Origin of the sequence: Chryseobacterium gotjawalense, from assembly GCF_030012525.1 — a bacterium.
Taxonomy (GTDB): Bacteria; Bacteroidota; Bacteroidia; order Flavobacteriales; family Weeksellaceae; genus Kaistella; species Kaistella gotjawalense.
The window spans coordinates 1,384,117-1,499,113 of the sequence record NZ_CP124855.1 but is presented as its reverse complement, the minus strand read 5'-3'; the positions used below and the strand labels follow the sequence as shown (position 1 = coordinate 1,499,113).

Sequence of the window (114,997 nt, the reverse complement as noted above, 5' to 3'; positions counted from 1 at the left end):
TATCGGCTGATTTTTTTTAAGAACTCCGCAAAATCATGTGTCATGCGAGTTCCTTTGGCGATGAGATTCCAGTCTCTTTGAATAATGTTTGCGGATTTTACATCCGTCCATCTTCGGCGTTTGATATGCAGTTTCACGGACTTTCCGCGCAGTGGAAAATCATCTACCATTATTTCCGGCAGAAAACCCTTTGACTGCAAAGTAAGAGAAGAAAACTCCTTTGGAATCGTATTTTTTTCTTCAAAATAAAGATGTAGCACTTTACTTACTTCTTCGAATTTCACAATCTCAAAATGGTCAATTAAAAATTCAGGTAATAAAAATTTGAGGACTTCTGTTTCATTTAGCATCTAACAAAATTATTAAATTTATCTTTTCTCCCCAAGTTTTGGGATTGATCCCAAAAATTTTGGATAATTTGAGAAAGATATTGGTCAGCCAATCGGATTTGTGCGTGGTGGCCCTAAAAAGGACATAAGTCATCCGGTTTCACCCATTTTCTAAGGTAACCAAACTGCACCCAACCTCATAGCAACCCCTGGCTTATGCTGACCTTATGCTGACCCTATCGTTGTTTCACGGTTGGAATATCGTTGTTCGGGAGAATAGTTGAATGTTGGTCTTGTCTTTCAGATCTTCAAAAAATTAAATCAGTTCTTATTCTTCAAAATTAAATATGTATATCTTTCTCCCCAAGTTTTGGGTTGACCTGTTTAAAAACCTTCCTTATTTACAATTTCTTTAAATCCGCTCCAACTCATCACCCGAAATCTGCGTTTTGAAACTTCCGTAGTTTACCGAAACTTTCCCGTTTTTTTCAATGTTATCGATGGTTCCTACACTTGCGGATCCTTTAATCCGGACACGTTGGCCAACTTTCATCCAGACGGCGCGTTCTTTTTGGCGTTTGTCTTCCAGTTTTTCATTGGTCTCTACAATTTTTTCCCGAACATCCACTTTCTTTAATTGCTGCGTGATTTTTCGTTTTACGATCTGCAGTTTTTTGTTTTCATCTTTATCAGCGCCGAGTTTGCGGAACTTTTCCTGCTCCAGAATTTTCACAAAATCTGCCACGACCAGTTTCCGCGATTTCCCTTTGACATAAGAATCGATGAAGGTTTCAATCTTATTTCCGAACTGCAGTTTGCGGTGTTCGTCTTCATATAGTTTCTGAAAATTAAAAAGCTTCTGCTCCAGTTGCTCATTCAATTTTTCCAGATTTTCTTTTTTGTTTTGAGTGGAATCTCTTTTTTCTGTCAAATCGGTTTTCAGCTTTTCTACTTCAAATTTTTCCTGCTGCAATTTTACAATCGTTTTATCGAGATTGATAATGTCGTGCTCCACTTTCTTTTTAGCAGATTCAATGATGAATTTTGGGATCTTATTTTTCTCGGCAACTTCAAAGGTGAATGAGCTTCCGGCTTGTCCGACTTCTAATTTATATAGCGGTTCCAGGGAATGTTCATCAAAAAGCATTGCGGCATTTTGCGCATTAGGCAGCTGTTCGATGACGAGTTTAATGTTGGTATAATGCGTGGTAATAATCGAAAAACTTTTCTTGTCGTAGAAGAATTCCAAAAAGGCTTCTGCTAAAGCACCTCCCAACTCGGGATCAGAACCCGTTCCGAATTCGTCGATGAGCAACAGCGTTTTGGCATCGGCTTCCCGAATGATTTTCGACATTTTTTTGAGCCGCGAAGAGTAGGTTGAAAGATGGTTTTCTATCGATTGATTGTCACCGATATCGGTCATTAATTTATCAAAGAAAAACATTTCAGATCTCGGATGAACCGGAACAAGAATCCCACTCTGAATCATCAGTTGCAGTAAGCCAACCGTTTTCAAAGTAATCGATTTCCCACCGGCATTCGGTCCTGAAATACACAAAATGCGGTTCTGTTCTGTTAAGGTTAAAGTCTGCGGAAATATTTTTTTCTTTTCAACCTGATTTCTAATCAGCAATAATGGATGAAAAGCATTGACCAGCCGCATTGTTCTGTGACGGTTGATTTTGGGTAAAATTCCGCCGATTTTTTCAGCGAATTTTGCTTTAGCACGTGTAACATCCAGATCAAAAATATACTTTTGATAAGAATAAAGTTGAGGTTGAAATTCTGAAATTTCGAAGGTTAATTTCCGAAGAATTTTATCGACTTCTTTCTTTTCTTCTTCGATGTCTTCCCGTAATTTAAACTGATGTTTCACCACCGATTCAGGTTGAATATAAGTAATCGAGCCGGTTTTAGAAAGTCCCAGAACCCTTCCCGGAACCCGTTTTTTATAACCGGATTTTACGGCTAAAACCCTTTGGTCATCAACAATACTCTCGCGGATGTCATCCAGAAAATCAGTGGAAGAAAGTGCGGTGAGTGCCCGGTTAAAGTTTTCCTGAATTGTTTTTTTTGCGTGAGAAATATCAGCCCGCAAAGTTTTCAGAACAGGAGACGAGTCGCTTTTCACTTCGCCAAAACGGTTGAAGACCTTGTCGATTTTGTCGATGATTTCCTTTCGGTATTCTAAATCTTTAACATCGTTATTGAGGTGAAGAAATAGATGTTCATAAGCCGGATAGAACTTTTGAAGTCGGGCAATTTGCTCCGTCAGACTTTTTATTTTGAGGAAAGCCGCACTGTCTAATCTGAAATTTTCAATCAGCATCAGTTTTAATTCTGCGTCGATATCTTCAAATTCGCTGAAAGGAATCGCGTTGTCACTTTCAAAACTTGATAGATATTCGGCTACTTTTTTTAAGGATAATTCTGCCTCATCAATATCAAATGGTCGGATGGCTGCAATTTTAGCTGCCGTTTTTTTCGAGAAAGCAAAAGGGGAAATCTCCGCCAAAAGTTCCGGAAATTCGAGTTCGTTTAAATCTTCTTTTTGTATATGCACACGCAAATTTACTTATTTTGACACCATAGTTACAAAAGTTTTGAGACAACCGTTTCGACAATGTAAAATTAATTTCTAAATTATATCTTTGAAAGATGAAGTTTTCTACTGAAAGATTAATTTTGCGAACGGTCACAGAATATGATGCCCACGACATTCTAAACATTAGAAGCAATATTGAAATTAATGAATTTCTTCACCGCGATCCTCCGAAAGATTCTTTTGAAGCGCTCTATTTTATTTTAAATATAAAAAGAAAAGCGGAGAATAAAGAAATCGTTTTTCTGGGAATTGCGCTCCAAAATGACCCGAAATTAATAGGCACAATTTGCCTGTGGAATTTTTCCAAAAATAAATCTACTGCTGAATTAGGATATGAATTACTGCCGAAATATCAGGGAAAAGGAATCATGTCGGAAGCCGTAAACTGTATTTTGGATTATGGTTTCAATCATTTGAACTTAAAGAAAATAGAAGCTTTTACCAATAAAAATAATTTGGATTCCATAAAATTACTCGAGAAAACAAAATTTGTTTTAAACAAAAAACGCAAGGATGAAAAGTACCCGGAAAATATTATTTTTGAATTAAGCGCATTTAAATAATCAACACATCATCGCATCACCACATCATCACATCACCATATCAATTAATCATCACATCATACAATGACCTGGACTGAAATTCTTTCTCCGATTAAAAACACCGGATACTTCGAAAATATTTGGCAAAAAGTACAAGACGCTTATGCAACAGAAAAATGTTTTCCCCCAAAAGAGGAAATATACAGAGCATTGGATTTAACTCCTTTTGAAAACGTAAAAGTGGTGATCATTGGACAGGATCCTTATCATAATGATGATCAGGCGAACGGTCTGTGTTTTTCTGTTTCTGAAAAAGTAAAAGCACCACCTTCGCTTAAAAATATTTTTAAAGAACTGAAAGATGATCTGGGAATTGAAAGATCGCGAACAGAACTTGATGACTGGGCGAAACAGGGTGTTTTGCTTTTGAATGCCACCTTGACCGTGAAAGCGCACGAACCGAATTCTCACAAAAATCTAGGCTGGGAAAAATTCACCGATTTCATCATTAAAGAAATTTCAGATAAAAAGGAAAATGTAGTCTTCGTTTTATGGGGCGCATTTGCACAAAAAAAAGAGGAACTGATTGATTCCTCCAAACATTTTATCGTAAAATCTGCGCATCCGTCACCATTTTCTGTTTATCGTGGTTTTTATGGAAGCAAACCCTTTTCGCAGATTAATGATTATTTGAAATCGAAAAAGATAAATCCTATTTCGTGGTAGTTCCTCCTTTCTGAGTTGGGGAATCTCCCGAAGCTTCTTTTTCAAACTGAAGAGCAATTGTGTAGCTTCCTTTTAATGCTTTAAATCCCTTGACAGAAGTGATATCAGGACTTACTTCAACCAGCAAAATCTTATATCCATTGAAACTTTGAGTGTTGTAATAGCTTCTATTTACATCATTCATCGTGCTGAGCTGTAAAATGACTGGTCTGGTATAAAGTCCCATCACTTCTATTTCTGCCATTGCATTTCCGGCCCATATGCATTGTACGTCTTTGGGGCAGCGGCTGTCTTCGAGCATTCTTTTGAAGGTGACATTCATTTCATATTCCTTCAGGAATTTATTTTCACCTTCTTTGAAATAAACCACATTTTTTTTATTGGATATTGCTTGCTGCTTTTCTGCAATTTTCACTGGTCGGTCATCGGGTGGTACAACAGTCGACATTGCCGACGCTTCTTTTTTGGGAACAGGCTGCGAATTGGTATTCGTTATAACTTCGGTATTTTCCACTGCGGTTGTTTTTGTGGAATTTGCTGCATTGTGGCTCTGACAGGTTGCCAAAGTGAAAAAAGTGAGTGAGCTTACTAATGTTTTGTAAATCATAGGTTTGTCTTTTTAAAACATATCAATTAAAACAACCAAAAACATTGCCAGCCCCACGATGAAATTAAAACCTGTTCCGTAAAGAAATCCAATTAAAGCACCTTTCGTAGAATTCCAGGCTTTCTTTTTATCGGAGGCATCGTGCAGTAATTCTCCGATGAAAACGCCCAGAAACATTCCGATTAAAAATCCGAACGGCACCGGAATGAAAAATAATCCGACAAATGTTCCTACCACCGAACCTACACTTCCCCAACGCGTACCGCCATATTTTCGGTTGGTTCTGGCCGGAATGACATAATTGAGAACGGTTGACAGAATGGTCAGGAAAACAAAAATCCAGATATAAACCATCGGTAAAGGTGCGTCTGTTCCGAATTTATAAATCAACAGGCCCGCTAAACTCAATAATAATCCCGGTAAAACGGGCAGGAAAGTTCCTAAAATCCCAAGAACTAATAATATTATACTGACAATTTGAATTAAAGTAGTATCCATCGTAACTAAATTTTGTTAAATGTACTTATTAATCTGTGAAAGACAAACAGAATTCTTATTTTTGCTGGGATGGATAAAGAAATAACAAATACAAAAGATTTACTGCAGAATGTAAGCGACTCTATTCACTTTTTTGTGAAAGATCATTCGCCGGACAGTTGGGTGCTGCTTCTTCAGATTTTTTTTAAATTTGCGTTCTTTATTGCGATAGTTTACCTGGTTGATTTTCTTTTCAAATTAGTAATTAACACTGTTTTTAAGTTATTTTTTGATAAAGAGAAATATCCTGTTCTGAAATCCATTTATGCTGCGAGAATTACGAATTCGTTTTCCCATATCATCGCGCTGCTTTTTGGTAGTTATGCCCTGTTTTCGATTTTCTACAGGCACCCAAAAAGTTTTACTTTCTTAGAAAGAATGATGGGTTTATTCATCGTTTTTGTGGTGGCTGGAATGCTGTACCGGGGGATGAGTGCATTTCGTAATTTCTTCATCATCAAAAAAGATTATTATAAAATCATTGCGTTGAATGCAGTTTCGCAAACTGTCAAAATTTTCGGGATTTTTGTTTCCTCAGTCATTGCAATTTGTGTGATTTTCGGAATTAGCGGTTCTGCGATAGTCGGCAGTTTGGGAGCAATTACCGCTGTTCTGGTTTTGGTTTTCAGAGATACGATTCTTGGTTTCGTTACCGGGATTCATGTCGCAACTTCTAAAAATTTAAAAGTAGGGGACTGGATCGGGATTCCGAAATACAATCTGGAAGGCACCATCGTCGATTTAAATCTTTTGACAACGAAAATACAGAATTTCGATAAAACGATATCAACCATTCCGACCTATGATTTTCTGACCACGGAAATTAAGAATCTGCAGGTTATGTCAGAGAGCAATACCAGAAGAATTAAGCGTTCCATTATTTTTAATATTAAGTCCTTTAAGTTCTTAGATTTAGAAGAGGTGGACCGGTTGTCTAAAATTAATTTAATCAGAGATTATCTTCATGAAATGAAAGATGAAATAATCGAAGAACGGACGCATATCGAAAATGCAGACCTTGTCATTAATGGCAGGCAGTTGACCAATATTGGGGTCTTCCGGGAATATACCTTTAATTATCTTAGAAATAATAAGCATATCGATCAAAAAGGAACCTTGATTGTAAGGCAACTGGAGAATACGCCTCATGGAATGCCGCTGGAAATTTACTGTTTTACAAACGATTCTGCGTGGGTAAATTATGAGGGAATAATGGCAGATATTTTTGACCATCTTTTGGTAGCGTCCAAAGAATTTGATCTGGAAATTATGCAGTTCAATAAAATTTAAAAAAATGACGAAACTCAGTGTAAATATTAATAAAATTGCAACCCTTAGAAATGCTAGAGGGGGCGAATTGCCAAGTGTAACCGAAGCAGCCATTAAGCTGCAGGAATTTGGTGCGCAGGGAATTACCATTCATCCAAGACCCGATCAAAGGCATATTACCAGAAAAGATGTTTATGATTTAAAGCCTTTGATTTATACCGAATTTAATATTGAAGGGAATCCGCACCGTCCCTTTATCGATATGGTTTTAGACGTGAAACCGGATCAGGTGACACTTGTGCCGGATACCGACGACGCAATTACTTCCAATGCTGGCTGGGATTGCGAATATAATTTGGAATTTCTGAAACTGGTGATTGATGAATTTAAAAAGGCCGGAATCAGAACATCAGTTTTCCTAGATCCAAATCCAGAAATGGTGAAATATGCTAAAGAAACCGGTGCCGATAGAATTGAATTGTATACGGAAGCGTATGCAATCAATTATTCCAAAAATAAGGAAGAAGCGATAAAACCTTATATTGAAACCGCTTTGGAAGCTGGAAAATATGGATTGGGAATCAATGCCGGTCATGATTTGAGTTTAGAGAATTTAAAATATTTTGCCGATAATATTCCAAATTTACTGGAAGTTTCAATTGGTCATGCACTGATTTCCGAAGCGTTGTATATGGGTTTAGAAAACACAGTACAGGCTTATCTGAAGAGATTGGCGAAGTGGTAGCGGTTTTTTAATTAATCAATGGTTGACAGTTATATCTGAAAAATGACTTTAATTTAAAAAAAATGGAAATTCTACACTCAAAAATATACGGAGAAGATCAACCCGGAATACCGCTTTTGGTGTTTCACGGATTATTCGGGATGCTTGATAACTGGGGAAGTTTCGGCAAAGAAATGGGTGAGTTTTTCCCCGTTCATTTAATCGATTTAAGAAATCACGGCAAAAGTTTTCATTCATCAGAAATGACACACGACGATTTAGCGCATGATATTCTACATTATATGCAATTCCACAAGTTGGATAAAGTCAATCTGTTAGGGCATTCGCTCGGAGGAAAAGCGGTGATGCAGTTTGCCATAAAATATCCCGTGAAAGTACAGAAACTGATCGTGGTTGATATCTCGCCAAAAGCATATCCGCCGCATCATCAGGGGATTATAAAGGCCCTGGAAAGTGTCGATTTCGATAAAGTGACTTCGCGGCAGGAAGTGGAGGAAGTTCTACACCAATATATTCCTGAGAAATCGGTCATTCAATTTTTGGCAAAAAACCTTTATTGGACGGATGATAAAAAACTGAACTGGCGGTTTAACCTGAAAACCCTTTCCGAAAAATACACGGAATTTGTTTCTAATGCCATAAAATTTGGCGTGTTCGCCGGAGAAACTTTATTTGTTTCAGGGGAAAAATCCAACTATATTTTACCTCAGGATGAATTTCAGATTAAACAGCAATTTCCCAACGCATCAATTGTTACGGTGAAAAATGCCGGACATTGGGTACAGGCAGAAAACCCGACTGACTTTAACGAACTGGTAAAGGATTTCCTTTCAGAAAACAGAGTTTAATTCTGGTTTATTTAAAAATATTCAAAACCTTCAATAACTCAAAGTCTCAAATCTCATGTCTATAAATCTCTCCTCTAAATTATGGTATTAGTCACAGGCGCGACCGGAATTCTCGGCAGAGTGATCGTTTTGGATTTGCTGAAACGCGGTAAATCGGTTCGGGCAACCAAAAGAACTTCCAGTAATATAAGGGAAGTCCACGAGTCTTACCGGTTTTATACCGACGAACCCGATGCGTTTTTTAATAAAATTGAATGGGTTGATGTCGATTTTCAAGATTTAGAATCCCTGAAAAATGCACTGAATCAAGTTACGGAAGTTTATCATTGTGCTGCTCATGTGAGTTTTCATCCGGATCATCGGCTTACGATGTACCAAACCAATATCGAGGGAACCAGACAACTTCTTTTTGCCTGTGAAAATTCATCGGTTCAGAAATTCTGTTTTGTAAGTTCGACTGCGGTTTTAGATGGAGTTAATGAAAACGGCGAAACCACAGAAGACTCCAATTATAATCCAAAAATTAATCATTCACCTTATGCCAAATCCAAGCATTTTTCTGAAATGGAAGTTTGGCGGGCATCGGCAGAAGGACTTCAAACCGTCATCATCAATCCTGGCGTAATTATCGGCAGTGGAAACTGGCATTCGAGCAGCGGTGAAATGTTTGAAACTTTCGAGAAATATCCTTATGCAATGAGCGGAAGCACAACGTATGTAGATGTAAGAGACGTTAGCAAAATCGCTGTTTCATTAATGGAAAACAATATTTTCGGAGAACGGTTTATCGTTATTTCAGAAACCAAAAAAATACTGGAGGTTGCCAATTTTGTTCGTGAAAAGTTAGGGAAATCAAAAGCGAAGGTTATTTCAAAAGGGATTTTAAAGGCGGGTTACGTCTTGAATATATTATTCGGATGGCTGTTTCCTAAACTCAGAATGATGAGCAAAGTCAATCTGGAAACGGTAACTTCACATCACATCGTTTCTAATGAAAAAATCAGAAGAAAACTTGATTATCAATTTATTTCGGTTTTTGAAAGTCTTGATTTTCACTTAAAAAACTATATCTCAGATAAAAAATAATTATGAATGTTGCAGAATTTTTAAATATAAATACCGCAAAGTTTCCGAGGAAACCGGCAATTGGCTTTAAGAAAAAAGAAAAGTGGACGGAAATCTCCTGGTCGGATTTTAGAAGACTGGTTTTTAAAACCGCAAATGCACTTCGTGAAGCTGGGATTTCTGAGCACGACAAAGTCGCCATTTATTCTGATAACTCAGCAGAATGGATTGTCACCGATTTAGCAATTCTGTCATTAGGAGCCGTAACTGTGCCCATTTATGCGACCAATAATGAGCAGCAGGCAGAATATATCCTCAATGAATCTGAATGTAAAATGATCCTGGTCGGGAATCAGGAACAATATGAGGCAGCATTTTCTATTTTAAACAGGAATCAGATTTTACAGCAAATACTGGTTGCGAAAAAAGCAATCTGGATCAAAAAAGAAAAGAGCCAATATCTCGAAGATTTTATTAAGAACTCCGAAGAAACTTTTGATATAGTTCCGGTCGAAGATGACGCGCTGGCCACCATTATTTATACTTCAGGAACCACCGGAGTTCCGAAAGGAGTGATGTTGACTCACGGAAATTTCCATAAATGTGTGGAAGCACATTTTGATTTTTTTAAATTTAAAAACTTCGAGAAGGAGACTTCACTGGCATTTTTACCATTGACTCATATTTTCGAAAGAAGCTGGACTTTACTCGCTCTTTGCGGTGGTGCGAAAGTGTATTTTCTGGAGAATACCAAACTTATAGCAAGTGCTTTAGCCGAGGTTAAGCCTACGATAATGTGCGCTGTTCCCAGATTTTACCAGAAAATTTACGCCGGCGTTCACGAAATGGTCAATGAAAGTTCTGATTCTAAAAGGAAAATTTTCAATTGGGCAATCGAAATCGGGACTGAAGTGGCAGAACTGCGACGCTTAGATAAAAACGTTCCTTTTTTATTAAAGATGAAGAATAAAATTGCGGGCGTAATGGTCTTTAATAAAATTAAGAAAAAAATGGGCGGAAAACTTTGGTTTATGCCTTGTGGTGGTGCGTCCGTTTCGGCTGAAGTGACCCGTTTTTTTGAAGCTTTGGGGATTCATATCACGGTGGGTTACGGTTTGACGGAAACTACAGCGACTTTAACTGCTTTTCCTTTTCATCATTTTGAACATGGTTCGGCGGGAGTTCCATTTGGTGATACCCAAATTAAAATTGGCGATAATGATGAGATTCTGGCCAAAGGAAGTGGGATTATGAAAGGCTATTATAAAAAGCCAAAAGAAACTGCAGAAGTTTTTACGGCGGATGGTTGGTTCAAAACGGGGGATGCCGGGAAATTTGATCAGGCAGGTAATTTAATTATTACTGATCGGATCAAAGATCTGATGAAAACGTCTAATGGAAAGTACATCACTCCGCAGCCGATAGAAAATCTATTTTCAAATAACAATTACATCAATCAGGCAATGGTTGTGGCAGAAGGGAAACCTTATGTAACCGCCTTGATTATCCCAAATTTTGAAGCGTTGCAGGAACAGATTTCAAAAATGAATATCCCGTTTACCTCTTGGGAGGAAATTGTAAATATCGAAACCGTTAAAGAGTTTTATCGGGAAAAAATAGAAGAAATTCAGAAAGGACTTTCGGGTTTTGAAAAGGTGAAAAAGTTCGTGTTGATGCCTTCTGAATTTGAAATAGGAAGTGGCGAAATAACGCCGACTTTGAAAGTGAAACGGAACGTCGTCTTACAGAAATATGCGGTTGTTGTAGATAAAATGTATCATTCGTAAAGACGAATTTCTTGTCGGTCTTTTGAAAGAAGTCACAAAAGTCGGTACTTGACGGCAGTAAATATTTTAATGGTAAAAAAAAGCGGCGAAGCTGCGGTAGATAATATGGAAGATTTTTTTGGTTCAAATGATTATATAATTTCAAATAAAAAGGTTTCGGAATCGTGCCCTTCAAATATTGCCCTGATTAAATATTGGGGGAAATATGAAAATCAGATTCCTGCAAATCCCAGTATCAGTTATACTTTAAATTTATGTAAAACAAATACAGAAATTGAATTTGTTGCCGGTGATAAATTTTCTGTTCAGACTTTTTTAGCTGGAAAGGAAGAATCAAAATTCGCCGAAAAAATTGAAAAATACTTTAAAAATATTGAAGAATATTTGCCGTGGATTTTGAAAGGGAAATACACCATCAGAACTGAAAATACGTTCCCGCACAGCTCCGGAATTGCAAGTTCTGCCTCAGGATTTGGGGCAATTGCTAAATGTTTGATGGAGCTGGATGAGCAGTTTTCTGGAAAAGTTGATGAAGATTTTAAACTCAGAAAAGCAAGTTTCCTGGCAAGATTAGGAAGCGGAAGTGCGTGCAGAAGTTTGTATGACGGAATGGTGGTTTGGGGAGAAACAAAAGAAGTTTCCGGAAGTTCAGACTTATTTGGAGTTCGTTATCCGAATGAGGAAATTCATGAAGTGTTCAGAAATTTCAACGATTGGGTTTTACTCATTCACGAAGGCGAGAAATCGGTCAGCTCTACGGTTGGTCACGGTTTGATGAACACGAATCCTTATGCTGAAAGAAGATTTCAGGAAGCGCATGAGAATTTTGCCACGCTGAAAACAATTTTGAAAAACGGAGATATGACCGCTTTCATTCAAATGGTGGAGCATGAAGCACTAACCTTGCATGCGATGATGATGATGAGTGAACCTGCGTTCATTTTAATGAAGAGCGGAACGTTGGCCGTAATTAATAAAATCTGGGAATTCAGAAAAGAAACCAGTCTTCCTTTATTCTTTACTTTAGATGCCGGTGCAAATGTTCATTTGCTTTTCCCGGCTAACATAGATGAAGACAAAATTCAGGAATTCATCATCAAAGAATTGATACAACATACCCAAAATAATGGTGTTGTAAAAGATGTGATGCGTTTTTAAAAAGAAAAGAGAAAATTTATTTCTTCGAAGCAGCAAGTCTACTCATCGTATGTAATACGAAAACAATTATTATCCCTAAAATTCCTGCTGACATCGAAAAGATGAACTTGGCATTTTCTTCATTCCAAAATCCGAGATCCCATTCGATAACATAAAGATTGATACCGATAAATACGATGAAAAGTGCTAAGAATATTTTATAGAACAGTTGCATTTTTTTAAATATTAAAATTTAACATACGTTGAAAAAAGTTGCGCGAAGTTTGCCGTAAACAGCTTGATTGAAATCGCCAGAAGAATAATTCCGAAAACTTTTTGTAAAACCTGAAGTGTTCCGTCCCCTAATTTTTCCTCCAGCCAGTTCGCTGATTTCAGCACCAAATATACGAAAATTGTATTGATAATAATGCCGATGATAATATTGATGTCATGGTATTCTGCCCGCAGAGAAAGAGTGGTCGTCAAGGTACCGGCTCCGGCTATCAACGGAAAAGCGATAGGGACAATCGAGGCTGATTTTGATTCTGTATTCTTTTGAATCTCAATCCCAAGAATCATTTCCAGAGCAATCACGAAGATGACAATGGCTCCTGCAATTGCAAACGAATTTACATCAACACCGATGAGGTTTAGAATTTTATTTCCGATAAAAAGAAACGCAATCATCAGAATTCCCGCCACGATAGCAGCACGTTCAGCCTCTATTTTTCCAAACTTCTTTTTTAAGCCGACGATAATGGGAACCGAGCCGATAATATCGATGACCGCAAAGAGAATCATCGAGGCAGTAAGTGTTTCTTTTAAAGAGAAAAATTCTAGCATCTGTTGAAATTATTAATTTCGCAAAAATATGAAAAATAAATCATTATTTGCTAATTTCTGAATATAAGTCGTGAATCAAGTTATAGAGCTCATCCATCTGCTCATCAGAATGAAATGGCGCGAATTTTTCGATTTGAATCCGCTCTGAAAGGACTCTGTATTGTTCCGAAATTTGCTGACCTTTAGTTTGTTCTAAAATAGCTCGGAAATCTGAATCGGTGTTTGCGAAATAGGATTCTTTCGTTTCTCTGTTTAGGTCATTGTAGGCCGAAAAGAAATTGATATAATCTTTATTGTCTTTTAAAATTTTTAAATATTCTATACTTTCTTCGAAGTGGTTGCTCATGTTTTTTCTAATGAGTTCTTCGGTTTCAGCAATGGTTGTAACCGGACTGGAAATCAGTTGAGGTCTTAATTTCCTCTTTTCTCTTTTCCGCAAAACAATCAAAAATAAAGAAACGAAAGTCGTCAGCAGTGCTAAATTTCCGAAAACAATTTTCCACTCGATTTTGCTTTTATCTTTTACTTTAAAGTTTTGAGTTTGCAAAACAGGAGTGTTTACGGTTTCTAAAACAGTATTCGTATAATCATTTACTTTTTCTAAAGTTGTCTTTTCTTCAGCAATCTGCGCTGGTGTTTTTACATCAATCACCAATTCTTTGGAACCTAAATCTAAGTATTTCGTGGTGTCAGGATCAAAGTAAGAGAAATCCTCAAACTTGATCGCAACAGGACCTGATTTTTTTGGAACCACGATATACTCTGCACTTAAAGATCCGGAAAGTCCGTTCTTTTTCGCCACCGTTTCTGCGGTGATTTTTGGAGGAAAGTAAGCATAATCAGCAGAATTCAGAATTTTAGGTAAATGCAGACTTCCCAGATTTCCCGAACCGGTGACTTTCAAAATAATATGTAAAGGTTTATCGGTTTCCGGAATCTCGTCGTTGCGGACATGAAATAAATCAACCGTAAACTGACCGACTGCATTTTTAAAATGTCCGGGCATGCCTGCTGGTAGTTTCTTTACATTGAGCTGTATTTTATTTGATGAAATTCGGTTGTCTTTTGACGAATTGGCAAAAGAAGCAGAAATCGGATTAATCTCTACTGTTCCTGATTCGGACGGGAAAATTATAAAAACCCCGATAATTTGGGAAGCCATACCAGAATTTGATTCAATCTCAGATTTTGCAAAGCTTACCGCTTTTATATTCGCATTGGGCTGGTCTGGAAAATGAATTTTCCCCAGCTTTCTGAAATTGTCGTAGTCGCGGCTGTAAGCGCGTAAAACGGCGATCGTTGGTTCGTTTTTATAAACTACTTTATCCTGAACTTCTAAATTCAGATACATGTTGCTCCGGTCGGAATTATCTGTGACAGAACTTGTCTTTTCGCTGTCTTTTACGAATATGTCGAAAGGTTCGGTTTTGTAAATTTTGCCGTTGACGGTAACTAATGCAGAGCCGATTTTCACTTTACCGGTTTGCTTGGGTGCAAGAACGCACTGATAAACCAACTGATTGATTACATCTCCTTTTTTAGCATCCAGGATGATGGTATTCCTTTCAGATGCAGTTCCGATAATATCAAACTTAGAAAGATCCGGCATTTGTAGCGGCGTTTGCTGCTCCATGTTTTCACCACTGATTTCGAGAAGAACAGTTAAAGTAAACCGCTGATTTAGCTTTTGATCTTTTACATCAGATATCGCCAAAGTTACCTGACCGTAAGTGAATACAGCTGAGATTAATAAGAATATGTAGGAAAGTTTTTGTTTCATCACCAATCCTTTTCATTGCTTTCCGGCATCGAATAAGAGTTTTTATTAAGGATTTTCTTCGCGGTTTCCCGTTCCTTATTTCCAACCCGGTTCAGTAGCGCATCTTGCAGGTCTTTGGGCATTTTGTCGGAATTACTGTTTTTGTTTTCGTTGGGATCTTTTCCTTCGCCCTCTCCTTTATTCTGCTGTCCGGTTCCGGCTTCTTTCTGTGGTTGATCTCCTTTGTCCTGACCCTTGTTTTTATCTTTGTTTTGGTCGCCATCACCGCCACCCCCGGAATTGTTTTTCTGGTTTTTCTGCTGCTCTTTTTCCTTTTCTTTCAGCATGGCAATCCCGTAGTTTTTACGAATGGTTTCATTGTATGGGTCTTGCTTTAAAGCCTGTTTGTAAAGTTCCGCTGCTTTTTTGGAATCTTCAGTCTGCATATAAGTGTTGCCTAGATTATAAAGTGCAGCACTTTTGTCGGGAAGAGTAGTAGAAAGTTTTTCTGCTTTTTCGAATTCCGCTTTGGCTTCCTCGTACATTTTTCTTTTATACAGAGAATTGCCAAGATTATAGTGAGCCATAAACTCTTTATCGTTGAGTTGTACAGCTTCCATATATTTTGAAGAAGAAGATTCGTAGTTTTCTTTGTCGAATTGCTTGTTGCCTTTGAAGACTAATGTCTTATAATTTTCCTGAGCAGAAAAAAAAGAACAGCCAAACAGCACAAGAAACGTGGAAAAAAGTAAATTCAGATTCATCACTGCAAAATTATTCCTTTATTTGTTAATGTCTATGGATTAAATTGTTAAATTTCGGTTAAATTCGGCTGAATGTGTTGGTTTTGAATCAAATATTGAAGTCGCGCTTAGGATTTGCCAGAAAAATAATCAGAAATAAAAGAATTGAAACTGCCAGAAAATATTGATAATAATGAATTGCATTATTGGATTTCACCATTGTTTCGGAGGAAGCTGCGCTTTTACGCAATCCGTCAATGATTTGAGCAGTTGCATTTTCGAGGGTATTTCCGTCCACATAAGTTCCGTTCGTTTGGTTTGCCATATTTTTTAAGGCCAGCGTTTCTCTTTTTGAAATCACGGTTTGTCCCGCTCTGTCGGTTTTATAACCCATCAACTGACCGAAAACATACTCCGGAATCGGTGCGCCTTCTTCGGAACCGATTCCTACACTGATCACAGAAATCCCTTCTTTGGACGCTAGTTTTGCCGCTGGTTTTTCATTGCTTTCATTGTCTTCACCATCACTTAATAGGACGACTTGTCGAGCGCCTTTCGGAATGTTTTTGAACTTGTCTGCAACCGTTTGCATTGCTTTTAAGAAGTCTGTTCCCTGTGTTTTTACAATATTGGTTTCTACGCCGCCAAGATAGGTTTCTACTGCCGTGAAATCTGTTGTTAAAGGCATAATTGAACTTGCGTCACCGGCGAAAACAACGATTCCGACTTTGTCGTTCTTCATTTTCTCCATCGTATTGATGATGATGTTTTTGGCATTGTCTAAACGGTTGGGCGCAACATCCTGTGCATTCATCGAATTAGAAACATCAAGCAGGAAAATAACGTTATTCATTTTTTGTTTGCTCTTTACTTCTTCCGTACCGCTCAGTACATCTACGATTGCTATTATTAAAAATAATGTTGCCAATAAATAAAGAACCGGTAGCACTTTTGTAAAACCTGATTTTTTTTCAAATAATTCTTCCTGAAATCGTACTTCTGCAAAGATTTTCTTCCGCTGGTTTTTCCATTTGATATAAGCAATCATAATGATTCCCAGCAGCGGCAAAAGCAGCAACAATATTAAGTACAGGTTATTTCCTAAAGTCCAGCTCATATTTTATTTTTGGAATGTTGAAACGGTCTGATTTTCTTTAAACTTCACTTATATTAAAGGTTCTTGTTTTTATTCCTTTTACGGTTTGCTTTGAAAAACAAACCGCCTGAAGTTCTAGCCCCGATGGGAACGGCATCCCCAAAAGCGTTGGCATTGCTGCTGCTTGGGATATAGTGGACAGCGGGACCACTCTCGGGATAAGCGAAAATCTTGTTGCTCCTAAAAATATTCATTTCTTTTAACTTAAAAATTTATAGAAAATCCAGCGCAACAATGAGTCCACCAACAAAACGGCTAAGGCAATCCACAGAAAGTTTCGGAAATATTCGTGGTAATTATAGAGTTTGGTGGTTTTCAGTTCTGACTTTTCGAGTTTGTTTATTTCGTTGTATACTTCTTCTAAACTTTGATTGGAAGAGGCACGGAAGTACTTTCCACCGGTCGTTTGGGCAATTTCCCGAAGAACGGGTTCGTCGATTTGAACTTCAGCTTCGGTGAAAATCAAATCGCCAAAAAGATCCTGTTGGGTCGGCATCAAAGCATAACCGTTGGTTCCGATCCCGATGGAATAGACTTTTATCCCGTTGCTGCGTGCCAATTCGGCAGCGACTTGCGGAGGCATTGCGTTTTCCACATTGCTGACGCCGTCGGTCATCAAAATGATGATTTTCGATTTTGCTTTGCTGTTTTTCAAATGGGCAACTGCGACAGAAAGTCCTTCACCGATTGCGGTTCCCGGTGTAAGTTCTGAAGTGCTGAGATGATCCAGCTCATCGATCACCACGGCGTGATCAGAGGTGACAGGTACTTTCGTAAATGCTTCGCCGGCGTAAGTTACCAAGCCGATTCTGTCGCCAGGCCGGCTGTTGACGAATTTTTTGGCAATATTTTGAAGCGCCGTCAAACGGTCGGGCTCTAAATCTTTGGCCAGCATACTCAAGGAAACGTCCACTGAAAGCATGATGTCGATCCCTTTACTGTCATCCTGATCCTGCGAAATGGTAAAGGTGCGAGGTCTTGCCATCGCAATGATTAAGCAGGAAAGAATGAGGTATTTTGAAATTTTCAGCAGGAACAGAACGAACTGAATCGATTTGTTTTCCTGCATATTTTGGGTGGAAGGAACGGTGATTCCGGAGTGTTTTTTATTGCGTAAATCGCGGATAATCAATGGAATGAAAACCGCAAACAGCAATAAGAACCACGGGCTGTATAATTCGAAATTTAAAAAATCAAGTGTCATCATTTTTATACTCCAGTTCTTAGTTGTTCGGCTTCCAAATCTTTGGACGACCGTTTTACGAAAGCTTTCATCTGATCGAAATCGTCCTGCATATTTTGTTGACCGGGGAAAACTTTTGCGAATTTCACGAGATCTCCTCTCAAGAAAATGTCTTCTATTGTTTTCTCATTTTCTGTGGAAATGGTATTGTTTAATTTGATAACATCGATTAAATCGTCGGTCAGCAAAACATCGGCCGGAATTTTATATTGTTTGGTGATGAAGTTTCTTGTGATATCTATTAATTCGACATAAAACAGTCTGTAGTTTCCGTCTTCGATATAATTTTTCTTTTTCAACTTATCTAATTCTCTCAGTGTTTGGTTGGTCATCAGGACCGGATCAGATTTTTTTCGTCTGCCATATTTAATGAGTTGATAAATAATGAAAATTAAGGCCAACAAAATCAATACCCCTAAAATATACCATTTGTACATTTGCCAGTAATCCTGAACGCCCAGATCAACCTCTTTGTTTTTCATAATATCATTGATCTGATCTCCTTTTTGAGCAGTATTAATGACTTCGACATCGTAAGGAACCGTTTTTAGAAGTTTACCGTTTATTCTGAAATCGAGTGCCGGAATGGTGAATTTTCCTTCATCATAAACGGCAAATTCAATGATACGGTCGTAGGAGTCAACCTGTTTATTAATGCTGTCTTTTATTTCTTCAAAATGAAAAGGGAGCAGTTCATTTTTCGGAGCAGACAAAACATCTTTGGCCTGCAGATTAGAAATATGAATGTGCAAAATCCCAGGTTCGCCTAGAGCCAAAGTGGTTTTGTCGAGTTTGGAGCTCAATGTTTGCGAAAGTGCAAAAACGCTGAGAAATGCGAATAAGATTAAAAATGTTTTTTTCAACTCTTAATTGTTTTTATTAATGAGATTTACCACTACTTTCACCATAGTGTCTTTTTCTTCTGATTTGCTTTGCGCAATCATTAAAGTTAATGCGACTAAAGTATTGTTTTCCAGTAATTTATCTCCGTTTTTTCTATAAAGTAGTTCGTTGTTTGAAAGGAACCATAAAAATAAGAAAGCGGCAATTCTTTTGTTTCCATCACTGAACGAATGATTTTTTGTTACCAAATATAAAAACATCGCTGCTTTTTCTTCAATACTCGGATAAAGTTCTTTCCCGTCAAAAGTTTGATAAATAGTGTTGATTGAACTTTTGAAAGATTCGTCTTTTTCGTTTCCGAATAAATTTCCTGCTTTGAATTTTTCTTTTAATGTAGCGATTACTTTTTTAGCGTCTTTATAATTTGCTTTAAATTCTTTTTTCTGTGAAATATTTTCAATTTCTAAAATTTGGTTGTCATACTTATCCAGCGTGTCCAGGCCATAAGTATAATCTTTAATAATCCTTAAAACATCTTTGGCTTCATCATTAGAAATTACTTTGTTTTCCAGTGAATCAGATAATATTTTCACCATCGAACTTAGATTATCCAATTGCTGTTTCGTAGCTTTTTCGTTAATTGAATAGCCTTTAATTAAATAATTTTTAAGAACAGAATTAGCCCAAATTCTGAATTGTATTCCACTTCGGGATTTCACGCGATAACCAACGGAAATAATGACATCGAGATTATAAAATTCTGTCTGATAAGTTTTTCCGTCGGAAGCAGTTGTCGCAAATTTTGCGACAACTGAATATTCATTTAGTTCCTCTTTAATAGCATTATTAATATGTTTTCCAATTGTTTTCACATCTCTGTCAAACAGCAGAGACATTTGCTTGCGATTTAGCCACACCGTTTCGTCTTCCAGTTTCACATCAATGGAAGTTTCGCCGTTTTGGCTTTTGTAAATTATTATTTCGCCCTTATGCATCTATTTTTTCCTGAAATACTGATACAGAAATTTAGAATAATCTTCGCCGGTATTCATATTGATAAATCCTGCGGAAGAACTTTCAAAATCTTCGGTTACGTTTCTTACTTTTTGTTTTTGGTGTTCTGCAAAATCGTAGCGCCATCTGGCATTAGAGGTATTTGCCCAAATCTGTTTTCCGGTTTCTGCATCTTTAAAAAGGGCATATCCGACATCGGGGATTTCGTTGTCTTTTTCATCATAAACTCTTAAGCCTAATAATTGATGTTTTCGCGAGGCAACTCTCAACATTTTCAAATCATAAGAATCTTCAAAATCAGAGAACATGAAAATCAGCGATTTTTTTTTGAAAACACTCATCATATATTCAAGAGCTTTGTCAATTTTGGCTTCTGCCGGAATATATTCTGCGGATAAGATATTGCTGATAATCGCCAAAATATGTTTTCGTCCTTTTTGCGGCGGAATCACTTTATACACTTTATCGGCAAATAAAATCAAACCTACTTTGTCATTATTTCCGGCGGCAGAAAATCCTAAACTTGCAGCAATCTCAGCGACGAATTCTCTTTTCAGCTGAGTTTGTGTTCCGTAATTCATGGAGGCAGAAATATCGACTAAAAGCATCAAGGTTAATTCCCGTTCTTCTTCCATCACTTTTACAAACGGTTCACGGAAACGGGCGGTTTTATTCCAGTCGATTCTGCGGATTTCATCACCAAACTGGTAAGGACGGACTTCTGAAAAAGTCATTCCCTGACCTTTGAAAGCGCTGTGGTATTGACCCATCAAAGTTGCTTCGGACTTCTTCTTGGTCCGGATTTCAATTTGTTTTACTTTTTTTATGATGTCTTTGATTTCCATAAAAATGAATCAATGTAATAATTGATCAATGTAGCAATTATCTTAAACTGTTAAATTTATTGCTGCTACACTGATATGTTGTTCCCTTAGTTAAGGTGCTTGAATTTTCCCCAGGATTTTATCGATGATCTGATCAGAGGTGATTTCTTCGGCTTCGGCTTCAAAACTCAGTCCGATACGGTGACGAAGAACGTCTTTTGCTATTTCTTTCACATCTTCAGGAATTACGAATGCGCGGTTTTTTAAGAAAGCCATCGCCCGTGCGGCAATTGATAAATTGATGGAAGCTCTCGGCGAGGCACCGAAACTGATGTAGCTTTTTAGTTCTGCAAGTCCATATTTTTCTGGAAAACGAGTGGCAAAAACCATATCCAGAATATATTTCTCAATTTTCTCATCCAGATAAATCTGATTGATTAATTTCTTGGCTTCGGTTACATTTTCTAAGGTAATGACCGGGCGGATTTCCGGGGAATGTCCGCTGGCAATCATTTTCATGATTGTTCTCTCGTCTTCAAAATTCGGATAAGTGATGGTACATTTCAGCATAAAACGGTCGGTTTGCGCTTCCGGCAAAAGATAAGTTCCTTCCTGATCAATTGGGTTTTGGGTGGCCAAAACGAGAAAGGGTTTTGGAAGCGGCATTGTTTCATCGCCGATGGTTACCTGCTTTTCCTGCATCGCTTCCAAGAGCGCCGACTGAACTTTTGAAGGAGCACGGTTGATCTCATCAGCCAAAACAAAGTTGGCGAAAATAGGTCCTTTTTTTATAGAAAAATCATTGTCTTTAAGACTGTAAATCATTGTTCCTACCACATCCGCAGGTAAAAGATCCGGGGTAAACTGTATGCGGGAAAAAGCGCCGTGTACGGCATCTGCCAAAGTCTTTATCGCTAAAGTTTTTGCCAATCCGGGAACACCTTCCAACAGGACGTGACCATTTCCCAGAAGACCGATTAATAAACGGTCTACCATATATTCCTGTCCGATAATTGCTTTGTTGATTTCCTGTTTTAAAAGTGAAAAAAAGTAATTCTGTTCTCTTACTTTTTCGGTTAGCTGTCTGATATCTTCAGCTTGATTGAGTTCTGACATAGTGTTTGTAGAATTTAAAGTGTAAATTTCCAATAAATACGCAGACCAGTCAACACAATTAATGCCAACGGTGCGTTAAAGTTTGTTAAACATGACAATGTGAAATTTCGCCCGCAAGAAAGTGACTGTTTTATAGTAAAGAAGAAATGGCAAACAGATACAGTTTAAAGCAGATTTATAATTCTTTGATTTCTAAGGAAGAACCGTGAATGGCTATTCATGAAACTCAGCGAAATTCTTGTCATTTTCAGTTAATTAACCTATTTTTGGCCATTAAAATAATCGCAAAATGAATTATCATTTTCAGGCACACCGTCAAGTTCGCCGAAACCTTTTAGAAATCCTGCAAAATACGTCTAACAAAGATTTGTTGCTGATTCCTGATGGTTTCAACAATAATATTTATTGGAACATCGCGCACACAGTGGCGACGCAGCAATTACTGCATTATTACCTGAGCGGGAATCCTTTTCGAATTGATAAATACTGGATTGAAACCTACAAAAAAGGCACCCTTCCTAATTTGGATGTGCAGCAGTCAGAAATTGATGATCTTGCTTATCTTTTAACGGAAACTTCCAAAGTTTTAATGAAAGATTATGATGATGATTTTTTTCCGGATTATACTTCTTATACGACCAGTTTTGGGTTGGATTTAAAGAATATTCAGGACGCTATTATTTTCAACAATATGCACGAAAGCTTGCACTTGGGATATGCAACTGCTCAAAAGAGAGCAATTCTGGGTGAACAATTTTAAAATATAACGGTTCCGATTTCAAGGGAAGGAACGCAAAGAAAACCTTGAATTTTAACTTTTAAAGAACTTATGAAAGAAGATTTTATATTTGGGTTGCGCCCAGTAATTGAAGCAATTGAAGCCGGAAAAACGGTTGATAAAGTATTTTTGCAGAATGCGTTGCAGGGAGATATTTATTATGAACTGAAAAATCTTTTGGCGAAACACAAAATCAGACCGAATTATGTTCCGATTGAAAAACTGAATCGCTTTACCAGAAAGAATCATCAAGGGGTTGTGGCCTTTATTTCAGATGTTCCTTTTCATTCGATTGAAAATATATTACCCGAAATTTTCGAATCCGGGAAGACACCGTTTCTTTTAATTTTGGATCGGTTAACGGATGTTAGAAATTTTGGAGCAATTTGCAGAACCGCCGAATGTGCTGGAGTTGACGCTGTGATTATTCCGGAAAAAGGAGGGGCGCCGATGAATTCAGATGCGATTAAAACTTCTGCCGGTGCGATGTACAATATTAAAATCTGTAAAGAAAAAAACTTAAGTCATACCGTTGATTTCCTTCAGCAATCTGGTGTCCAGGTTTTTTCTGCGACTGAAAAAGCACAGAAATTATACTACGATGTGGATTTTACACAGCCGTGTGCAATCGTAATGGGAAATGAAGAAACTGGAATTTCTAAAGAGGTTCTGCATCATTCCGACGAAAAAATAAAACTTCCGATGGAAGGTAAAACCCAGTCTCTAAATGTTTCTGTGGCCTGCGGGGCGATTCTTTATGAGGCGACCCGCCAACGAATGAAAATGTAATCTTCCTTTAACTTTGTAGCTGATTTTTGATCGATTCTATTTGAAAATATTTTTTACCTTTAATAAAAAATAGAAGTGGTATGCAGAAGAATATCATTGTGAAAAGTGAAGTTCGTACTCATGTAAAAGAAATTATTTTGCAAAAAATTCAAAAGCTTGAAAATTTTATGGAGTTCACTTTGGAGGCAAGTCGTGAGGTGAAGAAAACTTCTAAATATGATTCCATTCGTGAAGAAATGCAGGAAGAAATTTATCAGATGCAAAAGCAAATGGCTTCATTAAAGGATTTGAAAAGGAATTTAGCTAAAATTTCAGATCATCCTTCAGAGAGAATTCAGCTGGGATCTATTGTTTTGACCAACAAAGCACGATTTTATATTTCGGTTTCTTTGGGAGAATTCTTCTTTGAAGGAGACCGGTTTTATGCGATTTCTGAAGAAAGCCCGATGGCGAAAATGATGTTCGGAAAACAGGTCGGAGATTCTTTTACGCTCAACAATATCAGTCAAGTCATCGAACAGGTCTGGTAATCTTTAATTAAAATTAATTTAACAAATCAATGGACAACTCAGAAATATTAAAAAACATTATAGAAAAAAGAAGAAGCATTTTCCCGAAATCCTATTCCACAGAGGAAATTGAGGACGGGGTTCTTGCTGAAATTGTGAATTCTGCGAATTTTGCGCCGAGTCATAAGCGAACAAAACCGTGGAGGTTAAAAGTTTTTCGAGGTGAGGAAAAAAATCAGTTGGGAGAAAAATTGGCAGAAATCTACAAACAGACCGCTAATCCTGAAACTTTTCTGGAAAAGAAGTATCTGGATATTTCTGACAAAGTGGCAAAGTCAAATGCGGTCATCACTATTTGTGTTAATTTCAGTGGATTAGTTCCGGAATGGGAAGAAATAGCTGCGACAGCGATGTCTGTTCAAAATATGTATCTTACCGCAACTGCCCACGAGGTTGGCTGTTACTGGAGTACGCCAGGAATGATTAATCACCTGAACGATTTTTTGGGCTTAGCTGAAAATCAGAAATGTATCGGTTTATTTTATTTAGGAAAAGTTTAATTCAATTGTAACGTTGGCTGTTTTTGAGTGACTTATAGTTAAACTAAGAAATTAATTATATGGAAACTTACGGTTATAATAATCCTCAATCTTCGCAAAACCCTAATAATTACCGTTCAGAGAAAAAATTGGCAGCCGGACTTTTAGGCTTACTGCTTAGTCCATTCGCAGCGAATAAATTTTTCCTGGGATATATGAAAGAAGGAATTATTCAGGTAATTTTAAATATCTGCACCTGTGGAATTGCAACGGTTATTCCCTTTATCGAAGGGATTATTTATCTTACCATGAGTGATGAACAGTTCGATAGGACTTATGTTCAAAATAAAAAGCCCTGGTTTTAAACCAAAAAAGAACTTCTGGTATTGAAGTTCTTTTTTGGTTGTATTTAAAATTTATTTACTGATTCAATAAAATCGCAGCTTCCTTCGCCGCATAGGTGAAAATCATATCTGCTCCGGCGCGTTTGATACAGGTTAAACTTTCGATGATTGCTTTATCATTATCCAACCAGCCATTTTGTGCGGCTGCTTTTAACATTGCATATTCTCCACTTACATTATATACTGCAATCGGTAAATCGATGGCCTCGCGAACTTTAGCAACAATGTCCAAATAGGGCATTCCCGGTTTGATCATGATGATATCCGCGCCCTCCGCAATATCTTTTAAAACTTCATCAATGGCTTCTCTGGAATTATGAAAATCCATTTGATACGTTTTTTTATCTTTCGGAATATCTTGATTGTCTACGGGCGCTGAATCTAAAGCACTTCTGAATGGGCCGTAAAATGAACTTGCATATTTTGCAGCGTAGCTTAAAATTCCCACATCGGTAAAACCGTTTTCTTCGAGACCTGTTCTTATTGCCGCAACTCTGCCGTCCATCATGTCGCTCGGTGCAATAATATCTGCTCCCGCTTCCGCACATGAAACCGACATTTTTACCAAAGATTCGTTGGTGGCATCGTTATCGATTTTTCCATTGGTGACAATTCCGTCGTGACCGTAGATTGAATAGGGATCCAAAGCAACATCGGGCATGATCACCATTTCAGGTACCGCATCTTTAATTGCTTTAATGGTATTTTGCATTAAACCGTTTGGATTCCATGACTCTTTTCCGGTGTTGTCTTTCAAATCCTCAGAAACTTTCATGTACAGATTCACAGCTTTAACACCAAGGGAAAATAATTCCTGACATTCCTTAACTGTAAGATCTAAGGTTCGCCTGAAAATTCCCGGCATGGAAGATATCGGTTCTTGTTTGTTAATGCCTTCCATTACAAAAATCGGCATTACAAAATCATTGGTCGTAAGGGTAGTTTCCTGAACTAACGCTCTGATAGCGGCATTTGTTCTTAATCTTCGGTTTCTAGAATAGATGATCATATTTTGGAATGGTATTTGATTTATTGACTGCAAATTTAAATATAGTTTTGCATAAAAGCTATTGTATTTCAAATAGAATTCCTTAGTTTTGTAAGGATATCATCAAAATAAAATTATTATAGGTGAAAAATTTATTGTTTTTAGTAATATTAGTCGGCAGTTTAACAGTTTTTCCGGGGAAATTTTCCGCTCAGTCTGTTGATCGGGTGTCGATGGTAACCAATCAGAAATCAGATGATGGTGTTATTGTCGCGTATCCTAATCCTGCTCGGGATTTTATTCTTGTAAAATCAAAAGATGCCTTTTTGAAAATAAAATCGGTTACTTTTTATTCTATCTTAGGAATGCAGGTAGCAGAATATCAGATCAATAAAAATTCTGAAGAGATTCGTTTAGATAAGCTTAGACCAGGCAAATACCTGATGAGATATGTCTTAAGTGACAATACTCAGAAAGTCACGCAAATCATAAAACAGTAAAATATCATCCTTGGAATTTCTTCAAGGATTTTTTTGTCGCTGATTTTATTGTATGAGGCAAATCTATAGCCCTTGATAAAAAATTCCTTAATTTTGCACCAATGGAAGCACGCGAAAAAATAGTAATTATTGGTGGTGGTTTTGCCGGACTTCAATTGGCCAAATCACTTAATAATAAAAGAAAAAAAGTGATGGTCATCGACAAAGTGAATCATCACATGTTTCAGCCGCTTTTCTACCAAGTTGCTTGCGGAAGAATTGAGCCCAGTAATATTTCTTTTCCGTTCAGGAAGATTTTTCAGCGCTCCCGCAATATTCAGTTCCGACTCACCGAAGTGCAGCGAATTATTCCTGAGCAAAATAAAATAGTGACCCAGGAAGCAGAATTCACTTATGATAAACTGGTGATTGCTTCAGGTTGCAAAACCAATTTCTTTGGTAATGATAAGATGGAGCATTTGACTTTCGGAATGAAAAATACCCAGGAAGCAATTGCGATCAGAAATCACGTGTTACTGACCTTTGAAAAATTAATTATCGAAAGAAAACGCAGCGATGACGGAAACTGGAATATCGTTATCGTAGGAAGCGGGCCCACAGGAGTAGAGTTGGCAGGTGCTTTTGCAGAAATGAAGAAAGATATTCTTCCCCGCGATTATCCTCACATGAATTTTGATGATCTGAAAATCATTTTAATAAGTTCTACAGAAATGCCACTGGGAGTGATGAGTGAAGAAGCCCAGGAAAAATCTGCCCAATATTTGAAAGAACTTGGAGTCGTTTTCCTGAAAGGTGAAATGGTGACAGATTATGATGGTGACAAAGTTTTTATGAAAAGTGGAAAAACAATTCCATCGAATAATGTAATTTGGGCCGCCGGAGTTACCGGTAATATTATTGATGGATTAAATCCGGATACCATCATCAGAAACAGATTCAAAACAGACCGCTATAACAGGATTCTTGGTTATGACAATATCTTCGCTATCGGAGATATCTCTTACATGGAAACACCGCTGTATCCGGCAGCTCATCCGCAGGTCGCCAATGTTGCGATTAACCAAGGGAAAAACCTGGCTAAAAACTTCCTTAGAAATTCTGAAAAAGATTGGCAACAATATGAATATAAAGATCAGGGAAGTTTAGCAACTATTGGCAAGCACCGCGCTGTGGTCGATTTACCGCATTTTAAATTCCAAGGTTTTTTTGCCTGGTATTTTTGGATGTTTTTGCACTTGATGCTTATTTTAAGTGTCCGAAATAAACTGGCGGTTTTCTTCAACTGGATGTGGAGTTATATTAATAGAGATTCATCATTAAGGCTAATAATTATTCCTAATAAAATGAACAATACGGAACAATGAGAATAGATATTATAAGTGTTTTACCGGAATTAATGGAAAGTCCTTTTCAGGCTTCAATTCTGAAAAGAGCAATGCAGAAAGGTTTGGCAGAAGTGCACTTTCATCAATTAAGAGACTGGAGCATCGGAAAACACAGGCAAATAGATGACGAACCTTATGGCGGTGGAGCCGGAATGGTGATGATGATTGAGCCCATCGATAAATGTATTTCGGAATTAAAAACCCAGAGAAATTACGATGAAATTATCTATCTTACACCTGATGGTGAGACTTTAACTCAAAAAATTGCCAATACACTTTCAATTAAAAACAATCTAATTTTCCTGTGTGGTCATTATAAAGGAATTGATCAGCGAGTCCGCGACCTGCATATTACAAAAGAGATTTCTATCGGCGACTATGTTCTTACCGGCGGCGAACTGGCAGCATGTGTTTTAGCAGATGCGGTCATTCGGTTATTACCCGGCGTTTTAAATGATGAACAGTCTGCATTAACCGACAGTTTTCAGGACAATCTACTCTCACCGCCGATCTACACAAGACCTTCTGAATACAAAGGATTGAAGGTTCCCGATATTTTGCTGAGCGGAAACTCAAAGAAAATTGAAGACTGGCACTATGAAGAAGCATTGAGAATAACGATTGAAAGGAGACCGGATATTCTAGATTAAATTAAACACAATCAATATTCTACGCTATATATAATGATAAAAAAAGCAGTTAATTTTTAGGATGGACAGTAAAGATGAAAAGGAACTGATTGCTTTCTACAATGTCGAAAATTTATTTTGTCCGGACATTCCACGCGTTCATAAATTAGATCCTACAGCATCGGGACTGCAAAATTGGGACGAAAGAAAATACCGGAACAAACTTTCTAAAATTGCGCAGGTTTTTCAGCTGATATCGGAAAGTGAAAATTCTTTGCCCATGTTAATTGGCATATCCGAAGTTCAGGGGAAAAAGCCGTTAGAAGAATTGGTGAAATTAGATCCGTTTAATTCCAGTTACGGAATCGTGCATTACGAATCAATGGACGAAAGAGGAGTAGATGTGGCGCTTTTATATGATAAAAGTAAAATCGAAATTATCTCTTCCGAACCTATTTCCTATCTTTTTGCTGTAGAAAATAAAAAGTCACAATATTATGATACGACCAGAGATGTTTTGTTTTGCAAAGTGAAATATTTGCAAGTTATCATGAATATCTTTGTTCTTCATCTTCCATCAAAAAGAGAAAAAGATATTAATAAACCCAAGCGGGAATATATTCTTAAAGATCTGAACGAAAAAATTTCAAAATTAATTTCAGGCACTCAAGAAGCCGTAATTATCTGCGGTGATTTCAACGAAAATCCCGATGAGGAAATGATAAAGAATTTTATTTATGACAGGAACTTCAATAAAATTTTAGTGAACCCGTCGGCAGAACTTTTCCAAAATGAAAAATTTTCTACATTTCATTATAAAAATGGCTTACTTTTTGACCAAATGATTTTGTCCGATGATTTTTTTAATTCCAATTATCCGCTTCTATTTAAAGATGCAAAAGTTTTCAATCACGACAAATTGAGTAATTGGGGTAACAAATTTGTAGGACGGCCTTTTAGAACATTCGCTGGTTCAAGATACTTAGGAGGATATAGCGATCATTTTCCTGTCTTGACTGTATTAGGGAAAAACCAGTAAAAGTCTATTGAATAAAATTTAAACCGAAAAATTCTTTAAAATGAAAAATGCAATTAATGCCGAATATCATTTAGATAAGATCGATAAAGATATTATCTATATGTTGATGGATAATGCGAAAACATCTCTTGCTCATATTTCAAAAAACGTAGGAATCTCTACTACAGCAGTCCACCAACGGATAAAAAAACTAGAACAGGCGGGAGTGATAGAGAATTCTATCTCTTTTCTTAATCCCCGAAAAATAGGATTCAAGGTGGTGTCTTTTATTGGTGTCTTTTTAGAGCAACCCAGCCATTATCACGACGCAATCAAAGCACTTAATGAAATTAATGAAGTCGTAGAAGCGCATTATACCACAGGAAATTACACGATATTTCTTAAAGTTTTATGCAGAGACAATGATCACTTGATGGAAATTCTTAATAAGATTCAAAAATTAAAAGGAGTTACCAGAACAGAAACTTTTATCTCCTTAGAGCAAAGTATCAGCAGACAGCTTAAAGTATAAAAAACAATTTGTTAATCATAAAAAGTACACTTCCTGGAAGGTGTATTTTTTTTTGGCCTCCTCTTTTTTCAAAAACCATAACATCCATTTGCAGATAATTGGCTAATTTTACATTCTATAATTAATGCAATTTTATTTTCTAATATAACATCATCATTTATGCAAAAGACATTAGAAAAAAAACAGACAGTTTCTATGCAAAATCAGAATGAAGTGCGAAACGAAGGTTTATCTTTCAATACCAAATATTTCGATACCATCAATATCAACAGGAGCGCCATCGAAAGACGCGTTTCAACTCTGGGAGGAAGAAGAAGCGTGAAGAAAGAATTTCAGGCAGCCTGGCTTTTAAAGTCAATCTCCATGATTGATTTGACCACGCTTGCCGGAGACGATACCCGCGGAAACGTAATGCGGATGTGCGAAAAAGCCAAAAATCCCGTTCGCGAAGATTTGCTGGTGAAGCTGGGAATGCAGGATGCAAATTTAACGACAGGAGCCGTTTGTGTTTATCACAACTTAATTCCGTTCGCGAAAGAAGCATTGAAAGGAACCTCGATTCCAATCGCTGCCGTTTCTACCGGTTTCCCGGCAGGTAAAATTTCCCTCGAAGATAAAATTACAGAAATCAAAAAATCGGTCGCAGCCGGAGCAACAGAAATCGATATCGTTATTTCCAGGGATTTGGTCCTGGAATCAAAATGGAAAGAACTTTACGACGAAATCAAACTTTGCCGTGCAGCTTGCGGAGACGCACACATGAAGACGATTTTGGCAACAGGCGAAATTCCTACTTACACCAAAGTGGCTAAAGCATCTTGGGTCGCCATGATGGCAGGATCAGATTTTATAAAAACCTCTACCGGAAAAGAATCCGTAAATGCAACTTTAGCAGTGAGTTTGGTCATGATCCGGTGCATCCGCGATTATTATGAATTAACCGGCGTGAAAGTAGGCTACAAACCTGCCGGAGGAATTCAAAAAGCCAAACAGGCACTCGATTATTTAATTTTAATCAAAGAGGAATTAGGAAACGAGTGGTTAAATCCGCACCTGTTCAGATTCGGCGCAAGTTCCCTGTTAGCAGATATCGAGCGACAATTAGAGCATTACGTCACCGGAAGATACAGCGCAGGATTCAGACATCCGATGGCGTAGCGTAGTTGTATTACCGAGCGAAGTCGAATTAGGGCGCCTTTTTCCGCCCTCCGTTCCCGCTTTTTTGCTCCACTTCGTTCCACAAAAAGAGCTCCACTCAGGTCGGGGCGCAGGTGGTAACCTAATATAAAGAAAGATTTTAAAAACAAAACACTTAGATTTTCAACAGAATACAAATCCAACATTGCTATTTTGTTCCACTGAAAAAATAAACTATTGTGACTTTTGTAGTTTAAATTACTGCACCGTCACATCACCAAATCAACACATTTTCAAATCAACATAATGGAAATCAAAGAAATATACAACACCATGGTTTACGGTCCAGCTCCAGAAAGCGCAGCTTCTGCTGTGGAATTTTTAGAAAATCATAACAGAAATTTCGACTTATTTATTGGCGGAGAATGGGTAAAACCGCATTCCAAAAAACACATGGATTCAAACAATCCTTCCAATAAAGAATTTTTAGCCAAGATTGCCGAAGCTGACGAAACCGATGTTGACAAAGCCGTGATGGCAGCCAACAGTGCACTTGCAGACTGGGTAGCAATCGGCGGATTCGAACGTGCAAAATATTTGTACGCCATTGCAAGACAGATTCAAAAACATTCTCGACTGTTTGCGGTTCTTGAAACATTAGACAACGGAAAACCAATTCGTGAAACCCGTGATATCGATATTCCAATTGTAGCCAGACATTTTTACCATCACGCAGGCTGGGCAAAATTGATGGATACCGAATTCCGGGATTATCAGGAAATAGGCGTGGTGGGACAGATTATTCCCTGGAACTTCCCTTTAATGATGCTTTCCTGGAAAGTTGCTCCGGCTTTGGCTATGGGAAATACCATCGTTTTGAAACCTGCAGAATATACCTCTTTAACCGCTTTGCTTTTTGCGGAAATCTGTGAGAAAGTCGGACTTCCAAAAGGAGTTGTAAATATAGTCACCGGAAAAGGAACTGTTGCCGGAACTGCTTTAGTCAATCATAAAGACATTCAGAAAGTTGCCTTCACAGGTTCAACCAAAGTGGGCAAAATATTAAGAACAAATATCGCCGGAACAGGTAAGAAAATATCTCTTGAATTGGGTGGTAAATCACCATTCATCGTTTTCGAAGATGCAGATTTGGATTCTGCGGTAGAAGGAATTGTAGATGCAATCTGGTTCAATCAGGGACAGGTTTGTTGCGCCGGTTCAAGACTTTTAATCCAGGAATCTGTTGCAGAAAAATTCTACAAAAAACTGCGTGCAAGAATGGAGACACTGCGTATCGGCGATCCAATGGACAAAACAGTTGATATGGGCGCCATCGTAGATCCTGTTCAACTGAAAACCATCAAGGATATGGTGAAAATCGGGATCGAAGAAGGTTGTACTGTTTACCAGCTCAAAAACGCAGTTCCAGAAAACGGCTGGTTTTATCCGCCAACTTTATTTACTGATGTGCCAACAAGTGCTGTGATTGCTCAGGAAGAAATCTTCGGACCGGTTTTAGTCGCGATGACTTTCCGTTCTCATTCAGAAGCAGTGGCTTTGGCGAATAATACGAGATATGGTTTGGCATCAAGCGTTTGGACAGAAAATATTAATTTGGCTTTAGATATTGCACCGAAAATTAAAGCAGGAAGCGTTTGGATCAACTGTACCAATCAGTTTGATGCCGCTGCTGGATTTGGTGGGTACAGAGAATCCGGTTTCGGTAGAGAAGGGGGAAAGGAAGGTTTATATGAATATATGAAACCAAGAGTTGAAGCCGAATTTACTTCAAAACCAAATTTGCCCAAAACTGAAAAACCGAAAGAGGATAAAAAAGCAAAAAATACTTTAGCAGAAATCGACCGGACCACCAAAATGTATATCGGTGGAAAACAGGCGCGCCCAGATGGAGGTTACAGCACAGAAATCAAAAATGCTTTCGGCGAATATATTGGTGAAGTTTCAGAAGGAAACAGAAAAGATATCAGAAATGCTGTAGAAGCAGCGCACGCAGAAAAGTCGTGGGGCGGAATGACCGGTCACGCCAGAGCGCAGGTTCTTTATTATATCGCCGAAAATTTAGCCATCCGTTCAGAAGAATTTGCGGAAAGAATTGTGGAGATGACTAACCAATCTTTAGAATCTGCACAAGATGAGGTTGAGAAATCAATTGAAAGAATTTATACTTACGCTGCTTATGCCGATAAATACGATGGAGCAGCACATTCTACCGTTCAAAGAATGGTGACTTTAGCAATGCCCGAAGCAATTGGCGTAATGGCGATTATCTGTCCGGAAGAAAATCCATTGTTAGGATTTATTTCTACGGTAATTCCTGCCATTGCGATGGGAAATAGAGTAGTGGTAGTTCCATCTGAAAAACATCCTTTTTCGGCAACCGATTTCTATCAGATCTTAGAAACTTCAGATGTTCCTGCTGGAACGGTAAATATCGTAACAGGACCAAAAGAAGAACTTGCCAACGAACTCGCCAAACATTATAATGTTGAAGGAATTTGGTATTTCGGAACTGCTGAAGGAAGCAAGAATATCGAATTATTATCGACTGATTCCATGAAACGTTCCTGGGTGAATTTCGGTAAATACAGAAACTGGTTGAATCCAAAACATGGCGAAGGTCAGGAGTTTTTGAGACATGCTACAGAAATTAAAAACATCTGGATTCCGTATGGAGCATAAAGCTTACAAAAAGCCACGAAACCACGAAATTTTTCGTGGTTTTTTTATTTGAAAGAAATCTGTGCAATCTGCAAACGGTACTTCACCAATTAAAATTAAAATATTCACCATTAAAATTAGTGAAGGAATTAAGGTCATTAAGATTTCTTTCGGAAATTGTGTTGTGGAAATTAATCTTTCCTTTATGTGATTTTTGTGGTTTAAGAAAATTTGCAAAAAATTAAGCTTGAACGTTAAATCGGAAAATTTTAAATCAATATTAATTTCTGAAATCTCCCATATCCAATTTCAAAGAAAAGAAATTAGAATAGAAGTTAGAGCCACCGATTCCAGAATTAGTAATGGCATAATCTAAAGTTAAACCGTGATATTTAATTCCGATCCCAGCACTGGGCTGAAAGGAAACTTTTCTTTTTAGATTTTCAATATCGGTTACCGTCTGAAATCTGTTTAAGCCAACTCTCACAAAAATCATGTCCTGAAATTTAAGTTCGGCTCCCGCATAAGGCGTAATACTTGCAAAATCGGTCGAAATAACCGCTGCCGTTTTGGCAAAATCAACATTGATTCCAACTTCCGGCATGAGTTCCAAATCCCGGTTGATTTCGAAATTTCTGCTCATTCCTAAATTTAATTTAGGCATGGTTAATTCCATCTTGTCTTTTGGTGCGGGATTAAATTCTTCACCGTTCACCACGGCCGAAAGTTCTTTTTGATTGATGGTCCAGAAGTTGACGGTCGTTGTAATATCTTTCATTACAGCACCATAATTCCAGCCGATATCGGAATGATAAACCGCTCCTAAATCAAATCCAAAACCATAGCCACTTGCAAATTTTCCCACATTTCTGTAAACTAGTTTTGCATTAACACCGACATCTATTTTCTGATTCCCGCCCGGGTGAAAGGCATAAGAAAGTAACGCCGCATAATCGGACTGTGAAAAACTGGTGATTTTATCGTAATCGATATTTCCTTCAGGATCAATCAGTTGGGTAGTGTTCAGGATGTTGTCAACTCCGAGTCGGACGATGGAAATTGCAAAAACTCCTCCATTGTTATCTAAAGGTTTTGCATAAGCGATATAGTCGTATTTAGCAATGGATTCAAAATATTCAGCGTGCATTGCTGCTCCCTGCCAATCACGGTCAACACCGGTTAAACCTGCCGGATTCCACATTGGCGAATAGACATCGTTTTGATTAGAAATTACAGCGCCACCCATGGCCAGGCCTCTCGCACCAGCACCGATGTTGAGAAATTCGTTTGAATATTTTCGCACAATTTGAGCTTCAGAAAAAACTCCTGAAGTAACTAAAGCGGCAAAGAATAATTTTCTCATCAATTCTGTACTTTTTTTACAGCTGTCTTTTTTCTTGATTTCAAAATTCCATTGACAATAATTGCCAAAATCATAATTAAAGAAGCACCGTAAAATATGGGGCTCATTTCCTCAGATTCTCCAAAGATAAAAAACGCAAGGATAATCCCGTAAACAGGCTCCAGATTTACTGTTAAAATTAAGGTAAACGGCGAGATGTATTTCATTAAATTCACGGATTCCAACATTGGGAAAGCGGTGAAAACACTTGCTAATATGATAACTAACGTCAAATCATGGGTGCTTATTTCATTAAGGTGAAAAATCTGCCCCGTCAATAGAAAAAATGCGGTTAGAATGAGGAATCCCGAAAATATTTCATAGAAAATAATGTTACCCGAACTGGTTTTGCCAAAGATCTTTCCATTAAAAACAGAAAATATGGTTCCGAAAAGAGCGGTAAGAATTCCATAGAAAATTCCTTCTTTATACTGAAATTCAGTCTTGAAAATGAGGCTCATACAAATCACGATCACCACTCCCATGATCACCTCTGAAATATCGATCTTCCTTTTAAAAATAATAGGTTCTAAAATGGAAGCAAACAAGGTGGAAAGCGATAAACAGCTCAGCGCAATGGAAACATTTGAAACCTTGATCGCGTAGAAAAAACAGAGCCAGTGAAAGGCCATGAATCCTCCAATTACCGAAAGTTGAATGAAAAGTTTTTTAGAAATTTTGATGCTTTCTTTTTTGAAAAAGCGGATGAAAATAAATAAAAATAACGCTGCAAAAAGCATGCGGTAAAAAGTCAGCACTTGAGCATTGGCGGAAATGAGTTTTCCTAAAATGGCAGTAAATCCCCAAAGAAATACAATCATGTGAAGGCGAAAAAGCGCAGAATTTTTTACCACTGTTTTAAAATTTTAACTTTTGCAAATCTACAAATCCAATTTAGATAATAAGAACAATAACCTCTTCATTTAGTGAAAAAAACCCTGAAAATTTAACAACTTTCAGGGTTCTTCAAATAATAAACTACTAAAAAAAATAAATGAGGAATAATTCCCAGCATGTGTAACGGGATTTTGGTTCTTTTATTTTGCTTGATCCTCCAAAATTCTCCAAAATATTTTTCTGTGTTTCAAATCATTAGTTGCAATACATGTTTCTTCTGGCATTATCTTAAAAAAACTTATCTTTAAGAAAATTTTTTTCACGTATGGATTTAGAATTTAACAAAAGAGAAGATCAAAATAAATTAAAACTCGGCGCCATTTCCACTTTGCTTTCTGAAATAAAGAAAGGTGGTGGTGAGAAACGGCTGCAGAAACAAAGAGATGAAGGCAAGTTAACGGCGCGCGAACGAATTGACTATCTTCTTGATAAAAACGCAGATTCTATTGAAATCGGTGCTTTTGCCGGTTATGAAATGTATGAGGAACACGGCGGTTGCCCCAGTGGAGGAGTCGTGGTTGTGATGGGATATGTTTCAGGCCGACAATGTCTGGTGGTAGCCAATGATGCCTCGGTAAAAGCCGGCGCCTGGTTTCCGATAACAGCAAAGAAGAATCTTCGCGCTCAGGAAATTTCCATGGAGAATAAATTGCCCATTATTTATTTGGTAGATTCTGCAGGAGTTTTCTTACCAATGCAGGATGAGATTTTCCCCGATAAAGAACATTTTGGAAGAATATTCAGGAACAATGCAAAAATGAGTTCCATGGGAATTATCCAGATTTCTGCGGTAATGGGAAGTTGTGTGGCAGGTGGCGCCTATCTTCCGATTATGAGTGACGAAGCCATGATTGTAGATAAAACAGGTTCTATATTTTTAGCAGGAAGTTATCTGGTGAAAGCGGCGATTGGTGAAACTATTGATAATGAAACTTTAGGAGGAGCCACTACCCATTGCGAGATTTCCGGTGTGACCGACTATAAAGCGAAAGACGATAAACATGCTTTGGATAGAATTAAAAATATCATGAAGTCCATCGGTGATTTCGAAAAAGCAGGTTTCGACAGAATCGAAAGTTTCCCGCCAAAAGAAAATATCGAAGATATTTTCGGACACATGCCGGTTTCACGATCTGACCAATATGATACTTTTAATATTATTAAATGCCTAGTTGATCACTCCGAATATGAAGAATACAAACCGGATTACGGGAAATCAATTATTTGTGCGACCGCAAGAATCGACGGTTGGAGCGTAGGAATTGTCGCCAATCAACGGAAATTAGTAAAAAATGGCAAAGGAGAAATGCAGTTTGGCGGCGTTATTTATTCGGATTCGGCTGATAAAGCGACCCGTTTTATTGCCAATTGCAACCAGAGAAAAATCCCATTGCTGTTCTTACAGGACGTGACCGGATTTATGGTAGGTTCCAAATCTGAACAAGGTGGCATTATCAAAGACGGTGCAAAAATGGTGAATGCTGTTGCTAATTCCGTAGTGCCGAAATTTACTGTAATTACAGGAAATTCCTACGGTGCCGGAAATTATGCGATGTGTGGAAAAGCGTATGATCCGAGATTAATTGTTGCCTGGCCATGGGCAGAACTTGCGGTAATGGGCGGAAGCCAGGCTGCTAAAGTTCTGGCGCAAATTCAAACTTCAACTTTGAAAAAGCAAGGCATAGAAATCGGAGAAAAAGAACATCAGGAAATTCTGGATTCCATTTCCAAAAAATACCAAAAGCAAACGGAGCCCACTTATGCCGCAGCACGATTATGGACTGATGCCATCATTAATCCTGTAGAAACCCGAAAATGGATTTCTATGGGAATTGAAGCCGCTAACCATGCACCAATTACAGAGAAATTTAATTTAGGGGTGATTCAGGTTTAAAAATCTAAGGAACTGGTTGTTTGTAAATAGTATCAAAAAAAAGATTCAGATAATTTCTGAATCTTTTTTATTTTTAATTTAACCAATTCGTACGCTGGTCATACTCAAGCTTCCGGCAATTAATTCATCATTAAATAATGAGAGTTCTTCTGATTTTTCCTTTAAACCTAAAGAATAAATGAGCGGCAAAAAATGATCGGGCGTGGGAACAGCAGTTTGTAGAAATGTTCCCTGTTTCTGATATTCAATAAGATTTTTAAAATTACCGTCCAGGATCCAGTTGTTTGTTTTTTCGCGGGCTTCCAAAGCCCAGTCGTAGCCGTAACCTATCGTATCGATATTTCGGAAATCTACCAGCCGTAAATTATGAACAATATTTCCACTGCCGATTATTAGAATTCCTTTTTTCCGTAATTTTTGTAGTTGACTTGCCAGATCGAAATGAAATTGCGGCGGTTTGGTATAATCGATACTTAACTGAATTACCGGAATGTCGGCATTGGGGTACAGATGTCTGATGACACTCCACGCACCGTGATCCAGTCCCCAGTTGTGGTCTTCGCCTACAACAGTAGGTGCCAGTAATGCTGCCGTTTCTTTTGCCAGTTCGGGACTTCCTTTTGCAGGATACTGAACCTCAAAAAGTTCTTTCGGAAAACCGTAAAAATCATGAATGGTTTTCGGCATTTCCATTGCGGTAACAAAAGTTCCGTTTGTAAACCAGTGCGCAGAAATACAAAGAATAGCATTCGGTTTCGGAATTTCTTTTGAAATTTTTCTGAAACCCTGAACAAACTGGTTTTCTTCTATCGCATTCATCGGCGACCCGTGACCAAGAAAAAGAACCGGCATTTTTTCGGTTTCTGGAAAACGGTCGGAAATGATTGATAAGTCTTTGATATTCATTTTAAATGTTTTTTTTTTAAAAAGCAAAGTTCACCCGACAAAAAATCAGAGTGAACTTTGAAAAAATAAACTATGAAATTTTATTTTATGCTTTTACAAATTGTAGCTCGCCTGCAATTTTCACCTCGTCAGAAACCATTACGCCACCTGTTTCCAAAGCAGCATTCCAGTTTAAACCAAAATCTTTTCTGCTGATTTTACCTTCGAAAGAGAAGCCAGCTTTGGTCTGTCCCCAAGGATCTACATTGATTCCTCCGAAATCTACATCTAATTTAATTGGTTTTGTAATACCGTTGATTGTCAAATTTCCTGTAATATCACTGCTCAGAGAATCAGACTCAAAAGTAATGACTGGGTTTGCAGCAACGTTGAAGAAATCTTCACTTTTCAAATGGGTATCGCGGTCGGTATTGTTCGTATTGATAGAATCTGTCTGAATTGCAACTTTTACATGTACGTTTTTGAAAGTGTCATCTTCCGCTTCCATTTCTACATTAAAATTGGTGAAGCCACCTTTAACGTTAGAAATCATCATGTGTCTTACTTTAAAAGTAATTTCACTGTGAGTTGGGTCTAAATTCCATTTTGTAGCCATAATGTTTTTTTTTATTTATTATTAATATTTGGTAGTGCAAAGATAACTCCGATTGTGATCTTTGGCATTGATGTAAGTTAAGAAATGAATAAATATTAAATTTTCTTCAACTAAAATCAAAATTTAAATGATTTCGTTATATAGATACGATATTTAATGTACAGTAACTTCAATTTTTATAATTTTACCTAAAATTACAACATGAAAAAAATCTTTCTGGTCCTGACGATCCTGAATTTGTATTGCTTTGATTTTGCTCAAGTTAAAGATACAATAAAAACAGAGAATAAGCGATTCGACTTTCAATATAAAAAACTTTACGTTCCTGCAGGTTTAATGCTTTCAGGAATCATTTCAGATGGAAGCGGTTCGGAATCTTTAAAAAATGAGGTGGCAGAAGAGCGGAACGAACATCTGTTCGGTTTCCAAAATCATGCGGATGATTATTTACAATTTGCTCCATTCATTGCGATTTACGGTTTTGAACTCGCCGGAATGAAACCCGCAACCGATTGGCAAAACCGAACTGCAATTTTAATCAAAGGACAGTTGCTAAATCTTGGCTTGGTTTATATTCTGAAAACAACTTTAAAACACACCCGACCAGATGGCACTGCTTATTCGTTTCCGTCCGGTCATACTGCAAATGTTTTTGCTGGGGCTACCATGCTTTCCATCGAATATGGTAAGGATTACAAATGGGTCCCTTATGCCGCTTATGGCACAGCAACAACGGTGGGCTTGATGAGAATCGCAAATAACAAGCATTATATTTCGGATGTTCTTTTCGGCGCTGGGTTGGGAATTCTGTCGATGAAAGTTGCTTATTGGACTCATCAGTACAAGTGGAACCAAACAAAAACTACCGCAGATCCTTTCGCAGGAACGATTTACTGACATGAGAAAAAGTGTATCCATATTGGCTCTGTTGTTTTCAGTATCCGTTTTTTCGCAGAAAATAGATTCGGCGGTTCAAACAGGAATACAGGAGTTTCAGCTTTCGGAAAGCACGACCTTAATTTATCAGAAACCAAGGATATCAGATATCTACAGAAAGATTCCTAAAAATTTGGCTGGAGTCGGTCAGAATGTTGTTTCTAAAAATATCTATGGCTACTCTTTACTTGCACTGGGTTCTACTATTGCATTGGTTGCCGTAGATCCCGCTATTTTGAAAACGGGCAGAAGATTGGGGGAAAGTGTAGGATTTAGCGAAGATCATACCTATTATAATTTGGGTCCTTTTAAAATAATCCCGGGTGACATAGGTTCTTTTGTGTATTTTATGGGAAACGGAACCGTCTTTATTCTCATCGGAACAGGTTTAGCGACCTACGGCTTGCTGGCCGATGATTACCGTGCTCAGAGTACATCGATGCAACTGGTGCAAAGTATTTTGCTGTCTGGACTTATTTCTCAGCCATTAAAGCGACTTAGCGGAAGAGAAAGTCCTTTTGAGACTGCAAATTCAGTGAGAGATCACAGTAACTGGAATCCTGTGCCTTCATTTCCGGCTTACCAGAAAAACACCTCGAAGTACGATGCAATGCCTTCCGGTCATTTAATTACCGGAATCGCTGCCTGGATTGTTTTATCTGAAAATTACCCTGAAAAAAAATGGATCAAACCACTCGGTTTTAGTTTGATGGGATTGATGAGTTTTGAAATGGTCCAAAGTAAAGTGCATTGGGCATCAGATTACCCTATTGCGATTCTTCTGGGTTATCTGATTGGCAAAAACGTCGCCAAAAATGCAATGATAAAAAAGACCAATGGTACTGTTGCGATTCAGCAGAAAAAATATAAACTCAATATCTCATCAACCAATTTTTATGGAATCCAACTGATGGGAATTAACGTTGATTTTTGATTTAACATTTCTTAACAGTTTCGAATTTATTTCTTATTTTTAGCCATCTAATTATTAAGAAATGAAGTTTTCAAAATTCTCTTTATTATTCCTTGTTACAGGAAGTTTTCTCTTTGCACAAAATCAAAAATTTACGATTGCTGAATCAGTAAACGGTTTAAGAAGCAATCTTGCCGTGAAAAATATTTCCCAGTTTACCTGGGCTGATGACGGTAAATCATATTATGAAACGACTCAAAACGGTTATTTAATGACTGAGGTTTCTACCCATAAACAGGATACTTTGGTTTCATTGTATCAGCTGAATAAGACTTTGTCTTCAGATAAAAAATTAAAATCAATTCCCAGAATAACTTTTATCAATAAGGATAAAGGATATTTTAACAAGGGATCGCAAAATTTTTGGATCGAGCGTTCTGGCAAAGAATGGAAAATTAAAGAAGGAACGGAACTCAATAAAGAAGCTGAGAATACCCAAATGTTGGGAGATAATCAAGGCTTCGTTTATACTGTGAAAAATAATTTATACCTCAATAAAAACGGAAAAGTCACTGCCATTACCAATGATGAAAATAAAGATATCTTGTACGGACAGGCGGTTCATCAAAGAGAGTTTGGCATCAGCAAAGGTATTTTTATTTCTCCCGACAACTCGAAAATTGCTTTTTACAGAATGGATCAGTCGATGGTTGCCGATTATCCGGTTATCGACTGGAGTGTGGTTCCCGCGGTGAATAAAAATATTAAATATCCAATGGCAGGAACCCCTTCTCACCACGTTACTTTAGGGATTTATGACCTCAAAACCAATAAAACTATTTTCTTAAATACCGTAGGTGATCCAGAACAATATCTGACCGTGTTTACCTGGAATCCAGATTCGAAATCGGTTTTCGTAGGAGTGCTGAACCGCGATCAGAATGATTTGAAAATGAATCAGTACAACGCTTCTACCGGAAGTTTTATGAAAAATATATTTGAGGAACAGTCTGATAAATATGTTGAGCCACAACAGCAATTGTTGTTTTTTCCGAATTCAACGACCGATTTTATTTGGCAAAGTCAGCGTACCGGGTTTAATCATTTATTCCATTATAATGTAGAGAAAGGTCTGGTTGCACAGTTGACGAAAGGAGATTGGGCCGTCACCGATATTCTCGGTTTTAATGAAAAAAAGAAAGAAATCTTCTACGTTTCTACCCAGGTTTCTCCATTGGAAAGACATCTGTATAAACTGGACTGGACTAATTTTAAAACCCAGAGATTAGATCAGGGAGCCGGTATGCATTCAGGTATTTTGAGTAAAGACGGGAATCATTTGTACGATACCTACAGCAATGCAAATACGCCGCGAATTGCTAATCTCATTAATACCAATACTTTAAAAATTAAAAACATACTGTCCGCAGAAAATACTTTAAAAAATTATCAAAGACCCGAAATTAAAAATGTGACTTTAAAAGCTGATGACGGAACGCCTTTATATGGTAAAATTATTTTGCCGACCGATTTCGATGCAAACAAAAAATATCCGGTAATTGTTTATTTATACAACGGTCCGCACGCCCAATTGATAACAGATGCTTTCCCTGCTTCCGGGAATTTGTGGTATGAATTCATGGCGCAGAAAGGATACATCGTTTTCACTATGGACGGGCGGGGTTCTTCTAACCGCGGATTAAAATTCGAACAGGCCATTTTTAGAAATGCTGGCGAAACTGAAATGAAAGACCAGTTGCAGGGAGTCGATTATCTGAAATCTCTGCCTTATGTGGATGCTGATCGGTTGGGAATTCATGGTTGGAGTTATGGCGGATTTATGACCACGAGTTTCATGCTGAAGCATCCAGACGTTTTCAAAGTAGGAGTTGCCGGCGGTCCGGTCATCGACTGGAATATGTACGAAATTATGTATACCGAGAGATATATGGATACCCCCCAAAGTAATCCTGAAGGGTACAGGCAAGCCAATCTTTTGGATAAAGTGCAGAATTTAAAAGGACATTTACTGATGATTCACGGAGCGCAGGATAATGTGGTGGTTTGGCAGCATTCCATAAATTTTCTAAAAGCAGCCGTCGATCATGGGGTGCAAATGGATTATTTCGTTTATCCCGGACATGAACATAATGTGGTAGGAAAAGACAGAGTGCATCTGATGCAAAAAGTAACTGATTATTTTGATGAATATTTAAAAAAATAAACAATGAAAATCGAGGCAAATTCTATTGAAGACTATTTAAATAACGTTCCCGAAGAAAGAAAATCTTCGTTCAGGAAACTGTATGAAACGGTGTCGCAGAATTTGCCTCAGGGTTTTCAGGAAGAATTGAGTTACGGAATGATCGGATGGAATATTTCTTTGGAAACGTATCCCGCCGGTTATCACTGTACTCCAAATACGCCGCTTCCCTTTATTAATTTGGCTTCTCAGAAAAATTTCATCGCGTTGTATCACATGGGGATTTACGCCAATAAAGATTTGCTGAAATGGTTTACGGAGGAATATCCGAAATATTCTGCAAGAAAATTAGATATGGGAAAATCGTGCATCCGTTTCAAAAAAACAGATGATATTCCATTTGAACTGATTGCGGAACTGTGTCGAAAAATAGAGCCACAGGATTGGATTTCAACCTATGAAAAACTTTATAAAAAATAAAAACAGATCTTTTCTGAAAATTATTCCCGGAGAACTTTAATTCTACCGTCATTCCATATTCTGATAACAGACGAACCGGAATATTCCGATACTTTGTCATGATTTTCTTCGGCTACAAAATCAACAGAATCAATAATTTCCTGCGAAATATCGGAGAATTTCATCGGCGATTTTTGTCCGCTAAAGTTGGCAGAAGTAGAAACCAAGGGTTTATTTAATTTTGTAATGATCTTTTTTAAAAATAAATCATTCACCAGCCGAATTCCGATGCTTCCGTCTTCCGCCAGGATTTCTTTCGGCAAACCTTTCGGATCGTCATAAATTAGAGTCACGGGTTTTTCAGACAAATCCATGATTTCCCACGCCATTTCGGGAACATCTACCAAATCCTCCAAACGCTTTGCGGATTCTACCAGAATAATCATCGACTTGTTTTTCTCCCGCTTTTTAATTTCAAAAATTTTGTTGATGGCTTCTGGGTTTGTAGCATCGCAGCCGATTCCCCAAATGGTGTCGGTTGGGTAAAGAATTGTTCCGCCGGATTTTAAAGTTTCGATGAGTTGTTCCATGAATTATTTTAAATGTTTTAAAGACCATTTTGCCAATTGCAAAAGTAATTAAAAAATAGAAGTTTATTTTTATGATCGGTTCTTATCATTCATCAATGGTTTTAAATCTCAATAAGCGTAATTTTGTTTCATCAAAAATCATAAAATCATAAAGTTATGGAATTAGGAATTGGAATGTTTGGTGATTTAGCCGTCGACCAAAACACCGGGAAATATAAAGATGCCGGAATTAAAATCCGTGAAATTTTAGGGCAGATAAAATTAATGGATGAGGTAGGAATCGATGTTTTTGCCATGGGCGAACACCACCGTCCTGATTACGCGGTTTCGTCTCCTGAAATGGTTTTAGCCGCCGCCGCAAGCATCACAAAGAATATAAAATTAGCAAGTGGAGTAACGGTTTTAAGTTCCTCCGAGCCTGTAAAAGTCTATGAGGATTTTGCAACCTTAGATTTAATTTCAGACGGAAGGGCTGAAATATTTGTAGGTCGCGGAAGTTTCATCGAATCGTTTCCATTGTATGGCTATTCTCTGAATGATTACGAACAGCTTTTCGACGAAAAATTAGATTTATTATTAAAAATAAATTCCGAAGAAAACGTTACCTGGACAGGAAAACTCCGTGCGCCAATGGAAAATCAAACCGTGTATCCGAGAGCTAAGAATAACGGAAAAATTCCAATCTGGAGAGCGGTTGGTGGAACGCCAAAATCTGTTTTAAGTGCCGCAAAATCAGGAATGCCTTTAATCGTGGCGATTATCGGTGGAATGCCGGTTCAGTTTAAAAATTTAATCGATTTTTACAAGCAGGAATATCTTGCCGCCGGTCACAAAGAGTCTGAAATGCAAATCGCGATTCATTCCCATACTTTCGTGAGTGAAGATCAGAAGGTGATTGACGGATATTTTCAAAATTATAAATCGCAAATGGATAGAATTGGCGCGACAAGAGGTTGGGCACCTTACACCAAAATGCAGTACGACGGTGGACGAGTAAAAGAGGGCGCGTTGTTTATCGGAAATACAAATGAAGTTTCTGATAAAATTGCCTACATGAAAGAGCTTTTCGGCATCACCCGATTTATCGGACACATGGATGTGGGCGATCCCGGAAATGACATCATGATGAAATCGATTGAGTTATTTGGTGAAAAAGTAGCGCCAATCGTGAGATAATTTATACAGCAATCAATTTTAAAGGGGAACGGGCTTTGGTCCGTTTTCTTTTTAAAAAAAAGATCAAACTTATTTCTAATTTTATTTGCCAATATTTTAAGCTTGTATTCTCTGGAGATTTTGTTCAAAATTTGCTAAGATTGCATCTTTTTTTATTTCCTGAAAACTAATTTACCTATTTTTACACCTTATGGAACAAAAATCAAAAGATCCTCTGCACGGAAAGCGTCTCGATGCTATTTTAGAAGAATTGGTGGAATATTACGAAGGTTTTGAAAAACTCGGCGAACAGATCAATATCAAATGTTTTACCGATAACCCGAGTATTAAATCTTCTCTGAAATTTTTACGGAAAACAGATTGGGCAAGAACCAAAGTAGAAAGTCTGTATTTGTATGTTTTAAGGCAAAAGAAGAAACAGGAAAGGAATTAAGGTGAATGTTCCGAAGTCATTTCGGTCTTCCAGTCTATTATCTATAAGTCTCCTGTCTGAAATTTTAATCAAAGAATTTTCCTTTCACATAATACCAACGTTCGTTTTTTTGTTTAAAATCTGAAAGTTCGTGATGAACCTGTTGTTTTCCATTATCATCGGTGTAGAAGGCTTTAAACTCGACCTGATTGGAATTCGGTTTGCGGATGATTTCTAGTTTCGTCCATTCATTGATTTCTCCCCATTCCTGTAAATCTTCTTTGTTGTGAAGTTTTCTTTTCGCCGGAAAAGTCGTTTCCATCAAATATTCTCCATTAGGAATGGCAAAGGCTGAAAACCTGGAGCGCATCAAAGCTTCAGCAGTTGGCGCCTGTTTTTCTCCCTCGTGGTAAGGTTTGCAACATTCGCCGTAGGATTTTCCAGAGCAACAGGGACAGTTCATTTTTTTTTAAGTAAGATTGGGTAAATACCTTTCTTTAATAATGTTGAGGTGGTGAATATTGTGTCCGACAATTAATTTCCCAATCGTTTCTACCGAGATTTCATTATGGTTTGCAATCCCTTTTTGAGAAAGAGTTTTAGGATTTATATTTTCAAAGAAAAGAACTGTTGATTTGCGCAGATGTTCGAATTCTTCAATTAAATTTTTTAAAGATTTTTCTTTCGGAAAATAATGTTTTGCATATTCCTCTTCATCCCAACCCGGCAATTCCGTTCTGTCATTTCTGGAAAACCGTAATGCACGGTACACGAAAATTCTTTCGGCGTCGATAAGATGTTGCAGTACTATTTTCAAACTCCATTTTCCTTCTGCATAAGCATAATCCGATTGTTCTTCAGAAAAACTTTCATACATTTCTAAAGTTTGGGTTCCGGAGTTTCTTAATTCTTCCAGCCAGTTTACACCCGGAATTAAATCGAGATATCTTTGGATATATTTTTGAAAGTCGGTCATTCGAAATTTTATTTTAAACCACAAAAGGCATAAAAGTTTTATTTAAAGAAATATAAAACACTTTTTAAAGTACAAATAACCAGCTATTTTCACCTTATTTGTACTTTAAAAAGCAAAGAAATGTTCTTTATTTTGTGACTATAAATCTTTAAAAAAAATCAAAGGATTTTAACAGAAAGCTCTTTCCAAATCGGCAATCAGATCTTCTTTGTCTTCAATTCCAACGCTTAATCTCACCAAATCGTCGGTGATTCCTAATTCTGCGCGTTTTTCTGCAGGAATAGAAGCGTGAGTCATCAAAGCCGGATGATTGGCCAAAGATTCAACACCGCCCAAAGATTCAGCCAGAGTAAACACTTTTACCTTTTCTAAAAATTGGATGGCATCTTCTTTTTTTCCTGATTTAAAGGTAAATGAAACCATTCCGCCAAAATCTTTCATCTGTTTTTTAGCCAAATCAAATTGCGGATGAGATTCTAATCCCGGATAAAAAACCTGGGCTACCGCCGGATGATTTTCTAAATATTTTGCGACTTCAATCCCGTTTTCAGAATGTCTCTGAACTCTTAAAGCCAATGTTTTTATTCCTCTTAAAACCAAATAAGAATCGTGCGGTCCGAGAATTCCGCCGCTCGCAAACTGGATAAAATGGAGCTTTTCACCGAGTTCCGCAGTTTTTGCAATAAGTGCTCCTGCAATCACATCAGAATGTCCGCCCAAATATTTCGTAGCGGAATGCATGACGATATCTGCACCTAAATCCAATGGCAACTGAAGGTAAGGCGTAGCAAACGTATTGTCGACCGCAACCAAAATGTCTTTTCCCTTTACCAGATCCGTCACCGCTTTGATGTCTACCAGTTTCATTAAGGGATTCGTAGGCGTTTCAAGCCAGATTAATTTGGTTTTATCCGTAATTACGTCGGAGATTTTCGAAACGTCATCAAAACTCACAAATGTAAATTTCAATTGGTATTTTTCGAATAATCGGGTGAACATTCTGTACGTTCCACCATATAAATCGTCTACGGCAACGATTTCATCACCGGGATTTAATAATTTTAAAACACAGTCAATCGCAGCCAAACCGGAACCAAAAGCCAGTCCTCTCGCTCCGTTTTCGATGGAAGCTAAACTGTCTTCTAAAGCTTGTCTTGTTGGGTTTGCCGCCCGCGAATACTCATAACCGGAATGGATTCCCGGAGATTTTTGCGCAAAAGTGGATGTTAAAAATACGGGAACGTTTACAGATCCTGTGGCTGACTCGTTGTGTTGGCCACCATGTATAACTTTGGTATTGAAGTTCATAATTTTATAATTTAGCAATATATCAATTTAGCAGTTTACCAATGATTGTTACATCGTTAGACTTTTAGATTATTATATTTATTGTTTTTACATTTTTATCGCAGCACGTTGTGCAAATTCTTCTGCCATTTGTTCAAGCCAAAATGCAACATCTTCTTCACCAGTCGCTCTTTCATAGGTATTACCCATAGAAATTAAGATTTGGTGCAGAAACATTTTCATCTGGTCAACCGGCATGTCTTTTGTCCAGAGATCGATTCTTAAGGCTTCCTTTTTTTCATCGTCCCATACAGAAATCATGGTGGCTTTGGTTTCCTGTTTTTCAACTCCTCCGTCTTCAGCGTTCCACGTCATTCGTTCGGGAACGTGGTTTTCGTCTAATTCAATATCGATGGTAATTTGGGTCTTTTTCATATGTAGATTTTTATTTTTTTAAATTGAGAGTTTGAATTATTTAAATATTTCTATTTTAGTTTTTAAAGCAATAGTAATCATATCTCGTGTCTCTTATCTGTCAGCGAAGCGATCTCCTGTCTATTGTTTTTAGTTTTTCGGTTTGTAATTACTTTGATTAAAAATTTCCTGAGCATTCATTTTTAGAAAATCCACCAGTTTGGTTTCAGGTTTTTCCTGATAGAATTTTCTGCAGATCTGCCAACCGGTAAAAATTCCGATTTGTGGTGCAGATTCGTTATCAATTTCGGTGTAGAATTTAGAAAACGGCGCAGGATTGATGAACCGTTCTCGTAATCTTTGGTCATCGCTGAAAACCAAGTTGTTCTCTACGAAATAATTCCAAATATTTGCTTCGTTGGCTTTGGCCCATTCATATTGCTCGGGCGTATAATTCATTTTTAAAGCATCTGATTCGTTTGGTAAAAAGGCATCCTGCAAAGTCATCAGTTTTCCGTAATATACGATTTGGTCTATGAATTTTTGATGTTCAAAATTGGGTTTCACAAAGTGTTCCGCAAAAATTTCAGAAACTTTCGGAATAATATTTTTTGGATTCATGCTTTTCTGAAAGTACAGTTCCAAACCTTTGTAATTAGGATTATTTTCACCCATAAAGGCGGTGATATCAATGAACAACATGTCTTTTTTTGGTTCATAAAAGATGGGTTCCATGATGCCTTGTAACGCTGAAGAGTACACGAAAACCTGAGGTTCTTTAAAATCGGGGAAATAGTTTTTAATGTTTGAAAATAAAGAAGCCAAGTCATTATTCAGTTTTTGAATATCGATTTTTGAAATCGCTTCTTTGTACACTTTAATTTCCTCTGGATCTTTTCTTCTTTCGACAAAATCTTCATTAGGAACAGTTCCCTGAAACCAGGGATATTTTTGGGTAAAAGTTTCCAGCGGAATATTGGGATCGTAGAATTCTTTAGAAATATCAGTCAAATGTACTTTTTCAACTGGATTTTTCACGTCTACTTTCCAAATATTTGTGGTGTCTTTTTTACACGAACCCAATCCTGTTAGGAATACCACAGAAAATAAGAGATATCTAAAAAACTTCATTATTTTTACATCAAAATTAGAAAGGCAAAAATAAGGAAAATTAATGGCAAAAATATTCATTGAAACACCAAGACTCATTTTAAGAGAGATTATATCTGAAGATGTTGAAAGAATATTTTTATTGGATAGCAATCCTGATGTCATGAAATATATTGGAGTAAAACCAGTGACGAAATTGGAGGAATCTGAAGAAACCATTAATAAAATCAGAAAACAATATCTGGAAAACGGAATCGCAAGATGGACAGTGATTGAAAAAGAATCGAATCTCTTGATCGGATGGAGCGGTTTGAAATTATTAACTGAACCACTCAACGGTTTCAAAAATGTCTACGAATTAGGTTATCGTTTTTTACCAGAATTTTGGGGCAAAGGATATGCAACAGAATCTGGAAAGGCAGTTTTGGAATATGGTTTTGATAAACTGAATTTAGATAAAATTTATGCTTGTGCCGATATTCAAAACTTTGATTCCAATAAAATTCTGAAAGACAAATTGGGTTTCGAATCTCAAGGAACTTTCATTGATGATTTAGATAATGCAACGTGTTATTGGTACGAATTAGAAAAAGTGAAATTTAATAAAGATTAAATGCAAACAAAAAAAATAACAGAAAGAATCGTTAGTTGGTTGAAAGATTACGCCGAAAAAGCAAACGTAAAAGGCTACGTTATCGGCGTTTCCGGCGGTGTAGATTCTGCGGTGGTTTCTACATTGTGCGCCATGACAGGATTGAAAACCCTGTTAATCGAAATGCCGATTCGCCAAAATCCAGATGAAGTAGACCGCGCCTGGGAACACATGGAAGATTTAAAAAACCGTTTCTCAAATGTAGAGACAATGTCTGTGAATCTGACTCCAGTGTTCGAAGAATTATACAAAACTTTCGATGTTAAAGATGACGGTTTTCCGGCTGAAAAACTTGCTTTTGCCAATACCCGTGCAAGATTGCGAATGTTAACTTTATATCATTACGGACAAATCAACGGGCTTCTCGTTTGCGGAACCGGAAACAAAGTAGAAGATTTCGGCATTGGATTTTTCACCAAATACGGCGATGGCGGCGTGGATGTTTCGCCGATTGCCGATTTGTATAAAACCGAAGTTTATGCTTTGGCAACATCATTGGATCTTGTAGAATCTATTCAAAATGCAATTCCTGCAGATGGATTGTGGGATGAAGCCAGAACCGATGAACAGCAAATCGGAGCGACTTATTCGGAGCTTGAAAAAATTCAGAAAGAATGGGGAACGAAAACAGAAAGTGATTATTCAGGAAGAGATCTGGAAGTTTTCAAAATTTTCAGCCGGATGAACAAAGCTGCTCAACATAAAATTCAGCCGATTCCGGTGTGCGATATTCCGGAAGAATGGCGAAGCTAAATTTTAAATAATTTCAAATTGAATTAATGAACAAAGACAAAATAAAACTCGTCCTCTTTTTTATCATCGGATTATTGACTGCATTTCTGGCCATGTATCTCATCAACTATTATAAAGTTGAAAAGAAAACGGACACGGACACGGCAAATGTTGAAGTTGCGAAAGAGAATAAAAGTGAACCATCAACCAATTTCTCGGGAAATATCTATGAACTCACCGGAGAAAAGACGGTTATTAATTATGTAAAAACCAATCACCAGCTTCCCGATTATTATCTGACCAAATCCGAAGCACGAAAACAAGGCTGGATCGCTTCAAAAGGAAACCTGTGCGATGTTCTTCCCGGAAAAGCCATTGGCGGAGATCATTTCAGCAACCGGGAAAAAAAACTTCCTGCCGGAAATAATTATTTCGAAGCTGATGTTAATTACAATTGCGCCAACCGAAATGCAGACCGAATTATCTTTACCAAAAACGGTGAAGTCTGGCTGACCAAAGACCATTATAAAACTTTTGAGAGACAATAAATAAAAGACTTAAAGAATAAAGAGAAAAGAATAAAGACTTTTGCAATCTATTGACTAAGTCCTTAAATCTGCAAACTAAAACCCACGACCTAAAATTATGAATACAGTATATATAGATTTCTTGGAAATCGGAGATATGGAAGATTTTTTCGATCAATTAAAAGAAAAATTAAAACTTCCGGAAACGTTCGGCGACAATCTGGACGCACTTTACGATTCAATAACCGGATTTGTAGAGCTTCCGCTGCATATTGAATTTGTGAATATGAGTGTAGAACAACTCGAAGATTTCGAAGATTTGCTGACTACTTTGGAAGATGCTGATGAAGAACTCGATGATTTTTCATTTTCGTATTATCTTGAACAGTATGAAGATCAGGATTAAAAAAAACACCTGAATGCGTATTCAGGTGCTTTCTTTTTTATTTAAAGTTTTTTATCTCGACGCTATAGCAACCGAAATCGGTAAAATGTAAACTTTATTCATTTTAGATGAATCATGGAATTGGTAAAGAAGATGACTCATCACTTCCTGGATTTCCTGATTCACGTATTTGCAGTCGCCTTTTACGCTCACATTTGCTATTTTACCATTGTCAGTGACTTCAAATTTCACCTCGCTGTTCATCATGCCTTCTGTAAGATTTGGATTGGTGAAATTGAAATTCTGAGCGACGAGATTTCTTAATTCTGTAAATCCATCATTTGCGGTGATTTTCACTTCTTTGATCAGGTTGGTTTCCTGTGCCTGTATATGATAAGTTAATCCTGTTGTTATCATAATTCCTAAAATCCCTATTAATCTAATTGTATTTTTCATAATTCTGCTGTTATTTAAATAATCAGTGTCTTTTGTGAAACTGCTATTACAAAGTAATGAAATTTACATTAAATTAACAAATAATTCATATTAAGTTAATATTGAAAATCGCATTATGTTATTTTTTTTAATTTTAAAAATAAAATAATGTGATTGGTAAGGTTGAAGTGTTTGAAAATCAGTATTTTATATTTAAAGCAGTGCGATGGATTTAGTCATTAAAAAAACCATCGGTGAGGATGGTTTTTATTAATGAAAAATTTTATGAAGAAATATGGAATTTAATTTCCCGCGTCTGCTACGTCAAAGCTTGTGTAACCGGACCATGTTTTTGCCCAGGTCGGTAAAGCGGTTCCGCTGCCGGCACCAGTTGAGGTGCTGCTAATCGTAAACACTGTTGAAAGTTCAGGATTTGGCATTGCTGTTGTTGCTTTTGCTTTCCAGTTGGTTCCTACATTTACGAAACGGATGTTGGTGAGATAATTTCCGCCTAAGAACCAGTTGTAAGTTCTGTCGGTTTCGAAATCAAGACCTGTTGCGAAATTAGCGATTACTACATTGTCGAATTTTCCGTTAGATCCCGCTCTGATCTTCATTCCCTGAGATTCAGAACCTTTTGTATTTCCGATTAATGTCATATTGCTGATGGTTGGGTTTGATACGCCGTTTCCGTTCGTGGTATTAGGATCTGTATCCTGGGTATCTGCTTCTACGCCTCTGTTTCCCGGTTCCACAGCGTTTAGGAATTCTTTGCTTCTTGCAGCATAGATATAACTTGCAGTTCCCTGCCAACCTTCAGTCCAGTCGATAGAATCATCACCAACACCGATAACCACTAAGTGATCAGCGTTAACATTTCCTCCGAAAAATTCTACACCATCATCTCCTCCGTTTAAAATAGAAACGTAAGAAATTGTAGTTCCACTTCCGACACCGAATAGAGAAAGTCCGTTGAATTCTTTTTCAGGATTGTATTTAAAACCACTGTCTTTGATTACCAAATATTTAATAGATCCAGAATTGTCAGTTTTATTGGTTCCGCCGTAAACCAGATCTCCTAATTCTGAAGAAGAAGTTCCGGAAGCACTTCTGTTGGTAGGCGCGTTTCCTAAGATGACGATTCCTCCCCAATAACCCTGTGTATGTTGAGCGCCTTCAAAAACGACTGGTTTAGATTCGGTACCGTTTACAAATAATTTTCCGCCACGGTCTACGATCAGGTAATTTGCGCCTTGCGCTCCTACGATTTTTGTCCCTGCAGGAATAATTAAAGTTGCTCCGTTTTCTACCAGTAATTTACCGTTGAGGTTGTACGTTTTTGCAGGATCCAGCGTGATGGTTGTGCCGGATGCAATCGTTCCCTTAAAGTTTGCCGGATCAATTGAAGAAGTTGCCACTTCTGTATCATCGTTATTTCTGCTGCACGATACCATGATGGTCGAGGCAGAGGCCATTAACGTCAGGCAAAATGCTGCTTTTAAAAAGTTCTTTTTCATAGGATAATTTTTATTAGATTTTTAAAATTGATAAGATAAGTTTAGACCGATTTGTCGTCCTTTTGTATAACTTCTGTTCGTGTAACCTACATGATCGATTACCTGTTCTATTTTGTTTTCGGAGTTGATCAGGTTTTTCGCAGTAATTCCGATTCCGATTTGTTTAAAATTGAATTTCAGATTCGCATCCAGAAGATGGATCGGGTTTTCGTAGAAATTTCCTACTCTGTTAGTTCCCAGGGCAAACAAATTTTTGCCGACATAAGAATAGGAAACCACGAAATCAACCGTGTTGTTTGAATTGAGTTTCTGATTATAACCCAAGTTTACATTCGCAAGAAAATCAGCAACACCTTGTATAGCATCTGTCGTTTGACCATTAAACTGAATTGTCTTTCCGCCGTTTTCTTTGGCAAATTCTGATTCAGATTTCAGCTTTTGTTCAGAGTGCATATAAGTTGCGTTCAGAAAGGTGTATAATTTGGAATTTCCTGCTTTGTAAATGTCTTTTCTGAATTCCATTTCAGCACCGGCAACATATCCCGAATTTGCGATATTAAAGTAAGTCATGTCACTTGATGCCGCAGTGGAATAAGTTGTTCTTGCGATCGGATTTTCAATATATTTTCCGAAGGCGGTCACAGAAAATACTTCGCCTGGTTTGCTGAAGAGTTCCCATTTTAAATCAACATTATAATTGTCTGAAGGAGAAAGGAATGGGTTACCATAAACATTGGTGGTAACGTCGTAATATCCTGTTGGTACCAATTCTTTGGCTTGAGGCAGCGTATAAGTTTTCGACGCTGAAAATCTTAAGTTTTGTCGGTCATTAATGCTGTATTTGGCATTCAGTGCAGGCAGGAATTTGTTATAGGTTTTATTGCTTTTGTCTTTACCAAAAATAGCGTCGTCCCATTTACTTTGGATATCTATATAATCAAATCTTCCGCCTAACTGTACAACCAAACGGTCACTGAATTTATAATCAAAATTTACAAATCCAGCCTGGATATTTTGCTTAAAGTTGTAATAAAAAGGAATATACCTTTCACTGTCATTTCTGAAAGTATTGTACCGAATGATCCCGTTGTTGGAAGCATTAATGAAAGCATCTACATTGCTGGGGTTTACAGCGGTTTGGATGTCGAAGTTAAGTCCGATCGTTGTATCTTTGAATTGTCGGTCTTTATAAGAACCGTTGTAACCGAAATTGATTTTCAGATTTTCTAACTGTTTGGTAATGTTTATAAATCCATTAAGCGTATTGTCTGATAACTCATCGAAATAACGGTGATTATTAATGGTACTTGCAGCAATAAGATTTAAAGTATTTGCATCGAACGTATTTTGTAAACGGTCCGGCCTTTTGCTGTTCATCATGTTGTAACTCACGCCCCAGTCGGTTGTCCAGGAATCGGTCACTTTATGATTTCCGTATAATTGATTAATTAGGGTAGACGTCAGTTTATTGTCACCTCTGTTGATGATAATATCGGTGCCGATTTCACGCATATAGCCTTTGAAAAACCTTGCGTCCTGTTCAGAAGAATGAATGAAATTTGAAGTGAAACTGATTTTATTTGCAGCATTGATTTTATAAGCCAAATTAACCAAGGCCGTGGAATTGGTGCCGTAAGTATACCGGTCAACATCTAAAGCTTTTATGGCATCTCCCGTAGAGTCGTAAAATCCTTCTTTCCCTGCGCTGTAAACATAACTATTGTCAAATCCGGCATATCCGAAAATTGAAAATTTTCCCAATGTTGCGCCACCTTCAAAATCCATATTTGAATTGAACGGATTGTCAGCATTTTTAAAATTCCAGCTGGTGCTGAAAGGATATCTTACGTTCGGGTCCCCTTTTCTGAATGTTGTTTCCTTGTAACCGAAAAATCCAGGTCCGCCATCTTGCAGCTTGAAATTGTCTTTATCAAAAGTCTGTAGATTTACACTGCTTCCGATCCCGACTTTAAAATAAGGTTTGCCGGAATGTTCTTTAGAAACAATATTAATATTTGCCCCACCAAAATCACCTGAGAATTTCGGATTGTACACTTTATCCAGAGAAATATATTCAATGATAGAAGTTTTAAAAATTTCCAGATTGATGTTTTTAAATTCCGGATTATCCGATGGAATTGGGAGCCCGTTCAAAGTAGTTCCATTATAACGGTCGCCCAGACCGCGAATAATAATCTGTCCGCTTCCTTCCTGTTTTTGCGTACCCGACGCTTTAGTTACCGCAGTCGCTGCATCACCGATTCCCTGTTTTTCAAGTTGGGCAGAACCTACACGTTCTATGACTTCAACTGATTTTCTCTGTAAACTGATGATATTGCTTTCCGAACCTTTTTTTAGAGAACCTTTCAGGGCAATACCTTCGATTTTCTTTTCTCTTTGTGTCGAATCCTTTTCTTTCTTTTGTCCGTAAAATATGGTAGAGGATGATAATAAGAACAAAACCGCAACGCTGAGTTTTCTGATATTCATTTCTTTTTTATTAGATTTCTTTCGAGGCAAAGGAAGAGATAATGCGTTGATTTCGTGTTGCGCCAGTTTTAATTATAGATTACCATTGCCTTAACAAAAACGGGGTAATATTAATTTAATATGAATATTTGAATTAATGAAATTTGGAACATTAATTTTGAGTAATTTTGAAAGAATAAAAAGTTTACAATGCACAAGAAAAAGATTCTTCTGATCGACGATGAGGTTGATATTATAGAAATAATCTCCTATAATCTCGAGAAAGAAGGGTATCTGGTTACCACCGCAACCAATGGGAACGATGGAATTCTGAAAGCCAAAGAAATGATTCCCGACCTGATTCTCCTCGATGTGATGATGCCGGAAAAAGATGGTATTGAAACCTGTCAGGAACTTCGTCAGATTAAAGAATTGCAGAATACCCTCATCGTTTTTCTCTCTGCCCGTAGCGAAGAGTTTTCTCAATTGGCTGGTTTTCAGGCTGGAGCAAACGATTACGTCGTAAAAATCATTAAACCGAAAATTCTTATTTCTAAAATTAATGCGCTTTTGCAACTGACTTCAAAAGTAAGCAACGACGCCAAAGTCCTGAAAATTGGCGACCTGGTTATCGACAAAGACAATGTGAAAGTGACCAAAAGCGGACAGCACTTTTTATTGCCAAAAAAAGAATTTGATTTGCTTTACCTTTTAGCCTCAAACACCGAAAAGGTTTTTAAACGGGAAGAGATTTTAGAAAAAGTTTGGGGAAATGATGTGGTTGTTGGCGAAAGAACCATCGATGTTCACATCAGAAGATTGCGGGAAAAATTGGGTATTAATACAATACAGACTTTAAAGGGAATCGGGTATAAATTAGTGGTTTAACTTTAGTAAATTAGCATCTTCTACCCAATTAATTTACTAAATAATGAAATTTTACCGTCTTACTTTTCTAGCCTCCTTATTCCTTACCGTCGTTATGCTTTTGCTGGTATACGTTTTCGATTCTGTGAAACATTCCTTTCCGGAAAACAGGCAGCAGTTTTTTCAGGCCTTAATTTTGGGCGCTCTTATTTTGGGTATTATCAATTATTTGGTGGTCGATTTTCTTTTTAATTTTTACGGAAAAAGACAGATCAGGAAAATCTCAACCATTTTACCCGAAGAATTAACCGATGAAGATAATGATTTGAATTTCAAGGAATTGGGTCAAAGAGTTTCGGATCTCAATCTCAAAAACACCGCCGAAATCGATACGATGAAAGGAATGGAAACCTACCGCAAAGAATACATCGGTAATATCTCTCATGAAATGAAAACACCGCTTTTTACGATTCAGGGTTATGTGGATACTTTGTTGGAAGGTGGCGTAGAAAACCTGGCAATCCGTGATAAATACCTGGAGAGAATTGATAAATCTGTGGAGAGGTTACTTAATATAGTGAAGGATTTAGACATGATGAATCAGTTCGAAAGTGGCGAGATTACTTTATCTGAAAGCCGCTTCGATCTCAATCACCTTATCCGTGAACTTATTGACATCCTGGATTTGGAAGCCCAGAAAAAAAACACCAAAATTATTCTGGAAACTTCTTCAAATCAAATGTTGGTGAAGGCAGATAAACAAAAAATTTCGCAGGTTTTAATCAATTTAATTTCGAACGCCATTTATTATTCCAACCGCGAAAGTGCCACGGTAACCATCAAAACAAGTCTTGAAAATCAAAAAGTTTTGGTCGAAGTTAAAGACAATGGAATGGGCATCAAACCAGAAATGCTGCATCGGATTTTCGAGCGGTTTTACCGGATTGAATCCAGCAGAAATAGAAATGATGGCGGCTCGGGTCTCGGCCTGGCGATTGTAAAACATATTTTAGAAGCACATGGGGAAAATATCTCCGTAGAAAGTGTTTACCTGGAAGGTACGCGATTCAGTTTTTCTTTGCCCAAAACGATTTAGAAAGGCGAGAAATTTAAGCAAAACTTTTTAATAAAAAGTCTGTAATAATTTTTTTGCCAAATTTCAATTGTTTTATATTTGCAGTCGAAGAATAAAACTAATAATTAATCGTAAAAATTTAAGGTAATAATGGTTTACAAACTCCGAATTATTTTAGACACCAAAGAGAATATTTTCAGAGATGTTGAAATTAAAGACAAGCAAAATCTTTGGAACCTGCACTTGGGAATCAAAAGTGCATTTTCATTGATGGGTGATGATTTGTCTGTTTTCAATATCCTGGATGAAGATGGAGTGGTGGTAAAAACTGTACCACTGGAAGACATGAGTGACGACGGTGAAGGAGAAATTATGTCTGATATTTATATCACCGAGGCCTTTCAAAAATCAGGAGACAAAATTCATTTCCAATATGGATTCATGGATTTGTGGGAATTCTTTTGTGAACTCATTGAAATTATCGACGAGAAACCTGCCGTAAATTATCCCATTACCGTCTTCAGATTTGGCAAAATGCCGCTGAAAGCGCCTACTAAAACAGGAGCAAAAGCAAAAAGAAATAGTGTAATCCCTTTATCCGATGACGAATTTCCAAGTTTTGAGGACGAATTTAAAGCCACCAGTTTTGAAGTTGATGACGATGACGACGATGATGATTTTGATGATGACGAAGACTTCGATGACGATGGCAACTTCGATGACGATCTAAACTAATTGATCTGTAAATAATAAAAACCTCGAAAACCTCGGGGTTTTTTTAATGGAGAAAATACAGATTCAGAAACTCATTTTGTTAATGTTTTATATCAGCAATCGGCAATTTAGCCACCGTCATACTTGGCAAATTTGAATAATAAACGATATATTTGCCTTAAATCTTAACCTATGAAAAGACTGATTCTTTTAGCAATTCTGGGAATAGGAGTGATTTCCTGCACCACCCAAAAAAATACGAAACAAATGGATTTACCCAGCGAGTGGAAACATACGACGAATATCTACGAAGTTAACCTCAGACAATATACCCAGGAAGGAACATTCCGCGCTTTTGAAAAAGAAATGCCGCGCCTGAAAGAAATGGGCGTGAAGACGTTGTGGTTCATGCCGATTACCCCCATTTCCCAGAAAGTGAAAAAGGGAACAATGGGAAGTCAGTACGCAGCGCACGATTACGTTTCCATCAATCCGGAATTCGGAACTTTGGAAGATTTCAAACATTTGGTGAATGAAGCACATAAAATGGGTTTCAAAGTGATCATCGATTGGGTTGCCAATCACACCGGTTGGGATCATGTCTGGACGGTTTCTCATCCCGAATATTATCTTCACGATGAAGACGGAAAATTCCACATTGCTTCTGGAATGGACGATATCATCGAGCTGGATTATTCAAATCCTGACCTGAGAAAAGCAATGATCGATGCCATGAAATTTTGGGTTCGTGAAACCAATATCGATGGATTCCGCTGTGATTTGGCAAGTTGGGTAGAAGTCGATTTCTGGGAACAGGCAAGACCCGAAATTGAAAAGATAAAACCCTTATTTTTCATCGGTGAATTTGATGAACTCGAAAATCCGGAATACGGTAAAGTTTTCGATGCCAGTTATTCCTGGACCTGGATGCACAAAACCGAAGATTATTACAAAAAAAATCTTCCACTTTCTGAGTTAAAGGATTTACTTCAAAAATATACTGCAATTGGTGACCAATCTATGAGAGCCTGGTTTACGACCAACCATGACGAAAATACCTGGAACGGAACTGAGTATGAAAAATATGGCGTGATCGCAAAACCTTTGGCTGTTTTTTCTGCCACCTGGGACGGGATTCCATTAATGTACTCCGGTCAGGAATTGCCGAATATGAAACGTTTAGAGTTTTTTGAAAAAGATGTCATTGACTGGAACGGAAATTATCAAATGGCGGATTTCTACAAAACGTTATTTAACTTAAAAGCCAATAATCCCGCATTAAGAGGTGGCGACGCAGCTGCATCAACGCACCTGTTAAAAACTTCTGCCGATGATAAAGTTTTAGCTTTTGTTAGAAAAAATGGGAAAGATGAGGTTTTGACTGTTTTAAATTTTTCTAAAGAAGCGGTTTCTTTTACCATCGATGATGAGAATGCTGCCGGAATTTTTAAAAATGTTTTTTCCGGTCCGGTAAAGGATTTTGCTCAGGATAAAAGTTTTTATTTGCCTGTAGGCGGTTATGCCGTAATGGAGAAATAAATGACCTCTTTTTAAAATGTCAATAGGAACGGGCTTTGGCCCGTTTTTAATAAATATTTTTCGAGAAATAAATGTGTTTCAAACCTAAGACACCCTTTCAGCGTTTCGTCTTTTGATATATTCCTTTTCTAATGATAAAATGCTGAAAGGGTTTTTTGAATTGGAAACAAAATTTTTCTTAATTTCAAAATATGAAAATTGACAATTTAGAAGAAGGATTTTTCTATCACATTTATAACAGAGGAAATAACAGTGAAAATATTTTCATTGAAGAACAAAACTATGCCTATTTTACAAAATTGATGCATCGTTATGTTTTACCAATTGCCGATGTTTATGCATATTGTTTAATGAAAAATCATTTTCATTTTTTGTTAAGAATTAAAGAAAAAAGTTCTGTAAAAGAACATGAGCTAAAATACACAACGGTTATTAAACCCAAAATAATTTCAGCGTCTAGGCAATTGTCTCATTTTTTTAATGCTTATTCACAGGCTGTAAATAAAAAATATGAAAGAACAGGAAGTCTTTTTGAAAAACCTTTTGAGCGCAAAAGAATTGAAGACGAAGCATATTTGAAAAGATTGATTGTTTATATTCATTCAAATCCGGTAAATCATGGTTTTTGTGAAAAGGTGAAAGATTATAAATGGAGTTCATTCAATGCAATTATTTCCGAGAATTCAACCAAAATTATGCGGGAAGAAGTAATTGAATTATTTGGCGGAAAAGAAAATTTCATTTTTTGCCATGAAAATTTGAATGATGAAGATTTAATTTTTTAAAATAACAAAACCCTTTCAGCGTTTTCACTACCCGAAAAAGAATTTCAAATAAGGAAAAAAACGCTGAAAGGGTAACTCCACAAATCAAAGAAATGAATAAACAAGACATTTTAAATATCGTCAAAACAAAACTCGCCGAAAAAATTAAAAATTTAGAAAATTTAATTGCCGAAACCCGAGCTTCCAACAACGAAACCAAAAGTTCGATGGGCGATAAGTATGAAACATCGCGGGAAATGGTTCAGCAGGAAATCAATAATCTGCAAGTTCAACTGAATGAAAATGTAAGGGCGAAAAATTCTTTAAAATCAATCAATACCAATCTTCATCAGATAATCGGTTTGGGAAGTTTGGTAGAAACGGATAAAGGATTGTTTTACATCGCAGTTTCTTTAGGAAATATTGAAAATCACAATCAAAAAATATTTTTAATATCACCAGAAAGTCCTTTAGCACTGGCAATGACAGGAAAATGTGAAGGCGAAGAATTTTATTTAAATAAGATAAAACAGAACATTGTAAAAATTTGGTAAATTTGAAAACCGTTATCGTCTGTCAAATTTAATTTTCAAATTAACGCATCATCACTTCAACACATTCAATCAATGCAAAACTACCTCGATCTTCTTCAGCATATTTTAGACAACGGAACCGATAAAACCGACCGAACCGGCACCGGCACAAGAAGCGTTTTTGGATACCAGTTGCGTTACGATTTGTCGAAAGGTTTTCCTTTAATGACCACAAAAAAAGTTCATTTAAAATCGATTATTTATGAATTGCTTTGGTTTTTAAAAGGTGATACCAATATTAAATATTTGAATGATAACGGCGTTTCGATCTGGAATGAATGGGCCGATGAAAACGGAGATCTAGGTCCTGTTTACGGCGCACAATGGCGAAGCTGGACCGGAGCAAACGGAAAAGTAGTCGATCAGATTACAGAAGTTATTGACCAGATCAAAAAAAATCCCGATTCCCGAAGATTAATCGTTTCCGCCTGGAACGTGGCGGAAATTCCAAATATGGCTTTAGCGCCTTGTCACGCTTTGTTTCAGTTTTATGTTGCTGATGGAAAATTATCTTTGCAACTCTATCAAAGAAGCGCAGATGTTTTTCTGGGCGTTCCGTTCAATATCGCAAGTTATGCTTTGCTGTTGATGATGGTTGCGCAGGTTTGCGGTTTAGAAGTCGGCGATTATATACACACTTTTGGCGATGTTCATATTTATAACAATCATTTTGAGCAAGTAAATAAACAGCTTTTAAGAACGCCAAAAGCTTTACCAACTATGAAATTAAATCCAGAAATTAAAGATATTTTCGATTTCGATTTTGAGGATTTTACTTTAGAAAATTATAATCCTGAACCGGGAATTAAAGCGCCGGTTGCGGTATAAATCACTTGATGAGAATTCTTTAATTTAGAAAAAGTTCACAAATAAATCTTTAACTTTGATAAAAATACAGCGATGGAAATTACCATAAAATTAGAAGATAATGCAGATGTTTCTTTCATTAAAAAACTTTTGTCACAAATAAAAGGCGTTAAAAGTTTCGATATTTCCGAGGGAGAAAAAAACTATTCTTGGGAAGAAATTGAAAATTCTGAAGATTTCGGGAAAGTAATGGAGCAAAGTGATAACGAATATAAAAAAGGAAATTATCAAGAATTAACCGATGATTTGTTAGACCAAATTTTTGACAAAAAGTGAAATTTGTAATTTCTCCAACGGCAAGAGTTTCATTAAATAAAATTCTCGATTTCTTAAAACTGAGATGGACGAAAAGAGAAATTAATACTTTTAAAAACGATATTAAGAAATTCAAACAAACCATTAATGATGGGATTGTTAAGCATCAATCTTTAGATAATTTTCCTCAAATTCAATACGCTTTCGTTGGTAAAAAATAAGTTAAATTATTTTATGAGATTAAGGGAAATATAGTCGTTATTAAACTTTTCTGGCATTGTAAACAAGATCCAAGAAAACTGAAAAATCTTTTAGAAAAATAATTCAATCAAAACTCCAGTGAAGCACAACTTCGCTTTTTTTGTAACTTTTTCTGAAAATTACAGACCAATTTCAACAACCTCTCTTTTCAAAAATTCAATAAAATAGATTATGAAAAAAATATTAATTTCTGCACTTTTATTGGGTGTGATTTTTAGTTCCCAAACCGCATTCGCACAGACCGATACTTCTGGTCGAACTGAGATCTACAGAGCGTCGCATACCAAAATGACGGAACTGAAACACACCAAATTAAAAGTCAATTTCGATTACCAGAAAGAACAGATGGCTGGCGAAGAATGGCTCACCGCTTCCCCATACTTTTATCCGACCGATTCTTTGGTTCTGAATGCGAAAGGAATGTTGATTCACGAAGTTGCTTTAGATAAAAGTGGCAGCAAAAGTCCTTTGAAATACGAGTATAAAAATGATATGCTCAAAATTAATCTCGATAAAACTTACAACAGGAATCAGGATTACACCGTTTATATCAAATATACCGCCCGTCCCAATGAAGTAACTCAACAGGGAAGCGCCGCAATTTCTGATGCTAAAGGTCTCTATTTCATCAATGCGCAGGGAACTGATAAAGATAAGCCGACTCAGATCTGGACGCAAGGTGAAACGGAATCCAGTTCTGCTTGGTTTCCAACCATTGATAAAACCAATCAAAAAACGACGCAGGAAATTTACATGACCGTTCCCGATAAATACGTGACGTTATCCAACGGTTTAATGAAGTCTTCTACCAAAGAAGCAAACGGACTGCGAACTGACCATTGGGTAATGGACAAAAAACATGCACCTTATCTGTTTTTCATGGGAGTTGGCGAATACGCGATTGTGAAAGATAAATGGAGAAATATCGATGTTGATTATTACGTTGAAAAAGAATACGAACCTTATGCAAAACAGATTTTCGGGAACACACCGGAAATGATCGAGTTTTTCTCCAAAAGATTAAACTACGATTATCCATGGTCTAAATATGCCCAGATTACAGGCAGAGACTACGTTTCCGGTGCGATGGAAAATACTACAGCAACGCTTCATCAGGAATCTGCGCAGCAAAAACCTGGCGATTTAATTGATGAAAACCGCTGGGAAGATACCATCGCGCACGAATTATTTCACCACTGGTTTGGCGATCTGGTCACTGCCGAAAGTTGGAGTAATCTGACTGTTAACGAATCTTTCGCCAACTACTCGCAATACCTTTGGAACGAACATAAATACGGAAAAGATATCGCCGATTATGGATTAATGAAAGAGATAAGAGGATATATGATGGATCCTTCGAATATTTCTAAAGATTTGGTGCGTTTCAATTATCATTCGCGCGAAGACATGTTTGATGGCGTTTCTTATAATAAAGGGGGCGCAATTCTTCACATGTTGCGGAATTATTTGGGCGACGATGCCTTTTTTGCCGGATTAACCGATTATTTGAAAACCAATGAATACGGAACAGGAGAAGCACACCAACTTCGACTTTCATTAGAAAAAGTTTCGGGCAAAGATTTAAACTGGTTCTTTAACCAATGGTATTTCGACAGCGGAAATCCCAAAATTTCTTATACCACCACTTTTGAACCGGTAAAAAAAGAAGTAACCATTTCGATCAGTCAAAATCAGATTGGTAAAAACTTTCAGTTTCCTTTGGCGATTGATATTTTCGAAAACGGAAAACCTTCCCGAAAAAAGGTTTGGGTAGATGCGAAAGAAAAAAATGATTTCACTTTTACGGTTTCAAAAAATCCTGAATTGGTCAATATTAATGCCGATGGCGTTTTGCTTGCCGAGTTTACAGATAATAAAACTCCAGATCAGTATTTTACCCAATATCAAAATTCGAACGAATTTCTGAGCCGATATAACGCAGTTGAAAATGCAGCCGAAAACGTTTCTAAGAATCCCGCTTTTTTAAAGGTATTGGTCGCCGGCCTGAAAGATTCCAATTTTAGAATTAGAATAAAAGCGTTAAACGGATTAGATTTATCTAAACCGGATCAGGCAAAAGCGGCGATTTCTGAAGTGGAAAAAATGGCTTCGAATGATCCGAAAACTTTGGTTCAGGGAGCGGCAATTTCCGCTTTAGGAAAAACAAAAGATAAAAAACATTTGCCACTTTTTGAAAAAGGGATGAATGCAGTTTCCAATTCGGTGAAGGCGAATTCACTTGCTGGGATTGCAGCGGTTGATCCGTCAAGAATAGCTTCTTTAGCGGATAAAATTGATCTGGAAGGAGCAGGTGATGAGGTTATTGCAGAACTTCTTCCGATTATTGTAAAAAATAAAATCGAGAAACAAATGCCTGCAATTGCATCGACGGCGGCATTTTATCCTTTCATTAAATTTCAAAAACCGGAACTGGGAGATGCTGCAGAAGCGGGATTCAACTGGATTATGAGTTCTGATAATTTGAAAGCTACGGAAAATATAACGAAAGTTTTAACACAGGTTAAAGGTCAAATCGGAAATAATCCGCAGGCTAAAATGATGATTGTACAGATTCTGAAAGACGGTCTTGCCAAAAAGATGGCGGTTTTGAAAGCCAATCCTTCAAGCCCAACCATTCATCAGCAAATTGATTTGATTAATAAAACGATTGAAGCGTATAAATAAACTTCAAAAATAATTGATAAAAAAAGAAGAACTTCCATTTTCGGAAGTTCTTTTTTTTTTATGATAATTAAGGAGCAAACTCTTTCGGTTCCTCAAATTTCTCCCCAGATATTTTCGTGACAAACATCGCAGCAACCGTATCACCGGTGGAGTTTAGAACCGTTGCTAATGGATCAACCAAAGTTCCGATAATCATCACCGCCGGAATCGCTTCCACCGGTAACTGATACACCGAAATCATCAGCATTTCACCAATATAACCGCCATTCGGAATTCCACCTGCGACGATACTCACAAAAATTGTAATCCCTAATGCCAAAAGTAAATTCATCGGATCGAAGAAATCTTTGCCGATGATCAGAAATGCAACATAGATTTTAATGATAGAAGACATGGAGGAGCCGTTTTTGTGAAGCGTACTTCCAATCGGAATTACGATGTTGGCGATAGCATCGGGTATTCCTATTCTTGCGGCTGCCTGTAAATTTGCGGGCATCGTGGCAAAACTGCTGCAGGTCGAAATGGCTGTTAAACTCGGATAAATATTGTTCGTCCAGAATTGTCGGACACCGATTTTACCTTTGGCTACAAATGCATAGATCGTAAAAAACAGGAAGAAATAAACAATCCCGGAAGTATAATATAAACCGAGCGGTTTTGCATAAAAACCAAAAAGTTGAGGTCCGATGGTCGCGACCTGAAAAGCAAAATAAGCGCCTAAACCAACCGGTGCCGCTTTCATCACGAGAAGTAAAAGTTCCTTCATCACTTCGTAACCCGAAGCTAAAAAAGTCCGGAAAACGGCTCCTGCTTCTCCCGCTTTTCTGGCTGCTGTTCCGGTTAAAAATGCAAAGATTAATAACGCCAGCATATTTTTTCTGGAAAATAGTTCCGCAAATTCCCCCACGGTAAAAAAGCTTACGATTCGGTCGCCCCAGGTGTCATTTCCAGAGTTTTCGATGACTTGATGTGAAGTCGAAGGCAAGGCTTCGGTCGGAAAAAAGTAAACCACAGCGATGGTAAAAAGTGCCGCAATGATGATAAACAGTAAAAAGGTGAAAATCATAGAGAAAATAATCTTTCCGAATTTTCCGCCTTTTTCCACACTTGCGATTGAATTAGCCACCGCAAAATAAACCAGAGGAACTACGCTTACGAAAAGTAAATTCAGAAAAATATCTCCGAGCGGTTTCAGATATGATACAATATTTGGGAAAAATATTCCAATAAGACTTCCGACCATAATTCCACCTAAGAGTAAAATAATGCCGGAATAATTTTTCAGAATGTCCTTCATATTTTCTAATTTTTTCAAAGATAGGAGTAAATTTTAAAAATCACATTTTAAAATTTTAATGAAAAGTATCAGAACTTTAAAGACTGTCCTTTCATTGGTGGTAATGGCGACTAAATAGGTTTTGTAAAATGATCCAAAAACAAAACGCGGGGAATTCCTTTTCCTTCCACCATATTCTTTGGAAGCTAAGGAGATACAATTGCAAAGATTTAACAGAACTTTAGAACATCATTCGTTTTTGTTTTTTTAAATTTGATTAAATGATTATTGTATGGCATATATCGATTATTACAAAGTTTTAGGCATTGATAAAAAAGCGACTGCCGACGAAATAAAGAAAGCGTACCGAAAATTAGCTCGGAAATACCATCCCGATGTGAATCCCGGTGATAAAGAAGCGGAGCGGAAATTCAAAGAACTGAATGAAGCGAACGAAGTTCTGAGCAATCCTGCCAACCGGACAAAGTATGACCAATACGGCGAACATTGGAAGCATGGTGAAGAGTATGAAAAAGCACAACAGCAGCAACGGCAATATCAATCTCACCAAGGTGGAAATTATGGAGGTTTCTCGGGTGCTGACTTTGGGGAAGGTGCCGATTTTTCTGATTTTTTTCAAAGTATGTTTGGCGGAAGTTCCGGTGGTTTTGGCCGGGGTTCGCGCGGAAGTGCTTCAGGGAAATTTAAGGGTCAGGATCTGGAGGCGACTTTGAACTTGCAGTTGCGTGACGCGGCAAAAACCCATCAACAAACTTTTGATATCAACGGTAAAAAGGTGAGAATTACCATTCCTGCCGGCGTTGCCAATGGACAGAAAATAAAATTGAAAGGTCATGGAAATCCCGGTCATAACGGCGGGCCAAACGGAGATTTGTTTATTACTTTTAATATTGAAGAAGATCATCATTTTAAAAGAAACGGCAATGATTTGAGTGCAGAGCTGGAAATCGATCTGTATACTGCAGTTCTCGGTGGCGAAACTTTAGTGAAAACATTAGATGGATCTGTTAATTTAAAAGTAAAACCAGAAACGCAGAATGGAACGAAGGTTAAATTAAAAGGGAAAGGTTTTCCTGTTTACAAAAAAGAAGGTGAGTTTGGCGATTTGTACGTGACATATGTGGTGAAAATGCCGACCAACCTGACTGATAAAGAAAAAGAGTTATTTCTTCAACTTAAAAAACTAGCAACATGAGCGAAAGAATATCACGCGAAGAACTGGTAAGAATCTACAATGTGGAGATCACTTTTTTTGATTCATTGGAAGAAGCCGGCCTGCTCACAACCGAAACCGAAAACGAAATCAAATATTTGCCCTATGATGATTTATCGACCTTTGAAAAATTCATTAATTGGCATTATGATTTGGAGGTAAATATGGCAGGCCTAGAAGTAATCAGTCACTTATTAAATAAGATTGAAAAGCTTTCGAGCGAAAAATTTACAGTAATTAAGTTGGGATAAGTGATTTCGTGCATTTTAAGTGATGTTTCCGGGAAACAGGTTAAAAACATGAAGCCTTCTGCAGAACTTAACCTTTCAGATTTGAAAACTGGAATGTATATCGTTACCCTTAACATGGAAGACGGAACGGTTAAAACGTTCAAAACAATCAAAAAATAATATTTGTTTATTATTGAAATAATTACCGCCTCGTTTCGAGGCGGTTTTTTTATGACTCTTTTTCAGTATTCAATGTGGTTTTGCTGGCTTTTTATCAGGGAATCAAAAATAAATGCAAAATATTTGTATATTTTCACTACTTTGTATTGCATAATACTAAAATAAAATTATATCTTTGCATTGTAAGATTGGTTAATGATGATTTTTTGATTTAATGAAATCTTGCACTCGATAATTGACTTAATTAATAACCCATAAATAATGAACACAGAAAACACCAAAGCGCAAATGCGAAAAGGCATTCTGGAATTCTGTATTTTGAGTTTAATCAATGAAAAGGAAATGTATGTTTCTGACCTCATTGATGAATTGAAAAAAGGAAAACTGGATGTGGTTGAAGGAACTCTTTACCCATTGCTGACCCGATTGAAAAACGGAGAATTTCTTTCCTACCGTTGGGAGGAATCTACCGGCGGACCACCGAGAAAATATTACCAGCTGACCGAGAAAGGAAAATTATTTCTCGCCGAACTGCTCAATACCTGGAATGAACTAACCGATTCTGTAAACCAAATTACTAACAAAAATAACCCTGCGGACGCTCCTGAAAACTCGTTCGAACCAAATAACTAAAACGATGAATAAGACACTCTCAATAGGACTTGCCGGTTTCTCTTTCACCATAGAGGAACACGCATACATCAAACTTAGCGACTATCTTGCCGCCCTCAGAAGTTCTTTGGATATTACCGAAGCTGATGAAGTGATGCACGATATCGAAATCAGAATGGTCGAAATATTTAATGACGCACTCGGAAAACGCGAAGTGATAAATGATACTGATGTTGAAAGAGTAATTGCTCAAATTGGTTCACCAGAAAAAATCGAAGAACAGGAAGAAGCTTATTTCTCAGAAAAAACGACCAACGCCAAAAAAGACCAAAAATCTTCTGCAGGTTTTACCGGTCAGAAACAATTATTCCGTGATCCTGAACGGGCGAAAATTGGTGGCGTCTGCGCAGGTTTGGCACATTATGTCGGAATGGATGTTGGTGCAATGCGCGCAATTTGGTTAGGAATTGCCATTTTGGGAATTTTCACTGCTGCAATCTCTACTTCATTAATTATTTTAATTTACGTCATCCTGTGGATTGTTTTACCCAAAGCAGAAACGGCTACCGACTTTTTAAAAATGAAGGGTAAACCTTTAAATTTTGATAATCTAAAGGAAGAATCGACCAAGATTGTGCAGTTTGCCAATGAATCTACCCAACGGGTAGGCGAAATTTATAATGAAAATAAACCCTATATCGACAAAGCAGGAAACGGACTTTGGAATTTAGTGAGATATGTATTGGGCGTAATTCTTGCAATGATGGGCCTTTCATTGCTGATTGGATCATTTGCAATCCTCGGTTTCGGTTTTTCCGGAGCCAGCAATATTAATTTTTTCAGCAATTTAGGATTTTATTTACAGGACAGCAATCTTGGTTTTATCGTGATCGCATTGTCATTTCTTACGACCTTTATTCCCGGATTGATTTTTTCTTACCTCGCAATAAAGTTGTTTTCGCCTAAAACTAAATTTCATAATACGGGCTATGTTATTGGCGCTCTAGCTTTAATATGGATTGGATTGGTCGCTGCAACTGGGTTTACTGCTATTAAATTCAAAACGCAATACAGTGGAACCAATGATGATATCGAAAATATTGCCATCAATACCACCTCAGATTCTATCCTTATCGATGTGAAAAAAGTCGTCATTCCACAAAATTTCAAATCATTCTGGGACGATGTTTACTCTGATGGAAAAACTATTTACAAGCAGGATTACCCAAGAATAGATGTGACCAGAAAAGACGTGAAAGCTCCTTATCTTGAAATCAAAAAAAGAGCAGACGGTTACAATTTGCCATTGCGCGTAACCGTTCCACTGGAAATTATTGACAATAAAATTACGCTGCCGAATTATTTTTCTTATCCTTACAATGATCGTTTTCGTGATTATAGAGTGGATTATGAGTTAATCATACCGAAACACATGAAGGTGATTTCGCTGCATGATGAGCGTGGTTTCTCTGTAAATGATGACGAGCGCAATGATGATCATGATAGAGATACCGGTAGTGATTCGGTATCGGTAAGTTCCGGCAGTAATTCGATTGTCGTTCCTTCTGATAACGCCGATTCTATTATTATCAATGGTAAAAAAGTTGGAAAGAAAGAAGCGGAATTAATCATCAAAAAAATGAAGATGGAAACGCATGATATCGAAGATGTAAATATCTCCATCAAAAACGGAAAAAAGGAAATATCCATTAAAACCAAATAACCGGCGGTAATAAATTTAGGTAATTGCATGCTGTAGATGATCAGATTTTCAAATTCCTAAATTTTATTAAAAATTAACACTCACAAAATTCATTTTATAAAATATAATTCCTAATTTCGTAGAGTTAATTTTATCGGTCAATTAATTAACAGTCAAAAACGTATAATTATGGTACAGTTTGTTTTAGAAATCGCAATCAAGATAATAGATTTCGTAAGTAATTTATTTTTGTAAGAATATTAATTCAATATCTTTGTACAGTATAACCAATAGAGTTTGGTTATACTTTTTTGTTTAGAACCTTTAAAAAAACTCGTTTTTATTCCTAAATTTCCACTTTATGAAAAAACTATTCGGTAAATTAATGCTAAAAATCCTGGGTTGGAAAGTGGTCCTGGAAGGCGATGTAAATAACCTGGACCGTTGCATTCTGGTGGTTGCGCCACATACGGCAAACGACGAATATATGCTGGGCAACTTCGCGTACTGGTCTCTGGGAAAACCGCTGAAAGTCATTATAAAAGACCAGCACACCAAAGCGTGGTACGGCTTTTTGGTAAAAGCGATGGGCGGCGTAGGAATTGACCGTTCCCAAAAAAATGATCTGGTGAAATTTGTAGCTGACTTATTCAAAAAAGAAGATTTTTCTTTGGTAATTACTCCGGAAGGAACCAGAAGTTGGGTGCCTAAATGGAGAAAAGGTTTTTACCATATGGCCTTAGCGGCGAAAGTTCCTCTCGTGATTGCATCTGGAGATTTTAAAGAAAAAATCATTTATCTCGGAAAAAAAATCTCAGTTGAAGATTTAGAAACCAGAACTTACGAAAATATCATGGCTGAACTTCAGGAGTACTACAAAAAAAGAACGCCCAAAGTTCCCGAAAACTGGAACCCGAAAATTTATTAACCTTTCCTTTTTATGAAAAATAAAGAACAGATCTTAGAAAAACTTAATAATTGGGGTGGCGAAACCCTGGGGAAAACTTTAGATATTATTTTTACAGATGTTACCGATGATACATTGACTGCGACCATGCCGGTAACGCCCAAAGTGCATCAGCCTTACGGAATTTTGCACGGTGGCGCGAGCTGCGTTCTGGCAGAAACCCTCGGATCCTGTCTGTCGGTTATTCATGTGGATACCGAAAAATTCGCGCCGGTAGGAACCAATATCAATTCCAATCATTTGCGGAGTAAAAAACATGGAACCGTTACCGGAACAGCAAGATTTATTAGAAAAGGCAGAACCATGCATGTTTCTGAAATTGAGATTAGAGATGAAAAAGGAGAGTTGATCAACCATACCACAATGACCAATAATATTATTCCACGGTAGATTTTAATGAATAGAATCTTACTAAAATAATTCCTGACAAAGATTTTTTTATGATTTACTATAGATATCCTTTTTCTGACCAAATTTTAACAACTGATGAAGCTTCTGTACAAAAAGCGGTTCGTTTTGTTTCTTTTGATACTGATGAAATAATTGATTTTAATGGAAATAGTAAAGAAATTTCTTTAGATCAGTTTTTAGATAATACAACAGATTCAGATTCTTTATCGTCTGAATTAATTGACTTTAAAGAAGAAAAAGAAAGCGATTATCTGGCAAAGATTCAACAGGTTATTGATTTTGTTAAAGAAAATAATCTTTCGAAACTGGTTATTTCACGGAGAAAATTATTGAATCTCGAAACGGATAAAGTCAATTTAACTCAGACTTTTTTAAACCTTTGTGAAGCTTATCCGAACGCTTTCGTTTATTTTTTTATAAAAGACGGGAAATGCTGGATGGGGGCTTTTTCAGAAGTTTTGGGAAAATTCAATAGGAAAACTTCGGAATTTGAAACCATGAGTTTAGCCGGCACCATTCCTTTAAAAGAAGATTGGACTCACAAAGAAATTGAAGAGCAGCAACCGGTTACCGATTACATTAAAAACATTTTAAAGGAGTATTCTGATGAGGTTCAGCAATCTGAAACCTACGATCATCCGTCGGGAAATATCAAACATTTAAGAACCGATTTCAAAGCTAAAATTAAACGTCAGGATTTAGAAAAAATAATTTCGGAATTACATCCAACTCCTGCGGTTTGTGGTTTTCCAAAAGAATTTTGCCAAAAGGCAATTGCAGAATTCGAAGGTCATCCACGTAGTTTATATGCGGGTTATATTAAAGTGGAAACCGACGAATCCATTCAATATTTTGTCAATTTAAGATGTGCCGAATTCTTTCAGAATGCCGCATTACTTTACGTTGGCGGTGGGATTACAGCAGACAGTTCTCCTGAAAAAGAGTGGCAGGAAACCGAATTAAAAGCTGGGGCGGTTTTAAAAAACCTGTCCTTTACTTAAAGACCTAAAATGGTGAATTTACCGGAAAAAGTTTCAGAGTTTTATAAAAATTAATGCGCGAATCCCATTAAAAAACTCACCACCATAATTCCCAGAACAATCAGTGAAATAAGCACATACGTGTAATCTCTCTCTTTCAGATAGCCAATCAGCGCAAATAGTATCCGTACCAAAGGCGTTAAAATCAGCAATAAAATTCCGAGCTGAATTATGGCCATTCCTTCCAGTTTCATCAGAGAAGTCCAGAAACTTTGCCAGATATTTTCTTCAGATATTTCTAATAAAGAATAATCTTTGGGCATTTCAAAACCTTCAAAAGAAAGTTTTATAAACCCTATAAATGAAGTAATAACAGATAAAAGAACACCTATCCGAAGAAGGTTTCCCACGGAACGGTTAAGGTCAAAATCTGCAAAGTGGCGTTTCATTTATTTAAAATTATGGTTAATTCCGTTATACATCATATAAATCGAAAGGACACTCACTACAACAGCGAACACGACTTTCAGTTTTTTGGTTTGGGAAACAATCAAAGTCTTTGATCCGATAAAACTCCCAACAACAACACCGATTAAAACCGGCGCTACAATGACAGGAATGATTTCTCCCCGCTGAAAATAAATGAGAGAACTCGCTACAGCAGTTACTCCAATCATAAAATTACTGGTCGTTGTAGAAACTTTAAAGGGAAGTTTCATCATATTGTCCATGGCTAAAACTTTCAGCGCACCCGAACCGATTCCTAAAAGTCCAGACATAATTCCGGCAAATACCATCATTGAAAATCCGGAAACGGTATTTCTTGCAGAATATTCTTTTACAACGCCTTTGTCTGGAAACGCTCCGTACAGCTGAAGTTTGTCTTCTAAACTGCCTTCGATTAGAGGTTCCTGATGATCCGGTTTTTTCCGCAGGTTTAATATTACCGTTAAAATTAAGATGCTCGCAAAAATAATCCCAATCGTATTAGAATTTAAAATCCCCGAAATTAAAGCACCGATAATCGCTCCGGTGGTCGTGGCGATTTCCAGGAACATCCCGATCCGGACATTGGTAAAGCCTTCTTTGACGAAAGCCACCGCAGAACCGGAAGAAGTCCCGATAACTGAAATTAATGAAGCGCCAATCGCATAGTGCATTGGGACGCCGAAGCCAAGTGTAAGCAATGGAATGATGACAACGCCGCCGCCCAATCCGGTTAAGGATCCCAGCAATCCAGCAGCAACAGCTCCGAAGAACAGAATTAATATTTCCGACATGCTACAAATTTAGGTATTTTTAATTTTTTAGAAAATATTTAGGATTAAAAAAACCTTAATAAATTTTATAGAATTTATTTAAACCGTATTTTTGTTTTTTTTGAACATGAAATTATTCTATACCATTCTCGGTGCCACTCCAAAAGGCAGAAACATCGAGCAACACGACGTTTTTTTTGGAATTGCAGAATCATTAAAGGATTTGATTCCGGACATGAAGAAATTTTGGCCCGAAGCAAAAGGTAAAATTCATATCGATTGTTATCAGGAAGTGAAGTTTGTTGATGGTTTTGAAGTGAAAATTGTAAAGAAAAATACTCAGGTTTCAGACGGGCAGCTTTTTTTTATTAATCTGGGCGGTTACGAGATTGGGAAATTTGAGGAGTTGCATGAACAGCATCTGATGGTCGGAAAGAAAACGTCAGAAATCATCAGAAGAGTCAAGAAAACCGATTTCTATAAAAATAAGGGTTTCAAAGATGCGGTAAGTCATATCGATGACAAACACGGTGTTGATATCGATGAAATCTTTAAAATTAATGATATTTTACCCAAGAAAATGAAAGAAGAATATTCGGTCATTTTAGAAAAATCAGACTGTGAAAATCAGGAAAATTTTACGCATATCGGCTATTTAAAAATCAGTAAATTAAAGTAAAAAATGAAAATAGGAATTTTAGGAGGCGGGCAATTAGGACGAATGTTGATTCAGGAAGCTTTGAAATACGATGATGAGTTTCACACCCTCGATCCGAATGCAGACTGTTCCTGTGCAAATATTTCTTTTTTTACAAAAGGAGATTTCAATGAAAAGCAGGCAGTAATTGATTTTGGAAAAGACAAAGACGTAGTTTCCATTGAAATCGAACATGTGAATGTGGAAGCGTTAGAAGAACTTGAAAAGCAAGGCGTAAAAGTGATTCCCAATTCCAGTATCATTAAAACGATTCAGCAGAAAATATTGCAGAAACTTTTCTATGAAGAGCATGAAATTCCAAGTCCGGCTTTTCAGATTATTTTATCGAATGAAGAAGAAATTATCATCGGTTTTCCTTTCGTTCAGAAATTAAATACCGGCGGTTACGACGGGAAAGGAGTTCAGATCATTAAAGATGAAAACGATTTTAATAATTTGTGGGACCAACCTTCTATTTTAGAAAATCTGGTAGATATTGACAAAGAACTTTCTTTAATTATCGCTAAAAATGAACGGGGTGAAATCAAAAGTTTCCCCGTAACTGAAATGGTTGCTGACCCAAAATTAAATTTATTGGATTTTAATATTTCTCCGACGCAGATTTCTGATGATGTTCAAAGTCAAATCGATGTCATTGCCGCAAAATTTATGAAAGCGGCGGATTCTGAAGGTTTATTTGCCATCGAATTATTTTTAGATAAATCGGGGAAAGTTTGGGTTAATGAAACCGCGCCGCGACTGCATAATTCCGGTCATCAGTCTCAGGAAGGCAATGCCAATTCACAGTTTGAGCAGTTTTACCGCGTCTTGAAAAATCTTCCGTTGGCAGATACTTCCAGTTTGGGGTTTTCAGGAATGCTCAATTTGGTTGGTGAAGAAAATTGCAGCGGAAAAGTAAAATACGAAGGTTTAGAAAATGTATTGAAATTACCTAATGCCTACCTTCATCTCTACGGAAAAAAGGAAACTAAACCCGGGCGAAAAATGGGTCACATCAATGTTTTGGCAGATTCCCGTGAAGAACTTTTAGAACAGTTAATTCATATTAAATCTTTGGTGAAAGTGGTTGCTGTTTAAAGCTGAAATATTTTAATTAAACCAATCTTTAATCCGAAAAAAAGGACTCTTCCGAAAAAGAGTCCTTTAATTATATCTGAAATCGCGCAGTTATATTTTTGCCATTTCAGCTTTAATTTTATCCTGTAAACCTGGAGTAGCAATTACTAAAGGTAATCTTACATGGTTTTTAATAATTCCCATTTCTGCTAAAATAGTTTTAATTCCGGCCGGATTTCCTTCAGCGAAAATCAATCTTGTAATTTCTACTAATTTGTTATGAATTTCATACGCCTCTTTTACTTTGCCATCAAAAGCCAATTGAACCATGGTTGAAAATTCTTTCGGATATCCTTGCCCAATCACCGAAATCACGCCATGTCCGCCAGCTAAAGTGACCGGAAGCGTATATTCATCATCACCGGAAACCAAGTTGAAATGTTCAGGTTTTTGACGCAGAATATCAAAATATTGATTGATGTTTGCCGCAGCTTCTTTAATTAAAAATAAATTGGGAAAATCTTTAGCCAATCTTAAAGTAGTGGACGCTTCAACGTTTTGGCCTGTTCTCGACGGAACATTATAAATGATAATTTGTTTGCCCGTTCCTGCCAATACTTTGTAATGCTGATAAAGTCCTTCCTGGCTCGGTCTGTTGTAATAAGGTGATACCGAAAGTATAGCGTCGAAATCTGATAAATCGGTCTCTTCGATTTGTCTTTTCACTTGCATCGTATCATTTCCGCCAATTCCCAAAACCAAAGGAAGACGTTTATTGTTAACCTTTATAATATGTTGAATGACTGCATTTTTCTCTTCGTCAGAAAGGGTAGCTGCTTCAGCGGTCGTTCCTAACACAACCAAATAGTTTGTTCCGTTGGTGATATTGTACTCTACCAATTTGGTTAAAGAATCAAAATCTACAGATAAATCTTCATTAAAAGGCGTAACCAGAGCCACACCAAGACCTTTTAAATTGTTCATTTTTATAAAATTAATGTTTCAAAATTACGAAAATTAATACGAGAATTTATTAAAAAAAAGGATTAGTTTGTATTCATATCTTTATATTTGCAATAATAGATTTTATGAATATGAAGACAAAATATCTCATTTTTGGGGTAGCGCTTTTATCGGTTATTTCGTGTAGAACGCCGCTGAATGTTGCCAATGTGCAGACCGAGAAAAATATTGCGCTATCGACAGATTTACCGGAAGATGCTTTATTCACAAAGACCATAGCGCCTTATAAAGCTGAACTGGAAGGAAAAATGAATAAAATAATTTCCCATACTTCGGTGGATTTAACGAAAGAAGGAGACAACAGTACTCTGGGAAATCTCCTGGCAGATTATACTTTTGAAGGAGCTGATGAGTGGGCAAAAAAAAATGGAATTACCAATGGAGTTGACGCTGCGGTAATTAATATCGGTGGTATCCGAACTACGATTGGAGCCGGCGATATTCTGACCAGACAGATTTATGAAGTCATGCCGTTTGAAAATGAAGTAATCATCGTGAAAATGAAAGGAAGTGATTTGCAGGGACTTTTCGATTATTACCTGAAAACACTGAAAAACAATCCTGTTTCTCATTTGTATATTGAAACTGAAAACGGAATGAATGTTAAGGAATTGGTGAACGGAAAAGAAGTAGAGCCGGGCCAAACCTATTATATTGCAACTTCTGATTATTTAGCGCTGGGTGGTGATAATATGGATTATTTTAAGAAAGGCGAAATGATTCCTACAGGAATAAAGTTACGGGATTTGTTTTTGGAGAAATTCATAGCCAATCCGGAAATTAAAGTTCCGACAGATCTGCGCCTTAATTTTAAAAACAAAAAAAATAAAATTGATGAATAGGAAACAGTTTCTAAAAACCCTTGGTGGTGGAACATTGGCGATGACATTGGCGCCCAATCTTTTGATGGCCGAGAATTTCATAGCTTTAAATCTGGCTTCAGAAAATCAACTTACCATACTTCATACTAACGATCAACACAGCAGAATTGAACCTTTTGATTCCAGTTACACACGCAATCCTAACCAAGGTGGTTTTGCACGACGAGCTGCTTTAATCCAAAAAATAAGAAGTCAGGAAAGCAATGTTCTTTTGCTGGATTCCGGTGATACTTTTCAGGGTACGCCCTATTTTAATTTTTTTGGGGGCGAACTGGAATTTAAGCTAATGTCGATGATGGGTTATGATGCTTCTACCATGGGAAATCACGATTTCGACAATGGCTTGCAGGGATTTAAAAAAGTAAGACCAAACGCGAAGTTTCCATTTATTTGTTCCAATTATGATTTTAAAAATACCATTCTCGATGGTGAAACTGAAAAGTATAAGATCTTTAATAAAAACGGAATTAAAGTCGGGATTTTCGGAGTCGGAATTGAGCTGGCTGGTTTAGTGGGCAAGAAAGATTATGGTGAAACGGAATTTCTGGATCCCATCGAAATCGCACAACATTACGCAGACTTTTTAAGAAATGAAAAAAAATGCGATATGGTAATTTGTTTATCCCATATCGGATATGATTATAAAGACGATCCCAAGAAAGTTTCGGATAAGATCTTAGCAGCAAATACAGACGGCATCGATTTGATTTTAGGAGGTCATACCCATACTTTTTTGCCGGAACCACAATCTTTTTTGAACCGATCCGGGAAGAATGTTTTGGTCAATCAGGTGGGTTGGGCAGGACTGCTTTTAGGTAAAATTACCTTTTATTTCGACAAAAATAAAAAAGTGAAAAATATTTCATGGAACAATCAAGTTATAGATGATCGTATTTTAGTATAATCCCATGAAAAAAATACTGCCATTTTTACTTTTTTTCTTTTCACTGAATTTTTCTGCGCAAAAAATTTCCTCGGCCAAATGGTCAGATTTATTTTCTTACAATAATGTTTTGGCTATTCGGGAAGACAGTGGGAAACTCATTGCAGCCACAGAAAATGGAATCTTTTTCTACACTCCGGCGACAGGTGAGATCACCAAATTATCAAAAGCCAACGGACTCCATGAAGTGAAGATTTCCGCCTTTGATTATAACCCCGAAACCAAATTTGGACTGGTAGGGTACAAAAACGGATCATTAGATGTGATTACGCCCGAAGGGATTACGTATGTTGTAGATATTCCCATTGCAACAGGATATAGTGGTGATAAAAAGATCAATCATATTTCTATTACAGGGAATTTAGCCGTAATTTCAGTCGGTTATGGGGTTTCCGTTTTCAGATTAGATAAAAAAGAATTTGGCGACTCTGCCTTTTTTATAAATGGAGGTACTTATCAGGCGTCCAGAGAAGCAGTAATTAAAGATAATTTCGTTTACGCTGCCACCTCTACTGGTTTGAAAAAGCATGAAATGAATGTGACCTTTCCAATTTATACCAGTTGGGATACGGTTGCAGGTGGAAGTTTTACCCAAATTGCTACAGGAAGTATTTTAGCTTATGCTAACGTCAATACGGTGACATACGGAGATGGAACCACATTTTCGACATTGCCACAGAGTTTTTTAAATATTCAGGATGTTATTGTAACTCCCCAAAATATCATTGTTGCAGATTTAAATGAAGTTTCAGTTTTCGGAATTACCGGCAATCTGATAAAATCATATTCAACAGCCGAGCAGCTGAATACAGGATTTTTCTCCTTTTCAAAAATTTATGCAGGTACTAAAGTTTCGGGAATTTTAAATGAAAACGGTGATGTTTTAAAACCAGATGGACCTTATAATAACACATCATACAAAATTTCCTTAATAGACGATAAACTTTATGTTTCAACGGGCAATAGAACAAACAGATATAATGACGCATCTCCAAGTGCTAAAAATCTTGGTTTTTATTATTTCACGGGTTCAGAATGGATATATCCGAGCTTTTTTGTTAACAGCTCATTAGGATTTAATGTGATGGATGTAGTCGCTAATCCGTCGGATATGACAGAAGTATTTTTTACAAATTATATCCCAACGAGTAGTCAAGGTGTATATAGAATGAAATATGATCCCTCTCGAAAAGATTTTGAGGTAAAGAAAGTGTACACAACAGGAAAAGATTTTTATCATGGTAGGCCTCTAGGTCTTGCATACGATGAAAAAAATAATCTTTTTGGTACTGTTGCCTATTTGGATATTGAAAATAATGCAGGAAATTCTGGAATGATGGCTTATGACAAATCTTCGGATTCATTTTCTTATAAAAGCCTTAAGATGGGGACAGGAGTACAGAAACCTTTAATTTCTGATGGCTATATTTGGATACCCCTACCTAGAGATGCTGCTTTGGCTACAGTAAATTATAAAGGGACCTCAAGTGTCTTGGATGATGACATTTATTTTGTACGAAAAATGGCAGGTTTACCAGCAAGCTCAGAGGGGATAATCTCAGTAGCGATGGATCGTTCAGGTGACTTGTGGATTGGGACTGATAGTGGAGTGAGGATTCTTTCTTCTGCAGTATCAAATATTCAAAATAATCCCAGTGTAGATCCCATAATAATTGAAGAAAATAATGTTGGTGAAGAGCTGTTTCGAGATAGCAGTATTTTACAGATCGAAGTAGATAGTGGAAATCAAAAATGGATATCAATTAATGAGGGTGGAGTCTTCTATTTAAATTCATCAGGAGAAAAGACGATTAATCGTTTTACAAAAGAAAATTCCCCTCTTCCCACTAATAGTGTTACCGACATTAAGGTGGATAGTAAAACAGGAAAAGTATATTTTGTTACCTTAGACGGAGTGGTCGTATACCAAGGCGATGTTTTGGAAGTTACTGAAAACTTCGGCGATGTTTTAGTGTATCCAAATCCTGTCGTTTATGCCCAGTATAAAGGAAATGTGCGAATTCGGGGTTTAGCCGCAAAGACAAATATCAGAATCACCGATGCAGCTGGTAATTTGGTTCATCAGGTCGTAGCACGCGGTGGATCTTATGAGTGGAATCTTGCTAATCATCGCGGTGTGCGGGTAGCATCTGGAATTTATTTTGTCTTAATGACCAATGAAGATGGAACAGATACCTCCACTGCCAAAATAGCGGTGGTGAATTAATGCAAACTCAAAACTGTTTTCTTCTTTCTTATTTAAAATATGGCGATAATGATGCAGTCTTGCATTGTTTCACCATCGAAAACGGTTTTCAGAGTTTTTTTGCAAAAGGAATTTATTCAGCCAAGAATAAAATGAAACCCTATCTTTTTCCGCTTAATTTATTAAATATAACTGTTTCTAAAACTGGTACAGAAAATAGAATATCCCGAATTTCAAAAATAGACTTGGCTCCCGGTCATTATGATTTTCAGGGAGTTGCCTTGAATTCTATTTTGTTTTTTACTGCTGATTTCTTACATCAGGTTTTACGCGAAGAAGGAAAAAATATATTGCTGTTTAAAGAAATAGAATCAGTAAGAAAAGAAATCAGCGCTCAAAATTACGATGCGTATTTGGCTTTTGTTTTTAAGTTTCTTTCCATCTCAGGAGTTGCACCGTTGTATGGTGATCAGAAATTTCTAAATCCGGAAAGTGGAATATTTGAAGATGCTGTTTCTCATCCTTTTTTTGATGAAGCTATTTCTGCGTTGTGGAAAAGATTTTTAAATAGCCCTAATACTTATGAAATCCAGCTGAAGCGTGACGAAAGAAGCTCGTTTCTGGATGCACTGATGATTTATTGCCGGATTCACATCACCGGTTTCTACACACCGAATTCCTTAGCGGTCGTTCGGCAGATTTTCGAATAGAAAGTTTAGATATAAAAAAGTTCCTTGAAATAAGGAACTTGATCTTTTTATGCAATGTACTTTTCTATCGTGAGGCCGTTTTATAAACCTGGAAGTTAAATATAAAACTTCTGTCTTTAAACGAAATATTATTATAATTAAAATGAGCGTCACGCGCAAAAGCTGCACGGGAAGGTACAATAATTACGCCTTGTAAATTATAATTGGACTCATTTGGAATATCATAAGCTTTGAACTTCTGAAGCGCTTCTCTAAATCCTTCTATTTCATAGAAACTGCGTTGTTTCGCCAGATCGGTAGTTGCATTATCCAATACAGATTGTTTTACATAGTAATATGCAGGATCCAGCTCTGGGATTCCTGAGCCGTTAATTGTATTTCTAAAAGAGTAAGGAGAGGTGAACGCGACGTTGCCATCAGTATCGGTCGCAACATAAGTCATCGAGGTGCTCATTAATGTTACAATATCAGAACTGCCTATTTCCTTTCCAGGGTTTGGCTGGGCATTGGGTCTCATGATATAAATAACACCGGAAGGCAGGGTTACGGGATTTAATTTTGATAATTTTACATTGATGACGTCCGTGTCTACATAATCTTTAAGATTTCCTTTTGCATCCAGGTAATGGGTCTCCAGAAACTTCTTTGCAGCAAGGTCATCATTGGTATTTTGAGTTTCTATACTTACTTGTGTCACTTTTTCCTCATCATCTTTTCTACAGGAAGTAATTGCAATGGAGGCCAGAGCAAGGAACAAAAATGTTTTTTTCATATTTAATATTATCATTAAATTGCTAAAATTATTTAATTCAGCAAAAGTATAAATAAAATATGAGAATAGATAAGTTTTTATGGTGTGTTCGTTTTTATAAAACCAGAAGCATTGCTGCAGATGAGATTAAAAAGAACAGAGTCTCACTCGCAGGTCAGACTGTAAAATCCTCCAGAGAGGTGAAAGACGGAGATTTGGTTAAAATTAGAAAAAACCAGATCGACTACCAGATTAAAATTATACAGATTCCTAAAAGCAGAATAGGTCCAAAATTGGTTCCGCTCCATATCGAAGACCGCACGGAAAAAGAACAATATGAAATTCTGAAATTACGAAATCTCAATCAGGAACATTACCGAAACAAAGGAGAAGGCAGACCCACCAAAAAAGACCGACGGGAACTTGATGGCTTTGTCGCAGGAGACAGCAGTTCTGACATGGAAAACAGTGACTGGGACCTATTTTTCAGTGATGTAGATGACTCTAAGGAAGATTAAATTAAGGCAATGATTTCATCGGCGATTTCTTCAGGAGTTTTAGCATCTGTGGCTACGGTATATTTTGCCTGGCCGTAGAAAACCTGTCTTTCAAAAAGATGTTTCGCAATAAATTCAGGGAGATCTTCATCAGGGATTTTTGCAATCAACGGACGTTTTTGCTTTTGTTTTAACAGTCTTTCCGTCAATGTTCTTACTGAACTTCGTAAATAAATACTTTCGCTTTTTTGGGTAATGAGTTCAATATTGTTATAATAAGCCGGAGTGCCACCACCTAAACTTAAAATGCAATCTTTTTCGGTGGCAAAAATTTCTTCTAAAAGAAGTCTTTCTTGTTTTCTAAAGTAGATTTCACCCTTTTTTTCGAAGATTTCGGGAATCGTCATACTGTTTTTCAAAAATATTTCCCGGTCTAAGTCAATTAATTTGAAGTGAAGTTTTTGGCTCAAAAGTTTGGAAATGTGAGATTTGCCGCTGCCCATATACCCGATGAGTGAAATTATCATATTTTTATTTTGTACAAAGTTCTAAAAAAATTTTGAGAATTTAAAAAAAGAAGTATCTTTGCACCACTCTAAAACAAGAACACAACAGTTTATATTTAGAGGTGACCGACTCGGTAGCTCAGCTGGTAGAGCAATACACTTTTAATGTATGGGTCCTGGGTTCGAATCCCAGCCGGGTCACAAGCGAAAAACCTCCGTATGTTTTTACGGATTTTTTTTGCCTGCGTGGTGAAATTGGTAGACACGCCATCTTGAGGGGGTGGTTTCCTAAGGATGTGCTGGTTCGAGTCCAGTCGCAGGCACAAACAAAAATTTTAGAAAGCAGATTTCTTATTTGCAGTTCTAGACTCGGTAGCTCAGCTGGTAGAGCAATACACTTTTAATGTATGGGTCCTGGGTTCGAATCCCAGCCGGGTCACAAAATTACTTTTTCGGAAGTAATTTTTTTTTTCATATTAATATTTTGTGATTTGGTGTTCAAGAAGCCGTCTCAAAATAAAATTTGAGGCGGTTTTTAATTTTCTTTTTTAAGACGTTAAATTTTTAGATGATAATGTGGTTTTTCAGAATAGTCTAAAAAAGTGCTCCATTTAAGCACTTTTCTTTCTTAGATTATGTGCTAAAGCGTGTAATCCGAACTCCAGTTCTGCTTTTTCTATTCCGATGTGCGTAAAACGCTTGAAGTTCCGGTTGGATTTGATATGCGCGAATACAGGCTCTACATCGGCAGTGCGTTGTCTGCGTTTTATTTCACCTAGTTCACTTAAGAGATTTTCCCGAACTCTGTCCTTATGCCGTTCTAAATTTTGGTTCCGTTCTATTACTCTGTTTCCCTGGGCTTTATGGCAAGTCCCTCGCAGCGGGCAACCATTGCAGTTTTGAGCTTGGTAAAGTGAGCTTGTCTGAGCATAGCCGCTTTTGGTTTTTCGATTTCGGTTGGTGATTTTGTTCATTGGTTGTCCCATCGGACAGATGTATTGATCTTTCTCTTCGTTATAATAGAGTTTATCGCGATGGAAGTCCTCGTTGATTTTCTTTCTTTTCGATTTTAAAATCCCCTGTTCCTTATCGAAGGTGTTGTATTTTACGAAGGTTTCTATATTTTTTTCTTCCAGAAAATCATAGTTTTCTTCACTGCCGTAACCTGCATCAGCGGTGAGTTCTTCCGGTAAAAACTGATAAAGATCTTCAAAAGTATTAAGGTGTGGTTTGAGCGTATTTAAATCGTTGGTGGTTTGGTGCAAACTATAATGAATGACGAACTGGGATTCGGAACTTACCTGCACATTGTAGGCGGGTTTAAGCTGCCCATTCTGCATATGATCATCTTTCATGCGCATAAAGGTAGCGTCGGGATCGGTCTTGCTGTAGCTGCCACGACCTGCTAAAAGTTTTTCCTGCTCCTCGTATTTATCCAGGTTCTGAGAAAAATTCTTTTGAATGTATCTCAGTTTTGCCTTTGCTTTAGTAGAAGCCTTCGGGTTTTTGCTGATAATCTCTTCTATTTTCTTGGCGGTCTTCTCTATTTTATCTTTATCGATGGTTTTAAACTCCGGTGGCGTAGGATCGCTGTCTTCTTCATCAGCAATGCTTTGAGCATAGTTCCACATTTGCTCAAGTTGCTCTGCCATCTTTTCTTTTCTGGTTTTAATGGCATTGCCCCAAACAAAGGTGTACCTCCCGGCAATAGACTCTATCTTGGTGCCATCGGTAAAAACTTCTTTCAAACTAACGAGTCCTTCCTCGGCTAATAACAGGACGACCTGTTTAAAAATATCTTTGAAAATAGTCTTGAGTTTCTTGCTCCGAAAACGGGCAATAGTATTATGGTCTGCAACCTGTTGAGCCGATAGCCACATGAAATTAATATTCTCGCGCATCGCTTTTTCGATCTTCCTGCTGGAATACGTATTATCCATATAAGCGTAAACCATCACCTTAAGCATCATCTTGGGATGAAAGCTTGGTTTGCCATCTTTGCTGTATTCTTCAATGAGCAATTTCAGATCCAGTTGCTCAATTATTCCATTGACAATCCGAACCGGATGACTCTCAGGAATCAACTCTTCGATTGATGGCGGGAATAACCAGTTTTGTTGTTGGTTATAATCCTTAAATTTAATATTCATGTCATTGATTATCAATACTTAAAGATAATAAAATCTAATAATTTCACCAAAAAAAATGTAGAAAAAAAACAAAAAAAACCGTCTCAGTATTGAGACGGCTTCTTGTTGTTTCTGGAAGTTAAGAATAAAACTTTAACATAATTTTATCGTTGCAATTTATTGTTTTTTTATTCTTCGTTGTACCTTAGATGTTCAAAATCAATACGATGAGAGTTCCAGTTACACGAAAACAATTGCATTTTCTGCCTGACTCCAGTAGGGTAGTAGCACGGTATTTTATGAATGGCGATTCTGCGACGAAAGATACTTTAGCATTGGTCTTTGCGATGAGTGAGTGCGAAGTTCATACCGCTTTAAACCAAACATTAAGAGAGTTTGCCTATAGGCATCGTCACATTACTTTTCTTTTTAAGAAGCATTATAATAATGTGATCGGGATTATTGAGCAAATGCAGGTAAATGCCAATGAGATATCAGAGGAGCGTAAACTTCTTATAGGTGCATATCTTACGATGGAATATTCCCTTGAGTCGACTGCATTTTTTAACCCTTCCATTATTCCGGATGTTGATCAGACTTATTTAGAGAAAGGCGAAAAGCGCGTTATCATTTCGTTCAGAGCAACCGGAGAAGGTCATATCTCATCTATCGTTTTCCGGCGGGCAATACTTGATAGAAACAATGATTTACACCTGATGAGTATCGGCAAATCGATGGATATGGCCGAAGTTTTACAAAAAACTTCTTACCACAAAGGAAGGTTTGTGAAAAAAATGCAGGAGATGAAAATTCCTGATAAGTATTATACCGACATTGTTGCAAATCTACCCAATCATTTTGATTATGCTACTTTAAAAAACTCTGTAGACAGTACATTGAAGGATGCAACCATAAGTACTGATAGAAGGATTGCTCTGGAAGAAATTGCCTGGTTGCTGGAGTCCTATTATGATATTGAATTCCAGCATGACTCAGACATTAGCGAACGTGTTATTTATCCCATTTCAGAGTCGGAAAGCAATGGGATCGAAGATGCCCGTTTTGTTCAGTTTGTAGATGATGATGGAAGTGTGAAGTTTTACGCTACTTACACGGCTTATAATGGTCATACCATCTTGCCAAAGTTTCTTTCCACCGAAGATTTCTGCACCTTCAGAATTATGCCTTTGCGCGGAAAAGGAGCGATGGGAAAAAATCTGGCATTTTTCCCCAGGAAAATAAAAGGGCAATATGCCATGCTTTCGCGGATAGACGGAATTAATAACTATATCATGTTCTCTGATAGAAATACGCTTTGGGATAATCCAATTCTTCTTCAGAAACCAAAATATGCGTGGGAATTTTCGAAAATAGGAAATTGCGGATCGCCAATCTGGACCGAAAAAGGATGGTTGATCATTACCCACGGAGTAGGACCGATGCGAAGATATTGTATTGGCGCGTCGTTACTGGATTTAGATGATCCGACCAAAGAAATTGGAAGGTTAGAAGAACCGTTACTCATTCCGTTGGCAAACGAGCGGGAAGGATATGTTCCCAATGTCGTGTATTCATGCGGATCCATTATCCATAATAACTACTTGATTTTGCCTTATGCAGTTTCCGATTATTCTACCACCTATGCCGTTGTGGAGTTGGCTGCATTATTTGAAGGTTTAAAGATCTAAATAATATTAAATTGAATTGGTAAAAGAAAAGATCTGGTACAAAACTTAGGCTTAAGAAAGAGTATTTCTAAAATAATTAATGTGAGCTATTCAACATTGAGCCGTTATGGTTTGAGTTAAATCATTCCGATTAAATTTCCGCATCGGAAAATTTAAAATATTGAATTGAAGTTTATGTATCTTCATCAGTAATGAAAATATAACTTTTTGCGGTTTGTTAAATGAAATCGAAAATTTGACGAAGTCAAACGCCATTTAAAAGTGGGGAAAAATCACATTTTCAAATTGCGTCATCGCGTTAAAAAATTCATTATAATTTAAAGATGGTTATGCATTTTAAATTTTAAAGCGGATGAGTATGATATTTTTATGAAGGAATATCTAATCTATCTTCGAAATCTCTGTCTCACTGTGTAGTGCTGAGTGATTTACTGAATTATTTACAGTACTCACTTCCCGAAAATGAGCTGATTCTTCATACGCTTGTAATACCGTAAGATGCGAAATGAGATAGGCCAATGAACTTTCGGCTCCCTGATTGCGGTTGATACCGTAATCTTCAAAACCATCACAACATCCTTTGGTTTCAAAATCATACAGACTCAGCCGAAGATCATTTTCACCTAAAAACCAGAGATAAGAAGTGAAAATATTTTCGAGATACTTCCTGTCTTCTGTTAAAACAAACGCTTGATAATATGCCAGCACCATGGCCATCGCATCAATCGGCTGCTGAGCGTAAATCGATCGTTCTTTATCTTTTACGAACCATTGTCTATTGCCGATTACAGACAGATAGCCATCTTTCAGCGTGTGGGTGGTTAGGAAATTCATGGATTCAAAGGCGATGTCTTTTGCTTTTTTATTTTCTAATATTTGTGAGGCATGTAATAATGCTAAGGGCAGAATTCCATTATCATATGCCAAAAGCGATTCAAACCAGTCCCAGTCTTTAGATCTGTTTTGTTCAAAATGTGCCACAAGAACATCCGTCATTCTTACAAGGCACATCTTTATTTCGAGATCTCCCGGATTTGCTTTAAGGTAATAGCTAATTCCAATCACTGTATTGGCAATACCTCTGATTGATTTCATGTTTTCAAAATTGGGAGCAGCATCAAAGAAGACTAACCTTGCTGTTTGGTAAAAGGCATCATTCGGAGCGTTCTGCATGAGATACCCCAGACTCCAGATCGTCCTTCCAAAAGAATCCTCTGACCCCACTTCATCCAGAAAATTGCGGTTGAAACTGAGGAAATTTCTGAAAGTCCCATCTGTATTTTGCATATAATGAATATAGCTAAGATAAATTGGCATTAAGTCTAATGCAATCTGATTTTTTTTTAGTTTATATGCCATACAGGCCATCAACATAGCGCGGGCATTGTCGTCCAAACAATAGCCTTCTTTCAGGTTAGGAATTCCAAATTTTGCATGCTGAATAATTCCGGTATCATCAGTCAGCCTTTTGATATGGGTTAATGATAATGGGGGTAATAATAAGGGATCGATATCGGTGTTATTTTTCTGTTCTGATTTTACGGGGTCGTAGGTCAATCGTTCAGCCAGTTCAATATATTTCTTACCGATTTTTGGCCAGATAATTCCCTGACCATATTTTTCAGCTTTTAGCTGAATGGTTTTCATTAATTGCGGGTTGTCAAACAGTTCATTCAGAACTTTTGCTAAAGCGTGCTCATCTTTAAAATCGAAAAGACATCCTTTGTTTCCGGTCAACAGTTCTGCTGCATGCCAATAGGGAGTAGAAACCACAACGCAGCCAGAACCCATGGCGTAAGTTAGCGTACCGCTCGTAATTTGAGCTTCATTAATATACGGGGTGATATAAATATCGCAGGCCGCCAAATATTTAAAGAGCTCTTTTTCTTCTGCAAACTCATTGATTAACAGTATATGGTCGCTTATATTCAGCGTTTTTATGAGGAGTTGAAGGTAGTTTCGATATTGTTCGCCTTCGGATCTGAGTAAGTGGGGATGTGTTTTCCCTAAAACAACATACACGGTATCAGGATGCTTTTTAATGATTTCAGGCAAAGCTTTAATTACGGTTTCAATTCCTTTATTGCGGCCCACGAAACCAAACGTTAAAAGCAGTTTTTTATCGGTAAATTTCAATTCAGCCCTCGATTTTTCTTTATCAAAATGGATATCGGGAACACCATGTTCTATCCGTATAATTTTCGCAGAAGGAACATGATAAATATCTTCAAGAAATTGAATGGCTTTATGACTCATGACCACTACTTTATCGGACATGTTGCAGATCTTTTTTAAAATGGCTTTCTCGGTGTAAGACGGTTTCTGAAGAATGGTATGTAGCGTTGTAATCAGTGGAATTTGCAAACGGTGTAAAAGCGGCAAAATATAGACGCCGCTTTGTCCCCCATAAATCCCAAATTCATGCTGAACTATACAGACATCTGCATCACTTTGATTAATGAAATCCGCTGCTTTCAGATAATCGGTTTGATGTTCCTGGCGTATTGTAAATTTAACCTCAGGAGGAAACCGGTAATTTTCCTGACCGTCATGCATGGCAATAATAATGATCTCATTATTGTCTTTCATGGCACGGACTAAACTCTGCGTAAAAGTTCCTATTCCGCATTCTCGTGGTGGATATGTAGCTATAAAGACGATTTTCATTTCTAAAATTTTAAAAAATAAAAAGCTGCTAATCAGCATGATAGGTATTAAATTCCGAGCTAAGGTAAGAAATTACACGTGAAAACAATTGAATATAACCAGTTTAGAATTACATAATTCATAGATTCTTTTGGTTCAAAATAAAATACTTACTATTATGATTTTAAATTTATGATAAATAGTATTGCACGTTTGGAGCGTAATTAGTCCAAACGAATACCATCAAAAAACGGGGTATATCTTTTTTGAACACAAGCTGCTGCGTATAAATAATTGGAAGCACTCCACGATTGCCAGTCCTGACCCATTGGATTTCCGGTTTGGGCTTTATACCATTCATTAAAGCCAAATGCTAAGTTCTCGTTTCTGCCTTTTTTGATGAGCTTGGTCAATGCCAGAAGTTTCTTCTCTGCCACATCGAATTCTTTTGCTGCAACCAGCGCTGCAATATAAAATCCGCTGATAAATGGCCAGATTCCGCCATTATGATAATCTCCGGGATTATTAAATTCTGAATATCTCGGTAACCAATCCGAATCTTGCGGGAGAATAAAAGGGAAAAAATTGGGCGTCAGATCAACTTCTAAATCGTTGGTTTTATGCATTTGTTCACATTCACTTTCTACCCATTTTACCATCTCTTTGGCTTTTTCCGCTGATGCTAATCCGGATAGAATAGCGAGACTGTTTCCCAATAAATCAAACCTGTTGCTGCTGTAAATTTTATAAGACCACAACGCGTAATAGGGTTTGTCTTTAATGGCAAATCCTTCGTGCGGGCAGTTGCGGGACTGGTCTGAAGAATAGGTTAGCTGTCGCATTGCGTTTCCAAGATTTTCAGCTTCCTGATGTTTTCCCAAAAGTTGAAGTCCTGAGTAGGTCAGCGCATTTACAAAAAGTCCATGGCCGAGCACCCATTGTTCATCGCGCCAGTCACTGGTTGGCTGTTGCGCTATTAAATAATAGCTGGTTGGGCACTGGTATTCCATCCAAATGATTGCTTTGTTTACCGCGTCTTCGAGAAAGTTTGGGTCACCGAGTACTTTTCTGAAAATCCCGACTGCCAGTAAAAATAATGGAGTAGTGTCACTCGAACCAAGATTGGCTTTATCACTGACGAGTGACGGGATTTGTCCATTTTTCGATTGATTTTTGGCTAAGGTCAATAAGACATTTCTTGAACTCTGTATCAGTTCTGTATTTTCGCTGGTTGCGATTCCCAATACTGCTATCAACAGATCTCTGGTATAAGGTTCCGGATATCCCCATCCTGCGGTTCTTGGTAAATCGGCAACGGTCCCATGAGAATTGTGCAAAAGCACTTCAATAGCTGCTTTCTTGGCTTCTTCAATCTGTAGGTTTTCTTCAGGTAGCATGACGTTTTTATTTTTTTTGTTTACAGATGTGTTCCATTCGTAGAAATACGTTCGATATCTTTAAAGTATTTCACTGTTTTAACCTGTAATTCCATTGTGGCTGGTTCATCACAAATTAATACGCATTTTGGATGCATTTGAAGTATGGAAGCAGGCCACATATGGTTTACAGAACCTTCTACTACCTCTCTCAATGCTCTGGCTTTATGATAACCGGTGACCACGATCAGAACTTCTCTGGCATCCATAATTGTCCCGACACCAACAGTAAGAACTTCGGTAGGAACTTGAGATGCATCATTTTCAAAAAATCTGGAATTTGCCTGAATGGTATCATAGCACAGTGTTTTTATTCTTGTTCTGGAAGTCAGCGAAGATCCGGGTTCGTTAAATGCGATATGTCCATCCATTCCTATTCCGCCTAGAAACAGTTCAATGCCGCCGTATTTCAATATCTTTTTCTCATATTCAATACACTCTTTTTCCAGATTATCTGTATTGCTGTTTAAAATATTGATGTTTTCTTGAGGAATATCAATACGTTTGAAGAGGTTTTCGTACATAAAATAATGATAACTCTCGGGATGATTTTCCGGAATGCCAATGTATTCATCCATGTTGAAAGTAATCACATGACGAAAGGAGATATCGCCTGACTTATTCCTTCTGATCAGTTCGTTATAAGTTTCAATTGGGGAAGAACCTGTTGGTAATCCAAGCACAAATGGTTTTTCTTTTGTCGGATGGAAATCATTTATTTTTTTAATTAAATAATCGGAAGTCCAATGGGCGATTTCATTCCCGTCTTGTTTTATCAGAACTCTCATCGTTGCTTTATTTAAACTGTTGATTCATTTTAGGACTTACTTGATTCCTAATCTATCTTCTAAAATTTGTAGAAACTTTTTGGTGACGACCTTGTAGTCAAAGTGTTCTACAGCACGCTCTCTTCCTGCTTTTCCCATTTTTATTCGGAGTTCCTCATCTTCCATCAGCCTTAGCAGATAGGTGGCGATATCCTGAATGTTGGCTCGATAATCAACGGTCCTTGGCACATCAAATTGAACTTTTCGATTGGCTTCATATCCCGACTCTTCCCCTAAAATAACTTCGTTTACGACAATTTTTTTGGCGACGTCGGCCAAAAAAGCAGTCTCATTATGGATCAGGGTATCTAACAAGCCCATGGCATTGATCCCTATTACCGGTTTGCCACACGCTCCAGCTTCCACCTGAGGCATGCCAAAACCTTCAAGCCTCGATGGAGCCGCATAAATATCGCAGGCTCCAATTAAATAGGGCATAAAGTTTCGCGAAATCTTGTTGGTCGCGTAGGTAATGTTTTTTTCGAGACCGAGGGATTCTGCCATTTTCAGATCGAGCATATTTTGAACCTCCGTGCGGGGCTGTGGCCATACTTTACAAACATATTTCCAGTCGGGTGCTTTGGTGTCGATGAGTGCCAATGCCTGCATTACTTCCTGAGCGCCTTTTGAAGCGGCGTCACCACCTACGGTGAGAATCATAATCTGATCCGGAGAAATTCCTAATGATTCGCGGACCGTCAAAATTTTAGGATCATTTTTATCAAAAGGAATAAAAGATGAAGTGTCGCATCCTACGGGAAGTACCTCGATGTTTTCAGCTTTGATGCCGTCTCGTACGTACATTTCTTTCACCCAGTTTGAGGTCACCAAAATAAGAGGCAGTTGGTTTAAAACTTCTTGATAATTTGCAATATATCCATCTGCGACCAACCAGGGTACGGCCAGAATTCCGTAACGCTGCGGATGAAGGATAAGCTCCGGTGTATGGCCCCAATAACCGACTCCTACCACGATGTCGGGCTCGAACCAGCGGTAATACCATTCTTTTTCCTGAGCCGATTCGAAATGAGCAGCTTTCACATCGACTCCAAGTTCAAGCAGTCCACGGAAAAGCATGTCTCCCTGAGTTGCTAAGCCCCCTGGCGAAGGAGGGTAATCATATAAGACTAAAACTTTCATAAGTTTTTATTTTAAAAAGGGCAGTTTGATTTCACTTTTGTAATGGCTGTTTTTATGGCAGTGCTGCGTTGTGCAGCATTGAATTTCGCTCTAACCAATTTTGCGCATCTTCGGGATTTCTGAACTTCCAGAAGGCTTCGTTTTTTGGGGTGCTTTTGGCCTCAAATCCTGTTTTGTCAAAACCGTAAACTTCCGTAATGAGACGGTATTTTTCTTCCCATATATTGTTGGGAAGTGTCTGCTGAATGCTGGCTCCTCTTATTGCCTTCGGATTGTATTTTTTATTTCCGTCTTCATAAGCGAAAGCCCAAAGTTCCTTCGTTTTTATTTTTTTATCGTTCCACAATTCGATAACTGCGCTGCCAATTTCTTCATGACGGAGATGTCTGGTGTATTCGCCCCGAGGGCTGTGTGTGATCATAAGATCGAAGTTGGATTTTGGAAGCAGTTCTAAGATTTCATCCTGTACTTCTTTGATGTCGAGAGGTTTTTGTTCTGGACCGTCATCCAGATTACCCATAATACCATGTGCATCCAGTTCTTTTAATATGCTTTGAAATTTGGGAGCCCTGTCAGGATCATTTTTTCTGCATAAGCAGGCTATAAACCAGTTACATTCAGGATGAAGTAAAATCATGCCGCCGCACCAGAGGATTTCGTCATCAGGATGAGCCACAATTACTGCTATGTTTTTATAGAACTCCATATTCTTTTTGTGTCAGAAACAGAATTTTGCAATTAGGGGATCTTGTACTGTAAGTTATAATTCATAGCCACTTTTAATGACCGTAGAAATCATTTTAAACCTTTTTTTTGCCTTTATGGTATTTCTGGTATTGGCAGGTATAATAATCGCTTCGCCGGACTTCAACGTATGTGAAACGTTGTCGATTTCAATTTCCGCAAGACCTTCTATGATCTGTATAAACATATCGAACCGGGACAGCTTTTCAGTCAGATTTTCTCCTGTATCAAAGGAGACAACGGTTATATTACCCGTTGTTTTTTTTATAATGGTTTTTGTAACCACAGAATTGGGAACGTATTCAATACTCTTTAAAATAATAAAGGATTTCGATTTTTCAATTTCTGTATTTTCCATCTCCAAAATTTTAAAAGCCAGACGTAATTGGATTTTAATAAAATCTTAGTATAAAGGTGCTCGATTTTAAGGAATAATGTATTACAGAGTAACGAAGAAGAATTATAGTATTCCCACATTCATTTTAAAACGCTCCAAAGTCAGATAATAAGGAGGAGAAACAGTGCTTCTGCTCCGGGACATTTTCCTTTTATGCTACAAATCTTCAAGATTCCTCAAACGTTTCTTTTTAAGGCCTTTAAAATAGGTTGGAGTAAGACCTGTAATTTTTTTAAACTGGTTTGACAGATGTGCGACACTGCTGTAATGCATCTTATAAGATATTTCCGTAAGGTTTAATTCACCATACATCAGGAGTTCTTTTACTTTTTCAATTTTGTTTAAAATGATATATTGTTGAATGGTCATTCCCTTCACTTCGGAAAATGTATTGGCTAAGTAAGTGTAGTCGTACCCTAATTTTTCGCTGATATAGTCTGAATAATTTACTTTGGGTATTTCATCGGAATAATGAATCATTTCAATAACGATGGCTTTTATTTTTTCAATGATAATATTCCTCTTATTGTCTAGAAGTTGTAGGCCGTAAATCTGTAATTGTTGGCGCAGCTGTTCTTTTTGCGAATCGGTGATAGACTCCCGGATCTCGACGGTTCCAAGTTCGACATTTACGCAGTGGAGTCCTAATTTCTGTAGTTCTTGCTTTACGATTATTTTACAGCGCAAGCTAACCATATATTTAATATAGATAAACATGGTGTTTCGGAAATTTGGTGTTCCAAAACGAACGCAATGAGGTTTATTTTAGAACGTGGTTAAGTAGTTTTGTTTTTTTTTGACCTCTTTAAAAGAATTAGATGTGAGGTTGTTTTTTTAAGGTTCCCTTAAGGTATTCGCTCATCTAATGTGAAAAACATATTTATATCTTCTAAAAGAATTATTTTTGATATTTTTCTCTTCGTAATTGGTCAGTTTAAAGATACAAATTTCTGTATAAATCGTAAATTTTTTTTAAATATGGATATGTACCATCAATAGGGATTAAATTAAAATCTGCTGCAAAATGATACGCCGGTTAAATGCACCTGTTCAATCAGTTCTCACTATTTTAGAAAAAAAAATCACTTTTTAATTTGAAAATAAAGACCTTCCATACCCCAATATTTTGGGATTCGCTGTTCACGAAAACCAGGTTTCCTAAAGCTCCGCTCAGAATACCGTTTTGGAAATTCTTGCCATCATCTTGGTTATTAGCTTAAGATATAGCTAGGGATCCTTAACCTTACAGAGTACCTAAATTTTAAAATAATATACTGCAGATTAATGGCTTAACTATAAAATTACTGGTGTGGTTGTGGAGTTGCTATGGACTCGCTATGGAGTATCGCACTTGGAGGGTGGAACGTGATCCGTCCGGAAATAATGATACAGACTATAAATCGATATATCACTATACAAATATAAATAATAAACTTGAAAGAACGCTTCAACTGCATATTTTGTAGCTGAAGTTTCTGGAATCGTTCTTCGGTCTTTTCTTTAGTTTTCGGTTATGTTTCAACGGAGTTGTATCATGACAATTCACCTTCATTTGGTTTTTCGAAGTATAAAAAAACAGAAACCAGAATTACTGATTGCTGATTAAAAAGGACTTTTTGGAGTATTTAGAATGTTTGATTGTTAAGTTGACCACACGAAAGGATTCGTGCGGCAGCGGTGTATTTTTAAAAGGAAAAATATCAGCAAATGCAAGTGAAAACCCTCTTTGGTTGCCTGATTAATGTTGCAATGTGAAGCAAGCAGAAAAAAACTGATTTTCAGCCCATCTCTGGAAAATGGATTATTGAACGTGCATTTTCTTGGTTTGATATTGACAGAAATGGTCTGGAAATGATGAACTCATTATATATACCTCTGAAAATAAGGTCCCATTAGCCGCCATAAAATTTTATTGAATAAAAATTAAACAGGTTCTTAGTGTGAAATTTATAAACTTAATCCCAGATACTGCAACGCTTTTCAGATTATTATGAGCCAACTTTACATTTGATTTTCAATACTCTTTAAAAAAAAATCCTATTACCCAGAACGTTAGAAATAAGGAAATAATGTAAAAGGTAATCCAAGATTGACGATATTTTATGAGTGCAAGCTTAAAAACAATCTTGGAAACGATGGCTTTTTAACTTAAGCTGAAAAGTAATAAAATATTCCTTTTATCGTGGATACAAATCTCAATATCGGCAAGATAACCAGGATACGCGGCAGTGTGGTGGATGTTTTTTTTCAAAATAATTTACCGGCAATCAATACTTTATTGGTTAAAGGAAAGGATAATGAAGTTAAAATTGAGGTGTATACCCAACTTGACGGTAATCATGTGCGTGGCGTTTCATTACATCCAACACAAGGTTTGGCGCGCGGTATGGCGGTAGTGTCCACTGGCAAGCAACTTTTGGTTCCGGTAGGCAAAACGATTTTGGGGCGAATGTTTGATGTCTGCGGGAATCCAATTGATTATCAGGAGTCACCAAAAGATGTCCGCTGGAAAACTATTCATCAGTCACCGCCACCACTGGCAAAACGCGCAACCAAGTCAGAAGTTTTTATTACCGGTATTAAAGCCATCGACGTCCTGATTCCTTTAGAACGTGGTGGCAAAGCGGGCTTATTTGGCGGGGCGGGTGTTGGGAAAACCGTTTTGCTTACTGAGATTATTCACAATATGGTAGGTAATGACAAAGGGGTAAGTATGTTTTGCGGAATTGGCGAACGCTGCCGGGAAGGGAATGAACTTTATAACACAATGAAAGATGCGAATCTGCTGAAAGACATGGTAATGTTGTTCGGGCAGATGAACGAGCCGCCTGGAGCACGTTTTCGTGTAGGACATGCTGCTTTAACGATGGCGGAATATTTTCGGGACGAGGAGCACCGTGATGTTCTGTTGCTGATTGATAATATTTTTAGGTTTATCCAAGCAGGAATGGAGGTTTCCGGCTTGATGGGGCAAATGCCGTCCCGACTGGGATACCAACCGACCATGGGAACAGAGCTTTCCGAACTGGAAGAGCGTATTGCCTATACCAGTTCAGGAGACATCACCTCAATACAGGCCGTATATGTTCCTGCTGACGATTTGACGGATCCCGCTGCGGTACATACATTCTCACATCTTTCGGCATCTATTGCGCTCTCAAGAAAAAAAGCCGGTGAAGGCTTATATCCATCTATCGATTTTTTGCAGTCTAATTCAAAAATGACCACTGCTGAAATTATTGGAGAAAGACATTACAATCTGGCACAGCAGATCCGGCGAACATTAGCACAGTATGAGGAATTAAAAGATATCATTTCCATGTTGGGTATGGAGCAATTGTCGGTAAAAGACCGAAATGTGGTGAATCGTGCACGAAAACTGGAACGTTTTCTCACCCAGCCATTTTTCGCCACGGAGCAGTTTAGCGGAATCGAAGGGAAACAGGTGAGTCTGGAGGAGGCTCTGGAGGGTTGCGAACGCATCCTGGCCGATGAATTTAAAGACCTACCGGAAAGTGTTTTTTATATGATTGGTTCTATAGATGAAATCAAAAAGCCGGAAATGAACGCTAACAAACATAACTAACTACCGAAAGCAAACAAGAAAACGGATACGGTGCTAGATCTACAAACAAATGAGGCGCTGAGAAGTCCGTCATCAATTCAAAAAAGTAAAAGCAATGAACCTGAAGATACTTCTTCCTTATGAAATATTCGCCCATATCAAAGATGTTAAGAGGATGGTAATAGAAACGAGTGAAGGTTTTTATGGTCTTTTGCCGCAAAGATTAGATTGTGTGGCTGCTTTAGTACCAGGTATTTTAACGTACACCACTTCTGACCAGAAGGATATTTATGTGGCGGTAGATCAGGGGATATTAGTAAAAGCAGGAGCTGAGGTTTTGGTATCAGTACATAATGCTTTCGGCGGTACAGATTTGGGCAAACTTAGTGAACTCCTAAAAAGTGAATTTAACAGTCAGAATGAAATTGAATTCGAAAATAAATCCGTCATAGCAAAACTGGAAGTAGGATTTGTTTACAGCTTTGATAAATTTCGTAATCAATAAAAAAATGAAGTTGACCGACCCTGATAAAAAAGAAGGTTTTTTTAGTGATGAAGTCTCTAAAAAAGAACAACGGAAGTTGAAAGCCTTGCGTGATAAAAATGGAGTATGGTTTGGTCTGGGAATGATGGGTCTGGTCGGTTGGTCAGTGGCAGTACCCACATTGGCAGGAGCAGCAATCGGTATTTGGTTAGATAAATCCTACCCACAGAATTTTTCCTGGACATTATCCCTGCTGTTGGCAGGTCTCGTAACGGGAATCGGCATAGCAGGATACTGGGTACATAATGAGGATGAAGAAATACATAAAAAATGACAGTAATGAATGATATAATAACAATGGTACTTGTTTTTGTGGCAGGAGGTGTACTGGGAATTATCTTCTTCGGTGGGCTCTGGATCACAGTCAAGAAATCGGTCAGCGCAAAATCACCGGCGCTCTTAATTCTAAGCAGCCTTTTCGTGCGTATAAGCATTACCATGATTGGATTTTATATGATCGGGAACAATAATTGGCAAAGACTTTTAATGTGCCTTTTTGGATTTGTAGCAGCAAGATTCCTGGTGCTTTTTGTTACCAAAATAATAGACGCTAAACAGGTAAATTTAAATAAAGAAGAATTACATGGAACTCAGTCCTGATCAAACGGTATTCTGGCAGTATGGTTTTGTCACCATCAACCTTACCCTTGTGACCACTTGGGGAGTCATGCTTTTGCTGGCAGTTTGCGCAATACTGGTCACCCGAAAACTGAAAACCGATATTCAGATTTCCCGGTGGCAATGTTTTTTAGAAATGATTGTAACCGGAATTAATCAGCAAATTAAAGAAGTGGGCCTGAATGAGCCTGAAGAATATATAGGTTTTATTGGTACTTTATTTCTCTTTATCGGCTTTTCTAATATCGGTATTGTTTTACCAGGTTATACGCCGCCCACTGCATCGCTTTCCACAACCACTGCATTGGCCTTATGTGTGTTTCTGGCAGTTCCGTTTTATGGGATCAGCAAACGTGGATTTATGGGATATCTCAAATCATTTTTACAGCCCACGTGGTTGATGCTTCCTTTCAATATCATAGGTGAAGTTTCGCGCACGCTGGCTTTAGCAATAAGATTATTTGGTAACATGATGAGTGGCGGTATGATCGTGGCAATTCTACTAAGTATTTCACCTTTCATTTTTCCGGTAATAATGAAGGTATTAGGTTTACTTACAGGTACGGTGCAGGCTTATATTTTCAGTGTTCTCGCCACCGTATATATTGCTGCCGCAGTTCGGAACGAAAACGAACCCTCTGAACCTAAAGTCCCGACTAATAAATAAAATAATAAAAATGGACAGTATGACCTCAATTGCAATAGCATCAATTATTACAGCAGGCTTAACAACATCTGTTGGCTGTATGATGCCCGCAATAAGCGAAGGAAAAGCCGTAGCAGCTGCACTAAGTTCAATTGCACAGCAACCAGATGCTGCACCAATAATTACCAGAACATTATTTGTAGGATTGGCGATGATAGAATCTACGGCCATCTACTGTTTTGTAGTGTCGATGATCCTCATTTTTGCCAATCCGTTTTGGACTCACATCGTAGCAAAGTAACATTATGAATATTAACTGGTTCACTGTAATTGCGCAAGTGATTAATTTTTTGGTCTTGGTATGGTTGCTCAAGAAATTTCTTTATAAACCCATACTCAATGCTGTAAACGAAAGGGAAAAAAAAATCAGTGAGGAATTAAAGGATGCTGATGCGCAAAAAACTGAAGCCCAGAAAGAACAGGATGATTTCAAAAAGAAAAATGAAGATTTTGAGAACCAGAAAAAAGACTTGCTGGCTAAGGCGGTCGAAGATGCTAATGCAAAGAAGCAGCAGTTGATAGCGGCTGCAAAAACAGAAGCCAATGATTTAAGCTCTTCTATGGAAAAAGTATTTAAAGAGCAACAGCATCAAAATGAAAAAGACCTTGCCCAAAATACGCATGAACAGGTATTTGCCATTGTCAGGAAAGCGCTTACAGAAATTGCTTCAGTTCGCTTAGAAGTGCAGTCTGTAGATGCATTTATCAAACATTTAAGTATGGCAAAAGACGAGGAGAAACAACATTTTAGGGAGGCTTTAAAAACGGATACAAAAGCAATTTTGGTGAAAAGTGCATTTGATCTCCCCGAAAAAGAAAAAGCTGATATCGCCAATGCGGTCAACGAACTGCTCAGTATAAAAACTGAGTTGCAGTTTAAGACTGCGCCCGAATTAATAAGTGGGATCGAACTTTCAGCCAATGGTTATAAAATGTCGTGGAGTTTGTCAGAATATCTCACCGAACTGCAAAAACATATTTCTTCAGAAGCAAAAGAAAAGAGCACGCCACCGCCAGAAAAAAAATAACCATGTCAGCACTTGAAATTAATCCGACTCAAATTGATCCATTTAAACAAATCGATAAGGGAATAGAAAACTTCAGCTTTTCTCTGCAACTTCGTGAAATAGGTATGGTAACGAGCGTAGCAACTGGAATTGCTATAGTCTCTGGTCTGCCAAATGTAGGTTTTGAAGAATTGCTGCAATTTCAGAACGGACTTTTTGGAATCGCCTATAACTTGGATGAAGAGGAAATCGGGGTTATTCTTTTGGGCAAAGACTCCTGTTTCAAAGCTGGAGATGAAGTGGAACGAACAGGAAGAGTGATGGATATCCCAGTGGGCAATTCCTTAATTGGAAGAGTAATTGATCCTTTAGGTCAGCCTTTAGATAACAAAGAGAGAATTCAATATGATAAAAGATTACCTATCGAAAGACCAGCGCCTGGTATTATGGATCGTAGCGCCGTATCGGTTCCCCTGCAAACCGGAATAAAAGTAATTGATGCATTAATTCCTATTGGTCGCGGTCAGCGGGAATTGATTGTTGGAGATCGCGGGACCGGTAAAACGGCCATAGCCATTGATGCAATTTTGAACCAATACGATAAAAACGTCGTTTGTATTTATTGTGCCATCGGACAACGGGCCTCGGCAGTCGCTACCGTGATTGCCCGCCTTGAAGAAAAAGGCGCTATGGAATATTCGATTGTCGTAGTCGCCGAGGGGAATGATTCTCCGGGAATCGAATATATAGCACCTTACGCTGCTACGAGTATTGCAGAATATTTTATGGAGGAAGGCCGAGATGTGCTCATCGTTTATGATGATTTGATCCATCATGCGCGAGCGTACCGGGAACTGTCGTTGCTGTTAAGGAGACCTCCGGGTCGTGAAGCCTTCCCAGGTGACATTTTTTACATCCATTCCCGACTGCTGGAACGGGCTACTCATTTAAGTGACCCACTAAAAGGTGGTTCCATTACGGCATTGCCTATTATCGAAACCGAAGCCCAGAATATTTCGGCTTATATTCCGACAAATCTAATTTCAATTACCGATGGACAGATTTATCTCTCACCAAAACTTTTTGAGTTAGGGCTTTTGCCGGCGGTGGATGTGGGCAAATCGGTCTCGCGCGTTGGTGATAAAGCCCAATTGGATGCTTACGCTGCTATTTCGAAGTTGAAGCTGGAATATTCGCAGTTTGAAGAGTTAGAAACTTTTGCCCGCTTTGGGACTCGACTTGATGATAACACGCGCAAAACCATCGAACATGGTAAACGGATCCGCGAATGTCTCAAACAGGAACAGTTTCAGCAACTAACTGCTTTTGAACAGATTTTCATTCTTCTTCCTTTAAAAGAAGGCTTTTTGGATACCGTTCCGATCGAAAAAATAAAGGACGCAGAAGATGCACTTCTGAAAAGCAGTGCAATGATTCCCGATGAAATTCAAGAGCGTATTCTGTCAAACAAAAAACTTGATGACAACGACACCAAGACCATTTTGAAGATCGCCCAAACGATACTGGTGCCATTTCAAGAGAAACCGAAAACCGATGCTGACCAAAATAAAAAGTAATGGACACTTTAGAGAATTTACGCAATAAAATACAAGGTGCTAAAGATCTGAAATCTGTAACAAGGGCAATGAAAGCTTTGGCAGGGTCGAAAATTGTGCAATACGAAACGGCCGTAAGATCGTTGGATGATTATTACCAAACCATCGCATTAGGTATTATCGCCTATTTTGAGGCAGAGCATATTAAAGGAATTGTTGATCCAAATGAGCACCAACCAAAATCAGTAGAAACCGTCTGCGCTATTGTATTTGGCTCCGATCAGGGATTGGTAGCTCAATTTAATGATGAAATGGCAAGTTTTGTGTCAGCTTCACTGAAAGAGGTTCCGGGCAAAAAGGAGTTTTGGGTAGTTGGCGATCGCGTTCAACTGCTTTTGTCGGATCAGGGTTTTAATACTTCAAAATTATATCCGGTTCCCAGTGACATTAACGCCGTGACTCCATTGGTAACTGAAATTTTAAAACAAAGCAGAGAAAATCAGCAGAAGCAAGAAATTTCTACTTTTTTTATTTTCCATAATCAACCAAAATCCGATTCAGGATATACCCCTGTTATGCAGCGTTTTTTACCTTTAGATTCCACGTGGAAAAATACGTTACAGCAAATTCAGTGGCCTACTAAATTGCATCCGCAAATCGCCGGTGCTTCAGAACCGACGTTGGTTGCATTGATTAATGGTTATCTTTTTGCGACGCTCTTTAAAGCCTGCGTTGAATCTTTGGCGAGTGAAAATGCCAGCCGCCTGGACGCCATGCAGAGAGCTGAAAAAAACATCGCCGATCTCCTAGATGATCTCCATAAAAAATACCACTGCCTGCGCCAAAGTTCGATCGATGAAGAATTATTTGATGTCGTTTCAGGATTTGAAGCATTAATTGAAGACTCACCGTAAATCATTAAAATAAATTATGATATCCGTAATGAGTACTATTGTAAAGTCTTCGCGAACTTACTTCATCGAAACCGAAGATCCGACGAAGTCAAACGCCCTTTAGTTTAACACAGCTTTTTACCGTTAATGATAAACTTTCCAAGTGAGAATAATGTAAGTTATAGATCAGATTGTATAATTCCCGTAGTAAGTTGAAATCCTACCTTTATAATCTTGGGATTTGAAAGGTTTTAAACGCGTTATTGCGCAGACTTCAAATATCGTTTTGGTGAAAAAACCGGGTTTTGAATAGTACCTGTTTGTGCGGAAGAACCATCCGTTTTTTACGGTGACAATTGATTTTTAAATTCAGAAATATTTAGCATAAAGTTTATTTGTCAGCACTAAAATCACTTAAAAATCAAATCAATGAACTGGTTAATTTTGATAATATTTGGAATTTTTGCAATTGCATTAATTGTATTTCTTATCATCCGTAATCAAAAAGATGAAAAGGAATTTGAGAAAGAATTAGATAATGATTATCCTAAACCCATGAAGGAAGACAACGATTTTGAAGATTTTACGCATTAGATCGCGGATAAAGGAATAATCAGCATAAATAATATACCATGATATTATCTGTTAATGGAGGTTCGTCCAGCATCAAATTTTCTTTATACAGAATTCAGAAACCACTTGAGCAGGTGCTTTTTGGTGCGATAGAAAATATTGGAACTGAAAACACGCAACTGAATTTCACCGTTGTTGCTGACCCGCAAAAAAAAAGTTGGACTATTGAAGCCAAAGATCATGGTCAGGCCGCAAATTATCTGATCAATTGGCTGGAGCAGCAACAGGATTTTGCTTCAGTTAAAGCAATAGGCCATCGTATTGTCCATGGAATGGCGTACACCGAACCGGAAATAATAACAGATGACCTTTTGAATGAATTAAAAAAAATAAGCGCCTTTGACCCCGAACATTTGCCTGAAGAAATTATGCTGATAGAAATATTTAAGAAGCGTTATCCCGCCATGAAACAAATCGCATGTTTCGATACTGCTTTTCATACCTCAATGCCCAGGATTGCAAAATTATTAACTCTTCCCCGACGCTATTATGAAATGGGGATCCGCAGATACGGTTTTCATGGAATCTCCTATACCTATTTAATGAGTGAACTCGAAAGGTTAACCGACGAAGAAACGGCAAAAAGCAAAATAATTTTGGCACATCTCGGCAGCGGAGCAAGTTTGGCGGCAGTGAAAAATGGTAAAAGTCTTGATACGAGCATGGGTTTTACACCGACATCGGGATTGCCGATGAGCACACGCACCGGCGATTTGGATCCTGGTGTTTCCTGGTATTTGATGAAATATGAAAATCTTTCGGCAAAAGGTTTTAACCATCTCATCAATAAGGAATCAGGGTTGTTGGGAATATCGGAAACAAGTGGTGATATGCGGCAGCTAATGGATATCGAGGAGACTGATAGCCGGGCCGCTGAGGCAATCGATTTGTTTTCTTATCAGACAAAAAAATGGATCGGCTCATTTGCGGCGGTACTCGAAGGTCTGGATGTCTTGGTTTTTTCAGGCGGAATTGGAGAACATGCTCCCGAAGTCCGGTGTAAAATATGCGACGGACTCGAATTCCTCGGAATCGAACTGGATGAGATTAACAATATGAACAACAGAACAATCATTTCCCGAGAGAAAAGTAAAGTAAAAGTATTCGTCATCCCAACCAACGAAGAATTAATGATTGCAAAGCTGGTCAATTCTTTATTGAATTAAATTCAGAAAATAGTATGGAAACAGAAGCTAAAGATAAAATCACAAAAACTCTGTCGCCTGAATTATTGCAAAAAATAAATGCGTACTGGCGCGCGGCCAATTATTTGTCCGTGGGGCAGATTTATTTATATGACAACCCATTATTAAAGGAACCGCTGAAACTGGAGCATGTAAAACCTCTGGTGGTTGGACATTGGGGAACAACGGCAGGACAAAATTTTATTTATGTACATCTCAACCGGATCATCAAAAAATACGATCTCGATATGTTTTACATTGCCGGTCCTGGTCATGGCGGTCCGGCTATCGTGGGAAATGTTTATTTGGAAGGAACCTGGACTGAAGTTTATCCGAATGTAACACAAGACGGAGCGGGGTTAAAAAATCTATTTAAACAATTCTCTTTTCCCGGTGGAATTTCAAGTCATGTGGCTCCAACAACGCCGGGTTCGATTCATGAAGGTGGCGAACTGGGCTATTCCTTAAGTCATGCTTTTGGTGCAGCTTTCGATAATCCTGATTTAATTGTTGCCTGCGTGGTTGGTGATGGCGAAGCAGAGACAGGTCCTTTAGCAACTTCCTGGCAATCAAATAAATTCTTAAATCCTATTACCGATGGTGTTGTTTTGCCGATCCTTCATTTAAATGGCTATAAAATCAGCAATCCAACAATATTGGCACGGATTGAAGATGATGAATTAGAGCATTTTTTTAAAGGTTGCGGATGGAATCCTTATTTCGTAATAGGTGATGATCCATTAACCATGCATGAGTTGATGGCATCTACCCTCGAAAAAGTGATCGGTGATATTCACGCTATTCAAAAAAATGCAAGAACAAATAACGATAATACCCGTGCGAGATGGCCGATGATTATTTTTAAATCACCTAAAGGTTGGACGGGACCGAAAAAAATCGATGGATTACAAATTGAAGGGACGTTCCGATCTCATCAGGTGCCAATTCTTGTCGATGCCGATCATCCTGATCATGTAAAGCTTTTAGAAAACTGGATGAAAAGCTATAAGCCTGAAGAGTTATTCGATAAAAATGGAACGCTTAACAAAGAACTTTCTGAATTAGCTCCAAAAGGAAATTATCGGATGGGCTCCAATTTACATACGAACGGAGGGGTGCTTTTAAAAGATCTTCACATGCCGAATTTTCACGATCATGCGGTGCACGTTCCTTCACCCGGAGCAATAAAAGCGTCTGATACGACGGTGCTGGGATATTTTTTAAAAGAGGTCATTACGCTGAACCGTGATCATCATAATTTTCGGGTGTTTGGTCCGGATGAAACCCTGTCTAATCTCTTAGGAGCAATTTTCGAAACAAGCAATCGCCAATGGGAGGCGCGAACCGAAAAGGATGATGAATTTTTGTCCCCTTCTGCGGAAGTCGTGGATTCTATGCTGAGCGAACATCAATGTGAAGGTTTTCTGGAGGGTTATTTACTTACAGGCAGACATGGATTATTTAATTGTTATGAAGCCTTTATCCGCATTGTTGATTCCATGTTCACCCAACATGCCAAATGGTTGAAGGTCACTCTGGAACTGCCTTGGCGCAGAAAGATATCTTCGTTGAATTATTTGCTGACCTCTCACGTATGGCAGCAGGATCACAATGGTTTTACGCATCAGGATCCCGGGTTTCTGGGTCATGTGATGAATAAAAAGGCTGATATCGTGCGGGTTTATTTGCCACCAGATGCCAATTGTTTGCTGTCTGTTGTCGATCACTGTCTTCGCAGCCGGCATTATGTAAATGTGGTGGTCGCCGGTAAACATGCGCTTCCACAATGGCTTACAATGGATGAAGCAGTGATTCACTGTACCGAAGGTATTGGGATCTGGCAATGGGCGGGTAATGATCAGGGTTCAGAACCCGATGTCGTAATGGCTTGTAGCGGTGATACCCCAACACTTGAAACCCTGGCTGCGGTTTCCATATTACGGGAACATCTTCCTGATGTTAAAATAAGAGTGGTGAATGTCGTCGATCTCATGAAATTACAATCCAGTTCTGAACATCCACACGGATTGAATGATCAGGATTATGATTCTATTTTCACCAAAGACAAACATATTATTTTCAATTTTCACGGGTATCCGTGGTTGGTGCATCGCTTGACGTACCGGCGCACAAATACCAAACTTCATGTAAGAGGTTATAAAGAAGAAGGCACGATTACCACTCCTTTTGATCTGAGAGTACAAAATGAAATTGACCGTTTTCACCTTGTGATCGATGTCATCGACCGTTTGCCGAGTTTAGGAAGCAAAGGTGATTATCTGAAACAGCAATTGAAGGACAAATTGATAGAGCATAAACATTATGTGAGTGAACATGGGAAAGATCTGCCTGAAATTCTTAACTGGAAATGGAATAACATAGATAAAGCAAAATAATTTTAAAAATCATAAAAATTCAACAACAATGGAAACAAAAAATAGATTAGGCATCTGGATGGATCATTCACATGCCCACTTGATGGAATATGCCGAACCTATGGTAACAAAGGTGCTGACTTCACACTATACTGAAGCTGAAAAAGTAGAATCTCCCGATATGAGCGAAAAGACGATGCACAATACGGAACAGCACGATAACTCTCAATATTACAAAGAATTGGGTGAAATCATCAGAAATTATGATAGTGTATTATTGTTCGGTCCTACCGACGCTAAAACTGAACTATTGAATATTTTAGGTAAGAATCACCTTTTTTCTAAAATAAAATTTGAGGTAATACCAACCGATAAAATGTCGGAGAATCAGGAGCATGATTTTGTCAGGGAATACTTTTCTAAAGAGTGGTAAAAATTGACAATTACAACCATTTACAACCATTTACAACCATTAAACATATAAAACATGAATACGCCAATATTGAAAGATACGATTGACCAGATTTTTGCCAATGGTAAAGGTATTCTTGCGATGGATGAAAGTACACCAACCTGTAAAAAACGTTTTGAAGCAGCCGGGATTCCGCAAACCGGCGAGATGTACCGTAAATACCGCGAACTTATTGTGACTACCCCCGGTTTGAACGAAAGCATTGGTGGTGCTATTTTATTTGATGAAACCATCCGGCAAAAAACCGATGCTGGTGAACCGATGGCGCAAGTGCTTATGGATGCCGGAATTATTCCCGGAATCAAAGTAGATATGGGCGCCAAATCCCTGGCGGCCTTTCCAAATGAATTGGTTACAGAAGGCTTAGATGGTTTGCGCGAACGTTTAAAGGAATACAAAACAATGGGAGCCCGTTTTGCGAAATGGCGCGCCGTAATTACAATCGGTGACCGCATCCCAACCGATGCCTGTATTAACGCGAATGTTCATGCTTTGGCGAGATACGCAGCTTTATGTCAGGAGGCAGATATGGTACCGATTGTCGAACCTGAAGTTTTGATGGATGGAGATCATTCCATGCAGCGATGTTATGAAGTAACAGAGAAAGTATTAAAAAACCTTTTTTTTCAATTGTATCAGTTTAAAATTGATTTAGAAGGAATCATCTTGAAGCCAAATATGGTTATTGCCGGCAAAGGTTGTCCGATCCAGAACAGTATTGATGAAGTCGCGGAAGCAACGGTCAATTGCCTGCGTTCTTCGGTTCCTGCTTCGGTTCCTGCCATTGCGTTTTTATCCGGCGGACAATCACCTCAGCTGGCCGCTGAACATCTGAATGCCATCAATACAAATTTTAAAGACCGGCTTCCTTGGGTCGTTGCTTTTTCTTTTGCAAGAGCAATTCAGCAGCCCGCATTGGATGCCTGGAAAGGTGAGCAGTCAAATGTCGAAGAAGCACAAAAATTATTAAATCACCATGCAAGAATTGCTGCTGCAGCGCGCCGTGGTGAATATGTTTTATCAATGGAAAGTCGATAAATGAGTAAATGATTTACTCTTTACATCAAAAAAAGTCCAATTAGAAAAGCAAGCGAACTCAAATCTCCAGGCATATTCTAGCGGAACAAATAAGAATGCATTGTAAAGGTGGGAATGGTATAATTTCTTTGCGAAGTTGTGTAATGGTTTCTCTATTTGATTTTTAGAACTTTAATGTTATGAATTAAAAGGAGCATAATAATAGCGAGTAAAGTTTGATTAAAATGATAAAGAAAAAGAAAAAAATCCTGCATCGGCTTTTCATAGAGTTGGTAAAGTTGCAAAAAGAGGTTATTGCCTCAAATCTTAAACTCCTGATTATACTCGAAGGACGGGATGCGGCCGGTAAAGACGGAACGATCAAAAGAATTATAAAACACCTAAGTCCCCGCGAAACAATTGTAGTGGCGTTGGGCAAACCTACAGATTTTCAGGAAAGGGCGTGGTACTTTCAGCGTTACACGGCTCATCTGCCTGTTTCCGGTGAACTTGTTCTTTTTAACAGAAGTTGGTACAACCGAATCGGTGTCGAAAAAGTAATGGGATTTTGCACGAATAAAGAATATAAGTCATTTTTCACCGAAGTCGATTTATTTGAGAATGGTCTGGCTGATGCCGGTTTCATCATCTTGAAATATTATCTGGACATCAGCAAAGAAGAACAGCAAAAACGATTGGATTCCCGGAAGACAGATCCATTGAAACAATGGAAAATCAGTCCTATAGATGAGGTCGCACTAAAATACTGGAAAGATTATTCTGATGCCCGCGATATCATGTTGAGCAAAACAAATTTCAAAAATGCGCCTTGGTTCGTGGTCAATGCAGATAATAAAATGGCAACACATATTGCGCTGATTACGCATCTTTTGAGTAGGATGAAATATAAGAATAAAAATGAAAAATTACTTTCAGAAAATTACGGACTGGTTAATCCAGCAACACCGGAAATCATATCAGAAAAGCTTTTTTAGTAGAGGGTGAATTTCTTTCTTATGTTAATAAGAAAAAGGCCTTGAAAAGCGTAAATAATCTTTAAGAATACTAAAAATGAAAAGTAAAAGTTTATTTTCCGGACTCGTATTTGTCATCATCATAGCAAGCGGAATGATAGGCGCATTTTCTGCCTATTCAACTTCTGATTTTTTACAAGCCACGATTATTATAGTGGTCACTTTCATTGTTGCGCTCATTGTTTCTTCTGCAATAAAAATTGCTGAACCCTGGGATAAAGCCGTGATATTGCGTCTTGGTCAATTTAAAGCGCTTAAAGGACCGGGATTGTTTTTCATTGTACCCATTATCGATACTATTCCCTACTGGATTGATACCCGAGTGATTACCACTTCTTTTAAAGCAGAAAAAACATTGACCAAAGATACCGTTCCCGTTGATGTAGATGCCGTATTGTTTTGGAAAGTGATGGATCCGCAAAAAGCTGCTCTTGAGGTCGCGGATTATCTAAGTGCAATCAGTTGGGCTTCTCAAACCGCATTGCGCGACGTGATAGGAAAGACCATGCTTTCTGACATGCTGGAAGGCAGAGATAAGATCAGCGCAACTCTACAGAATATTATTGATGAACGCACCGAGCCTTGGGGTATTCACGTGAATTCCGTGGAAGTAAAAGATGTGCTGATTCCTCCGGCATTAGAGAATGCAATGTCGATGCAGGCCCAAGCGGAAAGGGAAAGACAGGCAAGAGTAATTCTTGGAGATTCCGAAAAACAGGTGGCCGAAAAATTTGGAGAAGCGGCGCTTACTTATACCAATAATCCTGTGGCTTTACATTTAAGAGCGATGAATATGCTTTATGAAGGATTAAAGGAAAATTCAACCATTGTAATTGTGCCAAGTTCCGCGGTGGAAACCATGCAATTGGGAAGCATGGCAGGAATAACGGCTTTAACAATGGGAATTGGTCAGGAAAAAAAGAATAAAGAAAATGCTGATACATTACAGGAAAAGTCCAAGGTGATAAAAGGAGATGAGACCGTTTCACAATCAGAACTTTAAAAAATAAAAGTATGCAACGCAATGTTAAAAGTTTGATCGGGTACCGTATGGAAGCGACAGATGGCGAAATCGGAAAAGTAGAAGAGTTTTACTTTGAAGATACCAATTGGCTGATCCGTTATCTTATTGTAGAAACCGGGAACTGGCTTGTTAACCGAAAGGTGCTGATAAGTCCACAAGCCATTAAACAAAACGATGCAAAGGAAGAAGTATTCCGAACAAATTTAACGACGGAACAAATCAGAACCAGCCCGGATATTGATACAAATCAACCCGTTTCCCGACAACAAGCGATGCCACTTTATGGCCATTATGACTGGGAATGGTATGGCACCGGCTTTTATGTGGGAGGTTTAGAAGCAGTAATGGATAATGATCCTGTCATCGATCCTTCAACTGATAAAGGAGATGATCATTTAAGAAGTACAGATAATGTGAAAGGTTATCAGATCCATACCATTGATGGCGATTTTGGACATGTCAGCGATTTTATCCTCGACGATACTACCTGGCAAATCATATACCTTGTTGTAGATACTCATAAATGGTTTGGTGGAACAAAAGTTCTCATTAAAACCAGCACGATTACAGAGGTTCAGTGGGAAAACGCCACGATTTTTGTGAATATTTCAACGGAAACAATCAAAGACAGTCCTGCTTTTGATGAGTCTAAATTTAATCCTTCTTAATTCGGTTACAAGCCCTATATCTACTTTAATTAAAAAAAACTACATATAATATTAATTTAAAAACCAAAAAAATGAAAAATGCAAACATCGGAATTTCCGAAGAAAACAAACAGATAATTACTGACCAGTTATCAAAAATATTGGCAGATGAATTTCTGCTTTATTCCAAAACATTGAATGCGCATTGGAATATCGAAGGTCCTGATTTTCACACCGTGCATGTATATTTCGAAAAGCTGTATAATGACCAACAGGGAATCGTGGATACCGTGGCCGAAAAAATCCGTGGTATGGGACATTATGTACCGGCACAACTTCATAAATATCTTCAGCTCACCCATCTTTCTGAGCAGCCACTCGACAAGAATGACAGCCAGTCTCTCTTTGCGGAATTATTGCGGGATCACGAAAGTATCATCATCTTTTTAAGAGAAAATATAAAACCGATGGCAGATAAACTGAAAGCAGAAGGAATCAGTGACTACGTTACCGGCTTGATGGAGTATCACGAAAAAACTGCCTGGATGCTGCGGGCTCATCTCAATTAAGAACAGGTTAATTGTAACCTCGGACAGATTTTCTTTTCAACAAAAAACTTACTTTTAAATGATTTCAATTATATTAAAAGATAACTGTTTTGTTGTGAGTCCTTTGTGAACTTTGAAGAGTGCCTGAGTCCATTCAGTTAACCTCAGAAAAAATAAGTCAGCAGGAAGAATTTCTAAAATCAAATGAAATAAACGCTACCAAAACTGTAGAACGTTTAACAGCTTTATGGGCTTTAAATGAATGCGGATTGGGAGGGGTAATGCATGCTTTTAAACTGCCGTTCATCGGAATTTTGGTGGATGGAATATTGGTATTGATTATTACGTTAATTGCATTGTCTGCAAATAAAATGGGATCAATATTATTAAAAGCATTAACAATTGTTTTAATGATTAAAGTTGGTGTTAGACCGTATACCCCTCTTTTAGCGTATTTTGCAATTTCTTTTCAGCCTTTTGGGAATACTGCTTTATGGTGTATTTTCGGGAAAACTGTGTAACCGTTGTTATGTGCTGTTACTTTTCTTGAATCTGCACTTCAAAAGCTCCTCACTTTAACTATTCTGATGTGATGATGCCGAATTTAATTCCAAGAAAAGAAATTTTTCAATATCATTAATGATGTATTGCTTCGTAAAAAAGAGCTGTTAAAACAACCAAAGTACTTTGAAAATAAATAAAATCACTGCTCTTAGGTTTTAGTTAATTACTACTTAATATTCATTATCTCTTACAGAAAAACACCTAAAATAGCATTCACGTGTGAATGTTGTAAGTCGGGTATTGGGTTTTGTAAATCGAACTGCAAATTAAATATTACCTTTATTATGCTCAATCTTATTTAAAAAAAACGGAGTGATGGTGATCATTGGAAGAAATAAAACCGTGGTCGATTTGCCGCATTACAAATGTCAGGGCGTATTTGCATGGTTTATATGCTATTTCAGTTATGCCAGACCTTTATGACTCATCCAGTTTCTGCAAAAGTCAAGGAGTCAAGACAAAACCAAGAAAAAAGGGAAGAAGAAAAAGTATAAAAATGAAAACGAAAAATTTAATTCAAAAAAGTATTGATACCGTGCGGGTTTTATCCGCTGACGCAGTTCAAAAAGCAGATTCCGGACATCCCGGAACACCTATGGCGCTCGCTCCTTTAGGTCATGTTTTATGGTCGGAAGTCATGCATTACAATCCCAAAAATCCTGAGTGGGCTAACCGCGACCGGTTCGTCCTTTCCTGTGGTCATGCCTGCATGTTGCAGTACAGTTATTTGTACTTGACCGGATATAAAATTTCTCTTGATGATCTTAAAAATTTCAGACAACTTCACAGCATTACCGCGGGACATCCCGAATATCGACTCGCTCCCGGAATTGAAGTTACGACCGGTCCTTTGGGACAGGGATTTGCCAATGGAGTGGGAATGGCGATTGCTCAGCAATATATGGCAGACCGCTACAATCAGCCGGATTTCAATATTTTCGATTATAAAATTTATGCGATTTGTAGCGACGGTGATTTAATGGAAGGGGTCTCAGCGGAAGCGGCCTCCCTTGCCGCTCATCTCGGTCTTGGGAATTTAATTTATTTCTATGACAGCAACCACATTACCATAGAAGGGGACACCGATTTGGCTTTTGATGAAGATGTTTCCAAACGGTTTGAAGCGTACGGATGGCATGTTCAAAATGTATCCGATATTAATGATTTAGAGGCAATTTCGAAAGCGATTAAAAATGCAAAAACAGAAACAGCTCGCCCTTCTCTTATTAAAGTCAGAAGTATTATTGGGTATGGAAGTCCCAACAAACACAATACTGCAGCAGCTCACGGTTCTCCTTTAGGAAAAGAGGAGGTTCGTTTGGTGAAAGA

The 114,997-nt window shown here is 37.7% G+C and carries 120 protein-coding genes and 3 tRNA genes (2 of these 123 running past the window's edge); 80 read left to right on the top strand and 43 right to left on the bottom strand.

Annotated features, from left to right (window positions below; genetic code table 11):
• Window positions 1-350, bottom strand: the 5' portion of a protein-coding gene (locus QGN23_RS06940; protein WP_282903875.1) for an ISAon1 family transposase N-terminal region protein. Its footprint begins 4 nt before the window's first position; the window shows 350 of its 354 coding nt (coding positions 1-350); its start codon is at window positions 348-350; its stop codon lies off the left edge, out of view.
• A gap of 391 nt (window positions 351-741) precedes the next feature.
• Window positions 742-2,892: an endonuclease MutS2 gene (locus QGN23_RS06935; protein WP_282906377.1), complete on the bottom strand. Its 2,151-nt coding sequence runs from the start codon at window positions 2,890-2,892 to the stop codon at window positions 742-744.
• Between the two features lie 95 nt (window positions 2,893-2,987).
• Between QGN23_RS06935 and QGN23_RS06930 the strand changes: the two genes are divergently transcribed.
• Together QGN23_RS06930 and QGN23_RS06925 are read left to right on the top strand one after the other, a co-directional pair.
• Complete coding sequence (locus tag QGN23_RS06930; RefSeq protein WP_282906261.1) at window positions 2,988-3,497, top strand: GNAT family N-acetyltransferase; 510 nt, start codon at window positions 2,988-2,990, stop codon at window positions 3,495-3,497.
• A 63-nt stretch (window positions 3,498-3,560) separates the two neighbouring features.
• On the top strand, window positions 3,561-4,202 hold the full coding sequence (locus tag QGN23_RS06925) for a uracil-DNA glycosylase (protein ID WP_282906260.1): 642 nt from the start codon (window positions 3,561-3,563) through the stop codon (window positions 4,200-4,202).
• On the opposite strand, the gene QGN23_RS06920 is transcribed toward QGN23_RS06925, so the two are convergent.
• Together QGN23_RS06920 and QGN23_RS06915 are read right to left on the bottom strand one after the other, a co-directional pair.
• Window positions 4,189-4,809 (bottom strand): hypothetical protein, encoded by a 621-nt coding sequence (locus QGN23_RS06920; RefSeq protein ID WP_282906259.1) that lies wholly within the window; start codon window positions 4,807-4,809, stop codon window positions 4,189-4,191. The genes QGN23_RS06925 and QGN23_RS06920 overlap by 14 nt on opposite strands.
• A 12-nt stretch (window positions 4,810-4,821) precedes the next feature.
• Entirely contained in the window at window positions 4,822-5,307 is a 486-nt protein-coding gene (locus tag QGN23_RS06915; RefSeq protein WP_282906258.1) for a DUF456 domain-containing protein, read from the bottom strand.
• A 69-nt stretch (window positions 5,308-5,376) separates the two neighbouring features.
• Here QGN23_RS06915 and QGN23_RS06910 point away from each other — a divergent pair, with 69 nt between their 5' ends.
• From QGN23_RS06910 to QGN23_RS06885, 6 genes are all read left to right on the top strand, one after another.
• On the top strand, window positions 5,377-6,636 hold the full coding sequence (locus tag QGN23_RS06910) for a mechanosensitive ion channel family protein (RefSeq protein WP_282906257.1): 1,260 nt from the start codon (window positions 5,377-5,379) through the stop codon (window positions 6,634-6,636).
• A 4-nt stretch (window positions 6,637-6,640) separates the two neighbouring features.
• On the top strand, window positions 6,641-7,360 hold the full coding sequence (locus QGN23_RS06905; protein ID WP_282906256.1) for a pyridoxine 5'-phosphate synthase: 720 nt from the start codon (window positions 6,641-6,643) through the stop codon (window positions 7,358-7,360).
• Window positions 7,361-7,422: 62 nt separating this feature from the next.
• Window positions 7,423-8,208: an alpha/beta fold hydrolase gene (locus QGN23_RS06900; protein ID WP_282906255.1), complete on the top strand. Its 786-nt coding sequence runs from the start codon at window positions 7,423-7,425 to the stop codon at window positions 8,206-8,208.
• Between the two features lie 81 nt (window positions 8,209-8,289).
• Window positions 8,290-9,294: an NAD-dependent epimerase/dehydratase family protein gene (locus tag QGN23_RS06895; RefSeq protein WP_282906254.1), complete on the top strand. Its 1,005-nt coding sequence runs from the start codon at window positions 8,290-8,292 to the stop codon at window positions 9,292-9,294.
• A gap of 2 nt (window positions 9,295-9,296) precedes the next feature.
• The gene (locus tag QGN23_RS06890) at window positions 9,297-11,060 is read left to right on the top strand and encodes an AMP-dependent synthetase/ligase (protein WP_282906253.1); all 1,764 of its coding nucleotides are present in this window, start codon (window positions 9,297-9,299) and stop codon (window positions 11,058-11,060) included.
• A 105-nt stretch (window positions 11,061-11,165) separates the two neighbouring features.
• Window positions 11,166-12,218, top strand: a complete 1,053-nt coding sequence (locus QGN23_RS06885; RefSeq protein WP_282906376.1) for a diphosphomevalonate/mevalonate 3,5-bisphosphate decarboxylase family protein — start codon at window positions 11,166-11,168, stop codon at window positions 12,216-12,218.
• Window positions 12,219-12,234: 16 nt separating this feature from the next.
• Here QGN23_RS06885 and QGN23_RS06880 read toward each other — a convergent pair whose 3' ends face one another.
• From QGN23_RS06880 to QGN23_RS06830, 11 genes are all read right to left on the bottom strand, one after another.
• A complete protein-coding gene (locus QGN23_RS06880; RefSeq protein ID WP_282906252.1) occupies window positions 12,235-12,432 on the bottom strand; it encodes a hypothetical protein in 198 nt (65 codons plus the stop codon).
• Window positions 12,433-12,443: 11 nt separating this feature from the next.
• Window positions 12,444-13,040 (bottom strand): MarC family protein, encoded by a 597-nt coding sequence (locus QGN23_RS06875; RefSeq protein WP_282906251.1) that lies wholly within the window; start codon window positions 13,038-13,040, stop codon window positions 12,444-12,446.
• A 43-nt stretch (window positions 13,041-13,083) separates the two neighbouring features.
• Window positions 13,084-14,820 carry a BatD family protein gene (locus QGN23_RS06870; protein WP_282906250.1) on the bottom strand — a complete coding sequence of 579 codons (1,737 nt, stop codon included), beginning with the start codon at window positions 14,818-14,820 and terminating at the stop codon, window positions 13,084-13,086.
• Window positions 14,820-15,563 carry a tetratricopeptide repeat protein gene (locus tag QGN23_RS06865; RefSeq protein ID WP_282906249.1) on the bottom strand — a complete coding sequence of 248 codons (744 nt, stop codon included), beginning with the start codon at window positions 15,561-15,563 and terminating at the stop codon, window positions 14,820-14,822. The genes QGN23_RS06870 and QGN23_RS06865 overlap by 1 nt, the downstream gene beginning before the upstream one ends.
• Window positions 15,564-15,651: 88 nt before the next feature.
• A complete protein-coding gene (locus QGN23_RS06860; RefSeq protein ID WP_282906248.1) occupies window positions 15,652-16,659 on the bottom strand; it encodes a vWA domain-containing protein in 1,008 nt (335 codons plus the stop codon).
• 53 nt (window positions 16,660-16,712) lie between these two features.
• Window positions 16,713-16,892 carry a hypothetical protein gene (locus tag QGN23_RS06855; protein ID WP_282906247.1) on the bottom strand — a complete coding sequence of 60 codons (180 nt, stop codon included), beginning with the start codon at window positions 16,890-16,892 and terminating at the stop codon, window positions 16,713-16,715.
• 5 nt (window positions 16,893-16,897) lie between these two features.
• Window positions 16,898-17,905, bottom strand: a complete 1,008-nt coding sequence (locus QGN23_RS06850) for a VWA domain-containing protein (protein WP_396127346.1) — start codon at window positions 17,903-17,905, stop codon at window positions 16,898-16,900.
• Between the two features lie 2 nt (window positions 17,906-17,907).
• A complete protein-coding gene (locus QGN23_RS06845) occupies window positions 17,908-18,804 on the bottom strand; it encodes a BatD family protein (RefSeq protein ID WP_282906246.1) in 897 nt (298 codons plus the stop codon).
• 3 nt (window positions 18,805-18,807) lie between these two features.
• Entirely contained in the window at window positions 18,808-19,779 is a 972-nt protein-coding gene (gene rhuM / locus QGN23_RS06840; RefSeq protein WP_282906245.1) for a virulence protein RhuM/Fic/DOC family protein, read from the bottom strand.
• Entirely contained in the window at window positions 19,780-20,643 is an 864-nt protein-coding gene (locus QGN23_RS06835) for a DUF58 domain-containing protein (protein WP_133438665.1), read from the bottom strand. It abuts the gene before it with no gap.
• A gap of 90 nt (window positions 20,644-20,733) precedes the next feature.
• The gene (locus tag QGN23_RS06830; RefSeq protein WP_282906244.1) at window positions 20,734-21,738 is read right to left on the bottom strand and encodes an AAA family ATPase; all 1,005 of its coding nucleotides are present in this window, start codon (window positions 21,736-21,738) and stop codon (window positions 20,734-20,736) included.
• Between the two features lie 289 nt (window positions 21,739-22,027).
• Here QGN23_RS06830 and QGN23_RS06825 point away from each other — a divergent pair, with 289 nt between their 5' ends.
• From QGN23_RS06825 to QGN23_RS06805, 5 genes are all read left to right on the top strand, one after another.
• On the top strand, window positions 22,028-22,498 hold the full coding sequence (locus QGN23_RS06825) for a DinB family protein (RefSeq protein ID WP_282906243.1): 471 nt from the start codon (window positions 22,028-22,030) through the stop codon (window positions 22,496-22,498).
• A gap of 69 nt (window positions 22,499-22,567) precedes the next feature.
• Window positions 22,568-23,305 carry a 23S rRNA (guanosine(2251)-2'-O)-methyltransferase RlmB gene (gene rlmB, locus QGN23_RS06820; RefSeq protein WP_133438662.1) on the top strand — a complete coding sequence of 246 codons (738 nt, stop codon included), beginning with the start codon at window positions 22,568-22,570 and terminating at the stop codon, window positions 23,303-23,305.
• Between the two features lie 80 nt (window positions 23,306-23,385).
• Window positions 23,386-23,835 carry a hypothetical protein gene (locus tag QGN23_RS06815; protein WP_282906242.1) on the top strand — a complete coding sequence of 150 codons (450 nt, stop codon included), beginning with the start codon at window positions 23,386-23,388 and terminating at the stop codon, window positions 23,833-23,835.
• Window positions 23,836-23,864: 29 nt separating this feature from the next.
• Window positions 23,865-24,374: a nitroreductase family protein gene (locus QGN23_RS06810; RefSeq protein ID WP_282906241.1), complete on the top strand. Its 510-nt coding sequence runs from the start codon at window positions 23,865-23,867 to the stop codon at window positions 24,372-24,374.
• 59 nt (window positions 24,375-24,433) lie between these two features.
• Complete coding sequence (locus tag QGN23_RS06805) at window positions 24,434-24,718, top strand: TM2 domain-containing protein (RefSeq protein WP_282906240.1); 285 nt, start codon at window positions 24,434-24,436, stop codon at window positions 24,716-24,718.
• Between the two features lie 55 nt (window positions 24,719-24,773).
• On the opposite strand, the gene hemB is transcribed toward QGN23_RS06805, so the two are convergent.
• A complete protein-coding gene (hemB, locus tag QGN23_RS06800; protein WP_282906239.1) occupies window positions 24,774-25,766 on the bottom strand; it encodes a porphobilinogen synthase in 993 nt (330 codons plus the stop codon).
• Window positions 25,767-25,888: 122 nt separating this feature from the next.
• Here hemB and QGN23_RS06795 point away from each other — a divergent pair, with 122 nt between their 5' ends.
• From QGN23_RS06795 to QGN23_RS06765, 7 genes are all read left to right on the top strand, one after another.
• The gene (locus QGN23_RS06795) at window positions 25,889-26,245 is read left to right on the top strand and encodes a T9SS type A sorting domain-containing protein (protein WP_282906238.1); all 357 of its coding nucleotides are present in this window, start codon (window positions 25,889-25,891) and stop codon (window positions 26,243-26,245) included.
• 101 nt (window positions 26,246-26,346) lie between these two features.
• Window positions 26,347-27,609 carry an NAD(P)/FAD-dependent oxidoreductase gene (locus tag QGN23_RS06790; RefSeq protein WP_282906237.1) on the top strand — a complete coding sequence of 421 codons (1,263 nt, stop codon included), beginning with the start codon at window positions 26,347-26,349 and terminating at the stop codon, window positions 27,607-27,609.
• Window positions 27,606-28,280, top strand: coding sequence for a tRNA (guanosine(37)-N1)-methyltransferase TrmD (gene trmD, locus QGN23_RS06785; RefSeq protein ID WP_282906236.1), 675 nt, complete (start codon window positions 27,606-27,608; stop codon window positions 28,278-28,280). Before QGN23_RS06790 ends, trmD begins: the two co-directional genes overlap by 4 nt.
• A gap of 61 nt (window positions 28,281-28,341) precedes the next feature.
• A complete protein-coding gene (locus QGN23_RS06780; protein ID WP_282906235.1) occupies window positions 28,342-29,298 on the top strand; it encodes an endonuclease/exonuclease/phosphatase family protein in 957 nt (318 codons plus the stop codon).
• Between the two features lie 40 nt (window positions 29,299-29,338).
• Window positions 29,339-29,809 (top strand): Lrp/AsnC ligand binding domain-containing protein, encoded by a 471-nt coding sequence (locus QGN23_RS06775; protein ID WP_282906234.1) that lies wholly within the window; start codon window positions 29,339-29,341, stop codon window positions 29,807-29,809.
• Between the two features lie 159 nt (window positions 29,810-29,968).
• Window positions 29,969-30,967: a deoxyribose-phosphate aldolase gene (gene deoC, locus QGN23_RS06770; RefSeq protein ID WP_282906233.1), complete on the top strand. Its 999-nt coding sequence runs from the start codon at window positions 29,969-29,971 to the stop codon at window positions 30,965-30,967.
• A 285-nt stretch (window positions 30,968-31,252) separates the two neighbouring features.
• The gene (locus QGN23_RS06765) at window positions 31,253-33,646 is read left to right on the top strand and encodes an aldehyde dehydrogenase family protein (protein ID WP_282906232.1); all 2,394 of its coding nucleotides are present in this window, start codon (window positions 31,253-31,255) and stop codon (window positions 33,644-33,646) included.
• 259 nt (window positions 33,647-33,905) lie between these two features.
• On the opposite strand, the gene QGN23_RS06760 is transcribed toward QGN23_RS06765, so the two are convergent.
• Together QGN23_RS06760 and QGN23_RS06755 are read right to left on the bottom strand one after the other, a co-directional pair.
• The gene (locus QGN23_RS06760) at window positions 33,906-34,988 is read right to left on the bottom strand and encodes a putative type IX sorting system protein PorV2 (RefSeq protein WP_282906231.1); all 1,083 of its coding nucleotides are present in this window, start codon (window positions 34,986-34,988) and stop codon (window positions 33,906-33,908) included.
• Window positions 34,988-35,848 carry a DMT family transporter gene (locus tag QGN23_RS06755; RefSeq protein ID WP_282906374.1) on the bottom strand — a complete coding sequence of 287 codons (861 nt, stop codon included), beginning with the start codon at window positions 35,846-35,848 and terminating at the stop codon, window positions 34,988-34,990. The genes QGN23_RS06760 and QGN23_RS06755 overlap by 1 nt, the downstream gene beginning before the upstream one ends.
• 341 nt (window positions 35,849-36,189) lie before the next feature.
• On the opposite strand from QGN23_RS06755, the gene QGN23_RS06750 reads away from it, so the two are divergent.
• Window positions 36,190-37,818, top strand: coding sequence for an acyl-CoA carboxylase subunit beta (locus QGN23_RS06750; RefSeq protein ID WP_282906230.1), 1,629 nt, complete (start codon window positions 36,190-36,192; stop codon window positions 37,816-37,818).
• Between the two features lie 78 nt (window positions 37,819-37,896).
• On the opposite strand, the gene ygiD is transcribed toward QGN23_RS06750, so the two are convergent.
• Together ygiD and QGN23_RS06740 are read right to left on the bottom strand one after the other, a co-directional pair.
• Complete coding sequence (gene ygiD / locus QGN23_RS06745) at window positions 37,897-38,724, bottom strand: 4,5-DOPA-extradiol-dioxygenase (protein WP_282906229.1); 828 nt, start codon at window positions 38,722-38,724, stop codon at window positions 37,897-37,899.
• Between the two features lie 85 nt (window positions 38,725-38,809).
• A complete protein-coding gene (locus tag QGN23_RS06740) occupies window positions 38,810-39,319 on the bottom strand; it encodes a YceI family protein (RefSeq protein ID WP_282906228.1) in 510 nt (169 codons plus the stop codon).
• A gap of 201 nt (window positions 39,320-39,520) precedes the next feature.
• On the opposite strand from QGN23_RS06740, the gene QGN23_RS06735 reads away from it, so the two are divergent.
• From QGN23_RS06735 to QGN23_RS06720, 4 genes are all read left to right on the top strand, one after another.
• Window positions 39,521-40,216, top strand: a complete 696-nt coding sequence (locus tag QGN23_RS06735; protein WP_282906227.1) for a phosphatase PAP2 family protein — start codon at window positions 39,521-39,523, stop codon at window positions 40,214-40,216.
• A gap of 1 nt (window position 40,217) precedes the next feature.
• Window positions 40,218-41,189, top strand: a complete 972-nt coding sequence (locus tag QGN23_RS06730; protein WP_282906226.1) for a phosphatase PAP2 family protein — start codon at window positions 40,218-40,220, stop codon at window positions 41,187-41,189.
• Between the two features lie 61 nt (window positions 41,190-41,250).
• Complete coding sequence (locus QGN23_RS06725) at window positions 41,251-43,392, top strand: S9 family peptidase (RefSeq protein ID WP_282906225.1); 2,142 nt, start codon at window positions 41,251-41,253, stop codon at window positions 43,390-43,392.
• 3 nt (window positions 43,393-43,395) lie between these two features.
• Window positions 43,396-43,851: a DUF1801 domain-containing protein gene (locus QGN23_RS06720; protein ID WP_282906224.1), complete on the top strand. Its 456-nt coding sequence runs from the start codon at window positions 43,396-43,398 to the stop codon at window positions 43,849-43,851.
• 20 nt (window positions 43,852-43,871) lie between these two features.
• Here QGN23_RS06720 and QGN23_RS06715 read toward each other — a convergent pair whose 3' ends face one another.
• A complete protein-coding gene (locus QGN23_RS06715; RefSeq protein ID WP_282906223.1) occupies window positions 43,872-44,420 on the bottom strand; it encodes an L-threonylcarbamoyladenylate synthase in 549 nt (182 codons plus the stop codon).
• 156 nt (window positions 44,421-44,576) lie between these two features.
• On the opposite strand from QGN23_RS06715, the gene QGN23_RS06710 reads away from it, so the two are divergent.
• Together QGN23_RS06710 and QGN23_RS06705 are read left to right on the top strand one after the other, a co-directional pair.
• Window positions 44,577-45,596 (top strand): LLM class flavin-dependent oxidoreductase, encoded by a 1,020-nt coding sequence (locus QGN23_RS06710; RefSeq protein WP_282906222.1) that lies wholly within the window; start codon window positions 44,577-44,579, stop codon window positions 45,594-45,596.
• 190 nt (window positions 45,597-45,786) lie between these two features.
• Complete coding sequence (locus QGN23_RS06705; RefSeq protein WP_282906221.1) at window positions 45,787-46,029, top strand: VF530 family protein; 243 nt, start codon at window positions 45,787-45,789, stop codon at window positions 46,027-46,029.
• A gap of 64 nt (window positions 46,030-46,093) precedes the next feature.
• On the opposite strand, the gene QGN23_RS06700 is transcribed toward QGN23_RS06705, so the two are convergent.
• The 5 genes from QGN23_RS06700 to gldB form a co-directional block, all read right to left on the bottom strand.
• Entirely contained in the window at window positions 46,094-46,471 is a 378-nt protein-coding gene (locus QGN23_RS06700; RefSeq protein ID WP_282906220.1) for a YchJ family protein, read from the bottom strand.
• A gap of 6 nt (window positions 46,472-46,477) precedes the next feature.
• Entirely contained in the window at window positions 46,478-46,984 is a 507-nt protein-coding gene (locus QGN23_RS06695; RefSeq protein WP_282906219.1) for a DinB family protein, read from the bottom strand.
• Window positions 46,985-47,152: 168 nt separating this feature from the next.
• Window positions 47,153-48,292, bottom strand: a complete 1,140-nt coding sequence (locus QGN23_RS06690) for a cystathionine gamma-synthase (protein ID WP_282906218.1) — start codon at window positions 48,290-48,292, stop codon at window positions 47,153-47,155.
• 87 nt (window positions 48,293-48,379) lie between these two features.
• Window positions 48,380-48,706 (bottom strand): gliding motility protein GldC, encoded by a 327-nt coding sequence (gldC, locus tag QGN23_RS06685; RefSeq protein WP_282906217.1) that lies wholly within the window; start codon window positions 48,704-48,706, stop codon window positions 48,380-48,382.
• A gap of 129 nt (window positions 48,707-48,835) precedes the next feature.
• Window positions 48,836-49,816: a gliding motility lipoprotein GldB gene (gene gldB, locus QGN23_RS06680; RefSeq protein ID WP_282906216.1), complete on the bottom strand. Its 981-nt coding sequence runs from the start codon at window positions 49,814-49,816 to the stop codon at window positions 48,836-48,838.
• 43 nt (window positions 49,817-49,859) lie between these two features.
• Between gldB and QGN23_RS06675 the strand changes: the two genes are divergently transcribed.
• The 4 genes from QGN23_RS06675 to QGN23_RS06660 all read left to right on the top strand — a co-directional run bounded on the left by QGN23_RS06675 (window position 49,860) and on the right by QGN23_RS06660 (window position 52,112).
• Complete coding sequence (locus QGN23_RS06675; protein WP_282906215.1) at window positions 49,860-50,408, top strand: GNAT family N-acetyltransferase; 549 nt, start codon at window positions 49,860-49,862, stop codon at window positions 50,406-50,408.
• Window positions 50,409-51,200 (top strand): NAD(+) synthase, encoded by a 792-nt coding sequence (nadE, locus tag QGN23_RS06670; protein WP_282906214.1) that lies wholly within the window; start codon window positions 50,409-50,411, stop codon window positions 51,198-51,200.
• Window positions 51,201-51,226: 26 nt separating this feature from the next.
• The gene (locus QGN23_RS06665; protein ID WP_282906213.1) at window positions 51,227-51,727 is read left to right on the top strand and encodes a ribonuclease domain-containing protein; all 501 of its coding nucleotides are present in this window, start codon (window positions 51,227-51,229) and stop codon (window positions 51,725-51,727) included.
• Between the two features lie 97 nt (window positions 51,728-51,824).
• Window positions 51,825-52,112 (top strand): barstar family protein, encoded by a 288-nt coding sequence (locus QGN23_RS06660; protein WP_282906212.1) that lies wholly within the window; start codon window positions 51,825-51,827, stop codon window positions 52,110-52,112.
• A 51-nt stretch (window positions 52,113-52,163) separates the two neighbouring features.
• On the opposite strand, the gene QGN23_RS06655 is transcribed toward QGN23_RS06660, so the two are convergent.
• The 3 genes from QGN23_RS06655 to QGN23_RS06645 all read right to left on the bottom strand — a co-directional run bounded on the left by QGN23_RS06655 (window position 52,164) and on the right by QGN23_RS06645 (window position 56,533).
• Window positions 52,164-52,547: a hypothetical protein gene (locus QGN23_RS06655; protein ID WP_282906211.1), complete on the bottom strand. Its 384-nt coding sequence runs from the start codon at window positions 52,545-52,547 to the stop codon at window positions 52,164-52,166.
• Window positions 52,548-52,828: 281 nt separating this feature from the next.
• Window positions 52,829-54,043: a hypothetical protein gene (locus tag QGN23_RS06650; RefSeq protein WP_282906210.1), complete on the bottom strand. Its 1,215-nt coding sequence runs from the start codon at window positions 54,041-54,043 to the stop codon at window positions 52,829-52,831.
• Window positions 54,044-54,064: 21 nt separating this feature from the next.
• Window positions 54,065-56,533, bottom strand: coding sequence for a TonB-dependent receptor domain-containing protein (locus tag QGN23_RS06645; RefSeq protein ID WP_282906209.1), 2,469 nt, complete (start codon window positions 56,531-56,533; stop codon window positions 54,065-54,067).
• A 189-nt stretch (window positions 56,534-56,722) separates the two neighbouring features.
• Between QGN23_RS06645 and QGN23_RS06640 the strand changes: the two genes are divergently transcribed.
• From QGN23_RS06640 to QGN23_RS06595, 10 genes are all read left to right on the top strand, one after another.
• Window positions 56,723-57,400: a response regulator transcription factor gene (locus QGN23_RS06640; RefSeq protein WP_282906208.1), complete on the top strand. Its 678-nt coding sequence runs from the start codon at window positions 56,723-56,725 to the stop codon at window positions 57,398-57,400.
• Between the two features lie 43 nt (window positions 57,401-57,443).
• On the top strand, window positions 57,444-58,475 hold the full coding sequence (locus QGN23_RS06635) for a sensor histidine kinase (RefSeq protein ID WP_282906207.1): 1,032 nt from the start codon (window positions 57,444-57,446) through the stop codon (window positions 58,473-58,475).
• A gap of 129 nt (window positions 58,476-58,604) precedes the next feature.
• Window positions 58,605-59,189 carry an IS1096 element passenger TnpR family protein gene (locus QGN23_RS06630; protein WP_282906206.1) on the top strand — a complete coding sequence of 195 codons (585 nt, stop codon included), beginning with the start codon at window positions 58,605-58,607 and terminating at the stop codon, window positions 59,187-59,189.
• A gap of 171 nt (window positions 59,190-59,360) precedes the next feature.
• The gene (locus QGN23_RS06625) at window positions 59,361-60,707 is read left to right on the top strand and encodes an alpha-amylase family glycosyl hydrolase (RefSeq protein ID WP_282906205.1); all 1,347 of its coding nucleotides are present in this window, start codon (window positions 59,361-59,363) and stop codon (window positions 60,705-60,707) included.
• A gap of 191 nt (window positions 60,708-60,898) precedes the next feature.
• Window positions 60,899-61,492: a hypothetical protein gene (locus QGN23_RS06620; RefSeq protein ID WP_282906204.1), complete on the top strand. Its 594-nt coding sequence runs from the start codon at window positions 60,899-60,901 to the stop codon at window positions 61,490-61,492.
• A 92-nt stretch (window positions 61,493-61,584) separates the two neighbouring features.
• Complete coding sequence (locus QGN23_RS06615; protein ID WP_282906203.1) at window positions 61,585-62,025, top strand: hypothetical protein; 441 nt, start codon at window positions 61,585-61,587, stop codon at window positions 62,023-62,025.
• A gap of 72 nt (window positions 62,026-62,097) precedes the next feature.
• Entirely contained in the window at window positions 62,098-62,892 is a 795-nt protein-coding gene (locus tag QGN23_RS06610) for a thymidylate synthase (RefSeq protein ID WP_282906202.1), read from the top strand.
• A gap of 72 nt (window positions 62,893-62,964) precedes the next feature.
• Entirely contained in the window at window positions 62,965-63,207 is a 243-nt protein-coding gene (locus tag QGN23_RS06605) for a hypothetical protein (RefSeq protein ID WP_282906201.1), read from the top strand.
• The gene (locus QGN23_RS06600; protein WP_282906200.1) at window positions 63,204-63,407 is read left to right on the top strand and encodes a hypothetical protein; all 204 of its coding nucleotides are present in this window, start codon (window positions 63,204-63,206) and stop codon (window positions 63,405-63,407) included. The genes QGN23_RS06605 and QGN23_RS06600 overlap by 4 nt, the downstream gene beginning before the upstream one ends.
• Before the next feature lie 211 nt (window positions 63,408-63,618).
• Window positions 63,619-66,132 (top strand): M1 family metallopeptidase, encoded by a 2,514-nt coding sequence (locus tag QGN23_RS06595; RefSeq protein WP_282906199.1) that lies wholly within the window; start codon window positions 63,619-63,621, stop codon window positions 66,130-66,132.
• Window positions 66,133-66,199: 67 nt separating this feature from the next.
• Here QGN23_RS06595 and QGN23_RS06590 read toward each other — a convergent pair whose 3' ends face one another.
• Window positions 66,200-67,429: a dicarboxylate/amino acid:cation symporter gene (locus QGN23_RS06590; RefSeq protein WP_282906373.1), complete on the bottom strand. Its 1,230-nt coding sequence runs from the start codon at window positions 67,427-67,429 to the stop codon at window positions 66,200-66,202.
• Between the two features lie 271 nt (window positions 67,430-67,700).
• Here QGN23_RS06590 and QGN23_RS06585 point away from each other — a divergent pair, with 271 nt between their 5' ends.
• The 8 genes from QGN23_RS06585 to QGN23_RS06550 all read left to right on the top strand — a co-directional run bounded on the left by QGN23_RS06585 (window position 67,701) and on the right by QGN23_RS06550 (window position 73,745).
• Window positions 67,701-68,624, top strand: a complete 924-nt coding sequence (locus QGN23_RS06585) for a J domain-containing protein (protein WP_282906198.1) — start codon at window positions 67,701-67,703, stop codon at window positions 68,622-68,624.
• Window positions 68,621-68,893 (top strand): chaperone modulator CbpM, encoded by a 273-nt coding sequence (locus tag QGN23_RS06580; RefSeq protein WP_282906197.1) that lies wholly within the window; start codon window positions 68,621-68,623, stop codon window positions 68,891-68,893. The genes QGN23_RS06585 and QGN23_RS06580 overlap by 4 nt, the downstream gene beginning before the upstream one ends.
• Before the next feature lie 48 nt (window positions 68,894-68,941).
• Entirely contained in the window at window positions 68,942-69,052 is a 111-nt protein-coding gene (locus QGN23_RS06575) for a T9SS type A sorting domain-containing protein (RefSeq protein WP_282906196.1), read from the top strand.
• 261 nt (window positions 69,053-69,313) lie between these two features.
• Window positions 69,314-69,685: a PadR family transcriptional regulator gene (locus QGN23_RS06570; RefSeq protein WP_282906195.1), complete on the top strand. Its 372-nt coding sequence runs from the start codon at window positions 69,314-69,316 to the stop codon at window positions 69,683-69,685.
• A gap of 4 nt (window positions 69,686-69,689) precedes the next feature.
• Window positions 69,690-71,387 carry a PspC domain-containing protein gene (locus QGN23_RS06565; protein WP_282906194.1) on the top strand — a complete coding sequence of 566 codons (1,698 nt, stop codon included), beginning with the start codon at window positions 69,690-69,692 and terminating at the stop codon, window positions 71,385-71,387.
• Window positions 71,388-71,727: 340 nt separating this feature from the next.
• A complete protein-coding gene (locus QGN23_RS06560) occupies window positions 71,728-72,294 on the top strand; it encodes a 1-acyl-sn-glycerol-3-phosphate acyltransferase (protein WP_282906193.1) in 567 nt (188 codons plus the stop codon).
• A gap of 12 nt (window positions 72,295-72,306) precedes the next feature.
• A complete protein-coding gene (locus QGN23_RS06555) occupies window positions 72,307-72,723 on the top strand; it encodes a PaaI family thioesterase (RefSeq protein WP_282906192.1) in 417 nt (138 codons plus the stop codon).
• Window positions 72,724-72,773: 50 nt separating this feature from the next.
• Window positions 72,774-73,745 carry a chorismate-binding protein gene (locus QGN23_RS06550; protein WP_282906191.1) on the top strand — a complete coding sequence of 324 codons (972 nt, stop codon included), beginning with the start codon at window positions 72,774-72,776 and terminating at the stop codon, window positions 73,743-73,745.
• A 50-nt stretch (window positions 73,746-73,795) separates the two neighbouring features.
• Here QGN23_RS06550 and QGN23_RS06545 read toward each other — a convergent pair whose 3' ends face one another.
• Together QGN23_RS06545 and QGN23_RS06540 are read right to left on the bottom strand one after the other, a co-directional pair.
• Window positions 73,796-74,173: a DUF1634 domain-containing protein gene (locus tag QGN23_RS06545; protein WP_282906190.1), complete on the bottom strand. Its 378-nt coding sequence runs from the start codon at window positions 74,171-74,173 to the stop codon at window positions 73,796-73,798.
• Window positions 74,174-75,004: a sulfite exporter TauE/SafE family protein gene (locus tag QGN23_RS06540; protein ID WP_282906189.1), complete on the bottom strand. Its 831-nt coding sequence runs from the start codon at window positions 75,002-75,004 to the stop codon at window positions 74,174-74,176.
• A gap of 106 nt (window positions 75,005-75,110) precedes the next feature.
• Between QGN23_RS06540 and QGN23_RS06535 the strand changes: the two genes are divergently transcribed.
• Together QGN23_RS06535 and QGN23_RS06530 are read left to right on the top strand one after the other, a co-directional pair.
• The gene (locus tag QGN23_RS06535) at window positions 75,111-75,662 is read left to right on the top strand and encodes a DUF1543 domain-containing protein (RefSeq protein WP_282906188.1); all 552 of its coding nucleotides are present in this window, start codon (window positions 75,111-75,113) and stop codon (window positions 75,660-75,662) included.
• A gap of 3 nt (window positions 75,663-75,665) precedes the next feature.
• Window positions 75,666-76,778 carry a 5-(carboxyamino)imidazole ribonucleotide synthase gene (locus QGN23_RS06530; protein ID WP_282906187.1) on the top strand — a complete coding sequence of 371 codons (1,113 nt, stop codon included), beginning with the start codon at window positions 75,666-75,668 and terminating at the stop codon, window positions 76,776-76,778.
• A gap of 90 nt (window positions 76,779-76,868) precedes the next feature.
• Here QGN23_RS06530 and dapA read toward each other — a convergent pair whose 3' ends face one another.
• Entirely contained in the window at window positions 76,869-77,741 is an 873-nt protein-coding gene (dapA, locus tag QGN23_RS06525) for a 4-hydroxy-tetrahydrodipicolinate synthase (RefSeq protein WP_282906186.1), read from the bottom strand.
• A gap of 110 nt (window positions 77,742-77,851) precedes the next feature.
• On the opposite strand from dapA, the gene QGN23_RS06520 reads away from it, so the two are divergent.
• From QGN23_RS06520 to recO, 4 genes are read left to right on the top strand one after another with little or no spacing between them, the layout of a single operon-like run.
• Window positions 77,852-78,622: a 5'-nucleotidase C-terminal domain-containing protein gene (locus QGN23_RS06520; protein ID WP_282906185.1), complete on the top strand. Its 771-nt coding sequence runs from the start codon at window positions 77,852-77,854 to the stop codon at window positions 78,620-78,622.
• On the top strand, window positions 78,615-79,565 hold the full coding sequence (locus QGN23_RS06515) for a bifunctional metallophosphatase/5'-nucleotidase (RefSeq protein WP_282906184.1): 951 nt from the start codon (window positions 78,615-78,617) through the stop codon (window positions 79,563-79,565). Before QGN23_RS06520 ends, QGN23_RS06515 begins: the two co-directional genes overlap by 8 nt.
• Window positions 79,566-79,569: 4 nt before the next feature.
• Window positions 79,570-81,831 carry a type IX secretion system anionic LPS delivery protein PorZ gene (gene porZ / locus QGN23_RS06510; protein WP_282906183.1) on the top strand — a complete coding sequence of 754 codons (2,262 nt, stop codon included), beginning with the start codon at window positions 79,570-79,572 and terminating at the stop codon, window positions 81,829-81,831.
• Window positions 81,831-82,520 (top strand): DNA repair protein RecO, encoded by a 690-nt coding sequence (gene recO / locus QGN23_RS06505; RefSeq protein WP_282906182.1) that lies wholly within the window; start codon window positions 81,831-81,833, stop codon window positions 82,518-82,520. Before porZ ends, recO begins: the two co-directional genes overlap by 1 nt.
• Window positions 82,521-82,584: 64 nt before the next feature.
• Here recO and QGN23_RS06500 read toward each other — a convergent pair whose 3' ends face one another.
• Window positions 82,585-83,292, bottom strand: a complete 708-nt coding sequence (locus QGN23_RS06500; protein WP_282906181.1) for a hypothetical protein — start codon at window positions 83,290-83,292, stop codon at window positions 82,585-82,587.
• A 59-nt stretch (window positions 83,293-83,351) separates the two neighbouring features.
• Here QGN23_RS06500 and QGN23_RS06495 point away from each other — a divergent pair, with 59 nt between their 5' ends.
• Window positions 83,352-83,789, top strand: a complete 438-nt coding sequence (locus tag QGN23_RS06495) for an RNA-binding S4 domain-containing protein (RefSeq protein ID WP_282906180.1) — start codon at window positions 83,352-83,354, stop codon at window positions 83,787-83,789.
• On the opposite strand, the gene QGN23_RS06490 is transcribed toward QGN23_RS06495, so the two are convergent.
• Window positions 83,786-84,295 (bottom strand): shikimate kinase, encoded by a 510-nt coding sequence (locus tag QGN23_RS06490; protein ID WP_282906179.1) that lies wholly within the window; start codon window positions 84,293-84,295, stop codon window positions 83,786-83,788. The genes QGN23_RS06495 and QGN23_RS06490 overlap by 4 nt on opposite strands.
• 107 nt (window positions 84,296-84,402) lie before the next feature.
• Between QGN23_RS06490 and QGN23_RS06485 the strand changes: the two genes are divergently transcribed.
• The 3 genes from QGN23_RS06485 (at window position 84,403) to QGN23_RS06475 (ending at window position 84,713) form a co-directional block, all read left to right on the top strand.
• A tRNA-Lys gene (locus QGN23_RS06485) sits at window positions 84,403-84,475 on the top strand.
• A gap of 39 nt (window positions 84,476-84,514) precedes the next feature.
• A tRNA-Leu gene (locus tag QGN23_RS06480) sits at window positions 84,515-84,597 on the top strand.
• Window positions 84,598-84,640: 43 nt separating this feature from the next.
• Window positions 84,641-84,713 (top strand) — tRNA-Lys (locus QGN23_RS06475).
• Between the two features lie 172 nt (window positions 84,714-84,885).
• Here the strand turns inward: QGN23_RS06475 and QGN23_RS06470 are convergent.
• Window positions 84,886-86,433, bottom strand: coding sequence for an IS1182 family transposase (locus tag QGN23_RS06470; protein WP_282906372.1), 1,548 nt, complete (start codon window positions 86,431-86,433; stop codon window positions 84,886-84,888).
• Between the two features lie 197 nt (window positions 86,434-86,630).
• On the opposite strand from QGN23_RS06470, the gene QGN23_RS06465 reads away from it, so the two are divergent.
• Window positions 86,631-88,091 carry a glycoside hydrolase family 130 protein gene (locus QGN23_RS06465; protein ID WP_282906178.1) on the top strand — a complete coding sequence of 487 codons (1,461 nt, stop codon included), beginning with the start codon at window positions 86,631-86,633 and terminating at the stop codon, window positions 88,089-88,091.
• 381 nt (window positions 88,092-88,472) lie between these two features.
• Here QGN23_RS06465 and QGN23_RS06460 read toward each other — a convergent pair whose 3' ends face one another.
• From QGN23_RS06460 to QGN23_RS06430, 7 genes are all read right to left on the bottom strand, one after another.
• Window positions 88,473-90,758: a glycosyltransferase family 4 protein gene (locus QGN23_RS06460; RefSeq protein WP_282906177.1), complete on the bottom strand. Its 2,286-nt coding sequence runs from the start codon at window positions 90,756-90,758 to the stop codon at window positions 88,473-88,475.
• A gap of 203 nt (window positions 90,759-90,961) precedes the next feature.
• On the bottom strand, window positions 90,962-92,134 hold the full coding sequence (locus QGN23_RS06455) for a glycoside hydrolase 100 family protein (protein ID WP_282906176.1): 1,173 nt from the start codon (window positions 92,132-92,134) through the stop codon (window positions 90,962-90,964).
• Between the two features lie 20 nt (window positions 92,135-92,154).
• The gene (nagB, locus tag QGN23_RS06450; RefSeq protein ID WP_282906175.1) at window positions 92,155-92,961 is read right to left on the bottom strand and encodes a glucosamine-6-phosphate deaminase; all 807 of its coding nucleotides are present in this window, start codon (window positions 92,959-92,961) and stop codon (window positions 92,155-92,157) included.
• Between the two features lie 36 nt (window positions 92,962-92,997).
• Window positions 92,998-94,140, bottom strand: a complete 1,143-nt coding sequence (locus tag QGN23_RS06445) for a glycosyltransferase family 4 protein (RefSeq protein ID WP_282906174.1) — start codon at window positions 94,138-94,140, stop codon at window positions 92,998-93,000.
• Between the two features lie 52 nt (window positions 94,141-94,192).
• Entirely contained in the window at window positions 94,193-94,846 is a 654-nt protein-coding gene (locus tag QGN23_RS06440; protein WP_282906173.1) for a PIG-L deacetylase family protein, read from the bottom strand.
• A 54-nt stretch (window positions 94,847-94,900) separates the two neighbouring features.
• Window positions 94,901-95,242, bottom strand: a complete 342-nt coding sequence (locus QGN23_RS06435; protein WP_282906172.1) for a cupin domain-containing protein — start codon at window positions 95,240-95,242, stop codon at window positions 94,901-94,903.
• A gap of 195 nt (window positions 95,243-95,437) precedes the next feature.
• A complete protein-coding gene (locus tag QGN23_RS06430) occupies window positions 95,438-95,998 on the bottom strand; it encodes a helix-turn-helix domain-containing protein (RefSeq protein ID WP_282906171.1) in 561 nt (186 codons plus the stop codon).
• A gap of 1,465 nt (window positions 95,999-97,463) precedes the next feature.
• On the opposite strand from QGN23_RS06430, the gene atpD reads away from it, so the two are divergent.
• From atpD to tkt, 20 genes are all read left to right on the top strand, one after another.
• On the top strand, window positions 97,464-98,867 hold the full coding sequence (atpD, locus tag QGN23_RS06425) for a F0F1 ATP synthase subunit beta (RefSeq protein WP_282906170.1): 1,404 nt from the start codon (window positions 97,464-97,466) through the stop codon (window positions 98,865-98,867).
• Window positions 98,868-98,961: 94 nt separating this feature from the next.
• A complete protein-coding gene (locus QGN23_RS06420) occupies window positions 98,962-99,351 on the top strand; it encodes a F0F1 ATP synthase subunit epsilon (protein ID WP_282906169.1) in 390 nt (129 codons plus the stop codon).
• A 4-nt stretch (window positions 99,352-99,355) separates the two neighbouring features.
• The gene (locus QGN23_RS06415) at window positions 99,356-99,664 is read left to right on the top strand and encodes an AtpZ/AtpI family protein (RefSeq protein ID WP_282906168.1); all 309 of its coding nucleotides are present in this window, start codon (window positions 99,356-99,358) and stop codon (window positions 99,662-99,664) included.
• Between the two features lie 5 nt (window positions 99,665-99,669).
• Window positions 99,670-99,990, top strand: a complete 321-nt coding sequence (locus tag QGN23_RS06410; RefSeq protein WP_282906167.1) for an ATP synthase subunit I — start codon at window positions 99,670-99,672, stop codon at window positions 99,988-99,990.
• Window positions 99,974-100,675 carry a F0F1 ATP synthase subunit A gene (locus QGN23_RS06405; protein WP_282906166.1) on the top strand — a complete coding sequence of 234 codons (702 nt, stop codon included), beginning with the start codon at window positions 99,974-99,976 and terminating at the stop codon, window positions 100,673-100,675. Before QGN23_RS06410 ends, QGN23_RS06405 begins: the two co-directional genes overlap by 17 nt.
• Window positions 100,676-100,685: 10 nt before the next feature.
• Entirely contained in the window at window positions 100,686-100,955 is a 270-nt protein-coding gene (locus QGN23_RS06400) for a F0F1 ATP synthase subunit C (protein WP_282906165.1), read from the top strand.
• A gap of 4 nt (window positions 100,956-100,959) precedes the next feature.
• Window positions 100,960-101,742 (top strand): F0F1 ATP synthase subunit B family protein, encoded by a 783-nt coding sequence (locus QGN23_RS06395; RefSeq protein ID WP_282906164.1) that lies wholly within the window; start codon window positions 100,960-100,962, stop codon window positions 101,740-101,742.
• On the top strand, window positions 101,652-103,298 hold the full coding sequence (locus tag QGN23_RS06390; protein ID WP_282906163.1) for an alternate F1F0 ATPase, F1 subunit alpha: 1,647 nt from the start codon (window positions 101,652-101,654) through the stop codon (window positions 103,296-103,298). Before QGN23_RS06395 ends, QGN23_RS06390 begins: the two co-directional genes overlap by 91 nt.
• Entirely contained in the window at window positions 103,298-104,191 is an 894-nt protein-coding gene (locus tag QGN23_RS06385) for a F0F1 ATP synthase subunit gamma (protein WP_282906162.1), read from the top strand. The genes QGN23_RS06390 and QGN23_RS06385 overlap by 1 nt, the downstream gene beginning before the upstream one ends.
• Window positions 104,192-104,599: 408 nt before the next feature.
• A complete protein-coding gene (locus QGN23_RS06380; protein ID WP_282906161.1) occupies window positions 104,600-104,764 on the top strand; it encodes a hypothetical protein in 165 nt (54 codons plus the stop codon).
• 38 nt (window positions 104,765-104,802) lie between these two features.
• Complete coding sequence (locus QGN23_RS06375) at window positions 104,803-105,969, top strand: acetate/propionate family kinase (RefSeq protein WP_282906160.1); 1,167 nt, start codon at window positions 104,803-104,805, stop codon at window positions 105,967-105,969.
• 14 nt (window positions 105,970-105,983) lie between these two features.
• Window positions 105,984-108,383, top strand: a complete 2,400-nt coding sequence (locus QGN23_RS06370) for a phosphoketolase family protein (RefSeq protein ID WP_282906159.1) — start codon at window positions 105,984-105,986, stop codon at window positions 108,381-108,383.
• Window positions 108,384-108,411: 28 nt separating this feature from the next.
• Window positions 108,412-108,795, top strand: a complete 384-nt coding sequence (locus QGN23_RS06365) for a hypothetical protein (RefSeq protein WP_282906158.1) — start codon at window positions 108,412-108,414, stop codon at window positions 108,793-108,795.
• A 54-nt stretch (window positions 108,796-108,849) separates the two neighbouring features.
• The gene (locus QGN23_RS06360; RefSeq protein ID WP_282906157.1) at window positions 108,850-109,872 is read left to right on the top strand and encodes a class I fructose-bisphosphate aldolase; all 1,023 of its coding nucleotides are present in this window, start codon (window positions 108,850-108,852) and stop codon (window positions 109,870-109,872) included.
• A 224-nt stretch (window positions 109,873-110,096) separates the two neighbouring features.
• Complete coding sequence (gene ppk2, locus QGN23_RS06355) at window positions 110,097-110,846, top strand: polyphosphate kinase 2 (protein WP_282906156.1); 750 nt, start codon at window positions 110,097-110,099, stop codon at window positions 110,844-110,846.
• Window positions 110,847-110,922: 76 nt separating this feature from the next.
• Window positions 110,923-111,888: an SPFH domain-containing protein gene (locus QGN23_RS06350; protein WP_282906155.1), complete on the top strand. Its 966-nt coding sequence runs from the start codon at window positions 110,923-110,925 to the stop codon at window positions 111,886-111,888.
• A gap of 11 nt (window positions 111,889-111,899) precedes the next feature.
• Window positions 111,900-112,577: a PRC-barrel domain-containing protein gene (locus QGN23_RS06345; RefSeq protein WP_282906154.1), complete on the top strand. Its 678-nt coding sequence runs from the start codon at window positions 111,900-111,902 to the stop codon at window positions 112,575-112,577.
• 71 nt (window positions 112,578-112,648) lie between these two features.
• On the top strand, window positions 112,649-113,125 hold the full coding sequence (locus tag QGN23_RS06340) for a Dps family protein (RefSeq protein WP_282906153.1): 477 nt from the start codon (window positions 112,649-112,651) through the stop codon (window positions 113,123-113,125).
• 119 nt (window positions 113,126-113,244) lie between these two features.
• Window positions 113,245-113,625, top strand: a complete 381-nt coding sequence (locus QGN23_RS06335) for a hypothetical protein (protein WP_282906152.1) — start codon at window positions 113,245-113,247, stop codon at window positions 113,623-113,625.
• A gap of 539 nt (window positions 113,626-114,164) precedes the next feature.
• Window positions 114,165-114,997: the start of a transketolase gene (gene tkt, locus QGN23_RS06330; RefSeq protein ID WP_282906151.1), read on the top strand. Its footprint extends 1,177 nt past the window's final position; 833 of the gene's 2,010 nt are visible here — the first part of the coding sequence; its start codon is at window positions 114,165-114,167; its stop codon lies beyond the right edge, outside the window.

Excerpts from the sequence above, each read along its gene's own strand:
- QGN23_RS06930 (WP_282906261.1), top strand. The coding sequence starts at position 2,988 with ATGAAGTTTTCTACTGAAAGATTAATTTTGCGAACGGTCACAGAATAT.
- QGN23_RS06925 (WP_282906260.1), top strand. The coding sequence starts at position 3,561 with ATGACCTGGACTGAAATTCTTTCTCCGATTAAAAACACCGGATACTTC.
- QGN23_RS06920 (WP_282906259.1), bottom strand. The coding sequence starts at position 4,809 with ATGATTTACAAAACATTAGTAAGCTCACTCACTTTTTTCACTTTGGCA.
- QGN23_RS06915 (WP_282906258.1), bottom strand. The coding sequence starts at position 5,307 with ATGGATACTACTTTAATTCAAATTGTCAGTATAATATTATTAGTTCTT.
- QGN23_RS06910 (WP_282906257.1), top strand. The coding sequence starts at position 5,377 with ATGGATAAAGAAATAACAAATACAAAAGATTTACTGCAGAATGTAAGC.
- QGN23_RS06905 (WP_282906256.1), top strand. The coding sequence starts at position 6,641 with ATGACGAAACTCAGTGTAAATATTAATAAAATTGCAACCCTTAGAAAT.
- QGN23_RS06900 (WP_282906255.1), top strand. The coding sequence starts at position 7,423 with ATGGAAATTCTACACTCAAAAATATACGGAGAAGATCAACCCGGAATA.
- QGN23_RS06895 (WP_282906254.1), top strand. The coding sequence starts at position 8,290 with ATGGTATTAGTCACAGGCGCGACCGGAATTCTCGGCAGAGTGATCGTT.
- QGN23_RS06890 (WP_282906253.1), top strand. The coding sequence starts at position 9,297 with ATGAATGTTGCAGAATTTTTAAATATAAATACCGCAAAGTTTCCGAGG.
- QGN23_RS06885 (WP_282906376.1), top strand. The coding sequence starts at position 11,166 with ATGGAAGATTTTTTTGGTTCAAATGATTATATAATTTCAAATAAAAAG.
- QGN23_RS06880 (WP_282906252.1), bottom strand. The coding sequence starts at position 12,432 with ATGCAACTGTTCTATAAAATATTCTTAGCACTTTTCATCGTATTTATC.
- QGN23_RS06875 (WP_282906251.1), bottom strand. The coding sequence starts at position 13,040 with ATGCTAGAATTTTTCTCTTTAAAAGAAACACTTACTGCCTCGATGATT.
- QGN23_RS06870 (WP_282906250.1), bottom strand. The coding sequence starts at position 14,820 with ATGAAACAAAAACTTTCCTACATATTCTTATTAATCTCAGCTGTATTC.
- QGN23_RS06865 (WP_282906249.1), bottom strand. The coding sequence starts at position 15,563 with ATGAATCTGAATTTACTTTTTTCCACGTTTCTTGTGCTGTTTGGCTGT.
- QGN23_RS06860 (WP_282906248.1), bottom strand. The coding sequence starts at position 16,659 with ATGAGCTGGACTTTAGGAAATAACCTGTACTTAATATTGTTGCTGCTT.
- QGN23_RS06855 (WP_282906247.1), bottom strand. The coding sequence starts at position 16,892 with ATGAATATTTTTAGGAGCAACAAGATTTTCGCTTATCCCGAGAGTGGT.
- QGN23_RS06850 (WP_396127346.1), bottom strand. The coding sequence starts at position 17,905 with ATGATGACACTTGATTTTTTAAATTTCGAATTATACAGCCCGTGGTTC.
- rhuM (WP_282906245.1), bottom strand. The coding sequence starts at position 19,779 with ATGCATAAGGGCGAAATAATAATTTACAAAAGCCAAAACGGCGAAACT.
- QGN23_RS06835 (WP_133438665.1), bottom strand. The coding sequence starts at position 20,643 with ATGGAAATCAAAGACATCATAAAAAAAGTAAAACAAATTGAAATCCGG.
- QGN23_RS06830 (WP_282906244.1), bottom strand. The coding sequence starts at position 21,738 with ATGTCAGAACTCAATCAAGCTGAAGATATCAGACAGCTAACCGAAAAA.
- QGN23_RS06825 (WP_282906243.1), top strand. The coding sequence starts at position 22,028 with ATGAATTATCATTTTCAGGCACACCGTCAAGTTCGCCGAAACCTTTTA.
- rlmB (WP_133438662.1), top strand. The coding sequence starts at position 22,568 with ATGAAAGAAGATTTTATATTTGGGTTGCGCCCAGTAATTGAAGCAATT.
- QGN23_RS06815 (WP_282906242.1), top strand. The coding sequence starts at position 23,386 with ATGCAGAAGAATATCATTGTGAAAAGTGAAGTTCGTACTCATGTAAAA.
- QGN23_RS06810 (WP_282906241.1), top strand. The coding sequence starts at position 23,865 with ATGGACAACTCAGAAATATTAAAAAACATTATAGAAAAAAGAAGAAGC.
- QGN23_RS06805 (WP_282906240.1), top strand. The coding sequence starts at position 24,434 with ATGGAAACTTACGGTTATAATAATCCTCAATCTTCGCAAAACCCTAAT.
- hemB (WP_282906239.1), bottom strand. The coding sequence starts at position 25,766 with ATGATCATCTATTCTAGAAACCGAAGATTAAGAACAAATGCCGCTATC.
- QGN23_RS06790 (WP_282906237.1), top strand. The coding sequence starts at position 26,347 with ATGGAAGCACGCGAAAAAATAGTAATTATTGGTGGTGGTTTTGCCGGA.
- trmD (WP_282906236.1), top strand. The coding sequence starts at position 27,606 with ATGAGAATAGATATTATAAGTGTTTTACCGGAATTAATGGAAAGTCCT.
- QGN23_RS06780 (WP_282906235.1), top strand. The coding sequence starts at position 28,342 with ATGGACAGTAAAGATGAAAAGGAACTGATTGCTTTCTACAATGTCGAA.
- QGN23_RS06775 (WP_282906234.1), top strand. The coding sequence starts at position 29,339 with ATGAAAAATGCAATTAATGCCGAATATCATTTAGATAAGATCGATAAA.
- deoC (WP_282906233.1), top strand. The coding sequence starts at position 29,969 with ATGCAAAAGACATTAGAAAAAAAACAGACAGTTTCTATGCAAAATCAG.
- QGN23_RS06765 (WP_282906232.1), top strand. The coding sequence starts at position 31,253 with ATGGAAATCAAAGAAATATACAACACCATGGTTTACGGTCCAGCTCCA.
- QGN23_RS06760 (WP_282906231.1), bottom strand. The coding sequence starts at position 34,988 with ATGAGAAAATTATTCTTTGCCGCTTTAGTTACTTCAGGAGTTTTTTCT.
- QGN23_RS06755 (WP_282906374.1), bottom strand. The coding sequence starts at position 35,848 with ATGATTGTATTTCTTTGGGGATTTACTGCCATTTTAGGAAAACTCATT.
- QGN23_RS06750 (WP_282906230.1), top strand. The coding sequence starts at position 36,190 with ATGGATTTAGAATTTAACAAAAGAGAAGATCAAAATAAATTAAAACTC.
- ygiD (WP_282906229.1), bottom strand. The coding sequence starts at position 38,724 with ATGAATATCAAAGACTTATCAATCATTTCCGACCGTTTTCCAGAAACC.
- QGN23_RS06740 (WP_282906228.1), bottom strand. The coding sequence starts at position 39,319 with ATGGCTACAAAATGGAATTTAGACCCAACTCACAGTGAAATTACTTTT.
- QGN23_RS06735 (WP_282906227.1), top strand. The coding sequence starts at position 39,521 with ATGAAAAAAATCTTTCTGGTCCTGACGATCCTGAATTTGTATTGCTTT.
- QGN23_RS06730 (WP_282906226.1), top strand. The coding sequence starts at position 40,218 with ATGAGAAAAAGTGTATCCATATTGGCTCTGTTGTTTTCAGTATCCGTT.
- QGN23_RS06725 (WP_282906225.1), top strand. The coding sequence starts at position 41,251 with ATGAAGTTTTCAAAATTCTCTTTATTATTCCTTGTTACAGGAAGTTTT.
- QGN23_RS06720 (WP_282906224.1), top strand. The coding sequence starts at position 43,396 with ATGAAAATCGAGGCAAATTCTATTGAAGACTATTTAAATAACGTTCCC.
- QGN23_RS06715 (WP_282906223.1), bottom strand. The coding sequence starts at position 44,420 with ATGGAACAACTCATCGAAACTTTAAAATCCGGCGGAACAATTCTTTAC.
- QGN23_RS06710 (WP_282906222.1), top strand. The coding sequence starts at position 44,577 with ATGGAATTAGGAATTGGAATGTTTGGTGATTTAGCCGTCGACCAAAAC.
- QGN23_RS06705 (WP_282906221.1), top strand. The coding sequence starts at position 45,787 with ATGGAACAAAAATCAAAAGATCCTCTGCACGGAAAGCGTCTCGATGCT.
- QGN23_RS06700 (WP_282906220.1), bottom strand. The coding sequence starts at position 46,471 with ATGAACTGTCCCTGTTGCTCTGGAAAATCCTACGGCGAATGTTGCAAA.
- QGN23_RS06695 (WP_282906219.1), bottom strand. The coding sequence starts at position 46,984 with ATGACCGACTTTCAAAAATATATCCAAAGATATCTCGATTTAATTCCG.
- QGN23_RS06690 (WP_282906218.1), bottom strand. The coding sequence starts at position 48,292 with ATGAACTTCAATACCAAAGTTATACATGGTGGCCAACACAACGAGTCA.
- gldC (WP_282906217.1), bottom strand. The coding sequence starts at position 48,706 with ATGAAAAAGACCCAAATTACCATCGATATTGAATTAGACGAAAACCAC.
- gldB (WP_282906216.1), bottom strand. The coding sequence starts at position 49,816 with ATGAAGTTTTTTAGATATCTCTTATTTTCTGTGGTATTCCTAACAGGA.
- QGN23_RS06675 (WP_282906215.1), top strand. The coding sequence starts at position 49,860 with ATGGCAAAAATATTCATTGAAACACCAAGACTCATTTTAAGAGAGATT.
- nadE (WP_282906214.1), top strand. The coding sequence starts at position 50,409 with ATGCAAACAAAAAAAATAACAGAAAGAATCGTTAGTTGGTTGAAAGAT.
- QGN23_RS06665 (WP_282906213.1), top strand. The coding sequence starts at position 51,227 with ATGAACAAAGACAAAATAAAACTCGTCCTCTTTTTTATCATCGGATTA.
- QGN23_RS06660 (WP_282906212.1), top strand. The coding sequence starts at position 51,825 with ATGAATACAGTATATATAGATTTCTTGGAAATCGGAGATATGGAAGAT.
- QGN23_RS06655 (WP_282906211.1), bottom strand. The coding sequence starts at position 52,547 with ATGAAAAATACAATTAGATTAATAGGGATTTTAGGAATTATGATAACA.
- QGN23_RS06650 (WP_282906210.1), bottom strand. The coding sequence starts at position 54,043 with ATGAAAAAGAACTTTTTAAAAGCAGCATTTTGCCTGACGTTAATGGCC.
- QGN23_RS06645 (WP_282906209.1), bottom strand. The coding sequence starts at position 56,533 with ATGAATATCAGAAAACTCAGCGTTGCGGTTTTGTTCTTATTATCATCC.
- QGN23_RS06640 (WP_282906208.1), top strand. The coding sequence starts at position 56,723 with ATGCACAAGAAAAAGATTCTTCTGATCGACGATGAGGTTGATATTATA.
- QGN23_RS06635 (WP_282906207.1), top strand. The coding sequence starts at position 57,444 with ATGAAATTTTACCGTCTTACTTTTCTAGCCTCCTTATTCCTTACCGTC.
- QGN23_RS06630 (WP_282906206.1), top strand. The coding sequence starts at position 58,605 with ATGGTTTACAAACTCCGAATTATTTTAGACACCAAAGAGAATATTTTC.
- QGN23_RS06625 (WP_282906205.1), top strand. The coding sequence starts at position 59,361 with ATGAAAAGACTGATTCTTTTAGCAATTCTGGGAATAGGAGTGATTTCC.
- QGN23_RS06620 (WP_282906204.1), top strand. The coding sequence starts at position 60,899 with ATGAAAATTGACAATTTAGAAGAAGGATTTTTCTATCACATTTATAAC.
- QGN23_RS06615 (WP_282906203.1), top strand. The coding sequence starts at position 61,585 with ATGAATAAACAAGACATTTTAAATATCGTCAAAACAAAACTCGCCGAA.
- QGN23_RS06610 (WP_282906202.1), top strand. The coding sequence starts at position 62,098 with ATGCAAAACTACCTCGATCTTCTTCAGCATATTTTAGACAACGGAACC.
- QGN23_RS06605 (WP_282906201.1), top strand. The coding sequence starts at position 62,965 with ATGGAAATTACCATAAAATTAGAAGATAATGCAGATGTTTCTTTCATT.
- QGN23_RS06595 (WP_282906199.1), top strand. The coding sequence starts at position 63,619 with ATGAAAAAAATATTAATTTCTGCACTTTTATTGGGTGTGATTTTTAGT.
- QGN23_RS06590 (WP_282906373.1), bottom strand. The coding sequence starts at position 67,429 with ATGAAGGACATTCTGAAAAATTATTCCGGCATTATTTTACTCTTAGGT.
- QGN23_RS06585 (WP_282906198.1), top strand. The coding sequence starts at position 67,701 with ATGGCATATATCGATTATTACAAAGTTTTAGGCATTGATAAAAAAGCG.
- QGN23_RS06580 (WP_282906197.1), top strand. The coding sequence starts at position 68,621 with ATGAGCGAAAGAATATCACGCGAAGAACTGGTAAGAATCTACAATGTG.
- QGN23_RS06575 (WP_282906196.1), top strand. The coding sequence starts at position 68,942 with ATGAAGCCTTCTGCAGAACTTAACCTTTCAGATTTGAAAACTGGAATG.
- QGN23_RS06570 (WP_282906195.1), top strand. The coding sequence starts at position 69,314 with ATGAACACAGAAAACACCAAAGCGCAAATGCGAAAAGGCATTCTGGAA.
- QGN23_RS06565 (WP_282906194.1), top strand. The coding sequence starts at position 69,690 with ATGAATAAGACACTCTCAATAGGACTTGCCGGTTTCTCTTTCACCATA.
- QGN23_RS06560 (WP_282906193.1), top strand. The coding sequence starts at position 71,728 with ATGAAAAAACTATTCGGTAAATTAATGCTAAAAATCCTGGGTTGGAAA.
- QGN23_RS06555 (WP_282906192.1), top strand. The coding sequence starts at position 72,307 with ATGAAAAATAAAGAACAGATCTTAGAAAAACTTAATAATTGGGGTGGC.
- QGN23_RS06550 (WP_282906191.1), top strand. The coding sequence starts at position 72,774 with ATGATTTACTATAGATATCCTTTTTCTGACCAAATTTTAACAACTGAT.
- QGN23_RS06545 (WP_282906190.1), bottom strand. The coding sequence starts at position 74,173 with ATGAAACGCCACTTTGCAGATTTTGACCTTAACCGTTCCGTGGGAAAC.
- QGN23_RS06540 (WP_282906189.1), bottom strand. The coding sequence starts at position 75,004 with ATGTCGGAAATATTAATTCTGTTCTTCGGAGCTGTTGCTGCTGGATTG.
- QGN23_RS06535 (WP_282906188.1), top strand. The coding sequence starts at position 75,111 with ATGAAATTATTCTATACCATTCTCGGTGCCACTCCAAAAGGCAGAAAC.
- QGN23_RS06530 (WP_282906187.1), top strand. The coding sequence starts at position 75,666 with ATGAAAATAGGAATTTTAGGAGGCGGGCAATTAGGACGAATGTTGATT.
- dapA (WP_282906186.1), bottom strand. The coding sequence starts at position 77,741 with ATGAACAATTTAAAAGGTCTTGGTGTGGCTCTGGTTACGCCTTTTAAT.
- QGN23_RS06520 (WP_282906185.1), top strand. The coding sequence starts at position 77,852 with ATGAAGACAAAATATCTCATTTTTGGGGTAGCGCTTTTATCGGTTATT.
- QGN23_RS06515 (WP_282906184.1), top strand. The coding sequence starts at position 78,615 with ATGAATAGGAAACAGTTTCTAAAAACCCTTGGTGGTGGAACATTGGCG.
- porZ (WP_282906183.1), top strand. The coding sequence starts at position 79,570 with ATGAAAAAAATACTGCCATTTTTACTTTTTTTCTTTTCACTGAATTTT.
- recO (WP_282906182.1), top strand. The coding sequence starts at position 81,831 with ATGCAAACTCAAAACTGTTTTCTTCTTTCTTATTTAAAATATGGCGAT.
- QGN23_RS06500 (WP_282906181.1), bottom strand. The coding sequence starts at position 83,292 with ATGAAAAAAACATTTTTGTTCCTTGCTCTGGCCTCCATTGCAATTACT.
- QGN23_RS06495 (WP_282906180.1), top strand. The coding sequence starts at position 83,352 with ATGAGAATAGATAAGTTTTTATGGTGTGTTCGTTTTTATAAAACCAGA.
- QGN23_RS06490 (WP_282906179.1), bottom strand. The coding sequence starts at position 84,295 with ATGATAATTTCACTCATCGGGTATATGGGCAGCGGCAAATCTCACATT.
- QGN23_RS06465 (WP_282906178.1), top strand. The coding sequence starts at position 86,631 with ATGAGAGTTCCAGTTACACGAAAACAATTGCATTTTCTGCCTGACTCC.
- QGN23_RS06460 (WP_282906177.1), bottom strand. The coding sequence starts at position 90,758 with ATGAAAATCGTCTTTATAGCTACATATCCACCACGAGAATGCGGAATA.
- QGN23_RS06455 (WP_282906176.1), bottom strand. The coding sequence starts at position 92,134 with ATGCTACCTGAAGAAAACCTACAGATTGAAGAAGCCAAGAAAGCAGCT.
- nagB (WP_282906175.1), bottom strand. The coding sequence starts at position 92,961 with ATGAGAGTTCTGATAAAACAAGACGGGAATGAAATCGCCCATTGGACT.
- QGN23_RS06445 (WP_282906174.1), bottom strand. The coding sequence starts at position 94,140 with ATGAAAGTTTTAGTCTTATATGATTACCCTCCTTCGCCAGGGGGCTTA.
- QGN23_RS06440 (WP_282906173.1), bottom strand. The coding sequence starts at position 94,846 with ATGGAGTTCTATAAAAACATAGCAGTAATTGTGGCTCATCCTGATGAC.
- QGN23_RS06435 (WP_282906172.1), bottom strand. The coding sequence starts at position 95,242 with ATGGAAAATACAGAAATTGAAAAATCGAAATCCTTTATTATTTTAAAG.
- QGN23_RS06430 (WP_282906171.1), bottom strand. The coding sequence starts at position 95,998 with ATGTTTATCTATATTAAATATATGGTTAGCTTGCGCTGTAAAATAATC.
- QGN23_RS06420 (WP_282906169.1), top strand. The coding sequence starts at position 98,962 with ATGAACCTGAAGATACTTCTTCCTTATGAAATATTCGCCCATATCAAA.
- QGN23_RS06415 (WP_282906168.1), top strand. The coding sequence starts at position 99,356 with ATGAAGTTGACCGACCCTGATAAAAAAGAAGGTTTTTTTAGTGATGAA.
- QGN23_RS06410 (WP_282906167.1), top strand. The coding sequence starts at position 99,670 with ATGAATGATATAATAACAATGGTACTTGTTTTTGTGGCAGGAGGTGTA.
- QGN23_RS06405 (WP_282906166.1), top strand. The coding sequence starts at position 99,974 with ATGGAACTCAGTCCTGATCAAACGGTATTCTGGCAGTATGGTTTTGTC.
- QGN23_RS06400 (WP_282906165.1), top strand. The coding sequence starts at position 100,686 with ATGGACAGTATGACCTCAATTGCAATAGCATCAATTATTACAGCAGGC.
- QGN23_RS06395 (WP_282906164.1), top strand. The coding sequence starts at position 100,960 with ATGAATATTAACTGGTTCACTGTAATTGCGCAAGTGATTAATTTTTTG.
- QGN23_RS06385 (WP_282906162.1), top strand. The coding sequence starts at position 103,298 with ATGGACACTTTAGAGAATTTACGCAATAAAATACAAGGTGCTAAAGAT.
- QGN23_RS06380 (WP_282906161.1), top strand. The coding sequence starts at position 104,600 with ATGAACTGGTTAATTTTGATAATATTTGGAATTTTTGCAATTGCATTA.
- QGN23_RS06375 (WP_282906160.1), top strand. The coding sequence starts at position 104,803 with ATGATATTATCTGTTAATGGAGGTTCGTCCAGCATCAAATTTTCTTTA.
- QGN23_RS06370 (WP_282906159.1), top strand. The coding sequence starts at position 105,984 with ATGGAAACAGAAGCTAAAGATAAAATCACAAAAACTCTGTCGCCTGAA.
- QGN23_RS06365 (WP_282906158.1), top strand. The coding sequence starts at position 108,412 with ATGGAAACAAAAAATAGATTAGGCATCTGGATGGATCATTCACATGCC.
- QGN23_RS06360 (WP_282906157.1), top strand. The coding sequence starts at position 108,850 with ATGAATACGCCAATATTGAAAGATACGATTGACCAGATTTTTGCCAAT.
- ppk2 (WP_282906156.1), top strand. The coding sequence starts at position 110,097 with ATGATAAAGAAAAAGAAAAAAATCCTGCATCGGCTTTTCATAGAGTTG.
- QGN23_RS06350 (WP_282906155.1), top strand. The coding sequence starts at position 110,923 with ATGAAAAGTAAAAGTTTATTTTCCGGACTCGTATTTGTCATCATCATA.
- QGN23_RS06345 (WP_282906154.1), top strand. The coding sequence starts at position 111,900 with ATGCAACGCAATGTTAAAAGTTTGATCGGGTACCGTATGGAAGCGACA.
- QGN23_RS06340 (WP_282906153.1), top strand. The coding sequence starts at position 112,649 with ATGAAAAATGCAAACATCGGAATTTCCGAAGAAAACAAACAGATAATT.